The 113,443-nt window shown below is 69.7% G+C and carries 106 protein-coding genes, 2 tRNA genes and 1 pseudogene (2 of these 109 only partly in view); 50 read left to right on the top strand and 59 right to left on the bottom strand.

Features of this window, described 5'->3' with window-relative positions; genetic code table 11:
* From nirB to H9Y04_RS30505, 5 genes are all read left to right on the top strand, one after another.
* Positions 1–2,165 carry the 3' portion of a nitrite reductase large subunit NirB gene (gene nirB / locus H9Y04_RS30525; protein ID WP_187817320.1) on the top strand. Its footprint begins 598 nt before the window's first position, so the window shows 2,165 of its 2,763 coding nt (coding positions 599–2,763); its start codon lies beyond the left edge, outside the window; its stop codon occupies positions 2,163–2,165.
* A 225-nt stretch (positions 2,166–2,390) separates the two neighbouring features.
* The gene (locus tag H9Y04_RS30520; RefSeq protein ID WP_187817319.1) at positions 2,391–3,806 is read left to right on the top strand and encodes a NarK family nitrate/nitrite MFS transporter; all 1,416 of its coding nucleotides are present in this window, start codon (positions 2,391–2,393) and stop codon (positions 3,804–3,806) included.
* A 272-nt stretch (positions 3,807–4,078) separates the two neighbouring features.
* Positions 4,079–6,349 carry a formate C-acetyltransferase gene (gene pflB, locus H9Y04_RS30515; RefSeq protein ID WP_187817318.1) on the top strand — a complete coding sequence of 757 codons (2,271 nt, stop codon included), beginning with the start codon at positions 4,079–4,081 and terminating at the stop codon, positions 6,347–6,349.
* Between the two features lie 147 nt (positions 6,350–6,496).
* Positions 6,497–7,345 carry a pyruvate formate-lyase-activating protein gene (gene pflA, locus H9Y04_RS30510; RefSeq protein ID WP_187817317.1) on the top strand — a complete coding sequence of 283 codons (849 nt, stop codon included), beginning with the start codon at positions 6,497–6,499 and terminating at the stop codon, positions 7,343–7,345.
* A 109-nt stretch (positions 7,346–7,454) separates the two neighbouring features.
* On the top strand, positions 7,455–7,655 hold the full coding sequence (locus H9Y04_RS30505) for a hypothetical protein (protein ID WP_187817316.1): 201 nt from the start codon (positions 7,455–7,457) through the stop codon (positions 7,653–7,655).
* 58 nt (positions 7,656–7,713) lie between these two features.
* On the opposite strand, the gene mscL is transcribed toward H9Y04_RS30505, so the two are convergent.
* The 6 genes from mscL to H9Y04_RS30475 form a co-directional block, all read right to left on the bottom strand.
* Positions 7,714–8,187, bottom strand: coding sequence for a large conductance mechanosensitive channel protein MscL (gene mscL / locus H9Y04_RS30500; protein WP_308801216.1), 474 nt, complete (start codon positions 8,185–8,187; stop codon positions 7,714–7,716).
* 138 nt (positions 8,188–8,325) lie between these two features.
* Positions 8,326–8,736 (bottom strand): hypothetical protein, encoded by a 411-nt coding sequence (locus tag H9Y04_RS30495; protein ID WP_306660192.1) that lies wholly within the window; start codon positions 8,734–8,736, stop codon positions 8,326–8,328.
* A gap of 480 nt (positions 8,737–9,216) precedes the next feature.
* Positions 9,217–10,050, bottom strand: coding sequence for an S-methyl-5'-thioadenosine phosphorylase (locus H9Y04_RS30490; RefSeq protein WP_187817314.1), 834 nt, complete (start codon positions 10,048–10,050; stop codon positions 9,217–9,219).
* An 81-nt stretch (positions 10,051–10,131) separates the two neighbouring features.
* The gene (locus H9Y04_RS30485; protein ID WP_187817313.1) at positions 10,132–10,455 is read right to left on the bottom strand and encodes an FmdB family zinc ribbon protein; all 324 of its coding nucleotides are present in this window, start codon (positions 10,453–10,455) and stop codon (positions 10,132–10,134) included.
* Positions 10,456–10,522: 67 nt separating this feature from the next.
* Positions 10,523–11,794, bottom strand: a complete 1,272-nt coding sequence (locus H9Y04_RS30480) for an MFS transporter (protein ID WP_187817312.1) — start codon at positions 11,792–11,794, stop codon at positions 10,523–10,525.
* 364 nt (positions 11,795–12,158) lie between these two features.
* On the bottom strand, positions 12,159–13,622 hold the full coding sequence (locus tag H9Y04_RS30475) for a potassium/proton antiporter (protein WP_438818169.1): 1,464 nt from the start codon (positions 13,620–13,622) through the stop codon (positions 12,159–12,161).
* 245 nt (positions 13,623–13,867) lie between these two features.
* On the opposite strand from H9Y04_RS30475, the gene H9Y04_RS30470 reads away from it, so the two are divergent.
* Entirely contained in the window at positions 13,868–16,612 is a 2,745-nt protein-coding gene (locus H9Y04_RS30470; protein ID WP_187817311.1) for a penicillin acylase family protein, read from the top strand.
* Here the strand turns inward: H9Y04_RS30470 and H9Y04_RS30465 are convergent.
* A complete protein-coding gene (locus H9Y04_RS30465) occupies positions 16,602–17,219 on the bottom strand; it encodes a 5-formyltetrahydrofolate cyclo-ligase (protein WP_187817310.1) in 618 nt (205 codons plus the stop codon). The two genes, H9Y04_RS30470 and H9Y04_RS30465, sit on opposite strands and share 11 nt — an antisense overlap.
* 96 nt (positions 17,220–17,315) lie before the next feature.
* On the opposite strand from H9Y04_RS30465, the gene galU reads away from it, so the two are divergent.
* The 7 genes from galU (at position 17,316) to H9Y04_RS30430 (ending at position 22,835) form a co-directional block, all read left to right on the top strand.
* Positions 17,316–18,221 (top strand): UTP--glucose-1-phosphate uridylyltransferase GalU, encoded by a 906-nt coding sequence (galU, locus tag H9Y04_RS30460; RefSeq protein ID WP_187817309.1) that lies wholly within the window; start codon positions 17,316–17,318, stop codon positions 18,219–18,221.
* Positions 18,218–19,540: a molybdotransferase-like divisome protein Glp gene (gene glp / locus H9Y04_RS30455; RefSeq protein ID WP_187817308.1), complete on the top strand. Its 1,323-nt coding sequence runs from the start codon at positions 18,218–18,220 to the stop codon at positions 19,538–19,540. Before galU ends, glp begins: the two co-directional genes overlap by 4 nt.
* A 227-nt stretch (positions 19,541–19,767) precedes the next feature.
* Positions 19,768–20,196 (top strand): cyclic pyranopterin monophosphate synthase MoaC, encoded by a 429-nt coding sequence (gene moaC / locus H9Y04_RS30450; RefSeq protein ID WP_236071676.1) that lies wholly within the window; start codon positions 19,768–19,770, stop codon positions 20,194–20,196.
* Complete coding sequence (locus H9Y04_RS30445) at positions 20,193–20,702, top strand: MogA/MoaB family molybdenum cofactor biosynthesis protein (RefSeq protein ID WP_187817306.1); 510 nt, start codon at positions 20,193–20,195, stop codon at positions 20,700–20,702. Before moaC ends, H9Y04_RS30445 begins: the two co-directional genes overlap by 4 nt.
* Before the next feature lie 17 nt (positions 20,703–20,719).
* Positions 20,720–21,391 (top strand): GNAT family N-acetyltransferase, encoded by a 672-nt coding sequence (locus tag H9Y04_RS30440; RefSeq protein WP_308801210.1) that lies wholly within the window; start codon positions 20,720–20,722, stop codon positions 21,389–21,391.
* Positions 21,392–21,554: 163 nt separating this feature from the next.
* Positions 21,555–22,676, top strand: a complete 1,122-nt coding sequence (gene sepX / locus H9Y04_RS30435; protein ID WP_187817305.1) for a divisome protein SepX/GlpR — start codon at positions 21,555–21,557, stop codon at positions 22,674–22,676.
* Between the two features lie 85 nt (positions 22,677–22,761).
* A tRNA-Ala gene (locus H9Y04_RS30430) sits at positions 22,762–22,835 on the top strand.
* A gap of 73 nt (positions 22,836–22,908) precedes the next feature.
* Here the strand turns inward: H9Y04_RS30430 and H9Y04_RS30425 are convergent.
* The 15 genes from H9Y04_RS30425 to H9Y04_RS30360 form a co-directional block, all read right to left on the bottom strand.
* Positions 22,909–24,138 (bottom strand): site-specific integrase, encoded by a 1,230-nt coding sequence (locus H9Y04_RS30425; protein ID WP_187817304.1) that lies wholly within the window; start codon positions 24,136–24,138, stop codon positions 22,909–22,911.
* On the bottom strand, positions 24,135–24,344 hold the full coding sequence (locus tag H9Y04_RS30420; protein ID WP_187817303.1) for an excisionase family DNA-binding protein: 210 nt from the start codon (positions 24,342–24,344) through the stop codon (positions 24,135–24,137). The genes H9Y04_RS30425 and H9Y04_RS30420 overlap by 4 nt, the downstream gene beginning before the upstream one ends.
* Complete coding sequence (repSA, locus tag H9Y04_RS30415; RefSeq protein ID WP_187817302.1) at positions 24,341–25,717, bottom strand: replication initiator protein RepSA; 1,377 nt, start codon at positions 25,715–25,717, stop codon at positions 24,341–24,343. Before repSA ends, H9Y04_RS30420 begins: the two co-directional genes overlap by 4 nt.
* A complete protein-coding gene (locus tag H9Y04_RS30410) occupies positions 25,710–26,129 on the bottom strand; it encodes an ASCH domain-containing protein (protein WP_187817301.1) in 420 nt (139 codons plus the stop codon). Before H9Y04_RS30410 ends, repSA begins: the two co-directional genes overlap by 8 nt.
* Complete coding sequence (locus tag H9Y04_RS30405; protein WP_236071652.1) at positions 26,129–27,661, bottom strand: DNA cytosine methyltransferase; 1,533 nt, start codon at positions 27,659–27,661, stop codon at positions 26,129–26,131. Before H9Y04_RS30405 ends, H9Y04_RS30410 begins: the two co-directional genes overlap by 1 nt.
* On the bottom strand, positions 27,658–27,903 hold the full coding sequence (locus tag H9Y04_RS30400) for a hypothetical protein (RefSeq protein ID WP_187817300.1): 246 nt from the start codon (positions 27,901–27,903) through the stop codon (positions 27,658–27,660). The genes H9Y04_RS30405 and H9Y04_RS30400 overlap by 4 nt, the downstream gene beginning before the upstream one ends.
* 5 nt (positions 27,904–27,908) lie before the next feature.
* Positions 27,909–28,106 (bottom strand): hypothetical protein, encoded by a 198-nt coding sequence (locus H9Y04_RS30395; RefSeq protein ID WP_187817299.1) that lies wholly within the window; start codon positions 28,104–28,106, stop codon positions 27,909–27,911.
* A 91-nt stretch (positions 28,107–28,197) separates the two neighbouring features.
* Complete coding sequence (locus tag H9Y04_RS30390) at positions 28,198–28,527, bottom strand: hypothetical protein (protein ID WP_187817298.1); 330 nt, start codon at positions 28,525–28,527, stop codon at positions 28,198–28,200.
* Between the two features lie 24 nt (positions 28,528–28,551).
* A complete protein-coding gene (locus H9Y04_RS30385; RefSeq protein ID WP_187817297.1) occupies positions 28,552–28,740 on the bottom strand; it encodes a hypothetical protein in 189 nt (62 codons plus the stop codon).
* Between the two features lie 12 nt (positions 28,741–28,752).
* Positions 28,753–29,394: a DUF2637 domain-containing protein gene (locus tag H9Y04_RS30380; protein WP_187817296.1), complete on the bottom strand. Its 642-nt coding sequence runs from the start codon at positions 29,392–29,394 to the stop codon at positions 28,753–28,755.
* Between the two features lie 70 nt (positions 29,395–29,464).
* Entirely contained in the window at positions 29,465–29,644 is a 180-nt protein-coding gene (locus H9Y04_RS48700; RefSeq protein WP_438818168.1) for a hypothetical protein, read from the bottom strand.
* Entirely contained in the window at positions 29,641–29,829 is a 189-nt protein-coding gene (locus H9Y04_RS30375) for a hypothetical protein (protein ID WP_187817295.1), read from the bottom strand. The genes H9Y04_RS48700 and H9Y04_RS30375 overlap by 4 nt, the downstream gene beginning before the upstream one ends.
* A 5-nt stretch (positions 29,830–29,834) precedes the next feature.
* A complete protein-coding gene (locus H9Y04_RS30370; protein ID WP_187817294.1) occupies positions 29,835–30,095 on the bottom strand; it encodes a hypothetical protein in 261 nt (86 codons plus the stop codon).
* An 83-nt stretch (positions 30,096–30,178) separates the two neighbouring features.
* A complete protein-coding gene (locus tag H9Y04_RS30365; protein WP_187817293.1) occupies positions 30,179–31,510 on the bottom strand; it encodes an FtsK/SpoIIIE domain-containing protein in 1,332 nt (443 codons plus the stop codon).
* Between the two features lie 5 nt (positions 31,511–31,515).
* The gene (locus H9Y04_RS30360) at positions 31,516–31,863 is read right to left on the bottom strand and encodes an SCO3933 family regulatory protein (RefSeq protein WP_187817292.1); all 348 of its coding nucleotides are present in this window, start codon (positions 31,861–31,863) and stop codon (positions 31,516–31,518) included.
* A 165-nt stretch (positions 31,864–32,028) separates the two neighbouring features.
* On the opposite strand from H9Y04_RS30360, the gene H9Y04_RS30355 reads away from it, so the two are divergent.
* Both H9Y04_RS30355 and H9Y04_RS30350 read left to right on the top strand, forming a co-directional pair.
* A complete protein-coding gene (locus H9Y04_RS30355; RefSeq protein ID WP_187817291.1) occupies positions 32,029–32,802 on the top strand; it encodes a GntR family transcriptional regulator in 774 nt (257 codons plus the stop codon).
* A gap of 24 nt (positions 32,803–32,826) precedes the next feature.
* The gene (locus H9Y04_RS30350) at positions 32,827–33,360 is read left to right on the top strand and encodes a GNAT family N-acetyltransferase (RefSeq protein ID WP_187817290.1); all 534 of its coding nucleotides are present in this window, start codon (positions 32,827–32,829) and stop codon (positions 33,358–33,360) included.
* A 1,028-nt stretch (positions 33,361–34,388) separates the two neighbouring features.
* On the opposite strand, the gene H9Y04_RS30345 is transcribed toward H9Y04_RS30350, so the two are convergent.
* Both H9Y04_RS30345 and H9Y04_RS30340 read right to left on the bottom strand, forming a co-directional pair.
* Positions 34,389–34,778 carry a hypothetical protein gene (locus H9Y04_RS30345; RefSeq protein ID WP_187817289.1) on the bottom strand — a complete coding sequence of 130 codons (390 nt, stop codon included), beginning with the start codon at positions 34,776–34,778 and terminating at the stop codon, positions 34,389–34,391.
* 20 nt (positions 34,779–34,798) lie between these two features.
* Positions 34,799–35,254, bottom strand: coding sequence for a hypothetical protein (locus H9Y04_RS30340; RefSeq protein ID WP_187817288.1), 456 nt, complete (start codon positions 35,252–35,254; stop codon positions 34,799–34,801).
* 1,263 nt (positions 35,255–36,517) lie between these two features.
* On the opposite strand from H9Y04_RS30340, the gene H9Y04_RS30335 reads away from it, so the two are divergent.
* Positions 36,518–36,982: a hypothetical protein gene (locus H9Y04_RS30335; protein ID WP_187817287.1), complete on the top strand. Its 465-nt coding sequence runs from the start codon at positions 36,518–36,520 to the stop codon at positions 36,980–36,982.
* Between the two features lie 7 nt (positions 36,983–36,989).
* Positions 36,990–38,225: a sensor histidine kinase gene (locus H9Y04_RS30330; RefSeq protein WP_187817286.1), complete on the top strand. Its 1,236-nt coding sequence runs from the start codon at positions 36,990–36,992 to the stop codon at positions 38,223–38,225.
* Here H9Y04_RS30330 and H9Y04_RS30325 read toward each other — a convergent pair.
* Complete coding sequence (locus tag H9Y04_RS30325) at positions 38,204–38,686, bottom strand: GNAT family N-acetyltransferase (RefSeq protein ID WP_187817285.1); 483 nt, start codon at positions 38,684–38,686, stop codon at positions 38,204–38,206. The two genes, H9Y04_RS30330 and H9Y04_RS30325, sit on opposite strands and share 22 nt — an antisense overlap.
* Before the next feature lie 68 nt (positions 38,687–38,754).
* Here H9Y04_RS30325 and H9Y04_RS30320 point away from each other — a divergent pair, with 68 nt between their 5' ends.
* Positions 38,755–39,546 (top strand): exodeoxyribonuclease III, encoded by a 792-nt coding sequence (locus H9Y04_RS30320; RefSeq protein ID WP_187817284.1) that lies wholly within the window; start codon positions 38,755–38,757, stop codon positions 39,544–39,546.
* Positions 39,547–39,559: 13 nt separating this feature from the next.
* On the opposite strand, the gene H9Y04_RS30315 is transcribed toward H9Y04_RS30320, so the two are convergent.
* Positions 39,560–40,570, bottom strand: a complete 1,011-nt coding sequence (locus H9Y04_RS30315) for a zinc-binding dehydrogenase (protein WP_187817283.1) — start codon at positions 40,568–40,570, stop codon at positions 39,560–39,562.
* A gap of 46 nt (positions 40,571–40,616) precedes the next feature.
* On the bottom strand, positions 40,617–40,982 hold the full coding sequence (locus H9Y04_RS30310) for a MerR family transcriptional regulator (protein ID WP_187817282.1): 366 nt from the start codon (positions 40,980–40,982) through the stop codon (positions 40,617–40,619).
* A 147-nt stretch (positions 40,983–41,129) separates the two neighbouring features.
* On the opposite strand from H9Y04_RS30310, the gene H9Y04_RS30305 reads away from it, so the two are divergent.
* Positions 41,130–42,113: a DUF6528 family protein gene (locus tag H9Y04_RS30305; RefSeq protein WP_187817281.1), complete on the top strand. Its 984-nt coding sequence runs from the start codon at positions 41,130–41,132 to the stop codon at positions 42,111–42,113.
* Between the two features lie 46 nt (positions 42,114–42,159).
* Here the strand turns inward: H9Y04_RS30305 and H9Y04_RS30300 are convergent, their stop codons facing one another.
* A complete protein-coding gene (locus H9Y04_RS30300; protein WP_187817353.1) occupies positions 42,160–42,777 on the bottom strand; it encodes a MerR family transcriptional regulator in 618 nt (205 codons plus the stop codon).
* Between the two features lie 214 nt (positions 42,778–42,991).
* On the opposite strand from H9Y04_RS30300, the gene H9Y04_RS30295 reads away from it, so the two are divergent.
* The 3 genes from H9Y04_RS30295 to H9Y04_RS30285 are packed head-to-tail and all read left to right on the top strand — an operon-like array spanning position 42,992 to position 46,319.
* Positions 42,992–44,524 (top strand): flavin-containing monooxygenase, encoded by a 1,533-nt coding sequence (locus tag H9Y04_RS30295; RefSeq protein ID WP_187817280.1) that lies wholly within the window; start codon positions 42,992–42,994, stop codon positions 44,522–44,524.
* A complete protein-coding gene (locus H9Y04_RS30290; RefSeq protein ID WP_187817279.1) occupies positions 44,521–45,441 on the top strand; it encodes an alpha/beta fold hydrolase in 921 nt (306 codons plus the stop codon). The genes H9Y04_RS30295 and H9Y04_RS30290 overlap by 4 nt, the downstream gene beginning before the upstream one ends.
* On the top strand, positions 45,438–46,319 hold the full coding sequence (locus H9Y04_RS30285) for an SDR family oxidoreductase (protein WP_187817278.1): 882 nt from the start codon (positions 45,438–45,440) through the stop codon (positions 46,317–46,319). Before H9Y04_RS30290 ends, H9Y04_RS30285 begins: the two co-directional genes overlap by 4 nt.
* Positions 46,320–46,410: 91 nt before the next feature.
* Here H9Y04_RS30285 and H9Y04_RS30280 read toward each other — a convergent pair whose 3' ends face one another.
* The 3 genes from H9Y04_RS30280 to H9Y04_RS30270 form a co-directional block, all read right to left on the bottom strand.
* Entirely contained in the window at positions 46,411–46,638 is a 228-nt protein-coding gene (locus tag H9Y04_RS30280) for a hypothetical protein (RefSeq protein WP_187817277.1), read from the bottom strand.
* Between the two features lie 120 nt (positions 46,639–46,758).
* Positions 46,759–50,004, bottom strand: a complete 3,246-nt coding sequence (locus H9Y04_RS30275; RefSeq protein WP_187817276.1) for a S41 family peptidase — start codon at positions 50,002–50,004, stop codon at positions 46,759–46,761.
* Between the two features lie 42 nt (positions 50,005–50,046).
* On the bottom strand, positions 50,047–50,412 hold the full coding sequence (locus tag H9Y04_RS30270; RefSeq protein WP_187817275.1) for an SsgA family sporulation/cell division regulator: 366 nt from the start codon (positions 50,410–50,412) through the stop codon (positions 50,047–50,049).
* A gap of 236 nt (positions 50,413–50,648) precedes the next feature.
* Between H9Y04_RS30270 and H9Y04_RS30265 the strand changes: the two genes are divergently transcribed.
* The 6 genes from H9Y04_RS30265 to H9Y04_RS30240 all read left to right on the top strand — a co-directional run bounded on the left by H9Y04_RS30265 (position 50,649) and on the right by H9Y04_RS30240 (position 55,944).
* Positions 50,649–51,713, top strand: coding sequence for an energy-coupling factor ABC transporter permease (locus H9Y04_RS30265; protein ID WP_187817274.1), 1,065 nt, complete (start codon positions 50,649–50,651; stop codon positions 51,711–51,713).
* Position 51,714: 1 nt separating this feature from the next.
* Positions 51,715–52,476, top strand: a complete 762-nt coding sequence (gene cbiQ, locus H9Y04_RS30260; protein ID WP_187817273.1) for a cobalt ECF transporter T component CbiQ — start codon at positions 51,715–51,717, stop codon at positions 52,474–52,476.
* Positions 52,464–53,270: an energy-coupling factor ABC transporter ATP-binding protein gene (locus tag H9Y04_RS30255; protein WP_187817272.1), complete on the top strand. Its 807-nt coding sequence runs from the start codon at positions 52,464–52,466 to the stop codon at positions 53,268–53,270. The genes cbiQ and H9Y04_RS30255 overlap by 13 nt, the downstream gene beginning before the upstream one ends.
* Before the next feature lie 55 nt (positions 53,271–53,325).
* Complete coding sequence (locus H9Y04_RS30250; RefSeq protein WP_187817271.1) at positions 53,326–54,528, top strand: serine hydrolase domain-containing protein; 1,203 nt, start codon at positions 53,326–53,328, stop codon at positions 54,526–54,528.
* A gap of 73 nt (positions 54,529–54,601) precedes the next feature.
* Positions 54,602–55,102: a YbaK/EbsC family protein gene (locus tag H9Y04_RS30245; protein WP_187817270.1), complete on the top strand. Its 501-nt coding sequence runs from the start codon at positions 54,602–54,604 to the stop codon at positions 55,100–55,102.
* Positions 55,099–55,944: an EamA family transporter gene (locus tag H9Y04_RS30240; protein WP_187817269.1), complete on the top strand. Its 846-nt coding sequence runs from the start codon at positions 55,099–55,101 to the stop codon at positions 55,942–55,944. Before H9Y04_RS30245 ends, H9Y04_RS30240 begins: the two co-directional genes overlap by 4 nt.
* A 19-nt stretch (positions 55,945–55,963) precedes the next feature.
* Here the strand turns inward: H9Y04_RS30240 and H9Y04_RS30235 are convergent, their stop codons facing one another.
* From H9Y04_RS30235 to H9Y04_RS30220, 4 genes are all read right to left on the bottom strand, one after another.
* A complete protein-coding gene (locus H9Y04_RS30235; RefSeq protein WP_187817268.1) occupies positions 55,964–56,431 on the bottom strand; it encodes an SAM-dependent methyltransferase in 468 nt (155 codons plus the stop codon).
* A 31-nt stretch (positions 56,432–56,462) separates the two neighbouring features.
* Positions 56,463–58,145 carry a penicillin-binding transpeptidase domain-containing protein gene (locus H9Y04_RS30230; protein ID WP_187817352.1) on the bottom strand — a complete coding sequence of 561 codons (1,683 nt, stop codon included), beginning with the start codon at positions 58,143–58,145 and terminating at the stop codon, positions 56,463–56,465.
* A gap of 159 nt (positions 58,146–58,304) precedes the next feature.
* Positions 58,305–59,828 carry a penicillin-binding transpeptidase domain-containing protein gene (locus H9Y04_RS30225; protein WP_308801200.1) on the bottom strand — a complete coding sequence of 508 codons (1,524 nt, stop codon included), beginning with the start codon at positions 59,826–59,828 and terminating at the stop codon, positions 58,305–58,307.
* 212 nt (positions 59,829–60,040) lie between these two features.
* Positions 60,041–61,798, bottom strand: coding sequence for a dolichyl-phosphate-mannose--protein mannosyltransferase (locus H9Y04_RS30220; RefSeq protein ID WP_438818167.1), 1,758 nt, complete (start codon positions 61,796–61,798; stop codon positions 60,041–60,043).
* Positions 61,799–62,033: 235 nt separating this feature from the next.
* On the opposite strand from H9Y04_RS30220, the gene rsmI reads away from it, so the two are divergent.
* The 7 genes from rsmI (at position 62,034) to H9Y04_RS30185 (ending at position 69,747) form a co-directional block, all read left to right on the top strand.
* Positions 62,034–62,918, top strand: coding sequence for a 16S rRNA (cytidine(1402)-2'-O)-methyltransferase (rsmI, locus tag H9Y04_RS30215; RefSeq protein ID WP_187817265.1), 885 nt, complete (start codon positions 62,034–62,036; stop codon positions 62,916–62,918).
* 323 nt (positions 62,919–63,241) lie between these two features.
* Positions 63,242–63,565 (top strand): hypothetical protein, encoded by a 324-nt coding sequence (locus H9Y04_RS30210; protein ID WP_187817351.1) that lies wholly within the window; start codon positions 63,242–63,244, stop codon positions 63,563–63,565.
* Positions 63,566–63,626: 61 nt separating this feature from the next.
* Positions 63,627–64,496, top strand: a complete 870-nt coding sequence (locus H9Y04_RS30205; RefSeq protein ID WP_187817264.1) for a TatD family hydrolase — start codon at positions 63,627–63,629, stop codon at positions 64,494–64,496.
* Positions 64,497–64,644: 148 nt separating this feature from the next.
* On the top strand, positions 64,645–66,198 hold the full coding sequence (locus H9Y04_RS30200) for a resuscitation-promoting factor (RefSeq protein ID WP_438818166.1): 1,554 nt from the start codon (positions 64,645–64,647) through the stop codon (positions 66,196–66,198).
* 211 nt (positions 66,199–66,409) lie between these two features.
* Complete coding sequence (gene rsmA / locus H9Y04_RS30195; RefSeq protein ID WP_187817263.1) at positions 66,410–67,315, top strand: 16S rRNA (adenine(1518)-N(6)/adenine(1519)-N(6))-dimethyltransferase RsmA; 906 nt, start codon at positions 66,410–66,412, stop codon at positions 67,313–67,315.
* Positions 67,312–68,220 carry a 4-(cytidine 5'-diphospho)-2-C-methyl-D-erythritol kinase gene (locus H9Y04_RS30190; RefSeq protein WP_187817262.1) on the top strand — a complete coding sequence of 303 codons (909 nt, stop codon included), beginning with the start codon at positions 67,312–67,314 and terminating at the stop codon, positions 68,218–68,220. Before rsmA ends, H9Y04_RS30190 begins: the two co-directional genes overlap by 4 nt.
* Before the next feature lie 204 nt (positions 68,221–68,424).
* Positions 68,425–69,747, top strand: coding sequence for an acyltransferase family protein (locus H9Y04_RS30185; RefSeq protein ID WP_187817261.1), 1,323 nt, complete (start codon positions 68,425–68,427; stop codon positions 69,745–69,747).
* Between the two features lie 71 nt (positions 69,748–69,818).
* On the opposite strand, the gene H9Y04_RS30180 is transcribed toward H9Y04_RS30185, so the two are convergent.
* Positions 69,819–70,511 (bottom strand): lipoprotein, encoded by a 693-nt coding sequence (locus H9Y04_RS30180; RefSeq protein WP_308801197.1) that lies wholly within the window; start codon positions 70,509–70,511, stop codon positions 69,819–69,821.
* Between the two features lie 151 nt (positions 70,512–70,662).
* Here H9Y04_RS30180 and H9Y04_RS30175 point away from each other — a divergent pair, with 151 nt between their 5' ends.
* The 3 genes from H9Y04_RS30175 to H9Y04_RS30165 all read left to right on the top strand — a co-directional run bounded on the left by H9Y04_RS30175 (position 70,663) and on the right by H9Y04_RS30165 (position 76,427).
* Positions 70,663–72,474 carry an ABC-F family ATP-binding cassette domain-containing protein gene (locus H9Y04_RS30175; protein ID WP_187817260.1) on the top strand — a complete coding sequence of 604 codons (1,812 nt, stop codon included), beginning with the start codon at positions 70,663–70,665 and terminating at the stop codon, positions 72,472–72,474.
* Between the two features lie 259 nt (positions 72,475–72,733).
* Positions 72,734–74,452, top strand: coding sequence for an outer membrane protein assembly factor BamB family protein (locus tag H9Y04_RS30170; protein ID WP_187817259.1), 1,719 nt, complete (start codon positions 72,734–72,736; stop codon positions 74,450–74,452).
* Positions 74,453–74,528: 76 nt separating this feature from the next.
* Entirely contained in the window at positions 74,529–76,427 is a 1,899-nt protein-coding gene (locus H9Y04_RS30165; RefSeq protein WP_187817258.1) for an outer membrane protein assembly factor BamB family protein, read from the top strand.
* A 44-nt stretch (positions 76,428–76,471) separates the two neighbouring features.
* Here the strand turns inward: H9Y04_RS30165 and H9Y04_RS30160 are convergent, their stop codons facing one another.
* From H9Y04_RS30160 to H9Y04_RS30135, 6 genes are all read right to left on the bottom strand, one after another.
* Positions 76,472–78,364 (bottom strand): DUF2264 domain-containing protein, encoded by a 1,893-nt coding sequence (locus H9Y04_RS30160; protein ID WP_187817257.1) that lies wholly within the window; start codon positions 78,362–78,364, stop codon positions 76,472–76,474.
* Positions 78,365–78,495: 131 nt separating this feature from the next.
* Entirely contained in the window at positions 78,496–80,793 is a 2,298-nt protein-coding gene (locus H9Y04_RS30155; RefSeq protein ID WP_308801196.1) for a polysaccharide lyase 8 family protein, read from the bottom strand.
* Positions 80,794–81,143: 350 nt separating this feature from the next.
* Positions 81,144–82,208: a LacI family DNA-binding transcriptional regulator gene (locus tag H9Y04_RS30150; protein WP_308801194.1), complete on the bottom strand. Its 1,065-nt coding sequence runs from the start codon at positions 82,206–82,208 to the stop codon at positions 81,144–81,146.
* Positions 82,209–82,272: 64 nt separating this feature from the next.
* Entirely contained in the window at positions 82,273–83,934 is a 1,662-nt protein-coding gene (locus H9Y04_RS30145; protein WP_187817254.1) for a type 2 periplasmic-binding domain-containing protein, read from the bottom strand.
* Positions 83,935–84,032: 98 nt separating this feature from the next.
* On the bottom strand, positions 84,033–84,896 hold the full coding sequence (locus H9Y04_RS30140; RefSeq protein WP_187817348.1) for a carbohydrate ABC transporter permease: 864 nt from the start codon (positions 84,894–84,896) through the stop codon (positions 84,033–84,035).
* Between the two features lie 32 nt (positions 84,897–84,928).
* Positions 84,929–85,783, bottom strand: a complete 855-nt coding sequence (locus H9Y04_RS30135; RefSeq protein ID WP_187817253.1) for an ABC transporter permease — start codon at positions 85,781–85,783, stop codon at positions 84,929–84,931.
* Positions 85,784–86,123: 340 nt separating this feature from the next.
* Here H9Y04_RS30135 and H9Y04_RS30130 point away from each other — a divergent pair, with 340 nt between their 5' ends.
* Both H9Y04_RS30130 and H9Y04_RS30125 read left to right on the top strand, forming a co-directional pair.
* Positions 86,124–87,101 (top strand): hydroxyacid dehydrogenase, encoded by a 978-nt coding sequence (locus H9Y04_RS30130; RefSeq protein WP_187817347.1) that lies wholly within the window; start codon positions 86,124–86,126, stop codon positions 87,099–87,101.
* 317 nt (positions 87,102–87,418) lie between these two features.
* Positions 87,419–88,138, top strand: a complete 720-nt coding sequence (locus tag H9Y04_RS30125) for a helix-turn-helix transcriptional regulator (RefSeq protein ID WP_187817252.1) — start codon at positions 87,419–87,421, stop codon at positions 88,136–88,138.
* A 12-nt stretch (positions 88,139–88,150) separates the two neighbouring features.
* On the opposite strand, the gene H9Y04_RS30120 is transcribed toward H9Y04_RS30125, so the two are convergent.
* On the bottom strand, positions 88,151–88,399 hold the full coding sequence (locus H9Y04_RS30120) for a DUF397 domain-containing protein (protein ID WP_187817251.1): 249 nt from the start codon (positions 88,397–88,399) through the stop codon (positions 88,151–88,153).
* The gene (locus H9Y04_RS30115; RefSeq protein WP_187817346.1) at positions 88,396–89,220 is read right to left on the bottom strand and encodes a helix-turn-helix domain-containing protein; all 825 of its coding nucleotides are present in this window, start codon (positions 89,218–89,220) and stop codon (positions 88,396–88,398) included. The genes H9Y04_RS30120 and H9Y04_RS30115 overlap by 4 nt, the downstream gene beginning before the upstream one ends.
* A 130-nt stretch (positions 89,221–89,350) precedes the next feature.
* Here H9Y04_RS30115 and H9Y04_RS30110 point away from each other — a divergent pair, with 130 nt between their 5' ends.
* Positions 89,351–89,830 carry an ATP-binding protein gene (locus H9Y04_RS30110; protein WP_187817250.1) on the top strand — a complete coding sequence of 160 codons (480 nt, stop codon included), beginning with the start codon at positions 89,351–89,353 and terminating at the stop codon, positions 89,828–89,830.
* Here the strand turns inward: H9Y04_RS30110 and galK are convergent.
* From galK to galT, 3 genes are read right to left on the bottom strand one after another with little or no spacing between them, the layout of a single operon-like run.
* Positions 89,790–90,938, bottom strand: a complete 1,149-nt coding sequence (galK, locus tag H9Y04_RS30105; protein WP_187817249.1) for a galactokinase — start codon at positions 90,936–90,938, stop codon at positions 89,790–89,792. The two genes, H9Y04_RS30110 and galK, sit on opposite strands and share 41 nt — an antisense overlap.
* A gap of 5 nt (positions 90,939–90,943) precedes the next feature.
* Positions 90,944–91,906 carry a UDP-glucose 4-epimerase GalE gene (gene galE, locus H9Y04_RS30100; protein WP_187817248.1) on the bottom strand — a complete coding sequence of 321 codons (963 nt, stop codon included), beginning with the start codon at positions 91,904–91,906 and terminating at the stop codon, positions 90,944–90,946.
* Entirely contained in the window at positions 91,903–92,964 is a 1,062-nt protein-coding gene (galT, locus tag H9Y04_RS30095) for a galactose-1-phosphate uridylyltransferase (protein ID WP_187817247.1), read from the bottom strand. The genes galE and galT overlap by 4 nt, the downstream gene beginning before the upstream one ends.
* A 217-nt stretch (positions 92,965–93,181) precedes the next feature.
* Here galT and H9Y04_RS30090 point away from each other — a divergent pair, with 217 nt between their 5' ends.
* From H9Y04_RS30090 to H9Y04_RS30075, 4 genes are all read left to right on the top strand, one after another.
* Complete coding sequence (locus H9Y04_RS30090) at positions 93,182–94,852, top strand: sodium:solute symporter family protein (RefSeq protein WP_187817246.1); 1,671 nt, start codon at positions 93,182–93,184, stop codon at positions 94,850–94,852.
* A gap of 24 nt (positions 94,853–94,876) precedes the next feature.
* Positions 94,877–95,158, top strand: a complete 282-nt coding sequence (locus H9Y04_RS30085; protein WP_187817245.1) for a hypothetical protein — start codon at positions 94,877–94,879, stop codon at positions 95,156–95,158.
* Positions 95,159–95,364: 206 nt separating this feature from the next.
* The gene (locus tag H9Y04_RS30080) at positions 95,365–97,287 is read left to right on the top strand and encodes a CASTOR/POLLUX-related putative ion channel (protein ID WP_187817244.1); all 1,923 of its coding nucleotides are present in this window, start codon (positions 95,365–95,367) and stop codon (positions 97,285–97,287) included.
* 400 nt (positions 97,288–97,687) lie between these two features.
* Complete coding sequence (locus H9Y04_RS30075; RefSeq protein WP_187817243.1) at positions 97,688–98,458, top strand: LuxR C-terminal-related transcriptional regulator; 771 nt, start codon at positions 97,688–97,690, stop codon at positions 98,456–98,458.
* Here the strand turns inward: H9Y04_RS30075 and H9Y04_RS30070 are convergent.
* Positions 98,417–98,914, bottom strand: coding sequence for a MarR family winged helix-turn-helix transcriptional regulator (locus H9Y04_RS30070; RefSeq protein WP_187817242.1), 498 nt, complete (start codon positions 98,912–98,914; stop codon positions 98,417–98,419). The genes H9Y04_RS30075 and H9Y04_RS30070 overlap by 42 nt on opposite strands.
* Positions 98,915–99,045: 131 nt before the next feature.
* On the opposite strand from H9Y04_RS30070, the gene H9Y04_RS30065 reads away from it, so the two are divergent.
* Both H9Y04_RS30065 and H9Y04_RS30060 read left to right on the top strand, forming a co-directional pair.
* On the top strand, positions 99,046–99,867 hold the full coding sequence (locus tag H9Y04_RS30065; RefSeq protein WP_187817241.1) for a trans-aconitate 2-methyltransferase: 822 nt from the start codon (positions 99,046–99,048) through the stop codon (positions 99,865–99,867).
* Positions 99,868–99,877: 10 nt separating this feature from the next.
* Positions 99,878–100,240 carry a VOC family protein gene (locus H9Y04_RS30060; RefSeq protein ID WP_187817240.1) on the top strand — a complete coding sequence of 121 codons (363 nt, stop codon included), beginning with the start codon at positions 99,878–99,880 and terminating at the stop codon, positions 100,238–100,240.
* Between the two features lie 656 nt (positions 100,241–100,896).
* Here the strand turns inward: H9Y04_RS30060 and H9Y04_RS30055 are convergent.
* The 4 genes from H9Y04_RS30055 to H9Y04_RS30040 all read right to left on the bottom strand — a co-directional run bounded on the left by H9Y04_RS30055 (position 100,897) and on the right by H9Y04_RS30040 (position 103,685).
* Positions 100,897–101,295 (bottom strand): DUF2267 domain-containing protein, encoded by a 399-nt coding sequence (locus H9Y04_RS30055; protein WP_187817239.1) that lies wholly within the window; start codon positions 101,293–101,295, stop codon positions 100,897–100,899.
* A gap of 172 nt (positions 101,296–101,467) precedes the next feature.
* Entirely contained in the window at positions 101,468–101,890 is a 423-nt protein-coding gene (locus tag H9Y04_RS30050; protein WP_187817238.1) for an Hsp20/alpha crystallin family protein, read from the bottom strand.
* 134 nt (positions 101,891–102,024) lie between these two features.
* The gene (locus H9Y04_RS30045) at positions 102,025–102,702 is read right to left on the bottom strand and encodes a TetR/AcrR family transcriptional regulator (RefSeq protein WP_438818170.1); all 678 of its coding nucleotides are present in this window, start codon (positions 102,700–102,702) and stop codon (positions 102,025–102,027) included.
* Positions 102,702–103,685, bottom strand: coding sequence for an acyl-CoA desaturase (locus H9Y04_RS30040; RefSeq protein ID WP_187817236.1), 984 nt, complete (start codon positions 103,683–103,685; stop codon positions 102,702–102,704). Before H9Y04_RS30040 ends, H9Y04_RS30045 begins: the two co-directional genes overlap by 1 nt.
* Before the next feature lie 237 nt (positions 103,686–103,922).
* On the opposite strand from H9Y04_RS30040, the gene ppc reads away from it, so the two are divergent.
* Together ppc and H9Y04_RS30030 are read left to right on the top strand one after the other, a co-directional pair.
* Positions 103,923–106,676 carry a phosphoenolpyruvate carboxylase gene (ppc, locus tag H9Y04_RS30035; RefSeq protein ID WP_187817235.1) on the top strand — a complete coding sequence of 918 codons (2,754 nt, stop codon included), beginning with the start codon at positions 103,923–103,925 and terminating at the stop codon, positions 106,674–106,676.
* 132 nt (positions 106,677–106,808) lie between these two features.
* Positions 106,809–107,291 (top strand): hypothetical protein, encoded by a 483-nt coding sequence (locus H9Y04_RS30030; RefSeq protein ID WP_236071651.1) that lies wholly within the window; start codon positions 106,809–106,811, stop codon positions 107,289–107,291.
* Positions 107,292–107,411: 120 nt separating this feature from the next.
* Here H9Y04_RS30030 and H9Y04_RS47980 read toward each other — a convergent pair.
* The 7 genes and pseudogenes from H9Y04_RS47980 to H9Y04_RS29995 form a co-directional block, all read right to left on the bottom strand.
* Positions 107,412–108,065, bottom strand: a pseudogene (locus tag H9Y04_RS47980) (LAETG motif-containing sortase-dependent surface protein); the annotation flags it as partial.
* A 78-nt stretch (positions 108,066–108,143) separates the two neighbouring features.
* Entirely contained in the window at positions 108,144–108,773 is a 630-nt protein-coding gene (gene pth, locus H9Y04_RS30020) for an aminoacyl-tRNA hydrolase (protein WP_187817233.1), read from the bottom strand.
* Between the two features lie 61 nt (positions 108,774–108,834).
* Positions 108,835–109,428, bottom strand: a complete 594-nt coding sequence (locus tag H9Y04_RS30015; RefSeq protein ID WP_187817232.1) for a 50S ribosomal protein L25/general stress protein Ctc — start codon at positions 109,426–109,428, stop codon at positions 108,835–108,837.
* Between the two features lie 199 nt (positions 109,429–109,627).
* The gene (locus tag H9Y04_RS30010; protein WP_187817231.1) at positions 109,628–110,602 is read right to left on the bottom strand and encodes a ribose-phosphate diphosphokinase; all 975 of its coding nucleotides are present in this window, start codon (positions 110,600–110,602) and stop codon (positions 109,628–109,630) included.
* 120 nt (positions 110,603–110,722) lie between these two features.
* Complete coding sequence (glmU, locus tag H9Y04_RS30005) at positions 110,723–112,171, bottom strand: bifunctional UDP-N-acetylglucosamine diphosphorylase/glucosamine-1-phosphate N-acetyltransferase GlmU (protein ID WP_187817230.1); 1,449 nt, start codon at positions 112,169–112,171, stop codon at positions 110,723–110,725.
* 118 nt (positions 112,172–112,289) lie between these two features.
* Positions 112,290–112,361, bottom strand: a tRNA-Gln gene (locus H9Y04_RS30000).
* 8 nt (positions 112,362–112,369) lie between these two features.
* Positions 112,370–113,236 (bottom strand): hypothetical protein, encoded by an 867-nt coding sequence (locus tag H9Y04_RS29995; protein ID WP_187817229.1) that lies wholly within the window; start codon positions 113,234–113,236, stop codon positions 112,370–112,372.
* Positions 113,237–113,402: 166 nt separating this feature from the next.
* Between H9Y04_RS29995 and H9Y04_RS29990 the strand changes: the two genes are divergently transcribed.
* Positions 113,403–113,443, top strand: partial view of a sensor histidine kinase gene (locus tag H9Y04_RS29990; protein ID WP_187817228.1) — the 5' end (the start) only. 1,297 nt of this gene lie beyond the right edge of the window; only the first 41 of its 1,338 coding nucleotides appear in the window; the start codon lies at positions 113,403–113,405; its stop codon lies off the right edge, out of view.

Raw genomic sequence — 113,443 nt, 5'->3', positions numbered from 1 at the left:
CCATCGAGGGCATGGGCGTCGCCGTGCACACCGGCGTCGGCGCGAGCAGTGTCGAGACCGACGGCGACGGCCGCACCCGCGCCCTGCGCCTGTCCAACGGCGAGACCGTCAACGCCGACCTCGTCGTCTTCTCCGCGGGCGTCCGCCCCCGCGACCGCCTCGCCCGCGAGGCCGGCATCGCCGTCGGCGACCGCGGCGGCGTCGTGGTCGACGAGCACTGCCGCACCACCGACCCGTACATCTACGCCATCGGCGAGTGCGCCCAGACCGCCGACGGCCGTGTCTACGGCCTGGTCGCGCCCGGCTACCAGATGGCCGAGACCGCCGCGGACGCCCTCGCGGGCGACGGCGCCAAGGTGTTCAACGGCGCCGACACCTCCACCAAGCTCAAGCTGATGGGCGCCGACGTCGCCTCCTTCGGCGACCCGTTCGCCCAGGAGGGCCCGGACGGCGCGGTCTCCGTGGTCTTCTCCGACTCCCGCGACGGCGTCTACAAGAAGCTGCTCCTCGGCCCGGACGGCGCCCTGCTCGGCGGCATCCTCGTCGGCGACGCCGACGCGTACTCCTCGCTCAAGCCGCACACCGGCAAGCAGCTCCCCGCCCCCGCCGAGGCCTATGTCGGCCCCGCGACGGCCGCCGACATCCCCGGCGCGGACGCCCTGCCCGACGACGCGGTCCTGTGCTCCTGCCACAACGTCACCAAGGCCCAGGTCACCGAAGCCATCGCCACCGAGGGCATCACCGATCTCGGCGGCATCAAGAAGTGCACCAAGGCCGGTACGGGCTGCGGCGGTTGCGTCAACACCCTGCAGGCCGTCCTGGACGCCGAACTCGCCGCCGCCGGCATCGAGAAGTCCAAGGGCCTGTGCGAGCACTTCGAGCTGAGCCGCTCGGAGATCTACGAGAAGATCCGCACCGAGCACATCCGCTCCTTCACCGAACTCCTCGAGAAGTACGGCAAGGGCGAGGGCTGCGTCGTCTGCAAGCCGGTCGTCGGCAACGTACTCGGCACGCTGGGCCCGGAGTTGGGACTCACCCACATCCTCGACGGCGAACAGGCCGGTCTGCAGGACTCCAACGACCTGTTCCTCGCCAATCTCCAGAAGGACGGCACCTACTCGGTCGTCCCGCGCGTCCCCGGCGGCGAGATCACCCCCGAGGCGCTCATCGTGCTCGGCGAGATCGCCCATGACTACGGCCTCTACACGAAGATCACCGGTGGTCAGCGCATCGACCTGTTCGGCGCCCGCGCCGAGCAACTCCCGGAGATCTGGCAGCGGATGGTCGACGCGGGCTTCGAGTCCGGGCACGCCTACGGCAAGTCCCTGCGCACGGTGAAGTCCTGCATCGGCGCCAAGTTCTGCCGCTTCGGCCAGGGCGACTCCGTACAGCTCGCCATCGACCTGGAGCTGCGCTACCGCGGCCTGCGGGCGCCCCACAAGATCAAGGGCGGTGTCTCGGGCTGTCTGCGCGAGTGCGCCGAGGCCCGCGGCAAGGACATCGGCGTCATCGCCACGGCCAACGGCTGGAACCTCTACGTCTGCGGCAACGGCGGCACCACCCCCCGCCACGCCGACCTCCTCGCCGCCGACCTGGACGCGGGCGAACTCTTCCGTCTCATCGACCGCTTCCTCATGTACTACGTCCGTACGGGCGAGCGCCTGGAGCGCACTTCGGCCTGGCTGGAGCGCATGGACGGCGGCCTCGACCACCTCAAGTCCGTGCTCATCGAGGACTCCCTGGGCATCTGCGCCGAGCTGGAAGCCCAGATGGAGCGCCATGTCGCCGCCTACCAGGACGAGTGGGCCGCCGTGCTCGCCGACCCGGAGAAGCTGAAGCGCTTCAAGCCGTTCACGGCCGCGCCCGAGGACGGTGTCGACTTCCGCCAGGACCTCGTCGCGGACCTGGAGCCGGGCCGCGGCCGTGTGGCCGTGCTGCCCGACGGCACCGAGGCGGCCCTGTTCAAGGACCGCTCCGGCGCGCTGTACGCGGTCGGCAACCACGACCCGTACTCCGGCGCCGCCGTCATCGCGAACGGCATCATGGGCAGCCGTGACGGCGTCCCCACCATCGCCTCGCCCATGCACAAGCAGGAGTTCGACCTGCGCACCGGCCTGAGCCTGGACGACCCCGAGGTCGCCCTCGGCGTCCCCGAGCTGCCGTAGCCGTACGACGCGACGCCCCGGGCCGGTCCTGTACGAGGGCCGGCCCTCCCGGCGCATCCCGGCCGGCGGAGCCGGTCCGAGGGTCCCGCCCCCGCCGGTCCCAACGTCCGTTCCGACACAGGCCCATGGCCTGCGGACAACGCGACTTACGCCTCTGCTGCCACGGAAATACGGGACGCAACCTGGATGGGTACGGATCAACTCCTCCACCCCCAGGAACAGCGCATGCCTGCCGTCAAGGAAACAGTCGAGGTCGCACAGCGGTCGTACGACCCCGCGCAGTACCGTCCGGGCCGTCCCATCACCGACTGGGAGCCCGAGAACGAACTCTTCTGGAAGTCCACCGGCAAGCGCGTCGCCCAGCGCAACCTGTGGATCGCCGTCCCCGCCCTGCTCGTCGCCTTCGTGGTGTGGCAGGTCTGGTCCGTCACCGCGACGAACCTCAAGGACGTCGGCTTCTCCTTCACCACGTCCCAGCTGTTCTGGCTGACGGCCATCCCCGGCCTGACCGGCGGCACGGCCCGTATCTTCTACACCTTCCTCGGTCCGAAGATCGGCCAGCGCACCTTCACCGCGCTCTCCACGGTCGTCCTGATCGTCCCGCTCCTGTGGCTGGGCTTCGCGATCCAGGACACCTCGACGTCCTTCGGCACCATGGCGATGATCGCCGCCCTGTGCGGCATCGGCGGCGCCAACTTCTCCTCCTCGCTCGCCAACATCGGCTTCTTCTTCCCGAAGAAGGAGAAGGGCAACGCGACCGGTATCAACGGCGGCCTCGGCAACCTCGGTGTCTCCGTCGTCCAGCTGCTCACCCCGATCGTCATCACCAGCTCGGTGATCGCCATCGGCTCCGGCCAGCACAACGCCAAGACCGGCGCCACCGTCTACCTCCAGAACGCCGCCTTCCTGTGGGTGCCCGTCCTGATCGTCCTGGCGCTCATCGCCTGGTTCGGCCAGAACGACCTGAAGACCGCCTCCACCTCCTTCAGCCAGCAGAAGATCATCTTCAAGCGCAAGCACAACTGGCTGATGACCTGGCTCTACGTCGGCACCTTCGGCTCCTTCATCGGCTTCGCCGCCGCCCTGCCGATGCTGATCAAGACCACGTTCCCGGCCTACTCCGTCGCCACCTACGCCTGGATGGGCCCGGCCCTCGGCGCCCTCGCCCGCTGGGCCGGCGGCTGGATCGCCGACAAGATGGGCGGCGCCCGCGTCACCATCCTGTCCTTCGTGGGCATGGCCGTGTCGATCATCGGCGTGATCAACTTCCTTCCCGCGGGCGGCAACGACGGCAACTTCGCCGGCTTCTTCGCCTGCTTCCTGGCCGCGTTCTTCTTCTCCGGCATCGGCAACGGCTCGACCTTCCGCCAGATCCCGGTGATCTTCCGCAACCAGCACCTGAAGGGCCTGACCGAGGGCACGCCCGAGTACGCGAAGGCGCTGAAGCAGACCGAGATGGAAGCGGGCGCCGTCACCGGCTTCACCGCCGCCATCGCCGCGTACGGCTTCTTCTTCATCCCGGCCCTGTTCGCCAACTTCGCGGTGACCAGCGCCATGTGGGGCTTCGTGGCCTTCTACGCCAGCTGCATCGTGGTCACCTGGTGGTTCTACGCCCGCAAGGGCGCCGAGTCGCCGTCCTGATCCGGCCGTCACACCGGGCCCCCGAAGACCGCACGCCGGTTTTCGGGGGCTTTGTGCTACCCGGGGCGAAAAACTTGTGAAAGTTTTCACAAGCGGACAATGGTCCAAAGTCCCAGGTGAAACCGCAGGTCGGAGGCTTACGGGCGAGGGGGGGGGCCGCCGAGTGAGGGGACCATTGGTACCGGATCAGGGACCAACGCCGACTCAAATGATCGATCAAACGGAGTCCAATGGTGAGTAAGCAATGACGCGGCAATTCGGAAGGTGCGGCCATGACTGCAGCTCCTGCGGAAGCAACGGTTAACGGCGAGGCCTGGGACGGCTTCAAGGGCGGGCTGTGGCGCGACGCCATCGATGTCCGTGACTTCATCCAGCAGAACTACACGCCGTACGAGGGCGACGACACGTTCCTCGCGGGCCCCACCGAGCGCACCACCGCCGTGTGGAAGGCCATCACGGACAAGTTCCCCGAGGAGCGCGAGAAGGGCGTCTACGACGTCGCGTACGACATCCCGTCGACGATCACCTCGCACGCCCCGGGCTACATCGACCGCGACAAGGACCTGATCGTCGGTCTGCAGACGGACGCCCCGCTCAAGCGCGCGATCATGCCGTACGGCGGCTGGCGCATGGTGGCCGGCGCCCTGGAGACCTACGGCTACCCGGTCTCCGAGGAGCTCGAGAAGGTCTTCACCGAGTACCGCAAGACCCACAACGCCGGTGTCTTCGACGCGTACACCCCCGAGATCCGCGCGGCCCGCAAGGCCGGCATCGTCACCGGTCTGCCGGACGCCTACGGCCGCGGCCGCATCATCGGCGACTACCGCCGCGTGGCCCTCTACGGTGTCGACCGCCTCATCGAGTTCAAGAAGCAGGAGAAGGAAGAGCTCAACGTCCTTCCCGCGGGCAACCGTTCGCTCGAGGAGACCATCCGGCTGCGCGAGGAGCTCTCGGAGCAGATCCGCGCGCTCGGCGAGCTGAAGCAGATGGCGCAGTCCTACGGCTACGACATCTCCGCCCCCGCCAGGACGGGCCGCGAGGCCATCCAGTGGCTGTACTTCGCGTACCTCGCCGCCGTGAAGGAGCAGAACGGCGCGGCCATGTCCCTCGGCCGCACCTCCACCTTCGTCGACGTCTACCTGCAGCGTGACATCGAGGCCGGCATCCTCACCGAGGAGCAGGCCCAGGAGCTCGTCGACGACTTCATCATCAAGCTCCGCATCGTGCGCTTCCTGCGCACCCCGGAGTACGACCAGCTGTTCTCCGGCGACCCGACCTGGGTCACCGAGTCGATCGCCGGTATGGGCGAGGACGGCCGTCCGCTGGTCACCAAGACCTCCTTCCGCTACCTGCAGACCCTCTACAACCTCGGCCCGGCCCCCGAGCCGAACATGACGGTCTTCTGGTCGCCCCAGCTGCCGCAGGGCTTCAAGGAGTTCTGCGCCAAGGTCTCGATCGACACCTCCTCGGTGCAGTACGAGTCCGACGAGCTGATGCGCCCGCGCTTCGGCGACGACACCGCCATCGCCTGCTGTGTCTCGGCGATGCCGGTCGGCAAGCAGATGCAGTTCTTCGGCGCCCGCGTGAACGTCGCCAAGACCCTCCTCTACGCGATCAACGGCGGCCGCGACGAGAAGTCCGGCGCCCAGGTCGGCCCGGACACCGGCGCGATCACCTCCGAGGTCCTCGACTACGACGAGGTCATGCGGAAGTTCGACGAGCAGATGGAGTGGCTGGCGAACGTCTACGTCCACTCGCTGAACGTCATCCACTACATGCACGACAAGTACGCCTACGAGCGCATCGAGATGGCGCTGCACGACCGCGACGTGCGCCGCACCATGGCCTGCGGCATCGCCGGCCTCTCGGTCGCCGCGGACTCCCTGTCGGCCATCAAGAACGCCAAGGTCACCGTCCACCGCGACGAGACCGGTCTCGCCACCGACTACACCATCGAGGGCGACTACCCGGCGTACGGCAACAACGACGACGAGGTCGACTCGATCGCCGTGTGGCTGGTCGAGGAGTTCATGAAGAAGGTGCGCAAGCACCCGACCTACCGCGAGGCCGAGCACACCCAGTCGGTGCTGACCATCACCTCGAACGTGGTCTACGGCAAGAAGACCGGCAACACCCCCGACGGCCGCCGCGCGGGCGAGCCCTTCTCGCCGGGCGCCAACCCGATGAACGGCCGTGACACCCACGGCTACATCGCCTCGGCGATGTCGGTGGCGAAGCTCCCGTACGAGGACGCCGAGGACGGCATCTCGCTGACCAACACCGTCACCCCCGACGGTCTGGGCCGCACCCCCGAGGAGCGGATCAAGAACCTGGCGGGCGTGCTCGACGGCTACATGGCCTCCGACGGTTTCCACATGAACGTGAACGTCCTCAACCGGGCCGTTCTCGAGGACGCCATGGAGCACCCGGAGAACTACCCGCAGCTGACCATCCGGGTCTCGGGTTACGCGGTCAACTTCGTCCGCCTGACCCGCGAGCAGCAGCTCGACGTGCTCAACCGCACCTTCCACGGCTCGCTCTGAGCCCCCGGTCCGGCGCGCACCGCGCGCCGGACCTCCGGCTCGCCGCACCGGTGAGCCACCCCCGACTCGCGGCCCCGGGCCCGGGCCCTCACTCCGGGCCCGGGAGCCGCGATCACCAACCCGCTTCTGCCATCCGGGAGTTGTGCCATGACAGTGCTGATCGGCAAGGACATCCCCGTCGGAGCGCCGGACGCCGGCGAACGGACCGGTGAGCACAGCACGACGAGCCTGCCGACGACTCCCGCCGCAGCCGCCACGCACCGTCCCATCGAGGGCTCGGTGCACTCCTGGGACCTCTCGACCGGTGTCGACGGCCCCGGCACGCGCTTTGTGACCTTCCTGGCCGGCTGCCCCCTGGCCTGCCTGTACTGCCACAACCCCGACACGATGAAGATGCGCAACGGAAAGCGCACATCGGCCGACGACGTGATCGCCGAGGCGCGCAAGTACACGACCTTCATCAAGGCCTCGGGCGGCGGCGCCACCATCTCCGGCGGCGAACCGCTCCTCCAGCCGGTCTTCGCCGGTGAGCTCTTCCACCGGATGAAGCACGAACTCGGCCTGCACACCGCCCTCGACACCTCGGGCTTCCTCGGTGCCCGCGCGACCGACGCGATGCTGCGCGACATCGATCTCGTGCTGCTCGACATCAAGTCCTGGGACCGCGAGACCTACAAGAAGGTCACGGCGCGCGAGCTGCAGCCCACCCTCGACTTCGCACACCGCCTCGCCGACCTCGGCAAGGAGGTGCACGTCCGCTTCGTGCTCGTACCCGGCCTGACCGACGACCCGGCCAACATCGAGGGCGTCGCCGCCTTCGCCGGCTCCCTCGGCAATGTCTCGCGCGTGGACGTGCTGCCCTTCCACAAGCTGGGCCAGTCCAAGTGGGAGGCCCTGAACATGCCGTTCACGCTGGCCGACACCCCCTCGCCGACGCCCGAGCAGGTCGCCGCGGCCAAGCGGATCTTCGAGGCCCACGGCCTCAAGGCCGTCTGACCGGCCGCGGCCGTACGGAGTGGGTCGCCGGCCGAGGCCGTACGGAGTGGGTCGCCGGCCTCTGCCGTACGAAGTGGGTCGCCCCGCGCACCGGACGTACCCTGGACGCATGAGCACCGCCCCGAAGCCCGGCGACGACGAGCGCCCCGAGCAGCCGAAGCCCAAGCCTGCGCTGATCTTCGACGACCCGCTCGACCAGCAGTCGTCCGACGACACGGACCGGGGCTGGGGCGAGCGGCCGGCGGGGAGCGGCGACAGCGCCGCGGACCTCGCACGCTTCCTCGACGAGAAGCCGCCCCACCACATCTGAGGGCGGCCGCCCCACCGCAGCCGACCACCCCACCGCAGCCGACCGCCCGGGCTGCGCCTTACTGCTCGCGCTGCCCCGGACCCCGCTGCGCCACCACGGCGTCGCGGATCTCCTTGAGCACCTCGAGCTCGGTGATCTCCATCGTCTCCTGGACGCCTTCCTTCGCCTTGCGCCGCTGCTCCACCTTGGCCAGGTACTTCGCCATGGGCAGCACCATCAGGAAGTAGACGACCGCGGCGGTGATCAGGAAGCTCAGGACGGCGCTGAGCACCGAGCCCCACATGATCAGGATGCCTTCGGGCTCGCCCGCGGCGTTCACGCTGCACGGGTCCTTCAGGCACGAGCTGTACTTGTCGAGATCCTTCGTGCCGAACGCGCCGACCAGCGGGTTGATGACGCCCTTCACCACGGAGTTCACGATGTTGGTGAACGCGGCACCGATGACGACCGCGACCGCCAGATCGACCACATTCCCGCGCATCAGGAACGCCTTGAAGCCTTCGAGCAGACTCGGCTTCTTCTCCTCGCTCACGGTTGAGCCTTTCGTCGCATGTGCAATGGAAGCTGGGGAAACTGAAGCTGCCATTAGGCACAGCAGGCCGAAGCGGCGTCCAATCCATGCACACGAACAGGTGAGTTGAGGAACGGCCGCGCGTGCGCAGCGGCGCACTCATCGCAGCGTCACCGCGAGCGGTGTGCCCGCGCCGGCCCCCACGAGAGCGGTGGACACGGACCGCGTGACCTCGAGGACCACCAACGCCCCGCCGTCGAGGCCCTCTTCCGCCGCCTCGGGAACCTGGGCCACGCGTGCGTCCGCCGCCACGACCCGGGCCCGCTCACCGTGTTCGCCCGCGGCCACCACATCGACCCGGTCGCCCGGCTCGAGCAGGCGTACGGCCCTGGCATCGGCGATACGTACGGGAGCCGAGACCAGCTCGACGGGCCGGGCGGCAGGGGCAGGGACGGCCCCGGCATCCGCCGCCGGGTCACCGGACTCCCGCCCGCCGAGCGCCAGCGTCGCCGCGGCGACCGCGAGTCCGGCCGCGAGGGTACGTCTGCGCCGCCGCAGCGCCCTCCTCAACCGCGGGCTTGCGCCCCGTACATGAAGAGGGGAGAAGTGCGGAACGTCGCATGCGGGCGCGGGCACGACCGGCGCGGGGACAGCGGGGGAGGGGGAGCCGGGCAGAGAGGAGCGGGGGGAGCCGGACAGAGAGGGGTGGAGGGAGCCGGGCAGAGAGGAGTGCGGAAGGGGACGAGTGGTGGACACAGGGATCACCGCCTGACGTGAGGGACGTCGTCGAACGCCCCTCACGATCCCCGCATCGCCGCAATCCCGCCGAGCCCTGTGGACAACCACCGGCCTGTGGACAACTCGCTCATCCGAACGAGGAGTTCAGGTGACACCGAGCCGCACCTCGCCGGGTGCGCCGATAGCCTGGAAAGGGCTTCGGCCCCCGGGTGGGAGGGGACTGTCCGGCCCCCGCGTGGGAGGGACCGTCCAGCCCCCGCGTGGGAGGGACCGTCCAGCCCCCGCGCGGGAGGGACCGTCCAGCCCCGCTCCTCACGGCAGCTCGATCCCCAGATCCCACCCGTCATGCGCATGCGTGCACAGGCAGTCCCGCGCCGAGGTCTCCGGCAGCGCGCCCACCACGTCGAAGAGCACCTCGCGCAGCCGCCCGACGTTCTCCCCGAACACCCTCAACACCTCGGTGTGCGAGACTCCTTCACCGGTCTCCGCACCGGCGTCCAGATCCGTCACCAGCGACATCGACGTGTAGCAGAGCCCCAGTTCACGGGCGAGCACCGCCTCCGGGTGCCCGGTCATGCCGACCACCGACCAGCCCATCGCGGCATGCCACTGCGACTCGGCGCGCGTGGAGAAGCGCGGCCCCTCGATCACGACCATCGTGCCGCCGTCCACCGGCTCCCAGTCCCGCCCGCGCGCCGCCTTCAGCGCGGCACTGCGGCCCACCGGGCAGTAGGGGTCGGCGAAGGTCGTGTGGACCACGTTCGGCACCGTGCCGTCCGGCAGCGGATGCCCGTCGAAGAAGGTCTGCGCGCGCGCCTTCGTACGGTCCACGACCTGGTCGGGAACGAGCAGCGTGCCGGGCCCGTACTCGGGCCGCAGCCCGCCGACGGCGCACGGGCCGAGCACCTGGCGCACGCCCACGGAGCGCAGCGCCCACAGGTTCGCGCGGTAGTTGATGCGGTGCGGCGGCAGCTTGTGGTCGCGGCCGTGCCGGGGCAGGAAAGCCACGGTCCGGCCGGCGAGCTCGCCGAGGAAGAGGGAGTCGCTGGGCGCTCCGTAGGGGGTCTCGACCGTGACCTCGGTCACGTCCTCCAGGAAGGAGTAGAACCCGGAGCCACCGATCACGCCGATCTCTGCGTTCGCCATGTGATCAGCGTAGCCATACGCCAGAACCCCGCTGCCGGTCGGGCAGCGGGGTTCTCGAAAGCGTAAGGAACGTGCGAAGCGTCAGGCGGCCGACGTCGTCGACGAGGAGGAAGACGACGTCGTGGAAGACGAAGACGAGGACGACGTCGAGGACTTCGCAGCCGAAGAGCTGGACGACGAGCCGGACGAAGACGAGGACGACGACGCCGGCGTGCTGCTCGACGAAGAGCCGCGGCTGTCATTGCGGTAGAAGCCCGAGCCCTTGAACACGATGCCGACCGCCGAGAACACCTTCTTGAGGCGTCCGTTGCAGCTCGGGCACTCGGTCAGAGCGTCATCGGTGAACTTCTGCACCGCCTCGAGGCCTTCGCCGCACTCGGTGCACTGGTACTGATACGTCGGCACTTGCTTCCTCCTGGCACTCTCACTCGATGAGTGCTAACGACGTTCCATAGTGACGTATTCCTCGGGATCAGTCCACCGTGGCGAGCGCGCGGTGACCGACACCACGTGCCACGGTGCGTCCCTTGGACGCCGGCGCGAGCCTGCCGCGCAGGGCGAACAGGGTCAGCAGGGCCAGTGCGGTGGCGACCGCGGGGACCAGGAATCCGTAGCTCGCGCCATGCGCGTCGGCGAGCCGTCCGGCCACCGTCACGGCGGCGGCCTGCCCGAAGGCGACCGCACCCGTCAGCCAGGTGAACGCCTCGGTGCGGGCGGCGGCCGGCACGAGCTGCTCGACCAGCGTGAACGCGGTGATCAGGGCCGGGGCGATCGACATGCCCACGAGCAGGCCGACGATCGCGAACAGGGTGACCGAGTTCAGCGTCCACAGCGTGGCGGCCATGGCGGTCAGCGCCGTGTAGCCGAGCAGCAGCCTGCGCCGCGGCCCGATCTTCCAGGCGACGGCACCGCAGGCGATGCCCGCGATCATGTTGCCGGCCGCGAAGATCCCGTACAGCAGACCGTTCACACCGGACTGGCCGATCTCCTCTGCGAAGGCGGTCAGCGAGACCTGCATGCCGCCGAAGACGGCGCCGATGCCGAGCATCGCGACGATCAGGGCGCGCACGCCCGGGATCGACAGGGCGGAGGCCTGCTTGCCACGCTCGCCGCCGGCCGCGTGGCGGGCCGGCTGGGTGCCGCGCTGCGCGGCGAACAGGAGGCCGCCCGCGAGGGTCAGGACCGCCTGGGCGGCGAGACCCGCGCCCGGGTGGACGACGGTGCACAGAAGCGTGGACAGGACGGGGCCGACGACGAAGGTGAGCTCGTCGGTGACGGACTCGAAGGCCGCGGCGGTCGGCAGCAGGTGCCTGCGGTCGGGCCGGTCGAGCACGGAGGCCCAGCGGGCCCGGACCATCGGGCCGACCTGCGGCACCGAGGCACCGGCCGGCACGGCCGCGAGGAACAGCGCCCACAGCGGGGCGTCGGCCAGGGCCAGGGCGGCGAGCAGGATCACCGAGACGGCGTTGACCAGGACGCCGGGGATCAGGACGGCCGACTGTCCGAAGCGGTCCGCGAGCTTGCCGCTCTGCGGCGCGAACAGGGCCATGGAGATACCCGTCACAGCGGCGACGGCGCCCGCGCTGCCGAACGAGCCGGTCGTGTGCTGCACGAGGAGCACGATCGACATCGTGAGCATGGCGAAGGGCTGCCGTGCGGCGAAGCCGGGCAGGACGAACGAGAGTGCGCCGGGAGTGCGCAGAAGCTGGCCGTAACCAGGGCGGGAGTTGACCGTGGACACCACGGTCCTTGCCTTTCTGCTGCCTGGTAGCGGGCCCGTGTGGCATCGCCGAGAGCTGTCCATCGTGCGCAGGGATCGTCGGTGATGCCCGGCCCCTGCGGGGGACCTCGGCCGCCGTGCGAACGCGCCAGCTCTGCATCAGACAGAGGTGATTCGTTTGCGGTATTCCTTCATTGTACGGGGTCCAGGCGGTCTGCGCCTCGTAAATGCGAGCTCGCAGCAAGCCGCCACCTGCGATTGGTCCGCCGTTAACCCGCGTCAGCCCGCACAACCGCTCACGGTCGCCCCGCAAAACCGCTCACGGTCGGCCCGCACAACCGCTCACGGTCGGCCCGCACAACCGCTCAAGGTCGCCCCGCACAACCGCTCAGGACGCCCCCGTCCCCAGCCACCCGGCCAGCTTGCCGCCCTGCCCCACGTCCCGCAGCCGCTTCTCCGCCGCGTCCCGCACCGGATCCGTGGCCACGACCAGGAGCTCGTCCCCGCGCCGCAGGACCGTCGTCGGCAGCGGTACGAAGGACTTCCCGTCGCGTACGACGAGGGTGACCGCGGAACCGGCCGGCAGCCGCAGCTCCGCGACCTCGACGCCGTGCATCTTGGACTTCTGCGGGATCGCCACCGAGAGCAGATGGCCGCGCAGCCGCTCGAGCGGCGCGGATTCGATGCCCAGGTCGGCCGCCTCGCCGGAGTCGCCCAGCTTCAGGGCCTTGGCCAGCCACGGCAGCGTAGGACCTTGGATGAGCGTGTAGACGATCACGAGCACGAAGACGATGTTGAAGATCCGCTCGCTGCCCTCGATCTCGGCGACCATCGGGATGGTCGCCAGAATGATCGGCACCGCGCCGCGCAGCCCGGCCCAGCTCATCAGGGCCTGTTCACGCCACGGGATCTTGAACGGCAGCAGGCTGAGCACGACCTCCAGGGGGCGCGCCACCATCGTCAGGATCAGGCCGATGAGGATCGCCGGCCAGACGTCGTCGAGCAGCTTGTGCGGTGTGACCAGGAGCCCGAGCAGGACGAACATGCCGATCTGCGCGATCCAGCCGAGCCCGTCGGCGAAGCCGCGGGTGGCCGGCCAGTGCGGCAGCTTGGCGTTGCCGAGGACCATCGCCGCCAGGTAGACGGCGAGGAAGCCGGAGCCGTGCGCGATGGCACCCGCCGCGTACGCCGTGACCGCGATCGCCATGACCGCGATCGGGTACAGGCCGGAGGCGGGCAGCGCGACATGGCGCAGGCCCCACGCGCCGAGGAAGCCGACCGCGAGGCCGATGGCGGCGCCGATCGCGAGTTCGAGGGCGATCTCGCCGACCAGGACGTACCAGGCGTGCACCGGCTCCACGGAGGAGAACGCCACGACGAGGATCACGACCGGGGCGTCGTTGAATCCGGATTCCGCTTCGAGCACGCCGGTCACGCGCGAGGGCAGCGGCACCTTGCGCAGGACGGAGAAGACGGCCGCGGCATCGGTCGAGGAGACGACCGCGCCGATGATCAGCGCCTGGCGCCAGTCGAGCCCGACGAGATAGTGCGCACCGGCAGCCGTGATTCCCACGCTGACCGCCACACCCACGGTCGACAGGACGATCGCGGCCGGCAACGCGGGCTTGATTTCCCTCCACTTGGTGCCAAGGCCACCTTCGGCAAGGATCACCACAAGTGCGGCATAGCCGATGACCTGGGTCAACTCGGCATTGTTGAAGGTGACATTGAAGATCCCGTCCTGGCCTATCGCGATGCCGATGCCCAGATACAGGAGCAGGCTCGGCAGCCCGCTGCGCGAGGAGATCCGTACCGCGGCGACGGCGATGAGCAGGACGAGCGAGCTGATCAAGAGGAGCTCATTGAGCTGATGGACAGTCAGTGGCCGGTCCTTTCGCGCGCGGTCGCCTCACCGGAGAGGTCGGTACTTCGTTACCTTACCTAATCGTTAACGCTTTCTTGACGGCCTTCTTTTTCCTTCCGCTACGGTCCGGGTGGCGACAACCGACACCGCGTCCTGGCACAACACACCCTGCGCCTAAGGTTGCTCCTGCACTCAAAGGACCGCTCCACCGCTCGGACCACACAAGGACAGCGATGCCCGCGAACACCACCGCCCCTTCGGGTGGCCGCAAGGCCGGCCGGAAGAAGGGGCGCCGCGCCCGACTGATCGTGCTCACGCTGACGGTGGCGCTGGTCGCGGGCCTCGCATTCGGCGCCTGGTGGAGCATCAGCACCGTGCGCGCTTCCCTTCCGCAGACGAAGGGCTCGATCAGCCTCGACGGCCTCTCGGCCCCCGTGGACGTACGCCGCGACGCCCAGGGCATCCCGCAGATCTACGCGGACACCAGCGAGGACCTGTTCCGCGCGCAGGGTTACGTGCAGGCGCAGGACCGCTTCTGGGAGATGGACGTCCGCCGCCACATGACCTCCGGGCGGCTGTCCGAGATGTTCGGCGACGGACAGGTCGAGACCGACGCGTTCCTGCGCACGCTCGGCTGGCGCAAGGTCGCGCAGGACGAGTACGACAAGAAGCTGTCGCCCGAGACGAAGAAGTACCTGCAGGCGTACGCCGACGGGGTCAACCAGTACCTCGAGGGCAAGTCGGGCGAGGACGTCTCCGTCGAGTACGCGGCCCTCGGCTTCACCACCGACTACAAGATCGAGAAGTGGACCCCGGTCGACTCGGTGGCCTGGCTGAAGGCCATGGCCTGGGACCTGCGCGGCAACATGCAGGACGAGATCGACCGCGCGCTCATGTACAGCCGGCTCGGCCCGAAGCAGATCGGCGAGCTCTACCCCGGGTACCCGTACGAGACGCACAAGCCGATCGTGCAGGAAGGTGCCGTCGACAGCGCGACCAACACGTACAACCCGAACGGCACCGCCACTCAGCAGCAGCAGTCGGGCACCCCCGCGACGCAGGGGACGGCCGGCGCCGCCCTGAACACCCAGCTCTCCGGCCTCTCGAAGGTCCTGGAGAACATGCCGGATGCGGTCGGCCCCAACGGCAACGGCATTGGCTCCAACTCCTGGGTGGTCTCCGGCGAGCACACCACCACCGGCAAGCCGCTGCTCGCCAACGACCCGCACCTGGCGCCCCAGCTGCCCTCGCTCTGGTACCAGATGGGCCTGCACTGCCGGAATGTCTCGGCCGAGTGCCAGTACGACGTCTCGGGCTACACCTTCTCCGGCATGCCCGGCGTGATCATCGGTCACAACCAGGAGATCGCCTGGGGCATGACCAACCTCGGTGCCGACGTCACCGACCTCTACCTGGAGAAGATCCAGGGCGACGGCTACCTCTACGACGGCAAGGTGGAGCCGTTCCGGACCCGCCAGGAGACCATCAAGGTCGCCGGCGGCGAGGCACGGCAGATCACGGTCCGCGAGACCAACAACGGCCCGCTGCTCTCCGACCGCAGCGACGAGCTCGGCAAGGTCGGCGAGGAGGCGCCCGTCGACAGCGCCGCCCCGGACCGCTCCGACGGCTACGCCGTGGCGCTGCGCTGGACCGCGCTCGAGCCGGGCAAGTCGATGGACGCCGTGTTCAAGCTCAACAGGGCGAAGGATTTCAAGGAGTTCCAGGCCGCGGCCGCGGACTTCGAGGTGCCCTCGCAGAACCTGATCTACGCCGACACCGACGGCAACATCGGCTACCAGGCTCCGGGCCGCATCCCCACCCGCGCCGCGAAGTACGACGGCACACTGCCGGCCCCCGGCTGGGACCCCGCCTACCGCTGGACCGGGTACATCCCGCAGAAGGCGCTGCCCTACGAGTACAACCCCGACCGCGGCTACATCGTGACCGCCAACCAGGCCGTGATCGACGAGGACAAGTACCCGTACCACCTGACGAAGGACTGGGGCTACGGCGCGCGCAGCCAGCGGATCAACGACCTCATCGAGGGCAAGATCAAGGACGGCGGGAAGATCTCGACCGAGGACATGCGCACCATGCAGATGGACTCGAGCAGCGAGATCGCCAAGCTGCTCAACCCTCTTCTGGTCAAGCTCGACATCTCGGACCCCGACGTCCGCGACGCGCAGAAGCTCCTCGAGGGCTGGGACGGCACCCAGGACGCCGACTCGGCCGCGGCCGCGTACTTCAACGCCGTCTGGCGCAACATCCTGAAGCTGGCGTTCGGCAACAAGCTGCCCAAGGAGCTGCGGGTCAAGGGCTCCTGCATCAGCGTCCCGCCGGCCGACAAGACCGGCCCGATCGACAACCCCGACGAGCGGGTACGCGAGTGCGGCGAGCGGGACGCGGACGCGGCGCAGCCGGACGGCGGCGACCGCTGGTTCGAGGTCGTACGACAGCTCGTCAAGGACGAGGACAGCGAGTGGTGGCAGACGCCCAAGAGCCGTACGGACACGGCCACCACCACGCGTGACCAGCTGTTCGCGCGGGCCATGGAGGACGCGCGCTGGGAGCTGACGGCCAAGCTCGGCAAGGACATGGACACCTGGAGCTGGGGCCGCCTGCACACCCTGGAGCTCAAGAACCAGACCATCGGCACCGAGGGCCCGGGCTTCATGCAGTGGCTGCTCAACCGGGGCCCGTACAAGCTCGGCGGCGGCGAGGCCACGGTCAATGCGACCGGCTGGAACGCGGCCGGCGGCTACCAGGTGATCTGGGTGCCGTCGATGCGGATGGTGGTCAATCTGCAGGACTTCGACAAGTCCAAGTGGATCAACCTGACCGGTGCGTCGGGGCACGCGTACAGCCCCAACTACACCGACCAGACCGAGAAATGGGTCAAGGGCGAGCTCCTCGACTGGTCCTACGGGAAGGACGCGGTCGAGGAGTCGACCGAGAACCATCTGGTGCTCAAGCCGTAAAGGTGCGCACCCCCGAGGGGGTCACCACCGCGTGCACGGGGTGGTCGTGAGGTTCCGCCGGAACCTGCGCGACCACCTCGTTCTCGTAGAGCAGCACGATCAGTTCGGGATGTGCGCCGGCCCGCTCGAGCCGGGCGAGCACCCGGTCGTACGAGCCGCCGCCGCGTCCCAGGCGCATGCCGCGCGCATCGACCGCGAGCCCCGGAAGGAGCACCGCGTCGGCCCGTGTGACGGCCTCGGGCCCGAGCCGGTCGCCCTCGGGTTCGAGCAGGCCCCGGGCGGCCGGCGCCAGGCGGCCGGGACCCTCGTACTCGGCCCAGTCGAGATCGTTGTCCGGCAGCAGCACAGGCAGCAGCACTCGTACGCCGCGGGCCCGCAGGGCGTCGAGCAGCACCCGCGTGCCGGGTTCGCGTCCGACCGAGACATACGCGGCGACCACCGCGCCCTCGGCCGCGAGGACGGGCAGCGCGAGCGCCTGCTTGCCGAGCGCGGCCGCGGCCACCTGCATGTCATCCGGTGTCAATGCCCTCCTCACGCCGAGGAGTTCCGCGCGCAACCTCTGCTTGGCAGCTTTGCTTCCGGCTTTGCTCTCGGTGTCGCTGCTCACAGCTCGTTCACACAAATCAGTCCCAATCCTGTGCAAAGAGAATGAATTAACCGGAGGCAAAGCTTCCGCCCATTCTCGGCAGATAAGGTGCGGGACATGACTGAGCGCCCCACGATCACCAAGGCTGTCATCCCGGCAGCCGGTCTCGGCACCCGCTTCCTGCCGGCCACCAAAGCGACCCCGAAGGAAATGCTCCCGGTGGTCGACAAGCCGGCCATCCAGTACGTGGTGGAAGAGGCGGTTGCGGCCGGCCTGTCCGACGTCCTGATGGTCACCGGCCGCAACAAGCGCCCGCTCGAGGACCACTTCGACCGGAATTACGAGCTGGAATCCGCCCTGTCCAAGAAGGGCGACGCCGACCGCCTCGCCAAGGTCCAGGAGTCCAGCGACCTCGCCACCATGCACTATGTGCGCCAGGGCGACCCCAAGGGTCTCGGCCACGCCGTCCTGTGCGCGGCCCCGCACGTGGGCAACGAGCCCTTCGCGGTCCTCCTCGGCGACGACCTCATCGACGCCCGCGACCCGCTCCTGCAGCGCATGGTCGAGATCCAGGCCCGCGAGGGCGGCAGCGTCATCGCGCTGATGGAGGTCGACCCCGCGCAGATCCACCTGTACGGCTGCGCCGCGGTCAAGCCGACCGCCGACGAGGACGTCGTGCAGATCACCGGCCTGATCGAGAAGCCGGACGCCGCCGAGGCGCCGAGCAATCTCGCGATCATCGGCCGCTATGTACTCGCTCCGCAGATCTTCGCCATACTGCGGGAGACCGAGCCCGGCCGCGGCGGCGAGATCCAGCTCACCGACGCGCTGCAGAAGCTCGCGACGTCCGACGAGGGCGGCCCGGTGCACGGCGTGGTCTTCAAGGGCCGCCGCTATGACACCGGTGACCGCGGTGACTACCTTCGTGCCATCGTCCGGCTCGCGTGCGAACGTGAAGACCTGGGCCCGGACTTCCGGACCTGGCTTCAGAGTTACGTCACCGAGGAGATGCAGCAGTCTTGAGCAGCAGCACCACGGATCAGGCCGCCCACGTGTGGTCGGTGACCGAGCACCTCGAGGACATCCTGGCGACCGTCCAGCCGCTGGAGCCCATCGAGCTCCAGCTCCTGGACGCCCAGGGCTGTGTCCTCGTCGACGACGTCACCGTCCCGCTGTCGCTGCCGCCCTTCGACAACAGCTCCATGGACGGCTATGCCGTCCGGGTCGCCGATGTCGAGGGCGCCAGCGAGGAGTTCCCCGCCGTCCTCGAGGTCATCGGGGATGTCGCGGCGGGCAGTCCGGGCGAACTGACCGTGGGCGCCGGCCAGGCCGCGCGCATCATGACCGGGGCACCGCTGCCGCCCGGCGCGGAAGCGGTGGTCCCGGTCGAGTGGACCGACGGCGGCCTCGGCGCGGGCCCGGTCGGCACGATGACCCCGCACAGCGCGTCCCCCGAGGGCGCATCGGGCGAGGTCAGGGTGCACCGGCCCGCCGGTGCCCGGGCGCATGTCCGCGCCCAGGGCAGCGATGTCCAGGCCGGCGAGCAGGCGCTCGCCGCGGGCACCGTGCTCGGCCCCTCCCAGATCGCCCTGCTCGCTGCGATCGGCCGTGCGACGGTACGGGTACGGCCCCGGCCGCGCGTGGTCGTGATGTCCACGGGCAGCGAACTGACGCAGCCGGGCGAGGAATTGGGCCCCGGCCAGATCTACGACTCCAACTCCTTCGCGCTGACCGCCGCGGCCCGCGACGCCGGGGCCATCGCCTACCGCGTCGGTGCGGTCGCGGACGACGCCGAGACCCTGCGCTCCACCATCGAGGACCAGCTGATCCGCGCGGATCTGCTGGTCACGACGGGCGGGGTCAGCGTCGGCGCGTACGACGTGGTCAAGGAAGCGCTGCAGAGCGTGGGCGACGAGGACGAGGCGGGCGCGGGCATCGAGTTCCGCAAGCTCGCCATGCAGCCGGGCAAGCCCCAGGGCTTCGGCTCCATCGGCCCCGACCACACCCCGCTGCTCGCGCTGCCCGGCAACCCGGTGTCGTCGTATGTCTCCTTCGAGCTGTTCGTACGCCCGGCCATCCGCGCCCTCATGGGCCTGCCCGAGGTCAACCGCCCGAGCGTGCGCGCCGAGCTGCGCTGCGACGAGGCGCTGTCGTCCCCGAAGGGCAAGCGCCAGTTCCTGCGCGGCTCCTACGACGCGGAGGCGGGCGTCGTCCGTCCCGTCGGCGGGGCCGGCTCGCATCTGATCGCGGCGCTCGCGCAGGCGGACTGCCTGATCGTGGTGCCGGAGGACGTGGCGGAGGTCGCGCCCGGGACCGAGCTGGACGTGATCCCGCTCGGCTGAGGAGAAGTTCCGGGGTATCGAGCCTCCGCAGGCGCGCGAGTCCTGATCCTCCCGGTCCTCGCCGACCGCACCCCACCTGCTACCGGTACCGTGTCGCCCACACACGGCCCGCGCACGGCCCTCCGCACGGGGCACGCGCACGGCCGCACACGGCCCGACCGGGAGCGCAGCAGCACGTGAGCACGCAGGACCGCTTGACCCATATCGACGAGGCGGGCGCCGCCCGCATGGTCGACGTGTCCGGGAAGGACATGACCGAGCGCATCGCCCGTGCCTCGGGCCGCGTACTCGTGACGCCCCAGGTGATCTCGCTGCTGCGCGGCGAGGGCATGCCCAAGGGCGATGCCCTCGCGACCGCCCGTATCGCCGGAATCATGGGCGCCAAGAAGTGCTCCGACCTGATCCCGCTCTGCCACCCGCTGGACATCGCCGGGGTCAAGCTCGACCTGTCGGTCGCGGACGACGCGGTGGAGATCCAGGCCACGGTGAAGACCACGGGCCGCACCGGCGTCGAGATGGAGGCCCTGACCGCGGTGTCGGTCGCGGGCCTCACGGTGGTCGACATGGTCAAGGCCGTCGACAAGGGCGCGGTCATCACGGACGTACGGGTCGAGTCCAAGTCGGGCGGCAAGTCGGGCGACTGGAGCCGGGCATGACGTATCGCGCGCTCGTCGTCACCGCGTCCAACCGCGCCGCCGCCGGGGTCTACCCCGACAAGGGCGGCCCGATCCTCGCCGAAGGCCTGCGCGCGCTCGGCTTCGAGGTCGAAGGACCGCAGGTCGTCCCGGACGGCGATCCGGTCGAGGCCGCGCTGCGGGCCGGCGTCGAGGCCGCGTACGACGTGATCGTCACGACCGGCGGCACCGGCATCTCGCCCACCGACGCGACCCCGGACGCCACCCGCCGCGTCATCGACTACGAAGTGCCCGGAATCCCCGAGGCCGTACGGGCGTTCAGCCGGGACAAGGTGCCGGCCGCCGCTCTGTCGAGGGGCCTGGCAGGCGTCGCGGGCCGCACCCTGATCGTGAACCTGCCGGGCTCGACCGGGGGAGTGCGCGACGGGCTCGCCGTACTGGAGTCCGTCCTGGTCCACGCGGTCGAGCAGCTGCACGGCGGTGACCACCCCAGGCCCGCCGACCAAAGTACGGGGAGCCCGAGCTGAACAGCCCTTCCTGGCCGGTGGAGCTGGTGGACGGCGATATCGTCCTCCGGCCCATAAAGATGCGCGACCAGCGCACCTGGCGCGAGGTCAACCGCCGCAACCGGGACTGGCTGCGCCCCTGGGAGGCGACCATCCCGCCGCCCGCGCCCGGCGCACCGCCCATCCAGCGGCCCACGTACCGGCAGATGGTCCGCCATCTGCGCGCGGAGGCCAACGCGGGCCGGATGCTGCCCTTCGTCATCGAGTACGAGGGAAGGCTGGTCGGCCAGCTCACGGTCGCCGGGATCACCTGGGGCTCGATGTGCTCGGGCCATGTCGGCTACTGGGTGGACCAGTCGGTCGCGGGCCGCGGTGTCATGCCGACCTCGGTCGCGCTCGCGGTCGACCACTGCTTCCGTACGGTCGGTCTGCACCGCATGGAAGTCTGTATTCGCCCCGAGAACACACCGAGCCGCAGAGTCGTCGAGAAACTCGGATTCCGTTCGGAAGGACTTCGTCCACGCTATCTCCACATTGATGGAGGGTGGCGCGATCATCTGGTGTTCGCGCTGACCGCGGAAGAGGTGCCCGAAGGGCTGCTCAACCGGTGGCACCAGTCGCGCAGACTGGCCGCCCAGGAGCAGGAACGCGAGCGTCACCAGCAGGATCGCGGACAAGGGATCGCGCAGGATCACGAACAGCAGAAATGAAATGCTTGTTCGAAAATGACCGGCGTTTGACCGTGAATATGCCTGTAATCGAAGCCTGCTGATCGCATCAGTCACAAAAAAAGTTCGAGATATCAGCCAGATCGTGCGACACACCGGGCCAATTGGCAGATGGCCTCACCGAAACCCCTCTACCGTGTGAGGCGTGAGCAGCAGCGGCCTCATCTACGCAGTCATCGTCGGGGCCTGGGCCGCCTACTTGGTGCCGATGTGGCTCCGTAGGCAGGACGAGCTCAATGAAGCCCGTCCGACGGAACGCTTCTCCACCGCCATCCGTCTGCTGTCCGGACGGGCGGGGATGGAGCGCCGCTACGCCAAGGGCCTCAAGGCCCGCGGCGAGAGCGACGAGCCCGGGTCCGAACCGGCCGTCGCGGAGCCCCTGACGGGATCCGTCGACGTCCGGTCCTTCGCCGCGCCCACGGCGCCCGAGGCGCCCGAGGCCGCCCAGGTCCCCGAACCGGACCGGGTGCCCGAACGGACCGAGGCGGCCGAGCGCCCCCAGGCCGCCGACCGCGCCAAGTCCCCGGAGCGCCGCCCCGATCCGCAGGCCGCCGCGCGCGCCCGCCGCTCGAAGGTGCTCGCCCGCCGCAGGCGCACCACGATGATGCTCTTTCTCGGCTTCACCCTCGGGGCCGTCGTCGCCGCGGTCGGCGGGCTCAGGCTCCTGTGGGCGCCCGCGCTGCCCGCCCTGCTCCTGAGCGCGTACATCCTTCATCTGCGGGCCCAGGAACGCCGGCGCTTCGCGTACGTGATGGACCGCCGCCGCGCCGAGGCCGCCGCGCGCCGCGTCCGCGAGCGCAGCGCCGCACAGCGCCGCGAGAGTGCCGCCCGCGAGAGCGCCGCGGCCGGGCCCGACCTCGCCGCCGACCGGCGCGCCCTTGTCGAGCAGACCGATCACGCCGAGTGGGTCGACCAGCAGCGTGAGCGCGAGCGCGGCGGTGCCCGCGGCGACAGCTGGGAGCCCGTGCCGGTCCCGCTGCCCACGTACGTCACCGCGCCGGTCGCGCCCCGCGCCCACAGCGAGGTCGACCTCGGGGCGCCGGACACCTGGAGCTCGGCGCGCTCCTCGACGGTCGGGCAGAACGACCGCCGGGCCGCCGCACCCGCCGAGGAGCACGAAGAGCAGGAAGCCCGGCCCGCGGCCAAGCCCGACCCGCAGGCCGCCGCGCGCCGCGCCGCCTCGGGACGGCGTTCGCGCGAGCGCGGCCGCACCCCGCTCTTCGACCAGTACGCGGACCCCGAGCGCCCGCGCGCGGCCAACGAGTGAGGCCTCTTCCGGGCCCTCCACCTGACCTGGACGGAACGGATTTCCAAGCACCCCGATCGGGGTGCTAAAGTTTCACTCGTTGCAAGGGCCTGTGGCGCAGTCTGGTAGCGCACCTCGTTCGCATCGAGGGGGTCTGGGGTTCAAATCCCCACAGGTCCACCGCAGCTCAGAGCCCCAGTCGGATTCGTCCGGCTGGGGCTCTTTGGCGTTGTACAGCAGCGAAGTACAGCAACTACACCGGATCTTGCGGGCCCAGATGCTTCCCGAGCTTCTTCAGCGCTTTGCGCGTATCCGGAGTTGGGATGTGGGTGTACACCTCCATCGTCACGGCGATCTTGCTGTGCCGGAGGATCTGCATCGCGACCCGAGGATGAACGTCGAGCGCGGCGAGCAGCGACCCACAGGTGTGGCGCGTGTCATGCAGACGGATACGGCGCACACCGGCCTTCGCGCTGCGGTTCGCGAACTGGCGGTTGAAGTTGCGCGGATCGATCGGGGTACCGGTCCGGGTCGTGAACACGAAGTCCAAGTCGGACCACAGCTCACCGGCCGCCTTCCGGGCTGACTCCTGAACCTTCTGCCGGAGCCGCAGCGCCGTGACGCAGATCTCAGGCAGCGGCAGGGTCGCGGTCGACGCCTCGGTCTTGGTCTCACCGTGCACCAGCCGGCGATCGATCCGCTGTAGCTGGTGCTGCGCCGTGATCTCTCCCGCGTCGAGGTTCACGCTCTTCCAGGTGAGACCCAGCACCTCACCGCGGCGGAAGCCCAGCACGAGGACGAGCACGTACGCCGCGTACATGGGGTCCGCAGCCGTCCGGGCAGCTTCGAGGAACGTACGGGCCTCCTCCACTGACCAGGGCTCACGCTTGCGCTTCCGGGCGGAGCGGACCTTGACGAGGCCGGCGACGTTCCTCGGGATCAGCTCCTCGGTCATGGCATGAGTGAGCGCCGAGCGGAGCACCGCGCGAGCATCCTGGACCGTGCGGCGAGACGGAACCTGCGCGCAGCAGTCGCCGAGCGCGCAGCACTTCTGCTCGTCCTTCGGGCGCTTGACGTCCTTGCCCTGAGCGCAGCACTGGCATTCGTCCATGAGCTTGTTCAGCCAGGTACGGACATCCCGCACGGTGAGCTTGTCGAGCCGCTTGTGCCCGATGCCCGGGACGATGTACAGCCGGACATGCATCGCGTACGTCTCGGCAGTCTTGGGCTTGAGTTCAGGCTTCACCACGTCCCTGAGCCAGTACGCGAGGTACTGCGCGAGCGTCGGCGAACTGGTCGCGACAGGGCCCTTCTTGGCCTCGCCGTGGAGCTTGAGCCACTTGTCGTGTGTCTCGGGACGCGTCTTGCCGTAGACGTACTTCCGCTTGCGCTCGCCGGTTGGAGTGGTGGCCCAGACGTACGCGGCAAAGCCGTTCTTGTACGGGTAGATGGAGCCTTCGCCGTTGCCTCGCTTGCCGCTCATACCGACCACTCCGCTTCGGCTTCCGCAGCGCGACGTTCGACGTACTCATCCACCCAGCGCGGCAGGATGCGGCGGTTGCCTCCGTCTTTGACCGAGCGGATCTGCCCGGTGAGCACGAGCATCTTGGTCTTGGAGAGGCCGTAGCCGAGCATCTCGGCGACCTCCGCCGTCGTGTACCACTTGCGTTGGATCACTGTTGTGCTCATGCTGCAGCTCCTTCCGAGGCGCGTTGGTCGAGCAGTTCTTCGCGGGCGGTTTCGCGGTTGAGGGCGATGTCGTGGGCGATGGATGCGGCGAGGGCGGATTCGCCGGGGGTGTGTCCGTGGCCGGCGTACTGCCAGTGCGCGAGGACGAGCGTGGTGTCCAGGTCGGGCAGGCCGAGGTGTTCGCGCTGTTGCGCGGCGCGGTAGTCGGCACGGACTCCACGGCGTTCGCCGAAGGTGGTGGAGTACGCCCGGGATTTGGTGAGGAAGTGGCCTCGGAAGCCGAGCATGTGGGCCCACTGCCAGAGTTTGCGGTCGGGGTAGAGCGGGTTCAGGTCGTGGCAGGCGCGGATCAGTCGGCGGGCGTGCTCGGGAACGTGGGCGCGGTCGAGTTCGGTCAGTTCACCGATGCGGCGGTCGAGGGTGCCGGTCGTTTCGGCCGCCTTGGTGGCGTACTTGGCGACGTAGGCGGCGACCTTGCCTTCACTGACGTCATCGGTACCGAAGGCCTTGATCGGTCGGACGTCGTCCTTGATGCCCCAGCGCAGGACGCGGGTCGGCTGGTCACTTCTCGCGGGCACCGTGACCGCGGTGTACGGGTGCTTGCGTGCCGCGCGGATGGCGTCGGTGAGCAGATCGAGAGTGGCCCAGGAAGGCGGCGCGGAATCGGGCCCGTCGGGTCCGTCGAGGCGGATCACGGCGTGGAAGTGGATCGCGCCACGGTCCTGAAATTCGGCGACCTTCGCGAAGGTCAGGCGGGCGGTCTCGCGGAATGCGGTCTGGGTGATGCCTGCGCGGGTGGCGAGTTCGCGGCGGAGCCGGTTGATGAAGCGGTGCCACAGTTCGCCCGCGTGGTTGTTGAACAGCACCGCACCCGCGTAGTCGTACGTTTCGGGGTCGAGTGGCGTGCCGAGGGCAGGATCGGCCATTGCATGGTGGGTGCCGCAGCGGCAGCGTGCTCCGGTGTCGGGGATATTGTGGACGCGGCCGAACGAGGGTGCGGTCAGGGTGAGGAAGACCCGGGGGTGTTCGCGGACCTCTTGGCGGATTCCGATGGCATCGTCCCCGGCGAGTCCGGCACGGATGATCCGGTAGGCATCCCCGGCATACAGGTACGCGCACGGCTGGCAGCGGGAAGCGCGGCGATTCCCGCAGGCAACCCGAAGCCGGCCTCCGGGCTGTTCCCCGGTGTCGGTGTGGTGCAGCACTTGGCCCGTGGTCTTGTCCTTGACCACCGACCAGCCCGTCAGATGGATCGGGTTGGAGCAGCCCCCGGTGCGCCGGATTTGTTCGCGCCACTGCTCGAAGTCTGCGGCGGATGCGACCCGCAGTACGTCCGCGAGGACGACCGGGTCGAGGGTGTTCGTGTCAGGCATGGGCGATCACCTCCCGTACGGAGGCGATGAGTTGGGGCGTGGGTGTCCACAGGCCGCGTGCACCGGGCCAGGGCAGCGGCCTGGCGAGGGTGCGGAGGTCGGTGAACTCCCAGTGCCACTGTCCGGGGGTGGACCACAGGGTGCAGTAGCCGTCGTTCTCGTGGCAGTCGACGAGCCGGCTCACGGCGACGATGGCGCCTCGGGGTTGGGGGCGTTTGAGGAACGGCCGGGCGAGCGGCAGATCGTAGGCCTGGCGGTCGAGGGTGAGTCCGGCGTGAATGAGGACCCAGCCGCGGTAGTCGGTGGCCCAACGGCGGTTCTCTATCCGCTTGGTGCCGTAGGCCATGGCGGACGCCCAGGGCTGCCACAGAGTGAGCGCGCGAACCTCAGGCAGTGCGACGGAGTTGGTCATCAGAGCACCTCCAGCAGGCGGGAGGCGATCCACTGGGCGACGTTGGCGGGTACGGCGTTGCCTGCCTGTTTGGTCTGCTCTCCGCCGTGCCCGAGGACGGTGTAGTCGTCGGTGAAGCGCTGGGCGCGCAGGTGCTCGCGCGGGGACAGCATCCGGAAGTAGCAGTCCTCCAACGCGATCTCCGCCGGGTCCGCGTCAGCGCCGAGAACCACCCCGGCGGATTCACGGGTGGCGATCGTGTGCAGCGGGACACCCGTCGTGCTGGGCCCGCCCTTGCGGTACGGGATCACGAGCCCGTGATGGTTGCCCCCGGCAGTGATCGACGCCAAGGGATCGGCGATGGCGCGAGTGGTGGAGCCGCCACCGCGGTGCTCAGTGATGAACGCACCCGGCACCAAGAGCGCTTCGCTCTCGCGCGTCATGCGCGTGCGCATCGGCACCGTGACCATGGCGGGGTCGGTGTTCCAGCTCCCGCCGACCGGAACGAGCATCGGAGGCACCGCAAGCCCGTCACCGATCCGGACCGTGCGGGTGGGCAGCGGGGAGGCGTGGGCGGGGTAGGCGCGGCCGTCGTGCTGGTCGGAGTGGTTGACCGTGACCATGGTCGGTACCTGGTGCTTGGCCAGGCCGAGGCGGATCTTTCGCAGGGTCGCGGCGGCGAGGGGGCGCATGCCCAGGGTGTCGCGGTCGCCGATGCGGATGCCGGGGTTGGTCCAGTTGATCGCGGTGGCGGCGGGGCGGACGTACGGCTCGATGACCTGGTGTCGGCACGCCTGGTTGGGGCAGCGGAAGTCGTATTGCTGGCGGTACTTGCCGATCGTGTGCGGGCGCTTGGTCTTGCGGTTGATCCGCCAGGACTGCACGGCTAAGACGTCGGTCTCGCAGCTCGGGCACCAGGCCGGCGGGCGGACGTCGAGGTTCGGGGCGCGCATCTCGCGACGGGTGAAGACGATGAAGATGCGGTCACGCCACTGCGGAGCGTGCTCGTTGCCGTCGTCGTCGCCGATATGCGCGGCGGTCACGGAGACGATCTGATGGCGGAAGCCCAGGATTTCCATGCCGTGCAGCCACCAGGAGAACAGCGGCCAAGCGGTCGCGAAACGGGGCACGTTCTCACACACCACCGCGTCGAAGTGGTGGACCTCGGCCGCGCGCAGGATGTCGTACGCGGTCGCCCGGGTGCGCTCCCAGGCCGCATCGGCGATCGGGCCTTCCTCAAACAGATCCAACTGTCCCGCGGTGGGTGCGGGCTTGGGGCGAGAGACTCCGTCGGCGGGGCTTCCTTCGGTGCAGATCGGGGAACCGACCAGGACCCGGGCCTTGGGCAGGCGCCGCATGTCGTAGTGGTCCAGGTCCACGCACAGATGCTCTGCCTCGGGGAAGTTCGCTGCGTGCGTCTCGACCGCGCGATCCCAGTGATTCGCACCGAGCACCACGTCGAAGCCGGCCCGACGGAAACCGTCGGAGTCACCACCCGCACCGCAGAACAGATGGATCGAGGTCGGGCGAGAAGTCGCAGGACGGCGCATCATCGGACACCCTCCTTACGGTTCTTACGGGGAGGGTCGGAGTGGAAGCGCGCGGTGCCGAGGTCGCGCTCCTCGTGAAGGTGGCGCGGGGCGTTGGGGTTGCGGTCGTTCCAGTCCTCCGCGCAGACCTTGTGCACGGGTTCGCCGGAGTGGGCGCGTAGCGGGGTGGGCTTGCCGCACTGGGTGCAGGCGTAGTCGCCCGCGTGCTCGTAGTGCTGGGAGGAGTTCCAGTTCAAGAGGCCCATGACGGTCACCGCCCCACCTGTGCGAGGAGGGCAGGACTGCCCGTTCCCTTGCGTGTGGTGCCAGTGCCGTTGCAGGCCGGGCAGTGGGCGGTGATCGTGCGCAGGTGGCCGTGTCGGTCGCGTCCGCCGACGGTGATGGCGACGGAGGCGAAGCCGTCGCAGTCTTTGCAGATCCGGCCAGCAGGGATCTGGCGCTCGGGCATGATGGGTAGTCCTTCCGGTTCACGTAGTCGGGTAGGGGCCGTGCCGTCCGGGGCGGCGGATACTTGGCGGTAGAGGCCGCCCCGGGGCAGGTCAGCGTTTCTTGAGTGGCGGTCGACTGCCGCCGGACTTCGGGGCTTTGACCGCGAAGGTGATGAGTCCTCCACCACCGATCAGGGCGGGAATCGCGGCCTTGAGCGCAAGAGCCGTGGTCGCGGCGACTTGCAGCAGGGACAGCACGGCTGCGGTGGTGATGAAGACCAAGGCGCCGACGCCGACCGTGCCCGCCAGGATCAGCAGCACCGGACCGGTCCACGAGCGGGGCGCGGTGTGGACGATGACCACGGTGCGGGGGTCGGTGCCCGGGGGGATCAAGTCGGCCGGGATGTGACCGGCGCGTAGTTGTGCATCGGGGCGGATCACGGCGGTTCTCCCTTCTGGGCAAGGTCACTTGGGCGGGTCATTGACGACGTTGGTGCCGGTTTCGGTGCCGGAGTCGATCGCAGGGGCAAGGAAGGTGTCGGCGAGGAGGTATCCGCCGAGCAGGAGCACCGCGACCAGCCACAGCGGCGGGCGGAAGAGCTTCACGCCGAGCCAGCCGACGATCAGGAGGAAAAGCCACAGCGGGACGGACACGACCGGTTCCTTTCAGGCGAGTTGGGTGGCGATGGCGGCAGCCATCGGAGCGGGGACCCGCAGTCGGGCGCTGAGGGTGTCGGCGTCGATCTCGTCACCAGTCGTGGCACGGTGAGCGTCAGCGATCTTCCGGGCCTGGGTGAGCAGCGCATCCGGCACGGCGACCGCAGGCGGCAACTGCGGGACCGGGTTGGGGTTTTCGCGCTCCGGATCGGTGTCCATAGGCTGTGGATCACGCGGTTCGTCGCGCTCGATCTCCACGGCCGGTACGGTCTTCGACTGCTCGTCGGCGCCCGGGGCGTGGGCGAGGAGGGTGCCGCCGAGGAAGGCGAGCGCGGGCCAGCCGGCGACCAGGAACCGCAGCCACGCGGGTGGGTGTTCGAGGTCGAGGAATCCGGCGGTGGCGACGTTCGCGCCGAGCGAGGCGACCAGCGCGACGAGGAACCAGGACCAGGCCAGACGCGGCGTGTGTCCGGTGCGGAGCCGACGCCACGCGGCCACGAGGAGCAGGTCGACGGAGATGGGATAGGCCCAGGCCTTCCAGCCAGCCTGTCCAGCCGCGTGGGCGATGTCGTGAAGATGAGCGAAGGACAGGGCCCCGGCGATCACGGCCTGAACGAGTACGAAGTCGAGGCGGAACGGCGAGCGCTTCACGGGTCCTCCTTCCAGTGGGTTGGGCCGTCGCGGGGCGGGGCTCGAAGGCCTGCCGCCCGGCGACGACGGGCTATTCGGTGGGGGCGTGACCGGTGCCGAAGCAGCTCAGGCACATGCCGGTCTGCTCCCCGACGGGCCTGTGTTTCCGGCCGACGCGGACGGTCCGGGAGACCTCGCCGGTGCCCTTGCACGGCTTGCACTTCGGCACAGCCGACTTGCCGGTGCGGGGCTTCTTCGCGGGCACGGTCACCGCTCCGATCCGGGCTCGGGCGGCAGGCCGTACGTCGAAGCCGCGTCATCCAGCGGCAGCGACATGGCGAGCGCTCCGCCAACCACGTCGGCGAACTGTTCGTCGTGGTCGGGCTGTTCGGCGTACATCACGAGGAAGCCGAGCATCAGGACCGTGCGGTTCAGGTCGCCGCAGTGATCACACATCGCGCTCACCGAACCTTGGCTGACGTGCTGGCGGCTTCCTGACTGGCCGCCCACTCGTCGACCGCCGCGACATACGCGGTCAGGGTCTCGACCAGGTGCTGGGCGAAGTCGCGGTGCACGCTGAGCTTCTCCGTGGGGAAGACCGAGATCGAGAGGTCCGACTGGCCGGGCTCCTTGATGGTCAGGATCGGCGGGGCGTAGGTGCCGTAGGTCCAGCAGGTGACGCGGGTGGTGTCGGTGGGGTGGCACGAGGCGTTGAGGCTCACGGCGTTCCTTCCTTCTGGTTTCAGGCATGGCGGGGGTAGGGCTTTGGCGCGAGGCGGTCACGCCGACCGGTGTGCGAGAGGTGCTACGAGGCCTCAGCCGGCGCGGGCGCTTCGGCAGGCACCGGGCGGAACGGTGCCAGGGCCGGAAGATCCGGGGTCAGGTGCGCGAACTGGCGGCAGACCTCAGCGACTTCACCGATCGAGGTCTTCGGGGTGCGGATACGGGTCCACTCGCCGGAGGAGTCACCGGCCACCGCGGTCCCGGCTCGCTGTGGCGGGATGCTGGTCGCGGCCTGTACGGCGAGTTCGCTGATGTCGCCGAGGCCCATGTCGGCGGTCTGCTTGTCGTTGCAGCGGTGCGCGATCCGGTTCGTGAGCTGGGCCCGCAGGGCGGTGGCGCCCTTGCCGAGTTCGGCGCCGAAGCGCTGCCCGGAGATCTCCAGATAGATCCCCACCGCCCGGGACAACTGCGCGAGACGTACGAGCTGGGTGACGATGTGATCGCGGCGCTTGGTGTCCACGCTGGTGGCGACGAGGAACAGTTCGGCGATCTCGTCGACCAGGACCACGATCGGAACCGGGCGCAGGTGTTTGGGCAGGCCCCAGATATCCGAGGTGATGTCCTCCAGGGCGGTCCCCGGGCTAATACCCTGGTGCAGGCACAGCAGGTCGAAGAGGTCCTCCATCTCCTGGACCAGCGCATCCAACAGGCCGTCAGCTTCATCGGGGGTGGTGGCCAGGGCGGAAAGGCGAGGCGCGAACGGGCCTTGTTCCACGCCGCGTTTGCAGTCGATTCCGACCAGCGCCACATCCAGCGGGGCGAGTGCCTTGATCAGGCAGCGTTGCAGCATCGACTTGCCCGACTGGTTCGCGCCCAGTATCAGCCCATGCGGCTTGGCCTGGTAGTCACGGACGTAGGGCAGGCCGTCTTCGCGCAGCGCGACCACCACCGACAGAGGACCGGGGACCAGCCGGCGCGGCATTCGTACCTGGTCGAAGACGTCGAAGCCGGTCATCCGCAGCTCGACCACACCGGGCCCGAGTTCGGTCACGTACACGGCGTGCATGGCCCAGGCATGGCGTAGCCGTTCGGCCGACTTCACCACATCGTCCGGGGCCAGTCCCGCAGCCAGTCGCAGCCGGAGCCTGAGGCCGGTCTTGGTGGGGCGGATGCCGCGCACCTTCGGCAGCCCGGGGCGGGCGGTCTCGGAGCCGGCGACCTTGTGAGCGAACACCCTCCACCAGGGTGGGGCCACTGTCAGCTCGCAGGCTTCCAGGGTCTGGCGCCAGGAGCCGAACACCCGGTACAGCGCGGCCGGAAGGCCGAACAGCGTCCAGAAGAGAGCCGGGGCTTTGGCCCGCGATATGAGCGCGAACACGACCAAGACAGCAGCGAGTAACAGCAGTTCGGTCATGGCACTCACCCCTTGCCGTTGGAGCCGGCGAGGGTCAGGTCCTTCGCGGTGACCGCGATCGCGCGGTAGCTGATGCCGTGCCCGAAGTCGTTCTCCCACGGGCGGGCCACCAGGCCCGGGAACTCCACCGGCATGCCCGGGACCAGGTCGGGCTGGATGCCATCCTCGGCGACGACCACGGTCAGCGCGTCCGGGCGGCCGTCCACGATCACGGCCACGTTCACGTTGAAGAGGGTCTTGCCCGACTGCCGGTCCGTCGCGACCTCACCGGTCTCCCGGTTCTTGACCTTCTCTTCCGGGACCTGGATGAGCATCACAGTCATCTCGCTGGTGTCTACGGGAATCTGCCTCATGAGACTTACTCCTTGCTCGGAGGGTTGATCCAACTGGCAAGTGGCTCACGCCAGTTGAACTGGCTTGCACCAGTAGAACTGGCTTAAGCCAGTTGAGTCAATCCCTCGCGCGGAACTGGCTCAAGCCAGGTCGTAAACTGGCGCCAGCCACTAGGAGAGGTGCCTATGAGCGACGAGGTCGAGGATCGAAGGCCGCTGAGTCGACGGATCGCCGATGAACTCCGCAAGGAGATCGAAGACGGGCGGCATGCGCCTGGCGCGAAGCTCCCGTCTCAGCGCAAGCTTGCGGAGCGGTTCGGGGCAGTACGCAACACTGTCGACGAGGCGCTGAAGATCCTTGCCCAGGAAGGGCTAGTGATCGCAGAACACGGACGGGGCGTATTCGTCCGCGTGAAGCAGCCCTTGATCCGCCTGGGTAGCGACCGGTACTCGCCGAAGTACCGCGAATCGGGACTGTCCCCGTTTCTCGTGGAGTGCGCGAAGCAAGGCAAGGTGGGAAAGTTCGAGGTTCTCGGCATCGAGCGCATCAAGCCGGACAAGGAGCTAGCGGAACAGCTCAAAGTCTCCGACAAGACCAAGTCCGTGGTGCGTCGAGAGAATGTGTTCTACGCCGACGCAGACCCCGTCTACCGGGTGACCACGTGGATCCCCTGGAGCATCGCGCAGGGAACGGGACTGCTCCAACCGGAGGTCCCTCACCAGTACGGCATCCACGGAATCTTCGAGGACAAGGGTCACGTGATGACCCGCATCAACGACGAGATCACGGCGCGCATGCCCACACCAGACGAGGTCAGCTATCTGAACCTGTCACCTGGCGTCCCCGTCATCGAGGTCATGCACACCAGCATTGATCAGGATGGCGAGCCCTACGAGGTGACCAGGTTCGTGATGCGTGCCGACATGAACGGACTCAGCTACAACGTCCCTGTCGAGTGAGAAACCAAAGCTCAGGAGTTCGCCATGAATACTGACGCACCGAACGAGCCCAACGTGATCATCCGGCCACGCACTGACGAAGACCTCTCTGAGGCAGCTTCTGGACTCGTAGCGGTACACGCCGCCGATGGCTATCCCGTGGAGGGTGTCGACAACCCGGAGGCATGGCTGAGCCCACCCGGGCTGCTCGCGGCCTGGGTTGCCGAGATCGCGGGTCAGGTCGTCGGTCATGTCGCTATCAGCCGGCCGCAGGGCGAAGAGGCTGTCTCGCTCTACCTGAAGCAGGCCGATGTGACCGAGGATCAAGTCAGCGTCATGGCGAGGCTCTTCGTTCGGCCAGAGGCAAGGCGGAAGGCCGTTGGTGAGCGCCTTGTCCAAGAAGCCGCCGCGTACGCCCGACGCCAGAACCTCGCCCTCGTCGGCGATGTGATGACCAAGGACGCTGCAGCGATCCGCCTCTACGAGAGGCTCGGATGCCAGATCATCGGCCGCACCACGCACACCTACGGCGAAGGTCAGCAGACGTCCGCGCTCTGCTTTGTCGCGCCATCTGACTGACCAGTGCATCGTGTCGACCTACTGGTGGGCCTACCGATGGGGGTTCCCACTAGAGCGGAACCCCCTTCGGGTGGAACAAGGCGAGTTCAGCGGGCATCGGTAGGGTTCCAGGAAGTCCTGCAACTGCCTACGCGCCATGCGTAGTTCGAGAGCGGTCCAGGCCGAGCTGCGCCATGATCACAGATCCATGATCGGTGACGCGGACAAAGTTTCCCTACATCATCAAGAGCTCGCTGCGCTCGCCGACCGGGGCCTGTGATCATGCCGTGAGTGCCAACGCCGCTCCCGCCTGAAGGATTACGCCATGGTGACGCGTGCGCGTCGGCATCGCCCCGCCGACGCGATCCGGCCTGGGAGAGGGAAGAAGAGCGTTGGTTGATCTCGCCGAGCAAAGTGCAGGCAGAACCCCCAGAAACCCCAGAACCACCAGGACAACGAAGTAGATCCAAATCCAGAAGGATCAATCACAGGGATTGAGGGCCGCGCACAGCGCGGCGGCGCCGGTCGGTCGCCGCCGCGCGCCCTCCACCATGTCTACGCCAGTGGGGGCGCGCGTCGTCGCCCGCCCGCGCCCGCAAGGGGCGAGAAACACATGGTCAAGGGGGCAAGGGGGCGCCATACGTGCAGGTCAAAGACGCGTTGTGCTTCGACTAAGGCCGGATCGCGGCGGCGGTGCAATGTCGACGGACCCGCTTCCATGGTCGTTGCCCATCGGCGGGGGCGGCCGGCTCCACGGCTTTACGCAGCCACTTTGGGGCGAGCCTCGAAGATCATGGCCCCAACGTCGTGCTTTAACGGGCAGGTCAACAGACTGCCCGACTCGCCGGAAGCTTACGGGGCCATGATCACTCGCCCCAAAGCAGCTCCAGCCCAAAGCCGCTACGCCGACCGCGCGCTGCACGGCGCTACTAATCCGCAGGAGCTTCAGGACGCGCAAAGATCAGGCGTGTACAAGGTAAAGAAAGCCGACACCCCGCCCAAGTTCTCGATCGGGGTGTCGCGAAACCTCACCACATTGGCAATGAGGATTAAGGGATAAATGGAGAATCCTCGTTGACCTCGACGGATTCGTCCAGGTAGTTGTTTTCGTCGATACCCGTGTTGTGAGTGTCGCCAGCATCCGTAGGCGGCTCAGGTGCAGGGCAACGGGCGCACGGCGGGCGAGGGTCGAATTCTGGAGTGTCACTGCCGTTGTCGACCGTAATAGGATTGCCGGCGGTGTCAGTCATGATTTCGCCTTCAGCGTCCACTACGGTGAACTCTTCCGGGACCAGGCTTTCGTCGACTCGCCCGTTCTCCATGACCCATTCCGGGTTAGCCGGAGGTGGCGGAACATCAGATGCCACGGCAGTTAGAGCACCGGCACCGAGCAGGATTGCCGCCGCTACCGAGATGACGCCTATGCGGATTCTATTCACGATGCGCTCCTTTGGTGCGCTCACGGCTCGATGTAGTGGGACCCGGACCAGACGCTGTACGCACCGTTCCATTTCCCGGAGTACCAAACCTTCGACCACGCCTTGGTTGCGTAATATCCGCCACCGCACGGCGGGGCGACGCCGAAGTTCTTCGATGCACGCAGGACATTAGTGGTGCTGGTGTTGTACTTCCAGCCGATCGAGCGGCAAACGCTCCAGCCGCTCGAAGTCTTTTTGTAGTAGGTCCACTTTGTGGCCAGGTTGCCTGGCGGTCGATCCCACGACCAGATACAGGATGGCGGCAAGCCCCAGTCATCAGAAGCGAGGCCTCTCGACTGTGCGTAACCGCCACTGTCTCCATGGGAAACCTCGGCGCGTGTGTACAGGCACTTTGAGCTGTCCGTATTCGCCCAAACCTCGTCGTGCTGGTACACGTAGTGGGCACTGGCGCTGGTGGCGGTCGTGATGGTGAGCATAAGCGCACCTATTACCGCCAAGAGCCAGCGAAGAGGCCCTTGTCTCCATTTCGATTTCCCCGCGAACGATGCCAACCGTAACGCCTCCCCTTGCGATAGTCCGATCGCTCGGGAGGAGAATGGCACAGGCGTGATCATGGCGCAATGCTTTACGAGAACTCCTCAACACAAGTGTTTGCGCGTAGCCTCTTGGCGATAAAAGGTAGTCATTCCCTCATCTCGACCCATTTCATCTACTAGGTCCGTTTTGTTTCGACGAGGGGCATCGCCGCAGAACTCCAGCCGTTCGCCGTCGATCAGCATGTCCAGGTCGCCTTGGTCCCCGCGAGTGACGGTCTGCCTCCACCGTTTCCCAATGTGCGTCTCCGACGTCGCGCGCAGGACGTCATCCAGGTACAGGCGTTCGCTCTCGCTGAGGGATTCCCCGTCAATGCCAGCGGAAATGTAAGGGCGCAGGGTGTCGGTCGTCCCGCTCTCGGATGGCTGGCACGCCGCAAGGGGAACGAGTAGCGCTGCGAGTGCAAATTTCATTGGATGCTTCATGCTCAAGACGGTAACAGCGGAGAGAAGGGGAGGGTGGCACTCCCCAAAAGTTCCGCTGTCGTGCACGGTTCCCCTTTAGGGCAGCGTGGCATTCCACGCAAATCGCGGACCCGCAAGCGCCCCGCCGGAACGGGTAGTCAAAGCAAACTCGGCGGCGCGGGCGAGGTGATGCTGCGCAAATTCGTACTGGTGGTTTTCTCCCGTTGTTCTATCCTGTGATGCGGTGTTTGCCCGATGATGTCGGGTTGCGCTAGAAGGTGGTGTTCTCGCCGACGGGGCAGCGGGCTATCGGGTCGGCGTCAGTCATCCGTAGGTCCGCTCCACCCCCCACCGCTTCGGAAGTGGCTAGGGTCGGAGACGTCGTGACGCCGCGCGCGATACAGCAGAGAAGTACAGCAACCGGTCCAGCAATCACCGACCGCAGTGGATCCTCACCACTGGGCTGATCGGGCCAGCAGACTTCAGCGACCGCCCTGCCGGTAGTTCGCATCGAGGGGGTCTGGGGTTCAAATCCCCACAGGTCCACCGCAATTGAGAACCCCGCCGGGATCCCCGGCGGGGTTCTTGCTTTGCGTTGGCGACCGCGTTGGCGACCGCGTCGGTGACCGGGCGTCGGTGACCGGGCCGGTGATCGCGCAGGCGGGCCGTGAGCGCCGCCGAGCACCTGTGCTGCGATCTACATCACCTCGCTCCGTCCGATGGCATGGATACTTGGTTGCTATGTCCTCAGTTGTCCGGTCTCGTGCCCTGCGTGTGGCGGTCGCCGCATGCGGTGTCGCGCTGCTCGGCGCCTGTGGGCAGCCGGAAGGGCTGCATGTGCAGGGGCCCGCGATATCGCCCTCGCCGCAGAAGGGGCCCGTGTACGTGGCCGACGCCATGGGTCAGCCCCTGCGCCGGCCGACCTCGGTGGGTCTGAGCGAGCTGGTCACCGTCAGCGATCTCAAGTGGCGCAGCTGGGGCGGCTCCACCGCCGTGGCCACCGGCAGGCTGAGCGGCGCCTGGTGCCTGCCGGGCTGCGAGAAGACCTCGTACGACGTGACCGTGACGCTCAGCGGACTGCAGCAGCAGGAGCGTGTGGCCTACTACCGCCGTGCCTCCGTCGTGCCGGACGACCCCGCGAAGCTGCCGCCCGAGGCGGTCAAGGTGCAGCTTCAGGCCATCCGGCTCACCGTCCCGGTGTACTGAGCGGCCCATGGGACTCCGTACGAAGATCGGTGCCGCGATCGCGGGCACGGCCGCCCTGGTGGCCGTCGTGATCGGCCTGCTCGTGCACCACCAGACCGTGGGCGCGCAGTACGACGCCGCCGTCCAGCAGATCGGGGACCGGCTGCAGACCGCCGTACAGGACCATGCCGCGGGCGTGGACGGCGGTAGTTCGCTGATCAATCCGGCCGATCTGCCGAAGCCGCTCGGCGAGGCCGTCGAGCGGGGCAACTGGGGCGTCTATCTCGACCGGGACGCCAAGGGGCCGCCGCTGCTCTGGGCCGCCAGCAAGCAGGGCAACTCCGTGGTCGCGCTGCGGCGCCCGTACGACCGTGAGACACGGACCCTGCGCGATCTGGACCGTGTCCTGTGGGTTTCCGGTGCCATCGGCACCGCGCTCGGCGGTCTGGTCGGACTCGCGGTCGCGACCCGGCTCGGACGGCGGCTCACCGCCTCCGCCGACACCGCGCAGCGCATCGCGGACGGGGACCTCACCGCTCGGCTGGAACCGCGCGGCAAGGACGAGGTCGCCAAGCTCACCACCGCCGTCAACACCATGGCCGACGCGCTCGCGCGGCGGATCCAGGCCGAACGCGAAGTAACCGCGAACATCGCGCACGAACTGCGCACCCCCGTCGCGGGCATGGTCACGTCCGCCGGGCTGCTGCCGCCCGGCAGGCCCTCCGAACTGGTCCAGGGCAGCGCACAGCGGCTGCGGGAACTCGTCGACGACGTCATCGAAGTCGCCCGGCTCGACGCCTCCAGAGAGGTGCCCGAGACCGAGTCCCTTTCGTGGGGGGACCTCGTGCGCAAGGCCGTACGGTCCGTGGCGGGGCCCCAGGACGGCGTCGAGGTGCTCGTGCTGCGCGACGCCCGGATCGAGACCGATCCGCGGCGCTTCGAGCGGATCGTGGCCAACCTCGTGACCAACGCGCTGCGGCACGGCTCCGCACCCGTACGCGTGGAGGCCGAGAGCGGGGTCCTCAGGGTGTACGACAGCGGGCCAGGCTTCCCCGAGCAGATCCTGCGGGCCGGTCCCCAGCGCTTCCGCACCGGAGCGCACGAGGCGGGGCTCGGCCTCGGGCTCACCATCGCGCTCGGCCAGGCCCAAGTGCTCGGCGCGCGGCTGCGGTTCGCCAACCCCGAGGGCGGCGGCGCGCTCGCCGTGCTGGATCTGCGGTCGGCTGTGGCTGCCGACGAGGATCAGGACAGCGGCTTGGCGTAGCAGCGGCTGCTCTCGTGGCAGCGGTAGTAGCCGACCTTCTCGCACGGCTCGTAGCCGCTGGACGTGTACAGCGCGATCGCCTCGGGCTGCTCGGTGCCCGTCTCCAGGACCATCCGCGTACGGCCGCGGGCGCGCGCGTCCTCCTCCAGGAGCGCGAGGATCCGCCGGGCCAGGCCCAGGCCGCGCGCCTCGGGGACCACGTACATGCGCTTCAGCTCGGCGTCGCCGTCCGAGTAGCCCTCGTCGTTCGCGTCCTGGGTGCGCCAGCCGCCGGTCGCGACCGGGCGGTCCTGTGCGTCGTACGCGATCAGATAGAGGCCGGCGGGCGGCACGAACATCCCGGCGTCGAGCGGAGTGGCATCGCCGTCACCGTCGCCGTAGCGCTCCATGTACTCCTGCTGCACCTGGTCGTTGAGCTTGATCGCGTCCGGGTGGTCGTAGCGCCTTGGCTGAATGTTCATGCGTCCCATCGTACTTCTATGCATTCTTGCGGAGGTAGGGGCATCCAGTGTGCCGGTATCGTGCCGGGGTGCTGACTGTGACTTCCGTGAACGTGAATGGCATCCGCGCCGCCGCCAAGAAGGGCTTCACCGAGTGGCTCGCGGAGACCGGGGCCGATGTCGTCTGCCTGCAGGAAGTGCGGGCCGAGGCCGGGCAGATCCCCGAAGAGGTGCGTGCGCCCGAGGGCTGGCATGTCGTCCTCGCCCCGTCGGCGGTCAAGGGCCGCGCCGGTGTCGCGGTCTACTCGCGGCGGGCGCCGGAGCGGGTGCAGACCGGATTCGGGTCCGCGGAGTTCGACACCAGCGGCCGGTACGTGGAGATCGATCTGCCGGGCGTCACGGTCGCCAGCCTGTATCTGCCCTCGGGCGAGGCCGGCACCGAGAAGCAGGACGAGAAGTACCGCTTCATGGGCGAGTTCCTCGCCTACCTGAAGGAGCTCAAGGCGCGCGCCGCCGCGGACGGCCGTGAGGTCGTGGTCTGCGGTGACTGGAATATCTGCCACCAGGAAGCGGACCTCAAGAACTGGAAGACCAACCGCAAGAACGCGGGCTTCCTGCCCGAGGAGCGCGAATGGCTCGGCCAGGTCTACGAGGAGTACGTGGACGTGGTGCGCGCGCTGCACCCGGGCGTCGAAGGGCCGTACAGCTGGTGGTCCTACCGCGGGCGGGCCTTCGACAACGACGCAGGATGGCGCATCGACCTCCAGGTCGCGACGCCGGGTCTGGCCGAGCGGGCGGTGAAGGCGTTCGTGGAGCGGGCCGAGACGCATCCCGAGCGGTGGTCCGACCACGCGCCGGTCACCGTGGTCTACGGGAACTGACCCGCTGCCGCTCTCACCGCCACGGATCGAGGGCGTGCTTGCCCTCGGTCCGGCCCGAGGCCAGCTGCTCCAGTACGGATCTGCCCTCGGACAGGGCGTGGATCCGCGGACTGCCCGGCGCGTAGACGCCCTCGGCGATCAGTGCGGTGAGCTCGATGAGCAGGTCGCGGTAGAGGTCCGGGGCGGCGGTCGCGAGTGCGCCGATGTGCAGGCCCTTCAGCTGCGCGTGGTGGGTGAACACCAGCTCGTGGGTGCTCACGGTCGCGTCGCCGGAGGCGGCGCCGTAGACGACGACGCGTCCGGTGAAGGGCTTGGCGGCCGCCAGGCTCGCGGCGAACGTGGCGCGTCCCACCGATTCGAGGACCAGATCGGCCCCGCCGGTCAGACGGATGACCTCCGCGGCCAGGTCCGGGCGGGCGCTGTCGAGTACGTGGTCGGCGCCGAGGGCTTCGAGCGTCGGGTGCTTCCCCGGTGAGGCGGTGGCGACCACCCGCGCCCCGTAGTGCCGTGCGAGCCGGACGGCTGCCTGGCCGACTCCGCCGGCCGCCGCGTGGACGAGGACCGTCTCGCCCTTCGCGACCCGGCCCAGGGTCTTCAACGCGGCCAGTGCGGTGGCCCCGTTGAGCACCAGGCCGAGTGCCTGTGCGTCGGTCCAGCCGGCGGGTACGGGCAGGGCGCCGGCGGCCGGCATCGTCATGTACTGCGCGAAGGCGCCCGGTCCCGCGCCGATCACATGGGCGCCGAGGGGGAGCGGGTGCGCGATGTCCGGGCCGGCCGCCACGATCTCGCCCGCGGCTTCGAAGCCGGCCGCGTAGGGCGCAGCGGGGCCGCCCGCGTACGTGCCGTGGGTCTGCATGACGTCCGCGAAGTTCACGCCTGCCGCGCCCACGCGGACCAGGTACTCGCCCGGCCCCGGGGACGGTACGGGCTGATCTTCCACGAGGGTCAGGTCCTGCGGTCCGCGGTGTGAGGACTGGACGAGCCGGTGCTGGGTGAGGTGCTCTGTGTTTTCCATCCGCTTCATGCCGGGAACGTAGAAGCTTCACGCAGGTGTCAAGGTCAACTCCCGCTCAGCGGAGGCCGGTACGGGCGGCGGGGGCGGCCTGGCGGAGGTAGGCGTCGAGGGCCTCCTGCTGCTCGATGAGTCCGGCGATCCGCGCGGCGATCCGGTCGCGGTAGCTCTCCACCTCGCGCAGGAACTCGGGGTCCGCCGCGCCCGTGTTCCCTCCCGACGGCGGGAGCAGCTCCCGGATGAGCCGTACGGGCAGCCCGGACTCCAGGAGGGAGCGGATGGTGCAGACGCGGTCGAGCGTGGAGCGGCAGTAGTCGCGGTATCCGTTGGCGCAGCGGCCGGGGACGATCAGTCCCTCGTCCTCGTAGTGCCGCAGCGATCTGGGGCTCACACCGCTGGCCTTGGCGGCCTCACCGATCCTCATGTTCTGCCGCAACACCCCTGAACTTCCCGCTCTTCCCACGGGCGCGAGCCGCCGGGGGCAGGCGGGGTTACCGGTTCCCGTGGGGCGTGGCAGATTGGCCCGGCGTACGGTCCGGCGAGTCGACTGCCCATTCCACAGGGGGACTTCATGGCGTACTCACGGCGTTCCGTGCTGTTCGGTGCGGTCGGTACGACGCTCGGCGCCGCGCCGGCCACCGCTCCGGCGGCCGGGGCCGCGCGCAGGGGTGCGCCGCCCGTGGTGGTCACCGACCAGGCGTCGAAGCGGATTCTGGTGCTCGACGCGCGGCGCAGCGTATGGGGCGCCGCGGACCCGCTCTGGGCGTTCTCGCCGCTGGGCGACGGCGGATACGCCGATCTGCGGCCCGACGTCAGCTGGGTCTACCCCAGCGAGGCCAAGGTGCGCCGGCACCGGGGGCGGACCCTGCTGCTGACCTGCGCCTCGTTCGGGTTCGCCGCCGCCGTCGAGTTTCCGACCGGGCGGCGGTACTGGGGTGCGGGGCTCGGGCCCGGCGACGACCTGTTCAACCCGCACAGCATGGAGATCCTCCCCGACGGGAACGTCGCGGTCGCGTGCAGCACCGGTGCGCTCGTGCGGCTGTACGCGGCATCGCAGGGGCAGCGCGAAGTCCCGTATGCCGATGCCGTGTTGAAGGGGGCGCACGGGCTGCACCGGGACCGTGGGCGGCGGGTGCTGTGGGCGATCGGGGACGACGAGCTCGTCACGTACGAGGTGGGCGGCACCCCCGCCCGCCCGGCGCTGACGCAGACGTCGGCGGTGCGGCTGCCCGGGGCCAGGCCCGGTGGGCATGACCTGTTCCCGGTGGCGGGGCGGCACGGGCGGCTGTGGGTGACGACGAACGCGGCGGTGTTCCAGTACGACATCGGGCGCGGCGAGTTCGTCCAGGACTTCCCGGGCGCCGGGCGGATCAGCCGGACCAAGGTGAAGGCCGTCGGGGACGATCCGCGGACCGGGCAGGTGGTGAGCACGGTGCCCGAGGTCGGCCTCGAGGAGACCTGGTGGACGACGCGGGTGGACTTCCATCGGCCCGACGAGACGCGCGTGCTGACCAATGGCGGGATCTACAAGGCCCGTTGGTGGCTTCCGCGGTAGCGAGTGCCCGGTCGCTTCCTCGGCATCCCTCACTCGCGAGCGCCGCTCACTCCTCGGCCGCCAGCCGCCGGTCCAGCGCCAGCGAGAGCTCCGCCTCCACCACGGCCTTCGCCAGCGGGCGGAGCTTCGCCATGTTCTCGTCCGGCGCGTACGTACGGATCGTGGTGAGGAACAACTCGGCGAGCGCGTCCGCGTGTTCGCGTACCCGGGCGCCCGCCTGCATGACCTCCGCGAGCGGGACGCCGGCGCGGACGAGCGCCGTCGAGGCGTCGAGCAGTCGGCGGCTGATGTGCACGATCTCGTCGCCGTCGGGGGCGAGATAGCCGAGGTCGAGGGCGGCGGCGAGGTTCTCGGGGGTGACCTCGCCGGCGAACGCGTCGGCCAGCTCCTCGGGGCTGAGGCGGACCGGGGTCTCCTCGGTGGGCTGGATGCCGAGGATCTCGCCGACGTCGCGCCCGGACTCGAGGGCCTCGTTCAACTCCGCGATGACGGACAGGGTGTGGCCGCGCTCCAGCATCGCGGCGATGGTGTGCAGCCGGGCCAGATGGTGCTCGTCGTACCAGGCCAGGCGGCCCTCGCGGCGTGGCGGCGGGATCAGTCCGCGTTCCCGGTAGAAGCGCAGGGTGCGCACGGTGATGCCGGCCGCTTCGGCGAGTTCCGTCATGCGGTACTCGCGGACCGCCGCTTTCGGTTCGTCAGCCTTTTCCGCCACGTCAAGCACCCTATGTTGTACCGCCGGTAACTTATCCCGCCCAGCCCCTACCCATGAGTACGGAGCTGCTCTACTCTCCCCACTATGCCAGTGGTTACTGGCACAGTCGCGAGAACGGTTCGCGAGAACAGTCGTGAGTACGGGTGTACTTCGGGAGGCGGGCTGCATGGCCGGGCACCACAGTGAGCACGAACATGTACGGGTGGCAGTGGTCGGGTCCGGCTTCGGCGGGCTGGGGGCCGCCGTGCGGCTGCGCCGCGAGGGCGTCACCGACTTCGTGATCCTCGAGCGGTCCGGTTCCGTCGGCGGTACCTGGCGCGACAACAGCTATCCGGGCTGCGCCTGCGATGTGCCGAGCCATCTGTACTCGTTCTCCTTCGCGCCCAACCCCGAGTGGCCGCGCACTTTCTCCGGCCAGGAGCACATCCGGGCCTACCTGGAGCACGTCACCGACACCTTCGGGCTGCGGCCGCACATCCGGCTCGACTCCGAGGCCAAGCACATGCGGTGGGACGCGGAGCGGCTGCTCTGGGAGATCGAGACGAGCAGCGGGACGCTGACGGCCGATGTGGTGGTCTCCGCCACCGGGCCGCTGTCCGACCCCAAGATCCCGGACATCGCGGGCATCGACACCTTCGAGGGCAAGATCTTCCACTCCGCGCAGTGGGACCACGACTACGACCTGCGCGGCAAGCGCGTGGCGATGATCGGGACCGGGGCGTCCGCGATCCAGATCGTGCCGGAGATCCAGAAGGAAGTCGGGCGGCTCACCCTCTTCCAGCGCACTCCGCCGTGGGTGCTTCCGCGCGCGGACCGGGCCATCAGCGGCGCGGAGCGCTGGCTGCACCGGCAGCTGCCCTTCACGGCCAAGGCCCGGCGCGGACTCCTGTGGGGGATACGGGAGTTGCAGGTCCAGGCGTTCACGAAGAGGCCCAATGAACTGGGCATGATCGAGTCGCTCGCCAAGCGCAATATGCACCGGGCCATCAAGGACCCGGTCCTTCGCGAGAAGCTGACCCCCACGTACCGCATCGGCTGCAAGCGGATCCTGCTCTCCAACACGTACTACCCGGCGCTCGCGCGGCCCAATGTGGACCTGGTCGCCAGCGGTCTTTCGGAGATACGGGGCAACACCCTGGTCGCCGCCGACGGCACCGAGACCGAGGTGGACGCGATCATCTTCGGCACCGGCTTCCATGTCACCGACATGCCGATCGCCGACCGCGTGACCGGCGCGGACGGGCGCACGCTCGCCGAGAGCTGGCAGGACGGGATGAAGTCGCTGCGCGGCGCGACCGCGGCCGGCTTCCCCAACTGGATGACGATCATCGGGCCCAACACCGGGCTCGGGAACTCCTCGATGATCCTGATGATCGAGTCCCAGCTGAACTACATGGCCGATTACGTACGGCAGTTGGACACTCTGGGCGGGCGCGTGGCGCTCGCCGCCCGGCCCTCCGCCGTGAACGCCTGGAACCGGCGCGTGCAGGACCGGATGAAGCGCACGGTGTGGAACACCGGCGGCTGCACCAGCTGGTACCTGGACCAGAACGGGGTCAACACCACCGTCTGGCCGGGCACCACCACCGAGTTCCGGTCCGCGACACGGCGCGTGGACCTCGCGGAGTACGAGGTCGTACGGCCGCCGAAGCCGGTGCAGGCCGCGTCCGGTGCCCGTACGGAAAAGGTGGGCGCATGAGCCGGCTGATGCATGTGACCACCGGGCCCTATGCCCCGCCCGTCGCCACGCGGGAACTGGTCGCCGTCTCCGCCGACGGCTCGCGGCTGCACGTGGAGGTGCACGGTCCGGACGGCGCTCCGGCGGTGGTGCTCGTGCACGGCTGGACCTGCTCGACGGCCTTCTGGGCCGCGCAGATACGGGAGTTGGCGCGCGACCACCGCGTCATCGCGTACGACCAGCGCGGCCACGGGCGCTCGCCGGCGCCTCCCGGGCGCGCGGGGTACAGCGTCGGCGCGCTGGTCGACGATCTCGAAGCGGTGCTCGCGACCGCGCTCGAACCGGGTGAACCGGCCGTGCTCGTCGGGCACTCCATGGGCGGGATGACGCTCATGGCGGCCGCCGGGCGGCCCAAGGTCGCCGAGCACGCGGCCGCGGCCCTGCTGTGCAGCACGGGCACGGTGCGCCTCGCCGCCCTGTCCAAGGTGATTCCGCTGCGGGAGGGCCGGCTGCGCACCCGTCTGACCCGCGGCCTGCTGCACTCCAAGGCGCCGCTCGGACCCGTCACTCCGCTCGCGCGCCGGATCATGCGGTACGCGACGATGGGCCCCGGTTCCGCGCCGGTCAAGGTCGAGGCCTGTACGCGGATCGTGCACGCCTGTCCGCGTGCGGTGCGGCAGGGCTGGGGGCGGGTGCTCGCCGCCCTCGACATCGAGGCGAACGTCGCCAGGCTGACCGTTCCCACCGCGGTGATCGTGGGCACGGCCGACCGGATGACCCCGCCCGAGGCCGCGGCGGCCATAGCGGCGGCGCTGCCCCACTGCGAGGACTTCGCCGAGCTTCCGGGGATCGGTCATATGACCCCCGTCGAGGCACCCGAGCTGGTCACCGCGCAGATACGTCAACTCGTCGCCGTACACGGAAAGGTCAAGGCATGAGCAAGGTCGCCCTCGAAGGACAGGTCGTCGTCGTCACCGGAGCGGCGCGCGGCGTCGGGGAGCTGCTGGCGCGCAAGCTCTCGGCCCGCGGCGCGAAGCTCGCGCTCGTCGGGCTCGAACCCGACCTGCTCAAGGAGGTCTGCTCGCGGCTGCACACCGAGGCCGAGTACTGGCATGCCGACATCACCGACCACGAGGCGATGACCCGGGTCGCGCAGGAGGTGAAGGAACGCTTCGGCAAGGTGGACATCGTGGTCGCCAACGCCGGGGTGGCGACGGGCGGTCCGCTCGCCGAGGCGGACATGGACGCGTGGCGCCGGGTGATCGAAGTCAACCTGATCGGGTCGGCCGTGACGGGGCGGGCGTTCCTGCCCGTACTGATCGAGTCCCGCGGGTACTTCCTGCAGATCGCCTCGCTCGCGGCGATCACGCCCGCGCCGATGATGTCCGCGTACTGCGCGTCGAAGTCCGGGGTCGAGGCCTTCGCGCACAGCGTGCGCGCGGAGGTCGGCTACAAGGGCGTACGGGTCGGGGTCGGCTATCTGTCGTGGACCGACACGGACATGGTGCGCGGGGCGGACGAGGACGACGTGATGCGGGAGCTGCGCTCGCGGCTGCCGTGGCCGTCCAACAAGACGTATCCGCTGGGTCCGGCCGTCGACCGCATCGTGGCCGGGATCGAGCGGCGCTCGGCGCATGTGTACGGGCAGTGGTGGCTGCGCGGTATGCAGTCCGTCCGCGGTTACCTGCCGTCGGTCATCGGGACGGTCGGGGCACGCGAGATGAAGCGGTTCGAGGGCCGGCTCGGCGGCGCCAAGCGGGGGCTTGTCGGGGCCGGGGGAGCGGCGGACGAGCAGGCGCGCGGCGCCAAGCGGTAGGCGGCGGATACGGAAAGGCCGAGGGCGCACCCGGAGTTCCGGGTGCGCCCTCGGTGCGCAGTGTGCGGTGCGCTCGGTGTTCAGGACCGATTCAGCTGTCGTAGTCCTGGTCGAACTTGTCCTGCATGGCCTGGCCGGCCTCCTGGGCCTTGCTCTGACCCTGCTCGGCGGCCTGAGAGGCGCGCTCCGAGGCCTGGCCGAACTTGTCCTGGGCGGCTTCCGAGGCCTCACTGGCCTTGTCGGAAGCGTCCTGTCCCAGGCCCTTCGCGCGGTCGGCGAGCTCCGAGGCCTTGTCCTTGAACTGGTCGGCGATGCCCATAGAAATTCACTCCTGAGGTGGGTGAGGGGATTGGGCCTCGACCAGCGTGACACGGTCGGACATTCCTCGCATTTTGATCAGCTACGCCCAGTGACCCAAGAGGTCCCGCGGCTCGGCACATCAGCCGCGGGGCGGCAACTCGGGGCGGCGCCGGTCCGGTACCGCGGAGTAGTCCGGCGGGACGGCGGCCGGGTCCTGGTCCAGGAGCTCCAGGGCGATCGCCACCGCGTCGTCCAGCTGCGCGTGGCGGCCCTCCGCCCAGTCCAGGGGGGTGCGCAGCACCTCGACGTCCGGTTCCACGCCGTGGTTCTCGATGGACCAGCCGTACTCGTCGAACCAGGCCGCGTTCATCGGCACCGTGATCACCGTGCCGTCGCCCAGCTTGTGCCGCCCCGTCATGCCGACCACGCCGCCCCAGGTGCGCTGGCCGACCACCGGGCCGAGCCCGAGCAGCTTGAACGCCGCGGTGATCATGTCGCCGTCCGAGGAGGTCGCCTCGTCCGCGAGCGCCACGATCGGTCCGCGGGGCGCGCTGGAGGCGTACGAGACGGGCTGGGCGTCGCGGGTCAGGTCCCAGCCGAGGATCGAGCGCGTCAGTTTCTCCACGACCAGTTCGCTGATGTGGCCGCCGGCGTTTCCTCGTACGTCCACGATGAGGGCCGGACGGGAGACCTCCATGCGCAGGTCCCTGTTGAACTGCGCCCAGCCCGAGCCGCCCATGTCGGGGATGTGCAGATAGCCGCACTTGCCGTGGCTCAACTCCCGTACGACCTCACGGCGTTTGGCCACCCAGTCCTGGTAGCGCAGCGGCCGCTCGTCGATCAGCGGCACCACCGCGACCCTGCGCGCGCGGCCCTCGCCCTCGGCGGGTGTGAAGGTCAGCTCGACCGTGGTCGCGCCCGTGCCCGCGAGCAGCGGGTAGGGGCCCGCCACCGGGTCGACCGGGCGGCCGTTGACGTGCGTGAGCACCGCGCCCTCGCGCAGGCCGAGGCCGGCGAGCGGGGAGCGGGCCTTGGAGTCGGAGTTGTCGCCGGGCAGGATCCGCTTGATCACCCACTGTCCGTCGCGGCAGACCAGGTTGGCGCCGAGCAGCCCCTGGGCGCGCTGGTAGTGCGGCGGGCCCTCGTTGCGGCGGGCCGGGGTGACGTATGCGTGCGAGGTGCCGAGTTCGCCGAGCACCTCCCGTAGAAGATCCGCGAACTCGTCCGGGGACGCGACGCGTTCGACGAGCGGCCGGTACTGGTCGAGCACGCCCCGCCAGTCGATGCCGCACATCTTCGGCTCCCAGAACAGGTGCTTGATGATGCGCCCGGCCTCGTCGTACGCCTGGCGCCACTCGTGCGGCGGGTCGACCTCGTGCACGATACGGCGCAGATCGATCCAGACAGTCGAATCGCTGTCGCCGGACTCGGTGGAGGGCACGGCCCGCAGCTCGCCGCTGTCGACCACCACGAGCCGGCTGCCGTCGCCGCTGAGCGCGAACCAGTCGAGGTCGGAGACGAGTTCGGTCTTCTTCGCCTTGCTGATGTTGAAGTATTCGAGGGTGGGCTGGCCCGAGGTGTCGTCCGGGTTGGCGAAGGTCTCGCCGAGCGCGCCCGAGATCGGCCAGCGCAGCCAGACCAGGCCGCCGCCGCTGACGGGCGCGAGCGAGGAGTACTTCGAGGCCGTGACCGGGAAGGGTGTGACACGGTCGGCGAGGCCTTCGATCTCCACCATCACCGTGCCGTCGCCGTTGTTCCCCTCCACCGGGTCGAGCCCGCCCGCGGCCGGACGCCCGTCGGGCAGCAGCGCGAACGGCGACGGGGTCGCCGACGACAGCGGCACGAGATACGGGCGGCAGCCCAGCGGGAACGACAGGTCGCCGGTGTGCACGTCGTACACCGGGTCGAAGCCGCGCCAGGACAGGAAGGCGAGGAAGCGTCCGTCGCTGGTGAAGACCGGATTCTCGTCCTCGAAGCGGCCGTTGGTGACATCGATGATCGAACGGTCCTTGATCCGGGCCATCTTGATCTGCCGCAGCGAGCGCCCGATCCCGGGATGCGACCAGGTCAGCCAGGAGCCGTCCGGTGAGAAGGCCAGATCGCGTACGGGCCCGTTGATGGACCGGATCAGCTCGGTGACCTCGCCGTTGGACTCCTCGGTCACGTCGATGAGCAGCAGCCGGCCGTCGTTCGACGCGATCGCGATCCGCTCGCCGTCCGGGTCGGAGACCAGCTCCTGCACGCGGCCCACCTCGCCGGAGGCGAACCGGCGCGGGGAGCGTTCGCCACTGGCGCGCGGCAGATACGAGATCTCCACGGCGTCCTCGCCGTCGGCGTCGGTGACGTACGCGACCTGCCCGTTCGTGCCGAGCATCTCCGGCAGCCGCACCCGCACACCGGGGGTGTCGACGATGGTGCGGGCCGGGCCGTCGCGATGGGTCAGCCAGTACAGGCCCCCACGCACGCAGACCGCGCTCGCGCGACCCGTGGTGTCCACGGAGATCCCGTCGACGTGGTGCGCGGCCGGCACCTGGTACGAGCGCCGGCCCACGCGCGGCCCGCCGAGCCGCACCTCAAGGCGCCGGGGCGCGGCGTCGGCGGACAGATCGTCGACCAGCCAGATGTCGCCGGCGCACTGGTAGACGACCCGCTCGCCGTCGCTGGCGGCGTGCCGTGCGTAGAACTCGTCGTGGTCGGTGTGGCGCCGCAGGTCCGTGCCGTCCGGCGCGCAGGAGTAGAGATTGCCGACGCCCTCGTGGTCCGACAGGAACGCGATCCGGTCCCGTACGAACATCGGCGAGGCGAGATGCCCGCCCAGATCCTCGAGCAGCCGCTTGCCGTGCAGCCAGAGCCGCCCCATGGCCCCGCCCCGGTACCGCTTCCAGGCGGCGGGCTCGTGCGGCGGCTTGCCGGTGAGCAGCAGCGTCTGCGGCTGCCCGTCCATGACGCTGACCGCGATGTCGTTGACCGGGCCCCAGGGCATCTTGCCGCCGGGGGAGCCGTCGGTCGGCACGGTGTAGGCCCAGGAGAAATACGAGAAGGGCTGGCCGTGACTGGCCACCGCCAGGATGTCGCCGTCCGGGGACCAGCCGCACACCCGGGTGTCGGTGTTCCCCCAGTACGTGAGCCGCTGCGCCGGCCCGCCCGCGACCGGCACCACATGGATCTCCGGATCGAGACTGCGCCAGGTCGTGTACGCGATGCGCGTGCCGTCCGGCGAGAAGCGCGGATGGCTGACCCGGGTGCGGTCCACGGTCAGCCGCCAGGCCCGCTCGGGAATCGCGCCCTCGGGCGTCAGGGGGCTCAGCCAGAGATCGTCCTCGGCGGCGAAGCAGAGGAGGCTGCCGTGCAGATGGGGGAAACGGAGATACGCGGAGTCGCTCACCTACTCATGCTTTTCCGGTCCACGGGGCCCGGCAACTCGGAGTCAGTGGTTGACCGGTGCGGGCGCCTTGCGCGTCCGCTTGAGGAACCGCGTCAGGCGCGCGCTGTCGAACTGGAGCACCGCGACCCCCTGCCCTGTGTGGAACTCCACGACCGTGGCGACCCGGCCGCACGGCCAGACCCGGGCGGTTTCGCTGGCGGCGGGGGCGGACATGCCCTGTTCCAGGACCTCGCGGGGCAGCGACCAGCCGGGGGTGTCATCCCCGACGATCACAATCCGGACCTCGCTCTGCGGCGAATACCGCAGGGAGACCCGCACGGCGCGGTGGGTGTCGCCGCTGTCGGCGTCCGTGACGAGATGGGCCCGGGTGCAGACCTCCACCGCCGGGGTCTGCTGCTCCTCGTCCATCGACGCGCTCCTCACGCTCGTTCATCCCGTACGTCACGCCTGCCCACCCACGTGCGAGACATGGCAAGGCGACCCCGACATAACCCTTCCTTTATGCCCTCTTATGTCGCATATAACCCCTGCTGTCCGAGAGCTCTATTTGTGACACAGCCGCTCTTGCAAGCTGTTCGCAAGAGCCGACTATCATCGAACGGTTCACCACCCGGCCGACCACCCGCAGAGTGGAGCCCCCTGCCATGCATGTCCCCGACGGATTCATCAACGCGCCCGTATCGGTCGCCGCCGGTGTCGTCGCCGCCGGAGCCGTAGCCGTATCCCTGAAGGGTGCGCGCCGGGAGCTCGACGAGCGGACCGCGCCGCTCGCGGGTCTGGTCGCGGCGTTCATCTTCGCCGTGCAGATGCTGAACTTCCCGGTCGCCGCCGGCACCAGCGGGCACCTCCTGGGCGGGGCGCTCGCGGCGATACTCGTCGGCCCGTTCACGGGTGTCCTGTGCATCTCCGTGGTCCTGCTCCTGCAGGGCGTGCTCTTCGCCGACGGCGGTCTCACCGCGCTCGGCGTGAACATCACGGTCATGGGCGTGGTCACCGCCGTCGTCGCCTACGCGCTCTTCCGGGGCCTGCTCACGGTCCTGCCCAAGAAGCGCCGCTCGGTGACCGTCGCCTCCTTCGTGGCCGCGCTCGTCTCCGTGCCGGCCTCGGCCGCCGCGTTCGTCCTCGTGTACGCGGTCGGCGGCACCACCGACGTCCCGCTCGGCACCGTCTTCACCGCCATGGTCGGCGTGCACACGCTGATCGGGCTCGGCGAGGCCGCGATCACCGCCGCGACCGTCGGCGCCGTGATCGCCGTACGTCCGGACCTCGTGCACGGCGCCCGCGGTCTGGCCACCCCGCTCAAGCTGCGCGTCGGCGGCGAGCTGGTGGACGCGCAGCCCGCCGTCATCGAGGGCCCGGTCCGCTCCCCGCGCAAGGTCTGGATCGGCGGCCTGGTCGCCTCCCTGATCCTCGCGGGCTTCGTCTCCTTCTACGCCTCCGCCAGTCCCGACGGCCTGGAGAAGGTCGCTGCCGACAAGGGCTTCGACAAGGGCGCCGAGGGCAAGGAGCACGCCACCGCCGACTCCCCGCTCGCCGACTACGGCGTCAAGGACGTGGACAACGCGCGGCTCTCCGGCGGCCTCGCGGGCGTGATCGGCGTGGGCGCCACGGTGCTCGTGGGCACGGGTGTCTTCGTGGTCGTCCGCAAGCGCCGCACCTCCTCGGAGACCGCCGCGTCCGCGGACACCCGTACTCCGGAAGCCGTCTGACATGGGTGCGGGCCACGCCCACAAGCTGTACCGGCACGGGCACTCGCCGGTGCACGCGCTGCCGCCGCACTGCAAGCTCGCCGCCGTCTTCTGCTTCGTCGTGGTGGTCGTCTCGACCCCGCGCGAGGCGGTCTGGGCCTTCGGGCTCTACGCGGTGCTCATCGGCGCGGTCGCGTACGTGGCCCGTATCCCGGCCGGCTTCCTCCTGAAGCGGCTGCTCATCGAGGTGCCCTTCGTGGCCTTCGCCGTGCTCCTGCCGTTCGTCGCGCAGGGCGAGCGCGTCGAGGTCGCCGGGCTCTCGCTCAGCGTCAGCGGCCTGTGGGGCGCCTGGAACGTCCTCGCTAAGGGCACCCTCGGCGTCGCCGCCTCCGTACTCCTCGCGTCCACCACCGAACTGCGCGAACTCCTGCTCGGCCTGCAGCGGCTCAAGCTCCCGCCGCTGCTCGTGCAGATCATGTCTTTCATGATCCGGTACGGGGATGTCATCACCGACGAGCTGCGCCGGATGCGGATCGCCCGCGAATCCCGCGGCTTCGAGGCGCGCGGCGTGCGCCACTGGGGCGTGCTCGCCAAGACCGCGGGTGCGCTCTTCATCCGCTCGTACGAGAGAGGCGAGCGCGTCCATCTCGCCATGGTCAGCCGGGGATACGCGGGCTCCATGCCCGTGATCGACGAGGTGACCGCCTCGCGCGCCCAGTGGTCGTACGCCCTCACGCTGCCCGCATGTGCTCTGCTCGTCTGTCTGCTGGGATGGATCCTGTGACTGCTTCCGCGACGCCTTCTCCCGACAGGACTCCCGCTCCCGACGCGACGCCCTCGCTCGACGTACGGGGGCTCGCCTACGCCTACCCCGACGGTCACCAGGCCCTGTTCGGGGTCGACTTCCGTGTCGGGCGCGGCGAGCGCGTCGCGCTGCTCGGGCCGAACGGCGCGGGCAAGACCACCCTCGTCCTGCACCTCAACGGGATCCTCGGCGGGGGAGCGGGCACGGTCCACGTGGCCGGGACGCCGGTGGTGAAGGCGAACTTCGCCGAGGTGCGGCGGCGGGTCGGGATCGTCTTCCAGGACCCGGACGACCAGCTGTTCATGCCCACGGTCCGCGAGGACGTGGCGTTCGGTCCGGCCGCGGCGGGGCTGCGCGGCGCCGAGCTCGAGGCATGCGTCCACAAGGCCCTGTCCCTGGTGGGGATGGAGGGCTACGCCGACCGCCCGCCGCACCACCTCTCCTTCGGCCAGCGCCGCCGGGTCGCCGTCGCGACCGTGCTCGCGATGGAGCCCGAGATCCTGGTCCTCGACGAGCCCTCCTCCAACCTGGACCCGGCCTCGCGCCGCGAACTGGCCGACATCCTGCGCTCGTTGGACGTCACCGTGCTCATGGTCACCCACGACCTGCCGTACGCACTCGAACTCTGCCCGCGCTCCCTCATCCTCAGTGAGGGCGTCATCGCGGCGGACGGCCCCACCGGGGACCTCCTCGCCGACGACGAGCTGATGCGCGCGAACCGTCTGGAGCTGCCCTTCGGCTTCGACCCGAGGGCCGCGCGGGCCGGGGCGTGACCACCCGCCGCGAGCCGGGCCCCCGGAATCGTGCGGGATCCCTGCACGTTGCACCATGGTGACCGGCCAGGAGAGACCGGCCGGTACCGAAGGAGTGGCAGTGGACACGGTCGAGGTCCAGGGCACGGTCGAACCGGGCTGGGAGGGCGTACGCGACGCCTTCGTACGCAACTTCGCCGAGCGCGGTGAGCGCGGGGCCTCCGTCGCCGTGTACCGGGACGGGCGGCCCGTGGTCGACCTGTGGGGCGGCAGCCGCGACGCCGACGGCAGCGAGCCGTGGGGGCGCGACGACGTGCACCTGATCCGCTCGGCGACCAAGGGCGTGGCCGCGGCCGTCCCGCTGCTGCTGCACCAGCGCGGGCAGCTCGACCTGGACGCACCCGTGGGCACGTACTGGCCCGAGTACAAGGCCGCCGGCAAGGAGCACACCCGCGTACGGCACCTCCTCGCGCACCGCGCGGGCGTGCCGGTCCTCGACGTGCCCGTACCGTTCGAGGACCCGGCTGCGGGCCCGCGCGCCGTCGCCGCGCAGGCGCCGGTCTGGGAGCCCGGCACGGACCACGGCTACCACCCGCACACGTACGGCTGGCTCGTCGGCGAACTCGTACGGCGGGTCACCGGACGCACCCTCGGCCAGTGGCTGGCCGAGCAGATCACGCGGCCGCGCGGCATCGACCTGTGGATCGGTCTGCCCGACGCCGAGCAGCACCGCGCGGGCACCGTCACGCGCGTCGAACCGCCGGCCGTCGGCAACGGCCTGCGGCTGCGCCCCAAGCAGGCCGTCGCCGACGCGTACGCGAACCCCGACTCGCTCACCCGCCGCGCCTTCGCCTCCCTCGCGGACACCGACGAGAACACCCCGGCATACCGCGCGGCCGAGCTCCCGGCGACGAACGGGATGGCCAACGCCCGCGCGCTGGCCGCGTTCTACGCCTCGCTGATCGGCCCGGTCGACGGACACGCGCGCCTGTTCGCCCCGGCGACGGTGGCGCTCGCCCGCACCGAGGAGTCGGCGGGCCCCGACCGCACCCTGGTCGTCAACACCCGCTTCGGACCCGGGTACATGCTGCACGGCCCGGCGTCCCCCCTGCTCGGCCCCTCGTCCTTCGGCCACCCCGGCCGCGGCGGCCCGCTCGGCTTCGCGGACCCCGACTCGGGGATCGCTTTCGGCTACACGACGAACGGGCTGCAGAAGGGTGTCACGGCGGATCCGCGTGCCCAGGCGCTGGTGCGGGCGGTGCGTGCGGCGGCCGGCTGACGGCTCCACGTGGTCCGTACGGCGATCGGTTAACGACTCGCGTGGCCGGTACACCGACCGCTAGCGTGCGGCCATGAGTGCATCGCAGCCCGCCGCGCATCCCCGTTTCGCCGAGGCCCTCACCGACCTGGGCCTGACCGAAGTCATCGACCGGGTGCGGAGTTTCCCGGACGCCACCCGCACCGCCGCACAGGCCGCCGAGGCCATCGGCTGCGAGCTCGGCGAGATCGTGAAGTCCCTGATCTTCGCCGCGGACGGTGTGCCGGTCCTGATCCTGATGGACGGGGCCTCGCGGGTCGACATGGAGCTCGTACGACGGGAGCTGGGCGCGGAGAAGGTCACGCGCGCGAACGCGGACGTGGTGCGCGAGACCACCGGGTACGCGATCGGCGGTGTGCCGCCCTTCGGCCACCGCACGAAGACCCGGGTACTCGCCGACCGCGGACTGCTCGACCACGCGGTGGTCTGGGCGGCGGCGGGCACCCCGCACACCGTGTTCCCGATGGACCCCAAGTCCCTGATCTCGCATGCCGGCGGCACGCTGGTGGACGTGCGCGAAACCCCCGCCCCGTGACGCCGGTGGTCGCGGCGGCCGTCGTCCTGGCGGCCGTCACACACGCGTCCTGGAACGCGATAGCGCACCACATCAAGGACCAACTCCTCGCGTTCACGCTCCTTTCGGGCGGTGGCGCGCTGATCGGCACCGTGCTCGCGTGCTTCGCACCGCTGCCGGCCGCCGGCGCCTGGTGGGCGCTGATCACCTCGGCGCTGCTTCATGTCGCCTACCAGGCCCTGCTCATGCGATCGTTCACGCTCGGCGACTTCGGGCAGATGTATCCGATCGCGCGCGGCAGCGCACCTCTCGTCGTGACGGTCGCGGCGGCGCTCTTCCTCGACGAGAGGATCGGCGGCCTGCAGCTCGCGGGCGTCGCGGTGGCCTGCGCGGGCCTGGTGGGCCTCGCCCTGTGGGGCATCCGCGGCAGCCGGCCGCACTGGCCCGCGCTGCTCGCCGCGGTCGCCACGGGCCTGTCGATCGCGGCGTACACGGTCGTCGACGGCGTGGGCGTGCGCGCCTCCGGTACCCCGCTCGGCTATGTGGCGTGGCTGATGATCCTCGAAGGCCTCGCGATCCCGGCGTATGCGCTGCTGCGTCACGGCCGCCAACTCCCGTCCCTGCTGCGCCCGTACGCGGTCCGCGGTCTGCTCGGCGCGGGCCTGTCCGTCCTCGCGTACGGCCTGGTCCTGTGGGCGCAGACCCGCGCGGCCCTCGCGCCCATCGCGGCGCTGCGCGAATCGTCGATCATCGTGGGCGCGGCGATCGGAGCGGTCTTCTTCAAGGAACGCTTCGGCCTGCCGAGGATCGCCGCGGCGGGCGTGATGGTGGTGGGGATCGGGCTGATGCTGGGGGCTGCTTAGGGCAGGGCCTTTGGCCGGCTCACGGCTTGAAGTACTCCGCCATCACCTCGCCGACCCACTCCGGCTGCGTGACGCCCTGGGGCAGGAACTCCCGCATCACCGGCTTGAGATCGACGACCGGGGTGCCCGTGACGGCGTCCAGTCCCACGACGGTGACCTCCCGGCCGCGCACCGACTCGACGGCGCAGCAGGTCACGCCGATCCGGTTCGGCCTGCGCGGGGCGCGGCCGGCGAACACACCGAGCGGCGGCAGGTCGGCGCGGCCGCGGAACGGCCGGGGCTCGCGGTAGTCGTGGAGCTCGGGGAACCGGTCGAAGACGAACAGGACTTCCACGTGCGAGAAGCCCTCCAGACCTTGCAGACACGCGTCGCCGAAGCGCTCGTCGACGGTGATCGTGCTGCGGACGGCGCCCCAGTTGTCGGTGTTCTGGATGTCCGTACGCTCGTTGCGGACCGTACCGATCGGGGTGATCTCGAAGGACGTCATGCCCCGAGGCTAGGGTCAACCACCGTTCAGGTCAGCCCACTTGCCGCAGCACCGCCGCCACCAGCGGCCCCGAGGACTTGCCGCCGCGGCCGCCCTCCTGCATCACCGCGGCCGCCGCCACATCCCCGCGCCAGGCGGTGAACCAGCCGTTCGGCTTCTCCTGGCCGTCGACCTCCGCCGAACCCGTCTTGCCGCCGATGTCCCCGCCGAGCGAGGCCATCGCCTCGGCCGCGGAACCGTTCGTGGCGGTGTACGCGAGCAGTTCGCGCAGCTGCGACGCGGCCTTCGGGTCCAGCGTGCGCGGAGCCGTGGCCAGTTGACGGCCGTCGACCTCGGGCGAGACCAGATACGGCTGCCGGAACACACCCGTCTTCGCGGTGGCGATGATCGACGCGACGTTCAGCGGGTTCATCCGCACCCCGCCCTGCCCGATCAGCGCGGCCGCCTTCTGCGCGGCCGACTGCACCGGCACCGCACCGTCGAAACTCGGCACGCCGATCTGCCAGTTGCCGCGCCCGAGCCCGAAGACCTCCTGCGCCTGCTTGGTCAGATCGCCGTCGCCGAGCTTGTCGGCCTGCGAGATGAAGGCCGTGTTGCAGGAGGCCGCGAAGCTGGAGCGGAAGGTGCCGCCCTTGATCTCGAACTCCTCGACGTTCTGGAACTTCCAGCCGCCGGACGTGAAGTACTTGGGGCACGGATGCGGCTTGTCGATCCCCGCGAGCCCCTTCTCGAGCAGCATCGAGGCCGTCACGATCTTCATCGTGGAGCCGGGTGCGAGCGAACCCTGCAGTGCGACGTTCATGCCCGACGGGTTGGAGTTCGCGGCCGCCAGGATCTCGCCCGTGCTCGGCTTGAGCACCACGATCGCGGCCCGGCTGCGGGAGGCGACCTCACGCTCGGCGGCGGCCTGCGCGGTCGGGCTGATCGTGGTCTTCACCGTGCCCGGTGTGCCCTGCGAGAGGGTGAGCAGCGTCTTGTCGGGCAGCGCCTTGCCGTCGTCCTTGCTCTTGGCCGTATCGCTCTTGCCCTTGGCCTTGTCCTTCGCCGGATCGGCCCGCACGATCTGCAGCTCGATCCCCGCGCTGCCGCCCGCCTTCTTGCCGAACTTCTCGCGCAGCCCGTCGAGCACATTGCCGAGCGAGGGGTACTTCTCGGCGGTGATCTCCCCGCCGTTGCGGTCCACCGCCTTGATCGGCGGCGTCCCCGCCTCGCCCGCGCGCAGCACGTCGCCCGGCTTGAGCCCCGGATGCACCACGGACGGCTGCCAGTCGACGACCGGCTTGCCCCCGAGCGCGCGCACCACGGTCAGCTCGGAGTCATACGTATAGGGCTTGGACTTTCCCTCGTACGAGACCGTCGCCGCCACCTTGAACGGCACCTTGGCGCCCGTCTTCTTGCCCGGCGTGAACGTCACCCCGGTCAGATGGGCGTCCTTCTGGTACGACACGAGCGCGGCCTTCGCCGCCGCCGCGTCGTCGGTGAGCGCGGCCGCGCCCGCCGCGTCGCCCTTCGCCCACGCGGCGAGGAACTTCTCGGTGGTCCGCTCGACCTCGGCCTTCGTCAGCGGCTTGGCCTGCAGCTCCTTGGGCGAGAGCGGCTCCTCGCCGGCGCTGTCGGAGCCGCCGCCGACGAGGGCGTAGGCGGTGATGCCCACGCCCGCGACCACCGCGCCGGCCGTGACCGCGATCAGCGCGACCTTGGTCTCCTTGCGCATCGCATTGCTGCTCGCGCGCCCTCGCTTGCCCACCAGTTCCTCCGCCTTGCCCCGCGGGTGCCGCCTGACTGTCCGGGCACCCTATAGGTCATCTGTGACTGCGGTTGCCCGGGTTGACGGCCGGAGCCCGGGTGTGCGGGGCTCCGGCCGCCGGGCCGGTCAGTAGCCGGCGCCCAGAACCCGGGCCACGATCGGCCCGGCCGACTCTCCGCCGCGTCCGCCCTCGATGACGACGGCCGCCACGGCGATGTCCCCGCGGAAGCCGGCGAACCAGCTGTTGGGCTTGGACTGGCCGGCCACCTCCGCCGAGCCGGTCTTGGCGCCGACGTCACCGCCGAGGTGGCCCACGGCGGGCTTGCCCGAGCCGTACCTGGCGGTGGTGCGCATCATCTGCGCCAGCTGGCTCGCGGTGCCCGGCGTGATGCCGCTCGCCGTGGCCCGCTGCACCCCGTACGAGGAGTCGACGATCACCGGCTGACGGAACGCGCCGCCGCCCTTCACGGTGGCCACGATGGACGCCATGTTCAGCGGGCTCATCTGGACCACTCCCTGGCCGATGGCGTTCGCTCCCCGGTCGGAGGTGTCGGCCGGCGGCACCGAACCGTCGTACGAGGGAATGCCGGTGTGCCACTCGGCGCCGATGCCGAACTTGGCGGCTTCCTGGGTGAGCGAGTTGTCGTTGAGGTCGTCGTGAGCGATGCCCTTGATGAAGCCCGTGTTGCAGGAGCGCGAGAAGTTCTCGGCGAGCGTGGCGTTCTCGTTCGCCTTCAGGCCGGGCAGATTGCCGAAGGTCTGGCTGCGGTAGACGATGGTGTGCGGGCAGGGAATGCTGGTGCCGGGACCGGCCACACCGTTGTCGATGAGGGTCGCCGCCGTCACGATCTTCATCGTCGAGCCGGGAGCCAGCCTCCCCATGAACGCCACGTTGTCACCGGGCTCCTGGTTGGCCATCGCGAGCACCTCGCCGGTGCTCGGCTGGATCGCCACCACCGACGACTTGGCCTTGCTCTGTACGGCCTTCTCCGCCGCGGCCTGTGCCGTCGCGCTGAGCGTGGTCCGCAGCTTGCCCGGCTCACCCTTCGCCAGGGTCACCAGCGTCGTGTTGTACGCGGTCTGGTCCGCGCGCTCGATCCACAGCTCCAGGCCCGGCTTGCCGCCCGCCTTGTCCCCGTACGTGGTCATCAGGTGGTCGAAGACGGGCGCGAGCGACGGGTACTTCTCCGCCGTGAGCACCTTGCCGCGGCGGTCGACGATCCGGATCTGCGGATCGTCCGCCTGACCCACCGCGAACGTGTCGCCCTCCTTCAGCTCGGGATGGACCACTGTCGGCTCCCAGTCGACCAGAGCCGCCCCGGTCGTCTCCCCGCGCACTACCTTCAACTCGCTCTTGTACGCAAGGGGCTTGGACTTGCCCTCGTACGTCACCGTGGCCGAGACCGCGAACGGCACCGTGGCGCCGGCGGCCTTGCCCTGCTCGATCCTGACCTTGGTGATGTCGGCCCCGGCGAACGAGGCGAGCACCTTGGCCGCGGCCGCGTTGTCATTGGTGAGATTCGCGGCGGCGTCGGCCTTGCCCGCCGACCACGCCTTGAAGAACTTCCCGACGGTGTCCGCGACTTCCTCGTCCGTCACCGGCCCGGAGGACGGCTTCGCGTCGGCGCTCGCGGTATTGCCCCCCGTCACCCCGTTGTACAAATTCACCGCCCCATACCCGGCAACTCCCACCATCACGGTGAAAACCCCGCCCACCAAGGCAGTCTTGACTCCATTGCGCATGGCTGCGCTCCCCTCCCCAGGAGTCCTGAACACATTCCCCGTACGAGATGTTGAACATGTTCAGGAAGTTATGGAGTGCAGCTTAAGCGCTTTCTGCGGTGGGAGGGATCTCGATGCGGCTACACCCAGGTGTCGAACCACATCCGGGCCCGCCAGGAATCCACCGGAATGGAATGGCCGGTGTAGATGGGCCAGAAATAAATGAAGTTCCAGACGATCAGCAGGACGAGCACACCCGCGCCCACCACGCCCACGACCCTGCGCCGCTCGTTCGACCCCGGTGGCCCGATGATCGAGCCGATCATCATCGACAGTGCCATGCACAGATAGGGCACGAAGACGACCGCGTAGAAGAGGAAGATCGTCCGCTCCTGGTACTTCAGCCACGGCAGCCAGCCTGCGAGGAACGCGCAGGCGATCGCGCCCGCACGCCAGTCGCGGCGGAAGAACCAGCGCCACAGGACGTACAGGACCGCGAAGCACGCCGCCCACCACAGGAGCGGGGTGCCGAGCGCGAGGACCTCGCTCGCGCATTTCTCGCGGACGCCCGTGGGGCAGTTGGCGGTACCGGGCGCGGGGGACTCGTAGTAGTACGAGACCGGGCGGCCGAGGACCAGCCAGCTCCATGGGTTGGACTCGTAGTCGTGGGGCGAGACCAGGTCGACATGGAAGTTCCACACCTGGTGCGAGTAGTGCCACAGGCTGCGCCACCAGTCCGGGAACAGACCGCCGAACCCGCTGGAGGGATGCTCCGCACCCCACTCCCGCAGATACCCGCGGTCGCCCTTTTCGGTGTGGAGCAGCCAGCCGGTCCAGGTCGCGAGGTACGTGGCGACGAACACCGGCACGGTCGACACGAACGCCGGGAGCACATCCCGCTTGAGGACCGCGACATATGGCCGCCGGGCACCCGCGGTGCGCCGCCCGCCCACGTCCCACAGGACCGTCATCAGGCCGAACGCGGCGAGGAACACACCGCCGTTCCACTTGGTCGCGAACGCCAGGCCGAGGAAGACACCGGCCGCGATCCGCCAGGGCCGCCAGCCCAGACGGAGCGTCTCCGCGATTTTCGCATCGGGCCGTACGACCCCGTCCTCGTCCACCGGCAGCGCCGCCGCGAGCCTGGCCCGGGCCTTGTCGCGGTCGATCACCAGCGCGCCGAAGGCCGCGAGCACGAAGAACATCAGCGGCAGATCGAGCAGCGCGGTCCGGCTCATCACCAGGTGCAGACCGTCCACCGCGAGCAGCAGACCGGCGAGGCAGCCCAGGAACGTCGAGCGGAACATCCGGCGCCCGATCCGGCACACCATCAGGACCGAGAGCGTGCCGAGCAGCGCCACCATGAAGCGCCAGCCGAAGGGCGTCAGACCGAAGATCCACTCACCGGCCGCGATGACCCACTTGCCCATCGGCGGGTGCACGACGTACGACGGGTCGTGACCGACCGGCACCTTCGAGCCGAGTTCGATGACGGTGTCGTTGTAGTCCTTCGGCCAGTTGACCTCGTACCCCCGCTTCAGCAGGGCCCAGGCGTCCTTCGCGTAATACGTCTCGTCGAATATCACCGCATTGGGCTTGCCCAGGTTCCAGAAGCGGAGCAGACCCGCGAACAGCGTGACGAGCAGCGGACCGCCCCAGCCGAGTGCCCGGGTGAGCCCGGGACGGGATTCGGGGGCCACCTTGAGCACCGACCACAGGCGCGGGCCCGGTTCGGCATACGGAGGGTCCAGGCGCTGCGCCACGTCCTGCACCGGCTGCGCGGCGTACCCGAATCTGCGCAGCCGCGCGCTCCAGCTCTGCGCAGGCGACTGCTGCGGATCGGGGGCGGGCCGGTCGGCGGAGTCCCTCGTGGGCTGGGGGGACGGGGCACTGGTCACCGCGCCATCGTAGGGAACCCGGCTGTGGGGATCCCAGGTGCGGCCCGCCGGGGAAGCGGACGGTGCCGGTCCAGGTGGCCGGACAGAACCCGCCCGCCCGGGGGACCAGCCCCATTCGAGGCTATCGGCCCGCACTGACAACGGCCGATCGACAGCCGGTCCGCAGCCGTCCGGCGAGCCGGTCCGCAGCCGTCCGGCGGCCGCCCCGCAGTGCGGGCCTGCGAGACTGTGACACGTGACAGGAACGCAAGGAACCCTCGTCCTGGCCGGCACGCCCATCGGCGACACCGCCGACGCACCGCCCCGACTCGCCGCCGAGCTGGAGGGCGCCGACATCGTCGCCGCCGAGGACACCCGCCGTCTTCGCCGGCTCACCCAGGCGCTCGGGGTGCAGACGACCGGGCGGGTCGTGTCGTACTTCGAGGGCAATGAGGCCGCCCGTACGCCCGAACTCGTCGAGGCGCTGGCCGGCGGCGCCCGGGTGCTCCTCGTGACCGACGCGGGCATGCCCTCCGTGTCCGACCCCGGCTACCGCCTGGTCGCGGCCGCCGTCGAGAAGGACATCAAGGTCACGGCCGTCCCCGGCCCGTCCGCCGTGCTCACCGCGCTCGCCCTGTCCGGGCTTCCCGTCGACCGCTTCTGCTTCGAGGGCTTCCTGCCGCGCAAGGCCGGCGAGCGGATGTCGCGGCTGCGCGAAGTGGCCGGCGAGCGGCGTACGTTGGTCTACTTCGAGGCCCCGCACCGTCTCGACGACACCCTCGCCGCCATGGCCGAGGCCTTCGGCCCCGAGCGCCGCGCGGCCGTCTGCCGCGAGCTGACCAAGACGTACGAGGAGGTCAAGCGCGGCGGTCTCGGCGACCTCGCCGCCTGGGCCGCGGAGGGCGTACGCGGAGAGATCACGGTCGTCGTCGAGGGCGCCCCCGAGACCGTCGCCGAGCTGGACGCGGACGAGCTGGTGCGCCGGGTGCAGGTACGCGAGGAGGCGGGGGAGCGGCGCAAGGAGGCCATTGCGGCGGTCGCGGCCGAGGCGGGGCTGCCCAAGCGCGAGGTATTCGATGCCGTCGTGGCGGCAAAGAATGCGGCGGGACGGTCGCCAAAGGACGGCAAAGGACTAATCTGAAAAGCAAAGGCTAAGCCGGGCATCGGGCTCTTTCCACATGAGGCACCCAAAAACGCTCCAATAGTCGACAGGTCTGATGCGTTCCGGCCGTACGAGGCGTCCACTGGATGCAGGAACCCGAATGGTTCCTTCGCACGTGGATGACCCCGGACGTACTTGTCCGAGGGACAAGAGGAGCTGGCATGAGTGAGATCACCGGCCGCGCCGCCGACGTCGACGCCGCAGCAGTCCGCACGACCACACCGGCGGCGGGCCCTGTCGACCCGACCAGTCTGCCGACCCATCCGATAGCCACGGTTCACGAGTCGTACGCCTTCGCCTGTATGCGGTGCGGGCACGGCTGGGAGCAGAGTTACGACATCGAGCATTTCGTCGACGGCCAGGGCAATGAATTCGTGCTCTACAAGGCGGGCGGCCAGCGGGTTCCCTCACCGCTCTCCCGGCCCACGTGCCTCAACTGCGGCGGCCATGTCGTCCGCATCATGCAGGCCGGACAGGTCTCCTCCATCCTCGATCTGCTGTCCCACAAGGACCGCAAGGGCGCCAAGAAGCCGGCAGAGGGCGCTGATGTGGCGGCCGCCGGGCCGGTGCCGGAGCACCACTGGCACCTGTCCGACCTCCTGCATCCCTTCAAGGGCAGGCACTAGCGGGCGAGGGCGGGCACCGGTGCGTTCTCGGAGCCGTGCGCGCGCTTCGTAGGATCGAGGCATGAGCCCCAAGGACGCACCCCCGCCCCTTCCCGAGCCCCTGCGCATCCCGGTCGCCGACTCGCATACGCACCTCGACATGCAGGACGGCACCGTCGAGGCGGGGCTCGCGAAGGCCGCCTCCGTGGGGGTGACGACCGTGGTGCAGGTCGGCTGCGACCTCAAGGGTTCACAGTGGGCGGCCGACACCGCGGCGGCGCACGAGAGTGTGCACGCCACCGTCGCGCTGCACCCCAACGAGGCCCCGCGGATCGTGCACGGCGACCCCGACGGCTGGTCGCGCCAGGGCGCCCGGCAGCCGCTCGGTGACGCGGGGCTCGACGAGGCGCTCGCCGAGATCGACCGGCTCGCCGCGCTGCCGCAGGTCAAGGGCGTCGGCGAGACCGGGCTCGACTACTTCCGTACGGGACCGGAGGGCAAGGCCGCGCAGGAGAAGTCCTTCCGTGCGCATATCGAGATCGCGAAGCGGCACGGCAAGGCGCTGGTGATCCACGATCGCGAGGCGCACGCCGATGTGCTGCGGATCCTCAAGGAGGAAGGCGCTCCCGAACGGACCGTCTTCCACTGCTACTCCGGTGACGCGGCGATGGCCCAAGTCTGCGCGCAGAACGGCTACTTCATGTCGTTCGCGGGCAACGTCACCTTCAAGAACGCCCAGCATCTGCGCGACGCCCTGGTGGCCGCGCCGCTGGAGCTCGTCCTCGTGGAGACGGACGCGCCCTTCCTGACCCCCGCGCCCTACCGCGGACGGCCTAACGCGCCGTATCTCATTCCGGTCACATTGCGGGCCATGGCGCTGGTGGCCAAGGTGCACGAGGACGTGCTGGCAGAGGCCGTCGCGGCGAACACGGCCCGCGCTTTTGATTACTGACGGATAACGCTCCGGCTCCCTCACCGCTGGGCAACGCCGCGACACTGCGTAGTCGCGCTGCTTGGGAGAGTGACGGTCGCTCCGCTAGGTTCGCTGCGCCTGATCCGGAACCTGCTTGATCCGGACCCTTGGAGCCTGGAGCGACATCGTGAGCCATGGGACTTCGTACGACCCCTATGGGGTGAGCGAGCGGCAGTACCGGGATGCGCAGCCGCGCCAGTACGGGGAAGCGCAGCCACAGCGGTACGGGGAAGCGCAGCCACAGCGGTACGGGGATGCGCAGCCGCAGCGGTACGAGGGCACGCAGTCACAGCCGTACGGGGATGCGCAGCCCCGTTACGACACCTATCGGCCCGCCTATGAGGCCCGGGCCGCGCTGAGGCAGGAGAAGGGGCGGCCCAAGGTGCCGCCGCCCGCGCAGGAGGTGCCGCCGCGCGAGCCGGCGGCCGGCGGGGAGCAGACCGCGTTCGCCGCGCCTTCAGTGCCTCCCATGCCTCCCATGCCTTCCGCGCCTTTGACGCCCTCCGCGCCGCCCGTGCCCGCCGGGCCCCACTCCGGCGGACGGGCCGAGGCCCGCAGGGCGGCGCGCCGCAGGAAGACCTCCGAGCGGCCCGAGACGCTGCGCCGGCTCGTGCCGCAGGCCCTGGTCGTGGCCTTCCTCGCGGGCGGCACCTCCGCGTTCGTCGCCGAGGACAAGGCGGTGAAGCTCTCCGTCGACGGCAAGGAGCGCCTGCTGCACACCTTCGCCGACGACGTCTCCGAACTCGTCGCCGACGAAGGCCTCGAGGTCGGCGCGCACGATGTCGTCGCGCCCGCGCCCGGCACGCAACTGGCCAGCGGCGACGAGGTCGTGGTGCGCTACGGGCGGCCCGTGCACCTCACCCTCGACGGCCAGCGCCGCAAGGTCTGGACGACCGCGCCCACCGTGGACGGCGCGCTGCGCCAGCTCGGGGTGCGCGCGGAGGGCGCGTATCTGTCGGCCTCGCGCTCGAAGCGGATCGCCCGCGAGGGGCTGCACCTGGACATCCGTACCGAGCGCACCGTCACGATCATGGCCGACGGGCGCGAGCGCACCATCCGTACGAACGCGGCGACCGTACGCGAGGCCGTGGAGCAGGCCGGGATCTCGCTGCGCGGGCAGGACACCACGTCCGTGCCGCCGGCCAGCTTCCCGCGCGACGGGCAGACCGTGACGGTCATGCGGGTCACCGGCAGCAAGGAGGTGCGCGAGGAGCCGATCGCCTTCGACGTGCAGCGCACCGAGGACGCCTCGCTGTTCTCCGGTACGGAGGTCGTGGTGCAGCCCGGCCGCCAGGGCGCCCGGCGGGTCACGTACGCCCTGCGCACCGTGAACGGCGTGAAGCAGAAGCCCAAGCGGCTCAAGGCCGAGGTGGTACGCGAGCCGCAGACGCAGATCGTCAAGGTCGGCACCAAGCAGCTGCCGGCCTCGGTGAGCGGCGCCGACGGCCTCAACTGGGCGGGCCTCGCGGCCTGCGAGTCGGGCGGCCGCCCGCACATCACGGACCCGTCCGGCACATACGGCGGGCTCTACCAGTTCGACACCCGCACCTGGCAGGGCCTCGGCGGCAGCGGGCGCCCCCAGGACGCCCCGGCCTCGGAGCAGACGTACCGCGCGAAGAAGCTGTACGTGCAGCGGGGGGCCAGCCCTTGGCCGCATTGTGGGGGGCGGCTGCACCACTAGCCCCTTTCAGCCCCATCTTTCAGCCCCTGCGGCGCTTGAGCAGATCCGAACGAAGTTCGGATGCACGGGGTCCGGGGCGCAGCCCCGGTTTCGGGAAGGGGCGGGTCGGGGAGAAGAGCCCGCCGCAGGCGCACCCGGCCCGCACCCGACCACGAGACCGCACTCCCGGGCACGGAGCAGCCGAGCGCCCACCGCCCCGTAACCTTGACCCGTGAGCACCACTGAGTCCGACGAGACGGGCGCCCTCCTCGGGCCTGCCGACATCCGCGAGCTGGCCGCGGCGCTTGGCGTGCGCCCCACCAAGCAGCGTGGGCAGAACTTCGTCATCGACGCCAACACCGTCCGCCGCATCGTCCGCACCGCCGAGGTGCGCCCCGACGACGTGGTCGTCGAGGTCGGCCCCGGCCTCGGCTCGCTGACGCTCGCGCTGCTCGAAGCGGCCGACCACGTCACCGCCGTCGAGATCGACGACACCCTCGCCGCGGCCCTGCCCGCGACCATCGAGGCCCGGATGCCCGAGCGCAAGGACCGCTTCGCGCTCGTGCACTCGGACGCGATGGTGGTCCAGGAGCTCCCGGGCCCCGCCCCGACCGCGCTGGTCGCGAACCTTCCGTACAACGTCGCCGTCCCCGTGCTCCTGCACATGCTCGCGACGTTCCCGACCATCGAGCGCAGCCTCGTCATGGTCCAGGCCGAGGTCGCCGACCGGCTCGCCGCCGCGCCCGGCAGCAAGGTGTACGGCGTGCCGTCGGTCAAGGCCAACTGGTACGCGGAGGTCAAGCGGGCGGGCTCGATCGGGCGGAACGTCTTCTGGCCGGCGCCGAACGTCGACAGCGGTCTGGTGTCGCTGGTGCGGCGCAAGGAGCCGCTGAAGACCACGGCCACGCGCGAAGAGGTCTTCAAGGTCGTCGACGCCGCGTTCGCCCAGCGCCGCAAGACACTGCGCGCCGCGCTCGCGGGGTGGGCGGGGTCCGCGGCGGCCGCCGAGGCGGCGCTCGTGGCGGCGGGGGTCTCGCCGCAGGCGCGCGGGGAGGCGTTGACCGTCGAGGAGTTCGCCCGGATCGCGGAGAACAAGCAGGGCGTGGAGAGCGAACAGGGCGTGGAGGGCGACGCGTGAGTGTCACCGTGCGAGTGCCGGCGAAGGTCAACGTCCAGCTCGCGGTGGGCGCCGCGCGCCCCGATGGCTTCCACGACCTCGCCAACGTCTTCCTTGCGGTGGGTCTGTACGACGAGGTCACGGTCACGCCTGCGGCCTCGCTGAAGATCACCTGCTCGGGGCCCGATGCGCACCAAGTGCCGCTCGACGAGTCGAACTTGGCGGCGCGGGCCGCCATCGCGCTGGCCGCGCGGCACGGGCTCTCGCCCGACGTGCACATCCACATCGCCAAGGACATCCCCGTCGCCGGTGGCATGGCGGGCGGGTCGGCGGATGGCGCGGGGGCGCTGCTCGCGTGTGACGTGCTGTGGGGGCTCGGGTCCTCGCAGGCGGAACTCCTGGAGATCTGCGCGGAGTTGGGCAGTGACGTGCCGTTCTCGCTGCTCGGTGGTGCGGCGCTCGGTACCGGCCGTGGTGAGCTCCTTGAGCCGCTGCCGGTCGGCGGGTCCTTCTCCTGGGTGTTCGCGCTGGCGGACGGCGGGCTTTCCACGCCTGCGGTGTACGGGGAGTTCGACCGGCTGACCGCCGGCAGTGACGTGCCCGAGCCTGTGGCTTCGGCCGCGTTGCTCGCGGCGCTGCGGGACGGGGACGCCGCGGCGCTTGCGGAGGCCATGGTCAACGACCTTCAGCCTGCGGCGCTTTCGCTCTTCCCGGGCCTTGCGCAGACTCTTGCGGTGGGCTCGGAGGCGGGTGCGCTTGCCTCGCTGGTCTCGGGCTCCGGTCCGACGACGGCGTTTCTGGCGAAGTCGGCGGAGTCGGCTTCCGAAGTGGCGGATGCGCTGGTGGCGTCCGGCACGTGCCGTGCTGTTCGCGTGACGTCCGGTCCGGCTGCCGGGGCGACTGTGGTGGCGCCTGCGGCGGGCTGATTTCCCCTACCCGCCCCTTCCCGAAACCGGGGCTCTGCCCCGGACCCCGGCATCCGAACTTCGTTCGGATCTGCTCAAGCGCCGCAGGGGCTGAAAGATCGCCTCGAACGCCGGCGGGGCTGGGTTGGGCTGAATCAGTACTCAGTCCGAAACTGAGTATCCGCGCCCTGACCCGCCACCCCCACCCCGCGCGACCGTATCCGCATGGCTTCAGACGTGCGCGTACTCGCGGAGAACACGCCGGTCACCAGGGACCGGTACATGGACCTGCTCCGGGTGGCATCGCTCGGGACCGTTGTGCTCGGGCACTGGCTGATGGCAGCCGTGAGCAGGGATGACGCCGGGCAGATCCAGCTCGGCAATCTGCTCGCCGAGGTGCCGGAACTGCAACTGCTCACCTGGGCGCTGCAGATCATGCCCGTGTTCTTCTTCGTCGGCGGGTTCTCGCACGCCCTGTCGTACCGGTCCCTGGAGCGCAAGTCCGGTGGCGCCAAGGTGTACGCGGCCTTTCTGCGGGCCCGGCTGCAGCGGCTGCTGCGGCCCACCATGGTGTTCATCCTGGTCTGGGGCGCGGCGGCGCTCGCCCTGCAACTCATCGGCGGCAGCCCGCACTTGGCGGATGTGACGCTGCGGCTCGTGCCCCAGCCGCTGTGGTTCATCGGGATCTATCTCGCGATGGTCGCCTTCACCCCGCCGCTGCTCAGGCTGCACGAGCGCTACGGCTGGGGCGCCTTCGGCGGACTCGTCGCCGCCGCGGCCGCCGTGGACCTGCTGCGATTCGCCGCCGGGGTGCCGTATGTGGAGTTCCTGAACTTCGCCTTCGTCTGGCTCGCCGTCCACCAGCTCGGGTTCCTGCGCGCCGACGGGCGGATCCGGATGCCCTCGCTGCTCGCGGTGGCGGGGGTGGCCGGGGCGGCCGCGCTCGTCGCCTTCGGCCCGTATCCGCTGAGCATGGTCGGGATGCCCGGCGAGAAGGTCAGCAACATGGCACCGCCCACCTTCGCCCTGCTCTGCCACGGCCTGTGGCTGGTCGGCGCGGTCGAGCTGGTGCGGCGGCCCGCGGCCCGCTGGCTGCAGCGGCCCGGGGTCTGGCGGACGGTCGTGGCCGCGAACGGTGTCTCGATGACCGCGTTCCTGTGGCATCTGACGGCCATGCTCGGGGTGTACGGGGTGCTGATCGGCCTCGGCGTCGAGCTGCCCGCACCCGCGAGTGCCGCCTGGTGGGCGCAGGTGCCGCTGCGGATGGCGGCCGCGGCCGTCCTCACCGCCCTGCTCGTCGCCGCCTTCCGCGGCTTCGAGAAGCCCGTGCCGGTGGCGGCCCGCACCGGCGGTTCGGGACCGGTGGCCGCGCTCGGCATCACGCTCTGCCTCTTCGGCGTCCTGGGGCTTTCGATGGTCGGCTTCGGCGATCTGCTCGAAGGCCGCTCGGCGATGCTGATCGCCGTACGGGTCACGGCTCCGGTCGCGGTCGGGATGGCGCTCGCGGGGTGGTTCCTGGTGGAGCGGGCGGGCAGGCGCGGGCTCTGACGGGCGGGCCCGCAGCGGGGTACGAAGACTGTGACGGGTGGGCCGCTCGCAACGAGCGGCCCACCCGCCGGTCAGCCGTTGACCCGGAGCGTCGACTTCGCGAGCCGGTACCCGGCCTGGACGTCCTTCGTGTCCCCCTGGTCCGAGCCCCCGAGCGCCACCACGACCGTGCCCTGCGGCGTGGCCACGGCGAAGGCGCGGGCCGTGCGCTTCTCCTCGAAGAGCGGGTCGAGCTCCGTGTAGACGACCTCGACCGCCTCCGCGGACCCGGCCTTGAACGGGGTGTACTTCTCGTCGGCGTGCCCGTCGGCCTCGGCGACGAAGAGCTCGAGCACCTTGCGCGGGTCGGCCCCGGTCTTCGGCTCCTCGACGTACGTGCGCAGGAAACCGGTCTTCCCGATCGCCTTGGAGCTGATCTCGCAGCGCATGAGGACCGGACCCTGGCGCGCCATCTCGGCGAACTCGTCGTCCGGCGAGACGTCGACCGATTCGGGCTCCCACTTCGTCGCCGTCTTGTACGTCACCGGCAGCTCACAGGCCGATCCGGGGGCGCCGACGCTGCCGCTCGCCTTCGCCGTCGGGGCGCTCTGCGCACCGTCGGACTTCCCGCTCCCTGACGCCGAGCCCTCGGACTTCGCGCCGTCGCTCCCCGAGCCCCCGGACGTTCCGCCGTCGCTCCCCGAGCAGCCCGCGACCAGGCCGGCCGTGAGGGCCGCCGCCAGGATTCCGCGCACCATCGCACCGCGCATCGTGCTGTTCCCCACCTTGTTCCCCACCCTGCTGTGCACTCTGTTCCCACCCTGCGGCATCGTGCTCCCGCCCCCGGGAGATCGCCGAACGATAGCGCGCCCGCCGGGCCGACTACCCTGGTAGGCCGGTCGGCAAGTCGACCGGGAACCCCCGTACAGGAGTGAAATGGCCGTCAACCTGGTCAATGTCGAGTCCGTCAGCAAGGTGTACGGCACCCGTGCGCTGCTCGACGGAGTCTCGCTCGGCGTCTCCGAGGGCGACCGGATCGGTGTGGTGGGGCGCAACGGCGACGGCAAGACCACCCTGATCCGCATGCTCGCCAAGCTGGAGGAGGCCGACACCGGCCGCGTCACGCACAGCGGCGGGCTCCGGCTCGGGGTGCTCACGCAGCACGACTCGCTCGACCCGGAGGCGACCGTACGGCATGAGGTGATCGGCGATCTCGCCGACCACGAGTGGGCCGGCAGCGCCAAGATCCGCGATGTGCTCACGGGGCTGTTCGGCGGGCTCGACCTGCCCGGGTTCCCGCAGGGCCTCGACACCGTGATCGGACCGCTGTCCGGTGGTGAGCGGCGGCGCATCGCGCTCGCCAAGCTCCTCATCGCCGAGCAGGACCTGATCGTGCTCGACGAGCCGACGAACCACCTCGACGTCGAGGGCATCGCCTGGCTCGCGCGGCATCTGCAGGAACGTCGCTCCGCGCTCGTCTGCGTGACCCACGACCGCTGGTTCCTCGACCAGGTCTGCACCCGCATGTGGGATGTGCAGAAGGGCGATGTCTACGAGTACGAGGGCGGCTACAGCGACTACGTGTTCGCGCGCGCCGAGCGGGAGCGGATCGCCGCGACCGAGGAGGCCAAGCGGCAGAACCTGGTCCGCAAGGAGCTGGCCTGGCTGCGCCGCGGCGCCCCGGCCCGTACCTCCAAGCCGCGCTACCGCATCGAGGCCGCCAACGAGCTGATCGCCGATGTGCCGCCGCCGCGCGACACCAGCGAGCTGATGAAGTTCGCCAATGCGCGGCTCGGCAAGACGGTCTTCGACCTCGAGGACGTCTCCGTGCAGGCCGGGGACAAGATGCTGCTCAAGCACATCACCTGGCAGCTCGGGCCCGGCGACCGCATCGGCCTGGTGGGCGTGAACGGCGCGGGCAAGACCTCGCTCCTTCGCGCGCTCGCCGAGGCCGCCCGTACGCAGGGCGAGAAGCAGCCCGTGGCAGGCCGGATCAACGTCGGCAAGACCGTGCGGCTCGCCTACCTCTCGCAGGAGGTCGGCGAACTCGACCCGAACACCCGGGTGTTGCAGGCCGTGCAGCAGGTGCGCGACCGTGTCGACCTCGGCAAGGGCCGCGAGATGACCGCGGGCCAGCTGTGCGAGCAGTTCGGCTTCTCGAAGGAGAAGCAGTGGACCCCGGTGGGCGACCTGTCCGGTGGTGAGCGGCGGCGGCTGCAGATCCTGCGGCTGCTCATGGACGAGCCCAATGTCCTCTTCCTCGACGAGCCGACCAACGACCTCGACATCGAGACGCTGACGCAGTTGGAGGACCTGCTCGACGGCTGGCCGGGCTCGATGATCGTGATCTCGCACGACCGGTTCTTCATCGAGCGCACCACCGACAAGGTGTACGCGCTGCTCGGCGACGCCACCCTGCGGATGCTGCCGCGCGGGATCGAGGAGTACCTGGAGCGCAGGCAGCGGGTGGTCGACGCCGCCACCGCCGCGGCCACCCCGGCCGCCCCCGCGGCGCCTGCGCCCGGCAAGTCGGCCGCGGACCAGCGTGCGGCCAAGAAGGAACTGCAGAAGATCGAGCGTCAGTTGGACAAGATCTCCGAGAAGGAGACGAAGCTGCACGCCCAGATCGCCGAGCACGCCACCGACTTCGGCAAGGTCGCCGACCTCGACGCCCAGCTGAGGGAACTCGCCGGGGAGCGCGAGGAGTTGGAGATGAAGTGGCTGGAGCTCGCCGAGGACGCCCAGTAGGGGCGTGCGCGCAGACGTTCACAAGGCCTTCACCGCAGCAGTAACAGCCGTATCACGGGCCGGTCCTCCCTTGGGAACAGGGAAGCGACCGGCCCTTGGCATACCCCGCCCGAGTGATAGAAAGAACTCCCGCCGAAGTGAAGCAGAGTTGCGGGAACCATGCCCGATTCGCTCCTTTCCGGGGGGATTTGAGACAGCCACGGAATTGCGGGGGAGGCCGGTCGGGCAGCGGCTCCCGCGTGATGAGGTAGTCCGAACGATGAGCCAGCCGCCCCAGCCGCCAGGACCACCGTCGCAGCCCGGTTACGGATATCCGCAAGGTCCGCCGCCGCAGCAGCCTGGTCCGTATGCGCCCCAGCCGGGTCCGTACGGACAGCAGCCCGGCCCCTACGCGCCCCAGGCGGGCCCGTACGCGCAGCAGCCCGGCCCGTACCAGCAGCCGGCGCCGGGTTACGGCTACCCGCAGCAGCCCCAGTACCCGGGAGCGCCCGCGCCCGGCGGACCGGGCGGCGGCCAGGGTGGTCAGGGCGGCGGGTTCGGACGGTTCTTCAAGGGCAGGACCGGGGCGATCGTGGCGGCGGCCGTGGCCGGACTGCTCGTCATCGGCGGCGGTACGTACCTCCTGGTGAGCGGCGACGAGAAGGAGAAGGAGCCCGTCGCCAAGCCCAGCACGGACGGCAAGAAGGATCCCAAGCCCTCCGAGTCCGTGGACCAGGGCGACGGCAAGGGCACCGGCAAGCAGGACGCGTCGATCAACGACGGCATCAAGGCCGGCGAGGTCCCGGCCTGGCTCGCGATGAACGACCAGGACGTGCCGGGCAACGGCGCGGAGCTGTTCGACATCTGGGCCCAGGGCGATGTCGTGGTGCAGGCCGCCTACCGCCAGGTCACCGCGTTCTCGGTGAAGGACGGCAGCCAGAAGTGGTCCGTGGAGCTGCCGTTCGAGGTCTGTGACACCCCGAAGCACACGACGGCCGACGGCAAGGTCGTCATCGCGCACAAGTCCGGCAACGGCGACCGCGCCAAGTGCTCGCAGCTGCAGATGATCGACCTGAAGACCGGCGAGAAGGGCTGGGCCAAGGAGGTCAAGGCGAGCGGCGCGTTCGACAGCGTCATCACGCTCGACCTGGTGATCTCGGGCGACACCCTGCTCGCGGGACGCGATCTGGGCGGCACGGCCTATCGCGTCAGCGACGGCAAGGAGATCTGGCAGGCGAAGAAGGAGGACGCCGGGGTCTGCTTCCCGAGCGCCTACGCGGGCGGCAAGCGGCTGCTCGGTGTCGACCACTGCAGCGCCAGCAAGCCCAACGAGCACGAGCAGCTCAAGGAGTACGACCCCGCCACCGGCAAGGTGAAGTGGCGCTACGCGGTCAAGAAGGGCTGGACCGTCAACCGGGTCTACTCGGAGTCGCCGATCGTCGTCTCGATGACGAACGACGAGGACAAGTCCTGGGCCATCGCCGCGTTCACCGACGCCGGCAAGCTCCGCTCGCAGATCGACGGCGGAAAGGACAGCTTCCGCCAGCAGTGCGCGGGCCTCGGCATCGGCCGGGAGAACTCGCAGAGCTGCGACGGCATGGTCGCCGCGGGCGACACCTTCTACATGGCGACCGAGCCGAAGAAGTCCGGCGACTACAACCGGGTCAACGAGGTCGTCGCCTTCGACCTCGCCACCGGCAAGGCCAAGTGGCGCTCCAAGGTCGACGACCGCCAGGTGCTTCCGCTGACCGTGGTGGGCTCGGACCTCATCGGCTACGTCGACGCCACGTACGACACCGGCGGCCAGATCGTGAAGTTCGGTCCGAACGGCGGAAAGCCGACCGTGCTGCAGAAGCATTCCAGCGGTGCGCAGGCCGTGGAGAGCTCGATGTTCAGCGGACCGCTCGCCTATGCCGACGGCCGGTTCTTCATGACGTCGTCGCGGCTCATGGGCGACGACGGCGAAGAGGAAGCCCGCATGCTGTCCTTCGGCAAGTGAGCACAGGGGCGCGTGAGTTCGCCGCCCCCACCGCACAAGTCCCCGACTTCCCGTATCACTCGAGGTAGAGATCCCCATGTCACAGCCGCCCCAGCCGCCCAACGAAGCGCCCCAGGATCCGCCCCCCGGCTTCGGCGCACCCCAGGACCCGCCCCCGGGCGGTTTCGGCGCGCCCCAGGAGCCCGGTTACGGCTACCCGCAGACCCCGCCGCCCCCGGCCGGCCAGCCCGCGACCCCGCCGCCCCCGGCCGGACCGCCGAGCACGCCGCCGGGGCAGCCCGGGTACGGGTATCCGCAGGCGCCCGGCCAGGGCGCACCGCCCGCCCAGCCCGGATACGGCACCCCGGCCCCCGGCGGCCAGGTCTACCCGACCCCGACCCCCGGCCAGCAGATCGGCTACGGCCAGCAGCCGGGTCAGCAGCAGCCGTACGGGACACAGCAGCAGCCCTACGGCTACCCGCAGCAGCCCCAGCAGCCCTACGGCACGTACCAGCAGCCGGGCACTGCGCCGATGGGTGCGCCCGGCGGCGGAGGCGGCAAGAAGCTCAACACGCAGATGATGATCATCATCGCGGCCGTGGTCGCGGTCGCCCTGATCATCGGCGCCGGCGTCTTCCTCGCCTCCGGTGACGACGGCGGCAAGAAGGACGAGTCCAAGCAGGGCCAGACCGACGGCGGCAAGGGCGGCGGCGGGGAGGAGGGCAAGGGCGGCACCTCCGGCAAGGAGAAGAAGCCGGCGGACGTCAAGGCCCGCTCCCTGTTCAACGTGCCCGCGCCGGTGGTTAAGGACGACGACTCCATTGTCACCAGCGGCTCCTGGCTCACCGAGAAGACGTACGCGAAGTCGGGCGTCAACGAGATCGTGGGCTACGACCCGGCCAGCGGCGAGAAGCTGTGGACGATTCCGCTGACCGGTCCGGTGTGCGCGGGCTCCGAGCACGTGACCGCGGACGGCCTCACCGCGGTCCTGTTCCAGGGCGGCAAGCCGACCAAGGAACGCTCCCACATGGGCTGTTCGGAAGTCGCCGCCATCGACCTCGACAACGGTCAGAAGCTCTGGCAGAAGACCAGCAAGGCCGGCGACACGAAGGTCAACTTCGACGAGGTCACGGTCGGCAACGGCCTGGTCGCGGCCGGCGGTACGAGCGGCGGGTCCGCCTGGGAGATCGAGAGCGGCAATGCGAAGTGGGAGCCCAGGGCGGGCGACCAGTGCAAGGACAACGGGTACGCGGGCGGCGAGACCGCGCTCGTCGCGCTGAGCCGCTGCGGCGCCGACTTCGACACCGCCAAGCTGAAGGTCCAGCCGCTCGACAAGGACGGCAAGCCGATCTCCTCGTACACGCTGCCGCCGGGCATCCAGTGGGGCAGCATCGCCTCGGCCAGCCCGCTGGTGGCGGCGGTCGACTCGACCGATGAATCGAAGGGTCCCACCGACTACTTCGTGATCGACGAGAAGACGGGCAAGCTGCGCAGCAAGATCAGCGTGGATCCCGACAACTACCTGCGCACGTGCGATGCCACCGAGGTCGCGCAGTGCCGGAATATCGCGGTGGGCAACGACCACCTGTACCTCGCGACGCGTGAGCACGAGGGCAGCGGCGAGTACGGCATGACCAACGAGATCGTGTCCTTCAGCCTCGCCACCGGCAAGGAAGGCGGCCAGAAGGCCGACGCGGGCGACAAGTACTCGATGTTCCCGCTGCGCATGGACGGCGGCAACATCATCGCCTACAAGGTCCCCCCGTACGACAAGGGCGGCCAGATCGTCAGCATCGACGGCAAGACCTTCGAGCAGACCGTCTTCCTGGAGAACCCCTCCGACGAAGCGGTCCGTGACGCGGAGACCAGCTTCTCGTCGAGCCACGCGGAGTACCGCTACGCCAACGGGCGCCTGTACATCAGCGACGTATACGCCAGCAAGCCCTTGTCCTCCGACGACAAGAACTACCTGGTGGTCGCTTTCGGGGCCGAATGACAAACCGCAGGGAGCGGCCCTGAGGTCAGGGCCGCTCCCGTTTGTCACCCGTGAAGCTCCGTACCGTCCGGAAGGCGGACCGTCACTTCCTCCGCGGAGGCGACGGCGACCGTGGTGTGGGCGTGCAGCCAGGCGGCGTCCAGGGGTTCGCCGGACAGGACCACCAGCGTGACGTGCACGGTCCGGCCGCCGGGGTGGGCCCGGCGCAGGAGGTACGGGGTGGCCGAGCGGGGGCCGAGGGCGTTCGCGTCCGTCGCCTGGGCGACGCCGGTCTCCGCGTCCCAGCCGTGCAGCGCCACGACCGCCGAGGCCACCCGGGCGCCGCGGGCAACGGCCCAGCCCGCACCGGTCTCGGCCGGGAGCGCGTCACCCGCGACCGACTCGCCCGCCACCGCGTACCCGCCGTCGCGGACCGTGGCCCCCGCCGGGGCGGACACCCGGTGCACGCGGACCTCGTAACGCCCGTGCACCAGCGAGGTGGTGGCGATTTCGTACGGCTGCGGATCGCCCGCCATCCGCGCCTCATGCCACGACGAGGCGAGGCCCTCGGCCACCCCCACCCTGTGGATGCGCCGCCGGGGCTCGCCCGGCGCCTCGGCCGGGTCCGCGCCCGCGGGCAGCAGCGCGAGGTGCCCGTCCACGCCGAGCCGCCAGGCGGCCTCGCCCGTCTCGGGCGCGGTCGCGGTGCTGTAGCCGAACTTGGCGTAGTGCGGGTCCGCGGTCGGCGGCTCGTCCGGGTCGCGGGGCTGGTGGTCCGTACCGTGATTGATCAGGCGTACGACACCGTCCGCCCGGGTGCCGTGCAGCAGCCAGCCCGGCTGCGGCAGGGCGAGCGAAAAGTCCCCCTTCTCCACCGGGAGTTGCTCCTCGGGTGCCGTCCACGCCGGGTGCTCCGGCGGAAGCAGCAGTCCTACGAAGCCCTTGCTCGCCCAGTAGGGGGAGGCCGGGCCTGAGTAGTCCTGTGCCATCGGCAGGAACGGCCGGTGCCAGCCGAGCGTGAGCAGCCCCCGCTCGTCCGGCACCCCATTCGCGGTGAAGTGCCGCAGAATCCCGGAGGTCGCCCTGCGGGTCACGCCGGGCGACAGCGGCGTACAGTCCGCCAACTCGCCCATCCACAGCGGCGCTGCGGCCGCCCACCGGTAGACGAGGGAACGCCCCTGGTGCATCGGTGCCCCGTCGCCGCCGATGAAGTGCGCGTACACGCCGAGGAATTGACGCAGCCGCTCCCGGTACGCGGCCACCCGTCCCGTATCCGCCGACGCCCCCGCGATCCGTGCCCACAGCAGCGGATACAGGTGCATCGCCCAGCCGTTGTAGTAGTCGAAGTGCCGTCCGTCGCCGTCGGTGTACCAGCCGTCGCCGCGGTACCAGTCCTCGATCCGGTCCAGGCCGCGGTCGATGTCGGCCTGGGAGTGGGGTGCGCCGACGGAGGCGAGGAACTGTTCGGCGACGACCTGGAAGAGCAGCCAGTTGTTGTCGTGCGGTTCGGCGCCGATGAAGCCGCCGAGCCAGTCGACCACGTGTCGGCGCACCTTGTCGTCGAGCCGGTCCCACAGCCACGGCCGGGTCTCGTGCAGGCCGAGGGCGATGGACGCGGCCTCGACCATGGGCTGTGTCCGGTCCGCGATGGGCAGCCAGGCCTCGCCGGGGCCGCTCGCCGGATCCGTACCGGCGGCGAGTCCCGCCGCGTACCGGTCGACCAGGCGCTGGTCGACCTCGCCGCGGGCGCCCGCGATACGGAAGGCCGCGAGCAGGAAGGTGCGGGCATAGCCCTCCAGGCCGTCGGACTCCTGGCCCGACTGGCTGGCGCGGCCCGGCAGCCGGTACTGGCCGAGGCCGGGGGACGCGAACGGCTCGACCGCGCCTAGGAGTCGGTCGGCCAGCGCCTCCCAGCCCGCGCGGGTGCCCAGGTCGTCCGGTGGCGTCTGCTCCGTCATCGTGCTCCTTCGGTCGTTCCGTTGCGCTGTGCGGCCCAGGTATCGTCCGCGTGCCGTGCAGCCCGGGCCGGCCGGTGTCAGGCCAGGCCGGCCCAGGGCCGGTCATGAGAAGGGCCGCGAGGCCCACGGGATCAGGCCAGTTCCACCACGTGCGTACGCCCGCGGGAGCCGCCGGTCGCCACCGTCACGACCGGCCGCGAGCCGGTCGTCACGCTCACGGTGGAGTCGGCGGAGACGACCCGCGAGGCCGCGTACGGCAGCTCGATCCGTACCGTGTCGTACGCGCGCGAGGTCTCCGCGACCGCCACGGAGATCCCGGCGGAGTGCTTGCGTACGAGGACGGTGGCCGGCGCCGAGCTGGTCAGGCCGTCCGCGCTGCCGGGGTGCCAGAAGTGGGCGGCGAGCAGGCCCTGGCCGGACGCCTCGATGGCCTGCACCTCCTTCTTGTTGGCGACGATCCGCACCGGCTGCGACGCCGCCCACTGGGAGGTCTGCGCGGCCGTGGCATTCGGGAGCAGCGCATAGGAGTAGGCGGTGGCGGTCGGGGATGCGCCGTGGTCGAGCCAGAGGGTCAGATAGCGACGGGTGACCGGGTCGTCAGTGCCCCCGGTGTCCTTGCCGGTGTTGATCGCCGCCCAGGTCCCGGTGCGCTCGTGGCGCAGCGCGCGCACCGACGCGCCACCCAGGAAGACATAGCCGCCGGTGCCCGCCAGATGCGCCCAGCGGGAGCCCGTGAACGTCTTCGTCCAGCCCTGTGTGCCGGGCTGTACGGCGCCGTCGACGGTGAGGGCGTTGGTGCCGGACCTGTGGAGGTTGCGGTTCTCCACGATCGTCTCGATCGTGCGGCCGTCGGTGGACGTGATGTCCGTGCCCAGCGCGATCACGGTGTCGTCGAGGGTGAACCACACCTTCTTGGCCGTCAGCGTCGAGCCGTCGGCGACGAGTTTCATCGCGGCGGCGCCGAAGCGCCCGCCGAGGGTCGCGCCGCCCGCCGTCAGGTTCGTCGGCTGGAAGGTCTTGGTCCCGTTCGCGTCCCCGATCTTCGCGCGGGTACGGGTGTCGACGGTGGTGCCCGGCAGCCGGTACGGATCGACGGTCGCCCAGAAGCTGTCGCCGAACTGGCCGAGATCGCCCGCAGTGTAGAGGTAGGTGACGCCGTCGCCCTGGTACCAGCCGTGCTTGTTCTCGAAGTTGCCGCACTCGTACGCCGACACACGCGCCGACGACATGCCGAGGCTCAGCGCCCACGTCGGGCGCCGGTGCACCATCCGGTCCATGCCGGGGAAGGCGAAGGCCCCGGTGAGCGGGGCGGTGGGGACGATCGCGGTGTTGTCGAGCACGGACCGGGCGCGGGCGACCTGCGGGATGCTCGCGCCGTCCAGGTACGGGGTGGTCTTGTTGCGCTGGATCCAGCCCTTGGCCAGGGCCCGCCAGCGGGCGGCGTATGCGGCCGGTGCGGTCTGGGCGAGCAGCAGGATGCCGGAGATGACGCGCGCGCCCTTGTCGGAGTCGGGCGTCTTCCAGCGCGAGACCGAGCGTCCGTTCTGCGAGTCCATCATCAGGCCCTCGAAGACGAACGGCGCGAACGAACGCTCCACGGCGTTGTGGATGACGGTCACGTCCGGGTCGGTGACGGCCCACTGGGAGCCCGCGAGCAGCGCGAGGATGTACGCGAGTCCGGAGAGCATGACCTGGCCGTACGCGCCCGTGTAGGCCACGTAGTTGTGCTGGATGAAGGAGCCGTCCGCGTAGAAGCCGTCGCCCGAAGTCACGTACGTGAAGAGGCTGTTGGCGCCCGAGCCGGCCACGTCCGAGAGGCCGTCGCGGCCCTGGGCGACCTTGGCCGCGTCGCGGGCGAGCAGGCCGTGCAGGGCGACGATCACGGACTTGTCGGAGCGGTTGGCGCCGGTCTCGACGCCGGCGTAGGAGACGCGGCGGTCGGGGTTCGGGCACCATTTGGCGACCGTGGCGAGGTAGGCGGTGAGGTCGGCGGCGGGGAGCTTCGTACGCATCAGGACGCAGGTGTCGAGCAGGCCGCGCGGGGCGCCGATCTCCCAGAACCACCAGTTGCCGGTGCGGGTGGCGGTGGGGTTGTAGGCGCGGTCGTACAGGAAGCGCAGGCCGCCGATGACCGCCTGGGCCACGTCCTCGCGGCCGCTCAGCGAGGTGCCGGGGACCTTCCATGCGGAGGCGAGGGTGGCCAGGCGGGGGTAGCTCTGGCCGAACATGTCGGGGTCGGTGACGGGCGCCATGTCCGCCCACAGGAAGGTGCGTCCGGCGGAGCGGTCCATCGTCGCCCACAGCTCGGCGGCGGTGGTGTCGAGGCGGTCCACGGCGGCGGCGAAGTCGGGGTCGGCGGCGTTGAACGAACCGCCGGTGATCAGCTCCTCGGCGCGCTGCAGCAAGGTGTCGAAGGCGTCGGCGTTCACGCCGGCCCCTGTGTCATCGGCTGCCGCCGCGTGCGGCGCGGAGAGGAGACCGGCTGCCGACGCGGACAGCAGGAGCCCTCCGACGCCGGAGGCGCCCAGGATTCTTCGGCGGCTTATGTGAGAGGGCTGGGGCATAGGGGGCTCCCGGGTCGCGGTCGGCGCGTGCGGTGCCGCATAGCATGTAACCGCTTCCTATGGCTGACAAGGGTGTGAGCAAGGGGAGTTACGGGAGACTGCACAGATCTGCGTAACCGGTTACAGGAGGCGGCAGCCGTCAAGGACCCCCAGCCACCCGGCGTCCGCAGTCGCCGTGGTGGTCGCCGTGGTGGTCGCCCTGGTGGGGGACCGCATCAACTCCCCACCCGGGCCACCGACTTGCGCACCACGATGTGCGTGCCGAGCACCTGCTTCTCCTGCCGTCGCGCACCCGCCGTGCCCAGCGCCTCGTCGCGCAGCGCCATCCGTACGGCGGTGCGGCCGAGTTCCTCGCCGGGGATGTGCACCGTGGTCAGCGGCGGGTCGAGGTGGGCCGAGTGCCGTTCGTCGTTGTAGCCGACCACCGACACATCGCCCGGCACGTCGAGCCCGTAGTCGTGCAGCGCGCGGATGACACCCGTGGCCACCCAGTCGTCGGCCGCGAACACCGCCGTGAAGTCCGGCTTTCCGCCGCACGCGGACAGCAGCCGGTGCGCCGCCGCCAGGCCGTACTCCAGCTCAAGCCCGTCGCACTCGACGATCCGGGCCCGCTCGGGCGCGATGCCGAAGTCGGCGAGCCCGGCCCGGAATCCGGCAAGGCGCTGCTCGCTCGTGGACAGCCCCGGGATATGTCCGATGTACGCGATGTCGCGGTGCCCGGCTGCCAGGAGATGGCTGGTCACCGCACGCGCCCCGGCCTCGTTGTCGTACTCGACGATCAGCGCCGGCAGATCCGCGGACGGCACCGGCCGCCCGCACAGGACCAGACGCGAGCCCGCCGCCTCAAGTCCCTGTGCGTAGCGGGCGATCCGCTCCCGGTACGCGTCGTCCTCGACCACACCGCCCGCGAGGACCACCGTCTCCGCGCGCTGCTCGCGCATCATCTGCACGAGCGCCAGTTCGCGGTCCGGGTCGCCCCCCGTCTGGCACACCAGGGACAGGCGCCCGCAGGCCGCCGCCTCCGCCTCCACACCGTGCGCGATCGCACCGTAGAACGGGGCGTGCACCGCCTGGATCAGGACGGCCACGGTCTTGCGGCCGTTGCCCGCGAGCCCGCGGGCATGGGCGTTCGGGACGTAGTCGAGATCGTTGACCGCACGCATCACCTTGGTGCGCGCGTGCGCCGAGGTCGGGTAGGTGCCCGCGAGCACCCGGGAGACGGTCGCGACGGAGACGCCCGCCTGTGCGGCGACGTCCTTGATGGTGACTTTCTGCGTCACCGGGCCTCCTGGTCTACGGGCCGGGGGCACCTGCTCGTACGCCCCCGGCCGTTGTGGCATAACCCTACTTGTCGAGTGCCGAGCGCTCCTCGGCGAACTCCTCCGCGGCCTGCTTGCCGCCGGACTGCTGCCACTTGCTGTAGATCGCGTCCCAGTCGGACACCTTCTGGCGGCCGGTGACGATGGCGGTGACCCCGTCCGCGACGATCTGGTCGAGCGAGGCGCCCTTGCTGGTGAAGGTCGCGGACTGCAGGCCCCACTGGTCGTTGCGCTTCAGGAGCGGCACGGTCTTCTTCTGCCACTCGTGGTTGACCTTGGCGGCCTCCGCGAAGCCCGGCAGGTAGAGCACCGGCGGCGCGTCGCAGATACGGCCGAAGGGCAGGGCCTTCGTCTCGGTGATGCCCAGCTCGGTGAGGATCGGGTTGTTGTCCTTGTCCCGCTCGAAGTGGGTGCCCTCGACGCCGTACTCGAGGAGCTCGAACTCCTTGCTGCCGAACGGCGAGGCGAGGTAGTCGAGGACGCGGAGCAGCATCTCGATGCGCTTCTTCGGCGCCTTCTTGAGGACCGTGTAGCCGAAGCAGCCGCGGTTGCGCATGGCGTGCTGCCCGGCACCCGCGTCGTACGGCATGGCGGCCGCGACCTCGAACGCACCCTTGGAGTCGCGGAGGTTGGGCTGCAGGGCCAGGAAGCCGTCGACCACACCGCCGACCGTCCCGTTGAAGTACTGGGTGTTGAGGTCGGGGACGGACAGCGAGGTGGAGTCGGGGTGGAAGGCCTTGCCCTTGTGCAGCCGCACCAGGAACTCGAGGGACTCCTTGAAGCCCTCGTGCCCGTACATGTCGGCCATCTTGCCGTCCTTGAACTCCCACAGGTTCGGAGTGCCGTGCTGGATGGCGTGCGTCCTGAAGCCGAACGGGTTCGAGCCGGTGTAGGCGCCGAGCGCGAAGCGCTTGGAGTTGGAGGCCTTGATCGCGGACTGGATGAAGTTGTCCGCCGAGCCTCCGTCCTGGTAGCCGGCCGCCTTGTACATGTCGGCGTTGATGAAGAGGGTGTCGCCGAAGGCGGGCCGCGCCACCGGGACGCCGAAGATCTTCCCGGAGATACGGCCCATGCCCTCCCAGGCGTACGTGGGGATGTTCGCCAGGTGCGGGTAGTCCTTGGCCGCGTCACCCGAGAGGAACTCGCTCAGGTCGGCCATCTTCTTCTTCACGAACTCCGCCTCGCGCGGGAAGCTCGCGATACCGCCGATGTCCAGGATGTCGGGCAGGTCGTCGCCCGCCATCACCGTGGCGATCTTCTTCGGGAAGTCGGCCACCGGCACGGCGCTGAACTTGATCTTGATGCCGAGTGCTTCCTGCACCGCCTGCCAGAACTTGTTGTTCTCGTAGGGCGTGGGCGCGGTGCCGTAGGTGACCGCCATGAGGTGCACGGTGGACCCGTCGCCCGGCTTGTCGTTGGTCGCCTGGTACGTGTCCGAGGGGTAGTTGAGGAAGCCGTCCTGCACACCCTCCGCGGTACCCGGCAGATCGGGCTTGGGGCCCTTGGTGATGGGGGTGTACGTGGGCCACGGAGCCAGCTTGGTGCCCTTGTTGCCGACCGAGCTGTCGGTGGCGCCGCCGCTGCACGCGGTCAGCAGGGCGGGGGCGGCGATCACGGCGCTGCCGGCGCCTATGGCGCGCAGCAGGGTGCGCCGGGAGAAGCCGGGGGAGGAGGTGGAAGCGGACATCGGCGTCTGCCTTTCGTGGCAAGGGAGTCGGGGCGTGCGGTGAGGTGCCGGGACGCGGCAGTGGGGACGTGCGGTGAGCTGCCGGGACGAGGCGAGGGTCAGCTCTTGATGGCGCCGGTGAGCACGCCCTTGGTGAAGTACTTCTGGAGGAACGGGTAGACCAGGAGGATCGGGACGGTGGCGGTCACCAGGACCGCCATCTGCGTGGTCTGCGGGGCCGCGACGTTGGCCGCCTCGGCCGCGCCGCTGTCGGCGAGCTGGGCGCCGCCGAGCACGTAGGTGCGCAGCACCTGCTGGAGCGGCCAGTGCTCGGACTCCATGTAGATCGAGGCGTGGAACCAGGAGTTCCAGTACGTCACCGCGTAGAAGAGGCCGACGACCGCGAGCACGGCCTTCGACAGCGGGACGACCACGATCCAGAGGATCTTCCAGTCGCTGGCGCCGTCGAGCCGGGCGGCCTCGAAGAGCTCCTCGGGGATGCCCTGGAAGAAGCCGCGCAGGACGATCAGGTTGAAGACGTTGATCAATGCCGGGGCGATCAGGGAGGCGTAACTGTCGAGCATGCCGAGCTCTTTGACCACCAGATAGCCGGGGATCATGCCGGGCGGGAAGAGGAAGGTGAAGAGCACCAGGAGCAGCACCGGCTTGCCCCCGTACACCCTGGGCCTGGACAGGGCGTACGCGAGGAGCACGCTGCACAGCATGCTGAACGCGGTACCGACGGCGGTCAGCGCGACGGAGATCCACAGGGCCCGGCCGACCACACCGCCGGAGAAGATGGCCTCGTACGCCCGAAGGGTCGGGTCGCTGGGCCAGAGCACATAGCCGCCGTTGGCGACGACCTCGTGGTTGGAGGCGAACGAGGTCGAGACGACCACGAGGAAGGGCACCGTGACCAGGAGGATCACGACGGTCAGGGCGAGGCCCTTCGCGGCGCTGGTGAGCGGCTTGGGCTTCTCCATCCAGGCCGGGCGTACTGCCTTCTTGGCGTGACTCACTTGTAGATCCCCTGTTCGCCGAGGCGGTGGGCGACCTTGTTCGCGGTGTAGACGAGCACGGCGCCGATGACGCCCTTGAACAGGCCGGCCGCCGCCGCGTAGCCGAAGTCGCCCTGGAGCAGGCCCTGGTAGTACACGAAGGTGTCGATGATCTCGGCGGCCTCGGGGCCGTACGCATCGCGCTGGAGCAGCATCTGCTCGAAGCCGACGGAGAGGATGTCGCCGATCCGCAGCAGCAGGAGCAGGATGATGATGGGCCGGATCTGGGGCAGCGTGACGTGCCAGAAGCGGCGCCAGGGTCCCGCGCCGTCGAGCGCCGCGGACTCGTAGAGCTCCTCGTTCACCTGCATCAGGGCGGCGAGGAAGATGATCGTGCCCCAGCCGCCGTCCTTCCAGATCACCTGCGCGACGACCAGCGGCTGGAACGCGTCCGGGTTGCCGATGATGTGCACCGTGTGCAGCCCCGCGTCGCCGAGCATGCCGTTCAACAGGCCTGTACCGCCCAGGACTTGCTGGAACAGCGCGACCACGATCACCCAGGACAGGAAGTGCGGCAGATAGACCACGGACTGCACGAAGCGCCGCAGCAGGTCCGAGGTGAGGCTGTGCAGGAGCAGCGCGAGCGCCAGCGGTACGGGGAAGAAGAACACCAGCTGCAGCAGCGCGATGACCAGGGTGTTGGTCACCGAGTGCCAGAAGTCGGCGTCCGCGAACATCCGCTCGAAGTTGTCGAAGCCGACCCACGGGCTGACCCAGAGGCCTTCGAACGGGATGTACTCCTTGAACGCGATGACGTTGCCGAAGAGCGCCCCGTAGTGGAACACCAGGAAGTAGGCGAGGCCCGGCAGCATCAGGAGGATCAGCGTGCGGTCACGATGAAACCGTTTCCACCGATCACGCTTTGGCGGCTTGGGTGATATGACCTGCTTGGGCCCAGCGTCAGGCGACTTCACCGCCTCTGTACGCGTGGCATTTTGAGACACCGTGGCCACGGGCCACCCCTTCGTCGTCCGTTCAAGGTGACGGGAATCTAAAGCGGTTACATGAGCCGGTCAATACTTCTGACCCTGCGGGTTCCTTGACCCGTGCTGGTCTGGGTCTCTAGCCTGCGACTCCTGATAGAAAACGGTTACTTCAGAAGTTTCCCGAGTGGAGGTCCGCGTGGCAGACAGACTCACGGTGGCGCTCGCCATGACCGCCGAGGAGGCGGCCATGGTGCTGCCGCACGACCTCCGCGAGCGGATACGTGAGGTCGCCGACCTGGCCGGCGACGGAGTCCCGCTGTCCGGTGACCTCACGACGCGGCCGGTACGTGAAGTACTCGCGGAGGTCCAGGTGTTGGTGACCTGCTGGGGCTGTCCGCCGCTGACCGAAGACGTCCTCGCCGGTGCTCCGCGGCTCCAAGTCGTGCTGCACGCCGCCGGATCGGTGAAACGGATCGCCGCACCGGCGGTCTGGGACCGGGGACTGCTCGTGTCCTCGGCCGCCGACGCCAACGCCGCACCGGTCGTGGACTACACCCTCGCCGCGATCGTCCTCGCAGGGAAACAGGCGCTGCCCGCCGCCCGCGCGTACCGCACCGCGTTCCCGGCGCACTCCGAACGCGAGGGCGTGGACGGCCGGACCATCGGGGTCATCGGTGCCTCCCGGATCGGCCGCGGCGTGATCAAGGGCCTTGCCGCTTCGGGCCGCGGCCACCGCATCCTGCTGCACGACCCGTACGTGGACGACGCCGCCGCGCGGAAGATGGGCGCCGAACCCGCCGACCTCGACACGCTGTGCCGCGAGTCCAGCATCGTCAGCGTGCACGCACCCGAACTCCCGGAGACCCGCCACCTGTTGGACGCCCGGCGCCTGGCCCTGATGGCCGACGGCACGACGCTGATCAACACCGCGCGGGGCTCCCTGGTGGACACGGATGCACTGACCCGCGAATGCGCGAGTGGCCGCCTGAACGCCTTCCTCGACGTGACCGACCCGGAGCCGCCACCGCCGGGCCACCCCCTGTACGACCTGCCGAACGTCCTGCTCACCCCGCATATCGCCGGTGTTCAGGGCAGCGAGCTGCGGCGCCTGGGCGAGTACGTGGTGGCGGAACTGGAGCGCCACGCCCGGGACGAGCCGCTGCGCGGCCTTGTCACCCGGGAGGAGCTGGCGCGCCTGGCGTGACCGAGGCGGCTCGACGGCCGGCGTCACCGAAGACGGCGGGGCGGCCCCGCGGAGGGGGTGGGGCCGCCCCGCATTCCGTATCCGGTATCCGTTGTCCCGGGGATGCGGACGATCCCCGGGCATCTCGGCACCGTATGCGGGAAGCATTCCTCGTCCGCGTACCGCCCCCTTCAGTCCCGAATAGCAGGGATTTCGGTATTCCGAGGTGCTTCTGGCCGGTAGGGGGCGCGTAACGTCGAACAACCGTGTAGCTTCCGGGAGATGAAGGGCTGGGGGGCTCCGATACTTGTGCGCGTGGGGGAATGGGGGGTGGCCCGATGGGTGTGCGACTCATGGTGGTCGACGATCACCGTCTGCTGGCCGAGGCGCTCGCCTCGGCCCTGAAACTGCGCGGACACCGGGTGCTCGCCGCCGCGGCACCGGCCGCGGGGGCGGCCGAGCTGGTGGTGCAGCGGGCGCCCGAGGTCTGTCTGATCGGCACGTCCACACCCGCCGAGCCGGGCATGTTCGACCCGATCGTGAAGATCAAGCGGGAGCGTCCGCAGGTCGCCGTCGTGGTCCTCGGCCCGGTGCCCTCACCCCGCGGCATCGCGGCCGCGTTCGCCGCCGGCGCCTCCGGATACGTACGGCACGACGAGCGGATCGAAGGCGTCGAGCGCGCCATCATGAAGGCCCGCTCCGGCGAGGCGGCGGTGGCGCCCTCGCTCCTCCAGGGCGCCTTCGCCGAACTGCTCAACCCGGCCGCCCAGCCCGACGACGAGGGCCAGCGGCTCCTGCAGATGCTCACCCCGCGCGAGGTCGAGGTCCTCGTCCGGGTCGCGGACGGCGAGGACACCCGGCTGATCGCGGCGGGCATGGGCATCGCGCCGAGCACGGCCCGTACGCATGTCCAGCGCGTGCTGATGAAGCTCGGCGTCGGGTCCCGCCTGGAGGCGGCTGCGCTGGCCGCCCGTACGGGACTCCTGGACCGGGCCGGTCCGGTGGGCGGTGCGCACGCGGGGCCCGAGGAGCCTTCGGTCAACTCCGGCTCGGCGTAAGGTTTTTCGGCCCTACGCCTGCTCGGCGGCGAAGCCGGTGAAGTGGTGCCAGGCCTCGGGGCCCACGTGGAAGCCGGGGATCGTGGTGTCCTTGGAGTCGCGGATGTGGATGGCGGTGGGGCAGGGGGCGATCTCGATGCAGTCGTCGCCTGATCCGCTGCTGTACGTCGACTTGCGCCAGTCCAGGGCGACTTCTACGCAGCTGTCGCCCTCGGTCCCGCTGTAACTGCTCTTGAACCAGGCGAGTTCCGTGATGCTCATGGTGCTCCTCGCATTCGCTCCAGCAGGCTCCGGGAGTCTTCGGGAGTGGGGGCCTGCGAGCGCAGTGTCGCATAACGGTCGTGCAGTGCGGCTGCCTCTTTCGGGTCAGCGATCAGGCGGCCGTTCTTCTGTCCCTCCGAGTAGGCGAGGCGCCGTTGATCCGCTGTTTCCAGGAGCTGTATCGGCCCGTCCAGCGCCGCATGCAGCGAGGAGCGGATCGGCATGATTTGCAGGACGACATTGCGAGGTTCCGTACAGGCCAGGACATGATCCAGGAGCAGGCGGGTGACGTCGGGTCCGCCCAACTGCCGCTGGAAGATGTGCTCTTCGATGATGAAGCTGAACGATGTGCACGGCCTCTCCCGGAGTAGACGCTGGCGTTCCATCCGGGCGGTCACCTGCGCCTCAAGGCGGGCGTCGTCGAGCGGTGGCTGCGCGTTGGCGAACACGGTCCTCGCGTAGGCCTCGCATTGCAGCAGGCCAGGCACCAGGCGGCATTCGTACGTGTCGAGGCGCGTCGCCTCCTGTTCCAGTTTCGCCCACTGACGGAACCACGCGGCCAAACCGGGCTGCCGGGACAGGTGCTGTGCCGAGCGGCGGAGGGCACCGGTGTTGCCGAGCGCCGGTTCGGCGCGGTCGACGAAGTCGCGGTCGGGCATCCGGCGGCCCAACTCGATGGAGACCACCGTGTGTTTGGAGAAGCCCACGCGTGCCGCGAACTCCTCCCTGCTCAGCCCCGTGTGCTCCCGTAAGGCATGGACGACCGCACCGAAGGTCCGCAGACTGTCCGACGGGTCCGGCTCCTCGTACTCGGAGTGCATCAGGACCACCTCCCGTGACACAGGGTTACTGGTCACGATGCGTACTGTCCACCGTGCGTGCGCGTACGGTCGCGCACCGTACACGCTCCCAGGCTGGCCGCCGGGCCGCGCACCCCGGGACCGTAGCCCCATGAGCACCCGCCAACTCCCGACCAGCGCCCGCACCTTCACGCAACGCTTCTCCGGCACTCGCAGAGGCGCCCGCCTCGCCCGACTGCTCGCGGTCGAGCAACTGCGCTCCTGGGACGTTCCGTTCACCGCGGCCGAACACGCCGAAGCGGTCCTCGCCGAGCTTGCCGCCAACGCCGTGCTGCACGGCCACGTCCCCGGGCGGGACTTCGAGGTGCGGCTCACGCTCGCCGCGGACACGTTGCGCATCGAGGTCGACGACACCCAGCCGGACCGGCACCCCGACGAACAGCCCCCGTCCCCGGGCGGTGAGTCGGGGCGGGGGCTGCTGATCGTCGGTGCGCTGGCCGGGAGTTGGGGCGTCGTCGAGGGTCCGGCGCCGCGCAAGACGGTGTGGGCCGAACTGCCACTCGGCGGCAGTGCCGGGGGAGTGGTGGGTGTCAGCGCACCCGCCGCGCCCCCGCGGCAGGGACCGCCGTGAAGACCCGCGGTTCCGTCAGTCCACGGGACGCGAACGCCTCCACCACGGACTTCGCCACCTGATCCGCGGACGCCTCCTCGACCAGGACGATCGCCGAGCCGCCGAAACCGCCGCCCGTCATCCGGGCGCCAAGGGCCCCGGCCGACACGGCGGAGTCGACCACCAGGTCCAACTCCGGGCAGGAGATGCGGAAGTCGTCGCGCAGCGAGGCGTGGCCCTCGACGAGGACGGGGCCGATGCCCCGTACGTCGCCGGCGTCCAGGAGCGAGATGACCCGCTCCACGCGGTGGTTCTCCGTGACGATATGCCGTACCAGGCCCCGTATCTCGTCGGAGGAGAGCCGGTCGAGGGAGTCCGGCAGCGAGGCGAACGGAACATCCCGCAGCGCCGTGACCCCCAGCTCCGCGGCCCCCGCCTCGCACCCGGCCCGCCGCTTCCCGTACTCCCCCTCGCTGTGGGAGTGCTTGACCTGCGTGTCCACCACGAGCAGCCGAAGGCCGAGCGAGGCCAGGTCGAAGGGGACCTGGCGCTGGGACAGGTCCCGCGTGTCCAGGAACAGCGCGTGCCCGGACGTGCAGCACGCCGACGCCGTCTGGTCCATGATCCCGGTGGGCGCACCGACGTACACGTTCTCCGCGCGCTGGCACAGGCTGGCCAACTGCTGCCGTTCCAGGCCGAGTTCGAACAGATCGTTGAGCGCGAGCGCGACCACGACCTCGATCGCGGCGGAGGAGGAGAGCCCCGCCCCCGTCGGCACCGTGGACGCGAGGTGCACGTCCACGCCGCCCACCGCATGCCCGGCGTCCCGCAGCGCCCAGACCACGCTGACCAGGTAGTCGGCCCAGTCCGCCGACGTCCCCGGTACGGGGTCCGCGACCACGACGGGCTCACCGGCGATGTCCGCCGAGTGCACCCGTACCGCGGAATCCGTCCGCCGCCCGAACGCCGCCATCGCGGTGTGCGGAAGCGCGAAGGGCATCACGAAGCCGTCGTTGTAATCGGTGTGCTCACCGATCAGGTTGACCCGGCCCGGGGCCTCCCAGACGCCCTCGGGCTCGTACCCGTAGAGCCGCCCGAACTCCTCGGCCACATCCGTCACTTCGGTCACAGACCTCACCCCTCCTGGGACTGCGCGAAAGCCCACGCATCGGCGACGATCCCCGCGAGGTCCGCGCGGGACGGAGTCCAGCCGAGCCGCTCACGGGCGGCGTCGGCGGAGGCGACGAGGACGGCGGGGTCGCCGCCGCGGCGCGGGGCCACGACCTCGGGGATCGGGTGGCCGGTGACCTGGCGGACGGTGTCGATGACCTCCCGTACCGAGAAGCCCTCGCCGTTGCCGAGGTTGCAGATCAGATGCTCTCCAGGAGCGGTCGCGTCCAGCGCGAGCAGATGCGCCTCCGCGAGGTCCGCCACGTGGATGTAGTCGCGTACGCACGTCCCGTCCGGCGTCGGGTAGTCCTCGCCGAAGACGGAGATCGCCTCGCGCTTGCCCTGCGCGACCTGGAGGACGAGGGGGATGAGGTGCGACTCGGGGTCGTGCCGCTCCCCGCAAGTGCCGTACGCGCCCGCCACGTTGAAGTACCGCAGCGAGACCGCCGCGAGCCCGTGCGCCGCGCACTCGCCGGTGATCATGTGGTCGACGGCCAGCTTCGAGGCGCCGTACGGATTGGTCGGCGCGGTGGCCGCGGTCTCGACGATCGGGACCTCGGTGGGCTCGCCGTACGTCGCGGCCGTGGACGAGAAGACCAGCTTGCGCACGCCCGCCGTGCGCATCGCGCCGATCAGCGCCATGGTGCCGCCGACGTTGTTGTCCCAGTACTTCTCGGGCTTGACGACGGACTCGCCGACCTGCGAGTACGCGGCGAAGTGCAGCACCCCGTCGAAGGAGGAGTCCAGCCACTTGGCGGCGTCACGGATGTCGCCCTCGATGAACTCGGCGCCCGCGGGCACCCCTTCGCGAAAGCCCGTGGAGAGGTTGTCGAGCACGACCACCCGGTGGCCGGCCTCAAGAAGATGCTGGGCCACCACGCTGCCGACGTATCCGGCACCACCCGTGACCAGGTACTTCCCGCTCATGAACTCGCTACCTCTCGCAGTCGCTCGGCCGCGGTCTCCGGCGGCACGTCATTGATGAACACGCTCATGCCGGACTCGGAACCCGCGAGGAACTTCAGCTTGCCGGAAGTCCGGCGGATGGTGAAAAGCTCGAGGTGGAGGGCGAAGTCCTCGCGTTCCACACCGAAGGCGTCGAGCGGCGTGAACGGCGCCTGGTGCCATGCGGAGATGTACGGCGTCGGCGGCTCGTCCGGTCCGAAGATCCGGTCGAACCTGCGCAAGAGTTCCAGATAGATCTGTGGGAACTCTGTGCGCGCCGCCTCGTCGAGCGCGAGCAGGTCCGGCACGCGCTTCTTCGGATAGAGGTGGATCTCGTACGGCCAGTGCGCGGCGTAGGGGACGAAGGCGACCCAGTGCTCGCCCTCCAGGACGATGCGGGATCCGTCCTTCACTTCGCCGGCGACGAGCTCGTCGAAGAGGTTGCCCCCTGGCGAAGAGGCCTTGTGTGCGCCGAGCGAGCGCAGCATCAGGGAGGTCCGCGGCGTGATCTCCGGGTAGCCGTAGATCTGCCCGTGCGGGTGCCCGAGGGTCACGCCGATCTCGGCGCCGCGGTTCTCGAAGCAGAAGACCTGCGCGACGGACGGCAGATGCGACAGCTCGGCGGTCCGGTCGGTCCAGGCGTCGAGCACGAGGCGCGCCTGCTCCGGCGAGAGGTCCGCGAAGGCCGCGTCGTGGTCGGAGGTGAAGCAGACCACCTCGCAGCGGCCCGAGTCACCGGCGAGCGAGGGGAAGCGGTTCTCGAAGACGACCACGTCGTACGAGGAGTCGGGGATCTCGCTGAGCCGCTCGCCCCGCGAGGGGCAGAGCGGGCACTCGTCCGCCGGCGGGTGGTAGGTGCGGGCGTTGCGGTGCGAGGCGATGGCGACGAAGTCGCCGAGCAGCCGGTCCTCGCGGATCTCGGACGAGGTCGAGATCGGATCGAGCGGGCGCCGGTCGACCGCGTCGCGGACGACGTCGTCGCGCAGGTCGTAATGGATGAGCTCACGACCGTCGGCCAGACGCGTCGAGGTCTTCTTCACTTGGGCTGCTCCTATCGCACCCACCACCAAACAGAACCGAACACAACAAACCACAAGGCAACAGGGCCGTCAATGGGCGTGCACGCGCGGAGCCCCAGCCGCCGGAGTCTGCTTCATCACAATCAAACAAAGAACATCACCGGAACTGTTCAGTTTCCGAACTCGGAAGCGTAGGTTCCCGTTCCGATACGTTCGCGCAACGAAGCGAGACTCCCCCATGCAATACCTCGCCGAAGGGCTTCGGCTCCCCACCAACGGGCTGGACTACGCGATCCTGGCGATCTACTTCGCCGTCGTGCTCGGCATCGGGTTCGCCGCCCGGCGCAGTGTGAAGACCAGCCTCGACTTCTTCCTGTCCGGCCGTTCCCTGCCTGCCTGGGTGACCGGCCTCGCCTTCGTGGCGGCCAATCTGGGCGCCACCGAGATCCTCGGCATGGCGGCCACCGGTGCGCAGTACGGCGTGGCCGTCGTGCACTGGTACTGGATCGGCGCCATCCCGGCCATGGTCTTCCTCGGCCTGGTGATGATGCCGTTCTACTACGGCTCCAAGGTCCGCAGCGTGCCGGAGTTCCTGCTCCAGCGCTTCGACAAGAGCGCACACCTGCTGAGCTCGGTCCTGTTCGCCTTCGCCTCGATCCTGATCGCCGGCGTCAACCTGTACGCCCTGTCGATCGTGGTCGAGGCCCTGCTCGGCTGGCCGCAGTGGGTGTCCATCGTGGTCGCGGGCTTCTTCGTCCTCGCGTACATCACGATCGGCGGTCTCTCCTCCGCGATCTACAACGAGGTCCTGCAGTTCTTCGTCATCCTCGCGGCGCTCATACCCCTGACGCTGCTCGGCCTCAAGCGGGTCGGCGGCTGGGACGGTCTGACCGACTCGCTCACCAAGTCGCACGGCGACAACTTCCTGTCCGCCTGGGGCGGTACGGGCATCGGTGACGCCAACCCGCTCGGCGCGAACTGGCTGACCATCGTGCTCGGCCTCGGCTTCGTGCTCTCCTTCGGCTACTGGACCACCAACTTCGCCGAGGTGCAGCGCGCCCTGTCGGCCAAGAACCTGTCCGCCGCCAAGCGCACCCCGCTGATCGCCGCGTTCCCGAAGATCTTCATCGTCTTCATCGTGATGATCCCGGGCCTGGTCGCCGCCGTGCTGGTCCCGAAGATCGGCACCGCGGGCTCGGACCTCACGTACAACGACGCGATCCCGCTCCTGATGCAGGAGCTGCTGCCCAACGGTGTGCTCGGTATCGCCGTGACCGGTCTGCTCGCCGCGTTCATGGCCGGCATGGCCGCGAACGTCTCGTCCTTCAACACCGTGTTCACCGCGGACATCTGGGCCAAGTACGTGGTCAAGGGCCGTGAGGACACGTACTACTTGAAGTTCGGCCGGCTGATCACCGCGATCGGTGTCGTGGCCTCCATCGGCACGGCCTTCCTGGCCGCGTCGTTCTCGAACATCATGGGGTACCTGCAGACCCTGTTCTCGTTCTTCAACGTCCCGATGTTCGTGGTCTTCATCATCGGCATGTTCTGGAAGCGCGCCTCGATGAAGTCCGGTGTGTGGGGCCTGGTCGCCGGCACCTCGGCCGCGATGGTCAACTACTTCGTCGTCTACAAGCAGGGCGTCATCGACATACCGTCCGACCAGGGCGCCAACTTCGTCTCCGCCATCGTCGGCTTCGTCGCCGGTGCGCTGGTCATGGTCCTGGTCACGCTGTTCACCGCGCCCAAGCCCGAGGCCGAGCTCGCGGGTCTCGTGTACGGGACGACCTCGCCCGGTATGCAGGAGGCGCCCGACGAGGGCGACAGCGCCTGGTACCGCAAGCCGGCCCTGCTCGGCTGGGGCGCGATCGTGCTCGCCGCCGCCTGCTACATCCCGTACTCCTTCTAGAACCGATCGGAGGCCCTGAGAACCATGTCCGACCTGCAGCGCGAAGTCTCCGAGCTGGAGAGCAAGTCCGCGACCGCCGCCCGGCTCTTCGACATCCGGCGGATCATCGGCGGTCTGTTCGTGGTGTACGGAGTGATCGTCACGATCGCCGGCATCAACCCGTCCGACGCCGATCTGAAGAAGGCACAGGACGTCAACATCAACCTGTGGACCGGGCTCGCCATGCTGGCCCTCGGTCTGTTCTTCCTCGTCTGGCTGAAGCTGCGCCCCACGGCGCCGCCGACGCCCGAGGACGTACAGGAGTAGCTGTACGCGCAGAGCTCCTCGTACGGGGCCGGAAGCCCGCCCGGGCCTCCGGCCCCGTCGTCGTACCCCGCGCCGCGGCCCGCACCGCCTGCCGCGCCGTAGCCGCCCGCCTGCCCCTCTGAAGCTGCGCGGCACCTGGATCCGGACCAGGATCGGAACTGTCCGAAAGGTGGGAGGGCTGACGACGGCAGGGAGCGTGAAGCTGGATGAGCGGCAACCCCTCGCACAAGGCAAGGCTCCGGTACTGGTTCGACAACACCATGTCCCGGGGCACCCCGGCACTGATCGGCTGGCTCTCGGCGATCTGCCTGGTGATCGTCATCCCCGTCAGCGTGCTGCTCGTCTGGGCGGACAGGAACACCCCCACCACCCTCGGCAACCAGCTCATCTCGGTCTGGCAGAACACCGCCAAGACCTTCAGCCTCGGGGGCGCGGTCGGCACCCCCGCGTTCGTCCTCTTCTCGGTGATCCTCGCCCTGGTGGCGCTGTTCTTCGCCAGCACCCTCGTCGGTCTGATCACCTCGGGGGTGAACCGCAAGATCCTCGACCTGCGCAAGGGCCGCTCCCTGGTCCTCGAGAAGGACCACACGGTGCTGCTCGGCTGGTCGGACCAGATCTTCCCGATCGTCTCCGAGCTGGTGGAGGCCAACTCCAACCTGCGCCGCTCCGCGGTGGTGATCCTCGCCGACAAGGACAAGGTGGAGATGGAGGACGAGATCCATGCGAAGGTCCCGGACACCCGCACCACCAAGGTCATCTGCCGCACCGGCAGCCCCATGGACCCCACCGACATCGACCTGGTCAATCCGCACGACGCCCGCTCGGTCATCGTCCTGACCCCGGCCGCCGAGAGCCCGGCGGGCGCGCGGACCTGCACCTGCGAGGACGGCGGCGACGCCGAGGTGGTCAAGACCCTGCTCGCCGTGACCCAGAGCCCGCAGCGCCGCGATCAGCCGTACCACATCGTCGCGGCCGTGAGCTGCGGCCACAATCTAGAGGCGACCCGGCTCGCCGGCGGCGCGGAGGTCTGTGTCGCGAGCGTCGACGACATCTCCGCGCGCCTCATCGTGCAGACCAGCCGCCAGCCGGGCCTGTCCGTGATCTACCTCGACCTCCTGAACTACGCGGGCGACGAGTTCTACATGACCGCCGAGCCCACCCTCGTCGGCCGCACCTACGGCGATGCGCTGCTCGCGTACGCGACCTCCTCGCCGGTCGGGCTGCTGCGGGCCGCCGACGGTGCGATCGAGCTCAATCCGGCGCCGGACACCGTCATCGCCGAGGGCGACCAGATCATCGCGATCTCCCGCGACGACAACACCGTGATCGTCTCGACCGACCCGTACGAGATCGACGAGGCGGCGATCGTCGCGCCGCGGCCGCGCGAGGAGCGGCCCGAGTCGATGCTCGTGCTCGGCTGGAACCGGCGCGCGGCCACGATCATCACGCAGCTCGACACCTATGTGGCCCCCGGCTCCCGGCTCCATGTCGTGGCCCGCGGGGACGAAGCGAAGATCACGGTCGAGGCCGTACGCGAGCAGCTGCGTAACCTCGACGTGTCCTGCGAGACCGGTGACATCACCCGGCCCGGCACCCTCAAGTCGCTCGACATGGGCGGCTACGAGCATGTGATCGTGCTCGGCTACGACGACATCGACAGCGCGCAGGCCGACAACCAGACGCTGGTCACGCTGCTTCACCTGCGCGACCTGGAGAACACCCTCGGCCGTGAGCTCCCGGTGGTGACCGAGATGACCGACGACCGCAACCGGGAGCTCGCGCCCATCAGCGAGAGCAGCGACTTCATCGTCAGCGACAAGGTGATCAGCCTCCTGATGACGCAGGTGTCGGAGAACCGGCATCTGGCCCGGGTCTTCGACGACCTCTTCTCCTCCGAGGGCTGCGAGATCTATCTGAAGCCCGCGGGCGACTATGTCGCGCTCCAGCACGACGTCGACTTCTACACGGTGGTCGAGTCGGCCCGCCGCCAGGGCCACTCCGCGATCGGCTACCGCCGTCAGTCCGAGACCGCACTCGCACCGTCCTTCGGCATCCGCCTCAACCCGAACAAGAAGGACCGCCTCTCCTTCGCGGCCGGGGACAGCGTGATCGTGATGGCGCAGTCCTGAGACCGCGGGGCTGTGCCCTCCCGTCCGGGGCTGATCGGGCTTGTGCGGTGGGCGACCGAGTCGACTTCCGTCATGAACCGCACCACGGGAATCACGGTAATCACCAGACCGGACAAGGGAACGCGGGGCAGGTGCCAGTTCTGCAATTACCCTTCCGCGCCCGGCCACCGCCCGTACTCTGATGCTCAGCACCGGTGGGGGCCGGTGCCGATCAGGGGGCGAGACAGTCGGGTACTGCGCTCGGAGCGGGGTAGCACTCACCACACGGCGGCGGCCGTGGGACCACGGTGATGCGCGCTCCGGACGCCGTACCTGCGCCGACTGCCCTTGAGGGGGTCCGGGGACCCGCGGTGACAGCCGCCTCGCCATCTCCCCGGAAGACGGAGCCTGGGGGTTTCACGTGGTTCGAATCCGGGTCCTGGTCGTCGACGACCATCGCATCTTCGCCGAATCGCTCGCCGCGGCACTCGCCGCCGAGCCCGATGTGGACGTGGCCGCCGCCGGCAGCGGCCCCGCAGCCCTGCGCAGCCTGGAGCGGGCGGCGACCGAGGGGCGCAGGTTCGACGTACTGCTCGTGGACGCCGACCTCGGCACCACCGTGCCCGGCGCACGGCTCGCCGTGCACGACGGAGCGGACCCGGGCCCGGACGGCTTCGTCGACGGCATCTCCCTGGTCACCGGCATCCGTTCGAGCCAGCCGTCCGTACGGACCGTGGTGCTCGCGGAGAAGGACGACCCGCGCCGTGCCGCGCTCGCGCTGCAGGCGGGCGCGTCGGGCTGGGTCGCCAAGGACTGTTCGCTGTCGCGGCTGCTCACGGTGATCCGGGGCGTGCTGCGGGACGAGACGCACTTGCCGCCCGCCCTGCTGACGGGCGTACTGCGGGAGTTGACCGCCGCACGCAAGCACCGCACGGAGAGTGAGCGGCTCGTCGAATCGCTCACGCCGCGTGAGCGCGAGGTGCTGCGGTGCATGGTCGCGGGCCTGGGGCGCAAAGCCGTCGCCGAGCGCCTCTTCCTTTCACCGCACACCGTTCGGACCCATATGCAAAATGTGCTCGGCAAGCTGGGTGTGCACTCGACCCTGGCCGCGGTCGCGCTCGCGCGCAGGGCCGGTGTCGGACCCGTGGACCTAGCCGGGGACGTTGTCGAACGGGGCGGTCAACTGGCGTAGCAGCCCGGCCAGTTCGCCGCGCTGCGCGCGGGACAGCTCGCCGAGGATCGCGCGCTCCTGTTCGAGGAGGCCCGCGAGGGCCTGGTCGGCGCGGTCGCGTCCCTCGGGGGTCAGGCGGACCAGCACACCCCGGCGGTCGCTGGGGTCGGGCAGCCGCTCGACCAGGCCTTTCTTCGCGAGCCTGTCGATGCGGTTGGTCATCGTGCCGGACGTGACCAGGGTTTGCTGAAGGAGCTGGCCGGGGGAGAGCTGGTACGGAGCGCCCGCCCGTCGCAGCGAAGTGAGCACATCGAACTCCCACGGTTCGAGGCTGTGCTCGGAGAACGCGAGGCGGCGCGCACGGTCGAGATGGCGCGCGAGCCTGCTCACGCGGCTCAGTACCTCGAGTGGTTCCACGTCGAGGTCAGGGCGCTCTCGGCGCCAAGCCGCGACCAGCCGATCGACCTCGTCCTCCATGGCGATCAGTGTAAGGGGTCCCTCGACATGAAGTCTCTTGACGTCAAGAGATATTTCGGGTTCGCTTGGGGCATCGTCGCCCAACAAGCGACCTCCGCTTCGTCCTCTTGCACCAGGCAGGGAGCTCGAACATGCATTCCGCACCAACCTGGGATCCTCAGCAATACCTTCGTCACGCAGGCCACAGGACGCGGCCATTCCTGGATCTGCTCGCCCGGATCCCCGTACTGCCGGATCCGGGCGGCATACCCCCGCGCATCGCCGACCTGGGCTGCGGCCCGGGAAACGTCACGGTGCTCCTCGCCGACCGCTGGCCCACGGCCCGCATCACCGGCTTCGACAACTCGCCGGAGATGCTGGACAAGGCCGCGAAGTACGCCGGCACGACCCCCGGCGGCGGCACGCTGGACTTCCGGCCGGCCGACGCGGCGCACTGGACGCCCGACGGCACGTACGACCTGATCGTCTCCAACGCCGCGCTGCAGTGGGTCCCGAACCACCCCGAGTCCTTCCCGGTCTGGATCGAGCATCTGCGCCCGGGCGGCACCTTCGCCTTCCAGGTGCCCGGCAACTTCACCTCGCCCAGCCACGCGCTGCTCGGTGAGCTGTGCGACGCACCGCAGTGGCGGGAACGGCTCGGTGAGCACGGGCGTCGGTTCGTGCACATCCTGGAACCGGCCGGGTATCTGGCCCGGCTCTCCGACCTCGGCTGCGAGGTGGACGTCTGGGAGACCACGTACTCCCAACTCCTCGTCGGCGACGACCCGGTGCTCGACTGGGTCAAGGGGACGGCGCTGAGGCCGGTGCTCACGGCGCTCGCGGACGATCCCGATGCGATCCGCGAATTCCTCGCGGAGTACCGGGACTTGCTGCGCAAGGCGTATCCGCAGGGGCCGCACGGCACGGTCTTCCCGTTCCGCCGCATCTTCGCGGTGGCCCGCAAGCCCGAGTAAGGGGGCCCGGATGCTGATCGCCGTCGACCACGTCCAGCTTGCCGCTCCGGCCGGGAGCGAGGCTGCGCTGCGCGGCTTCTACGCCGGGGTCCTCGGGATGCGCGAGGTGCCCAAGCCGGCGGGGCTCGCCGCGCGGGGCGGCTGCTGGTTCTCGGCCGGCGGCGTTCAGCTCCATCTGGGCGTCGACCCCGATTTCCGGCCCGCCCGCAAGGCCCATCCGGGTCTACGGGTCCGGGACATCGAGGCGTACGCTTCCCGCCTCGCCTCCCATGGCGTGGAGGTCACCTGGGACACCGCGCTCCCGGGCCACCTCCGCTTCTACGCCACCGACCCGGTGGGCAACCGCCTGGAATTCCTCGAACCCGTGCGCTGACTTCCGCCCTGTGCACGGTCCCGGTCGGCGCCTGCCTTCGCTCTGCGGGTGCGGTGCGTTCGGGCCACGGTCTCGTCACCGGCTGCGGGTGCGGTGCGTTCGGGCCGCCGTCTGCGGGTGCGCTGCGTGTGTGGCTGCGCTGCGGTCTCGTCGCCGGCTGCGGGTGCGGGTGCGGGTGCGGGTGCGGCCCGGCTGCGCCTGCGGCGGGCCAACTTTCCCCTACCCGCCCCTTCCCGAAACCGAGGGCTCCGCCCCCGGACCCCCGGGTGGGCGGGCCCACTTCGGACTGGGCCCCAGCCTCGGTTTTGCGAGCACCCCGGGTGGGTGGGGTTTTGGGGCTTCGCCCCTTGCCCCCTTGTCGCGCCTGAACGGCGCTTGTCCTCAAACGCCGGACGGGCTGGAGTTGGACGCTCCGTCCGATGCCCCCACCCGCCTGCAGCCGCGGGACGGCCGGAGGGGACGGGGTGGGGTGCCTGGTTTTCGGGCGGTCCGTAACGACAACGCGAGTCCCTCGGTACCGGCCCGCATTGCCCGAAAACCAGGTACCCCACCCCGGCACCGACCCAAGACGAACCGCAGGCGGCAAAGCACACCGACGGGAAGCCGGACCCGGAGCCGCCCCCACGGCAGAGGGGGCGGACCCCAGTGCGGGGGCGCTACGCAGCCCGCAGCAGCTCCGCGCGCCCGAACAGGAGCGCGTAGCCGGCCGGGAGGTGGGTCAGGAGGCGGTCGGTGAGGTCGTCGCCGGCAACCTCGGCCACCACGCCGAGCACCGAGCTGACGTCCCACCGCGCCGTCGCCGCCGTGGCCCCCGCAGTCCGCGCCGCCACACCGTCCACGAACTCGGCCGCACTCAGCCGCCGCGTAGCCGGAATCTGCGAGGCCAGCACCCGCGCAGCCTCCTGCGGCAACCGCCGCGCCAGATCGACGCGTTCGTCACCGACCACCTGAGCGCCCAGCGCGGAGAGCACGAGCCGCGTGACCCGCTCGGCCTCCGCGGCCGTCGCGTACTGGCCGGCTTCCCGTACCGCGTCGATCAGTCGGCTCCAGAGCATGGTGAAGTCGTCCTCCGATCCGTATCCGTAGACGAAGAAGTAGAGGGAGAAGAGGGAGAAGAGAGAGGGAGAGCGGCGAGGGGGAGCGCCGGGCCCGACGTCAGGGCGCCGGGCCCGGCGCAGAGGGCGCAGAGGGTGCAGAGGGTGCAGAGGGCGCCGAGGATGCCGCGCGTCAGGTGCTGAGCTGCTTGCGCCCGCCGCCGCCCGCGATCCGGATCCTGCGCGGCTTGGCCTGCTCGGCCACCGGCACACGCAGCGTCAGAACACCCGCGTCGTACGAGGCGTCGATGCGCTCGGTGTCGAGCGTCTCGCCCAGGAACAGCTGGCGCGAGAACCTGCCGACCGGCCGCTCCGAAGCGATCATCTCGGCACTCTCGGGCGCCGGCGAACGCCGCTCCGCGTGCACGCTGAGCACATTGCGTTCGACGTTGAGGTCGATCGTCTCGGGGTCGATGCCCGGCAGATCGAAGTGGATCACGAAGTCGTCACCCGCGCGGTAGGCGTCCATCGGCATCGCGACGGGGCGGGTGGTGGTGCCGAACACCTGCTGGGCGAGCCGGTCGAACTCGCGGAAAGGGTCCGTCCGCATGAGCATCACAGGTCACTCCTTCCTTCCTGCGGTGGGTGCGATGCCCTACGCCTTCTGTATATAGCTCGCCGGAGAAAAATTGACAACACCCGGCTCAACCCTGAGCCGGGTGTTGTCCGAGCCCTCCGTCGGAGGCTGAGTCAGCTCTTGCGATGCCCTATCAACCGCGGCTTCGCCTCCAGGTTCCCGAGCCCGTGCCAGGCCAGGTTCACCAAGTGCGCCGCCACATCCGCCTTCTTCGGCTTGCGCGTCGTCAGCCACCACTGGCCGGTCAACGCGACCGACCCCACCAGCGCCTGCGCGTACAGCGGCGCGAGCTTCGGATCGAAACCGCGCGCCTTGAACTCCATGCCGAGAATGTCCTCGACCTGGGTGGCGATATCGGAGATGAGCGAGGCGAAGGTGCCCGTCGACTGCGCGACGGGGGAGTCACGGACCAGGATGCGGAATCCGTCCGTGTACTCCTCGATGTAGTCGAGCAGTGCGAACGCCGCCTGTTCGCACAGCTCGCGCGGATGCCCTGCCGTGAGCGAGCTGGTCACCATGTCGAGCAGGCGCTGCATCTCGCGGTCCACGACCACCGCGTACAGCCCCTCCTTGCCGCCGAAGTGCTCGTAGACGACGGGCTTGGAGACCCCCGCCTTCGCGGCGATCTCCTCGACGGACGTCCCCTCGAACCCCTTCGCGGCGAACAGCGTTCGCCCGATGTCCAGGAGCTGCTGCCGGCGCTCCGCCCCGGTCATCCGCGTCCTGCGCGTACGCCGGGGCTTTTCGCTGCCGCTGCCTGAAGTGCTCGATTCGTCGCCCACGGCATCCATCATGCCGCGTCGACGACCGGCGGCTTACGCCGGGACGCGATGCGGTCCGCCGAAGGCCAGCGCACGTCATACGCCCAGCCCAGCTGTTCGCACCAGCGGATGATCCGCGCCGAGGAGTCCACCTGGCCGCGCATCACGCCGTGCCGGGCCGAGGTCGGGTCGGCGTGGTGCAGGTTGTGCCAGGACTCGCCGCAGGACAGCACGGCCAGCCACCACACGTTGCCCGAGCGGTCGCGGGACTTGAAGGGACGCTTGCCGACCGCGTGGCAGATCGAGTTGATCGACCAGGTCACGTGGTGCAGGAGCGCGACCCGTACCAGCGAACCCCAGAAGAACGCGGTGAACGCGCCCCACCAGGACATGGTGACCAGACCGCCCACGAGCGGCGGAATGGCGAGCGAGAGCATCGTCCACCAGATGAAGTCGCGGGAGATACGGCGGATCGCCGGGTCCTTGATCAGATCCGGGGCGTACTTGTCCTGCGGCGTCTGCTCCTCGTCGAACATCCAGCCGATGTGTGCCCACCACAGACCCTTCATCAGGGCCGGCACCGTCTCCCCGAAACGCCACGGCGAGTGGGGATCTCCCTCGGCGTCGGAGAACTTGTGGTGCTTGCGGTGGTCGGCGACCCAGCGCACCAGCGGTCCCTCGACGGCCATCGAACCGGCGATCGCGAGTGCGATCCGCAGCGGGCGCCTGGCCTTGAAGGAGCCGTGCGTGAAGTAGCGGTGGAAGCCGATGGTGATGCCGTGGCAGCCCAGGTAGTACATGAAGACGAGCAGGCCGAGGTCCAGCCAGCTCACGCCCCAGCCCCAGGCGAGCGGCACGGCGGCGAGCAGCGCGAGAAACGGGACCGTGATGAAGAGCAGCAACGTGATCTGTTCCAGCGAGCGCTTCTGCTCACCACCGAGGGTGGCCGAGGGCAGTGGGGCACTGCCTGTGTCCTTCGGAGCTTCGTCGAGCAGGTCCGGGCTCGTGGTCATGGGCGTTTCCCTGTGGTCGGGGACAGTCAGGTGATGCGCCGTGTTCCCGGACCTACGGGCCCGTAACCTACGGCGACGTAAGTATGGCAGCGCCCCCACCTGGGGCAAGGGAATGCGGGTGGAGGGCTGGTATCGAATGGGCATCCATCAAGGCATCCGTCCAGGACGCCTATCCTTAGTGGCGTCGGACAGCGTGGTCCGCAATGAGTCTTCCCCTCACTGCAAGGAGCCGCACCTGTGAGCAGTGCCGACCACCAGACCACCGGCGAGCGTCCTGCCGACCAGACCGCCGGCGCGGAGCTGCGCGCCGATATCCGCCGCCTCGGCGATCTGCTCGGTGAGACCCTGGTACGCCAGGAGGGCACCGAGCTGCTCGAGCTCGTCGAACGCGTACGGGCGCTGACCCGCAGCGACGGCGAAGCCGCCGCGCAGCTGCTCGGCGAGACCGAGCTCGAGACCGCGGCCAAGCTGGTGCGCGCCTTCTCCACGTACTTCCACCTCGCGAACGTCACCGAGCAGGTGCACCGCGGCCGCGAACTGCGCGCCCGGCGCGACGCCGAGGGCTCGACGCTCGCCCGCACCGCCGATCTGCTCAAGGACGCCGACGCCGAGCACCTGCGGCAGACCGTCGCCCACCTCAATGTGCGCCCCGTCTTCACGGCGCACCCCACCGAGGCCGCCCGCCGCTCGGTCCTGACCAAGCTGCGCCGGATCGCCGAGCTGCTCGACTCCTCGGTGTCCGCGGCCGACCGCCGCCGCCTCGATCTGCGCCTGGCCGAGAACATCGACCTGGTGTGGCAGACCGACGAGCTGCGGGTCGTACGCCCCGAGCCCGCGGACGAGGCGCGCAACGCGATCTACTACCTCGACGAGCTGCACGCCGGCGCCGTCGGCGACGTCCTCGAGGACCTCACCGCCGAGCTGGAGCGCATCGGCGTCGAACTTCCTCCGGGTACCCGCCCGTTGACGTTCGGAACCTGGATCGGCGGCGACCGTGACGGCAACCCCAACGTCACCCCGCAGGTCACCTGGGACGTCCTGATCCTGCAGCACGAGCACGGCATCACCGACGCGCTCGACCTGATCGACCACCTGCGCAGCCTGCTCTCCAACTCCATCCGCTACACCGGCGCGACGGAGGAGCTGCTCACCTCCCTCCAGTGCGACCTGGAGCGGCTGCCGGAGATCAGCCCGCGCTACAAGCGGCTCAACGCCGAGGAGCCGTACCGGCTCAAGGCCACCTGCGTACGCCAGAAGCTGGTCAACACCCGCGAGCGCCTCGCCAAGGGCACCCCGCACGAGCCGGGCCGCGACTACCTCGGCACCGGTGAGCTCCTGCACGACCTCACGCTGATCCAGACCTCGCTGCGCGTCCACCGCGGCGGCCTGTTCGCCGACGGCCGCATGGACCGTACGATCCGCACGCTCGCCGCCTTCGGCCTGCAGCTGGCGACCATGGACGTACGCGAGCACGCGGACGCCCACCACCACGCGCTCGGCCAGCTCTTCGACCGCCTCGGCGAGGAGTCCTGGCGGTACGCGGACATGCCGCGCGAGTACCGCCAGAAGCTGCTCGCCAAGGAGCTGCGCTCCCGTCGTCCGCTCGCCCCGTCCCCGGCTCCCCTTGACGCGGCCGGCGAGAAGACCCTCGGCGTCTTCCACACGGTCAAGAAGGCCCTGGAGGTCTTCGGCCCCGAGGTCGTCGAGTCGTACATCATCTCGATGTGCCAGGGCGCCGACGACGTCTTCGCGGCCGCCGTCCTCGCCCGCGAGGCCGGTCTCATCGATCTGCACGCCGGCTGGGCGAAGATCGGCATCGTGCCGCTCCTGGAGACCACCGACGAGCTGCGTGCCGCCGACGTCATCCTCGACGAGATGCTCGCCGACCCCTCGTACCGCCGGCTCGTCTCCCTGCGCGGGGACGTGCAGGAGGTCATGCTCGGGTACTCGGACTCCTCGAAGTTCGGCGGCATCACCACCTCGCAGTGGGAGATCCACCGCGCGCAGCGCCGGCTGCGCGACGTGGCCCACCGCTACGGCGTGCGCCTGCGCCTCTTCCACGGCCGCGGCGGCACCGTCGGCCGTGGTGGCGGCCCCTCGCACGACGCGATCCTCGCCCAGCCCTGGGGAACCCTGGAGGGCGAGATCAAGGTGACCGAGCAGGGCGAGGTCATCTCCGACAAGTACCTGGTGCCGTCGCTCGCCCGCGAGAACCTCGAACTGACCGTTGCCGCCACGCTGCAGGCCTCCGCCCTGCACACCGCGCCGCGCCAGTCGGACGAGGCTCTCGCGCGCTGGGACGCCGCGATGGACACGGTCTCCGAGGCTGCGCACGCTGCGTACCGCAAGCTCGTCGAGGACCCGGACCTGCCGACGTACTTCCTCGCCTCGACCCCCGTCGACCAGCTCGCCGACCTGCACCTGGGCTCGCGCCCGGCCCGCCGCCCCGGCTCGGGTGTCTCCCTGGACGGCCTGCGGGCCATCCCGTGGGTGTTCGGCTGGACCCAGTCGCGGCAGATCGTGCCGGGCTGGTTCGGTGTCGGCTCCGGCCTCAAGGCACTGCGCGAGGCGGGTCTGGAATCCGTCCTGGAGGAGATGCACGAGCGCTGGCACTTCTTCCGCAACTTCCTCTCGAACGTCGAGATGACGCTCGCGAAGACCGACCTGCGGATCGCCCAGCACTACGTGGACACCCTCGTGCCGGACGAGCTCAAGCACATCTTCGAGACCATCAAGGCCGAGCACGACCTGACCGTGGCCGAGGTCCTGCGCATCACCGGCGGCGAGCAGCTGCTCGACAGCCACCCGGTGCTCCAGCAGACCTTCGCCATCCGCGACGCCTACCTCGACCCGATCTCGTACCTCCAGGTCACGCTGCTCAAGCGGCAGCGCGACGCGGCGGCCGCGGGCGAGGAGCCGGACGCCCTGCTCTCGCGGGCGCTGCTGCTCACGGTGAACGGTGTGGCGGCGGGTCTGCGCAACACCGGCTGACACCTGCAGATTTGCCTGCTTTGCCTGCTTTACGGGAGCCCCGTACCGCCTGTGGTGGTGCGGGGCATCCTTATGTCCGGCTTGCGACGCGCGAGTTGACCCGCCGTGGTGCCATGGCCAAGGATCGCCGCCATGCCTGCCGCAGCCTCCGCCCGCACCCAGGCGGCCATGGGCGCCGCCCGCACCGTCGCGATGGCCGCGCTGGCCGTTCTCGTGGTGGTCGCCGGCATCTGGACCTCGTGGTCCACGGCGCAGCACGTCATCTTCACCAAGGGGCGGGAGCGGGGCGAGATGACCGTCACGCGCTGCACGGACAACCGCTGCGAAGGTTCCTTCACAGCCCTGTCACCCGGCGCACAGCCCCGCGCGAAGGTCTGGATCGAGGAGTCCGTCGGCACGGAGAAGGGCGCCGTGCTCCCCGTCGTCGTGAAACCCAACTCCAGCGAGGTCGTACGCGGAGCCGGCGCCGGCTTCTTCCACGCGTGGATCCCGCTGGGCGGCGCGCTGCTCATGGCCGCCGTGGTCGTCGGCGGCGGACTGCGCCTGGGCCGGATCGCGTGGGGGACGGCCCTGGCGGGGGCGCTGATCCTGTTCGGCGCCTTTGTGACCGGCTGAGCACCGCTTCACGAGCGGAAGCCGCCTCACACGCGCAAGCCGCCTCACGCACGCAAGTTGCTCCACGGCACGCGAAAGGGGACCTCCCCGCGGGAGGCCCCCTTCACAGCCGTACGGCGATCAGGCCTTGTTCGCGCCCGCCCTGCGACGCCAGAACATCAGCGCGCCACCGGCCGCCACGAGCACCGCGGCGACACCCGACAGCAGCCCCACGGGGGCGCTGCTGCCGGTCTCCGCGAGGTCGCCGCCGCCCTGGCCCGAAGGCGCCGGGCTCGGCGTGGCCGTCGTGGTCTGCGCCGGAGTGGACTCGCCCGGCGAAGGCGTGGCGCTCTCACCCGGCTTGCCCGGCTCGCCCGGCTTGCCCGGCTCACTCGGCTTGCCCGGCTCACTCGGCTTGCCCGGCTCGGTCGGCTCGCCCGGCTTGTCGTCGCTCTCTTCGCAGTCCGTCCAGAACACCTTGTGCTTGGCGGAGCCGTTCTCGCCGTCGAAGTTCCAGAACAGCTTGTAGTGCCCGTCGGGCAGCGTCAGATCGTCGGTGCGGCCGTGGCCCTGCGCGTCGAGCGTCAGCGAACCGGACTCGACCGTCTCGCCCTTGACGTCGGCGGTCGGAGCCCAGGCCTCGATGCGCCGGTCGACCTGCTGCGCGGCATCGAACCCGAAGGCGTCGAGGTAGAACTCGCAGACATGCGGCTCGTTCTTGCGGAGCTCTTCGCCGGTCTCGGCGTCGTGGATCTTCACGGTGCCGTTGTCACCGTGCGGACCGGTGGCGTATGCGGAAGCTCATGACAATCCGGGCGCGCTCGGCGAAGGGCGCGACGGATCAGGAGCTGACCAGGGGTTAGCAGGAGCTGATCAGGAGTTGTACGAGGACTGCGCCCGCTCGAGCCCCTCGGTCACCAGGGCCTCCACCGCGTCCGCACCCCGGTCCACGAAGTAGTCGAGCTCCTTGCGCTCGGTCGGCGAGAAGTCCTTCAGGACGAAGTCCGCGACCTGCATACGGCCCGGCGGGCGTCCGATGCCGAAGCGCACCCGGTGATAGTCCGGACCCATCGCCTTCGTCATCGACTTCAGGCCGTTGTGCCCGTTGTCGCCGCCGCCCAGCTTGAGCCGGAAGGTTCCGTAGTCGATGTCCAGCTCGTCGTGGACCGCGACGATGTTCGCCGTCGGGATCTTGTAGAAGTCCCGCAGCGCCGTCACCGGGCCGCCGGACAGATTCATGTACGACATCGGCTTCGCGAGCACGACCCGGCGCGAGCCCGGCCCCATCGGACCGATCCGGCCCTCGAGCACCTGCGCCTGCGCCTTCCCGTGCCGCTTGAACGCACCGCCCATCCGCGACGCGAGCAGGTCCACGACCATGAAGCCCACGTTGTGGCGGTTGCCCGCATAGCCGGGGCCCGGATTGCCCAGGCCCACGATCAGCCAGGGGGCGTTGGCGTCGGTAGTCACGGTTCGGGAGTCTCCCTTGTACGAGAAGGTCATGCAAAACGGGGTGGTGGACCGATCCGGTCCACCACCCCGTCAGTCAAGCAGAGCGCTCGGCTCAGGCCTCGGCACCCTCGGCGTCGCCCTCGGCACCCTCGGCCGGGGCCTCCTCGGCCTGCGCGGCCAGGACCTGCAGCACGACGGCGTCGGCGTCGGTGGCCAGGGTCGTGCCGGCGGGCAGCGGGATGTCCTTGGCCAGGATCGAGGCACCGGCGTCCAGGCCCGCGATCGAGACCGTGACGGACTCGGGGATGTGGGTGGCCTCGGTCTCGACGGACAGCGTGTTCAGGACGTGCTCGAGCAGGTTGCCACCCGCGGCCAGCTCGCCCTCGGTGTTCACGTAGACCTCGACGGTGACCTTCTCGCCGCGCTTCACGAGGAGCAGGTCGATGTGCTCCAGGAAGCCCTTCAGCGGGTCACGGGAGACCGACTTCGGGATGGCCAGCTCGGTCTTGCCGTCGATCTCGAGCGCGAGCAGCACGTTCGGCGTACGGACGGCGAGCGCCAGCTCGTGGCCCGGCAGGGTCAGGTGGACCGGGTCGGTGCCGTGACCGTACAGAACGCCGGGAACCTTGTTCTCACGGCGGATACGGCGGGCGGCACCCTTGCCGAACTCGGTACGGATCTCGCTGGCGAGCTTTACCTCGGACATTGCGCACTCCTCGTAGAAAAGAAAAAAGTTGTGGCGGTCACCCGGCCACAACGACTGGCCTCAAAGGGCCTGCTACGAAGAGCGCGTCGATAACGGACCGCCGGTACTCAAGAAATGAGTACGGCCTCCCTCGCCGAGCAACTTCGACAGTTTACCCGGTGGGGAGGCCGCAGCCCAAAACGATCTTCTAGAGGGAGATCTACTGCTCCTCGAAGAGGCTCGTCACGGAGCCGTCCTCGAAGATCTCCTTGACCGCGTCCGCGATGGTCGGGGCGATCGACAGGACCGTGATCTTGTCGAGCTCCAGCTCGCTCGGGGTCGGCAGCGTGTTCGTGAAGACGAACTCGCTGACCTTGGAGTTCTTCAGACGGTCGGCGGCCGGACCCGAAAGCACACCGTGCGTGGCCGTCACGATGACGTCCTCCGCACCGTGCGCGAACAGGGCGTCGGCAGCGGCGCAGATCGTGCCACCCGTGTCGATCATGTCGTCGACCAGGATGCAGATACGGCCCTCGACGTCACCGACGACCTCGTGCACGGTGACCTGGTTCGCGACGTCCTTGTCACGGCGCTTGTGCACGATCGCGAGCGGGGCGCCCAGACGGTCGCACCAGCGGTCGGCCACGCGCACGCGGCCGGCGTCGGGGGAGACGACCGTCAGCTTCGAACGGTCCACCTTGTGACCCACGTAGTCCGCGAGCAGCGGCAGCGCGAACAGGTGGTCCACCGGGCCGTCGAAGAAGCCCACGATCTGGTCGGTGTGCAGATCGACCGTGACGATGCGGTCGGCACCCGCCGTCTTCATCAGGTCCGCGACCAGCTTGGCCGAAATCGGCTCACGGCCGCGGTGCTTCTTGTCCTGGCGGGCGTAGCCGTAGAACGGCACGATCACCGTGATGGAGCGGGCCGACGCGCGCTTCAGCGCATCGATCATGATCAGCTGCTCCATGATCCACTTGTTGATCGGAGCCGTGTGGCTCTGGATCAGGAAGCAGTCCGCGCCACGCGCGGACTCCTCGTAGCGGACGTAGATCTCACCGTTCGCGAAGTCGAAGGCCTTGGTCGGCACCAGACCGACCCCCAGGTGATGGGCGACCTCCTCCGCCAGCTCAGGGTGGGCGCGGCCGGAGAAGAGCATCATCTTCTTCTCGCCGGTCGTCTTGAACCCGCTCACAGCACAGTCTCCTCAGAGGTGTTCGATCGCCGCCCGGTACCCGCGAAACCCGCGTACGAGCAAGCCGACAAAATGCGTGCGTCTATCACGGTACGCCGCCCGAGGCGCACCTGTTTTCCGTCAGCTCTCGCCGGCGGACTCACCCGAAGCCGCCTCCGCGGCCTTCGCGGCGGCACTTCCCGGACGCTTACGGGCCACCCAGCCCTCGATATTCCGCTGCTGGCCACGGGCGACGGCCAGCGAACCGGCCGGCACATCCTTCGTGATCACGGAGCCCGCAGCGGTGTACGCGCCGTCCCCGACCGTGACAGGAGCCACAAACATGTTGTCGGAACCGGTCCGGCAGTGCGACCCCACCGTCGTGTGGTGCTTGGACTGCCCGTCGTAGTTCACGAAGACGCTCGCCGCACCGATGTTCGTGTAGTCACCGATCGTCGCGTCACCCACGTACGACAGGTGCGGGATCTTCGTGCCCTCGCCGACCGTCGCGTTCTTCGTCTCGACGTACGTGCCTACCTTGCTCTTCGTACCGAGCTTCGTGCCCGGACGCAGATACGCGAACGGACCCACACTCGCGCCCTCGCCGATCTCCGAGCTGTACGCCACCGCGTTGTCCACCCGGGCGTCCGCGCCGACCGTCGTGTCCGTAAGGCGGCAGTTGGGGCCGACCTCCGCGCCCGCCGCGATATGCGTGGAGCCGAGGAGCTGCGTACCCGGGTGGATCAGCGCGTCCGGCTCGAACGTCACCGTCGCGTCCACGAACGTCGACGCCGGGTCGACCACCGTCACGCCCGCCAGCATCGCCTCGGTCAGCAGCCGCTCGTTGAGGATCCGGCGCGCCTCCGACAGCTGCACACGGTTGTTGATCCCCGCGATCTCCCGGTGGTCACCGGCCACGCTCGCGCCCACCCGGTGCCCCGCCTCCCGCAGGATCCCGAGCACGTCCGTGAGGTACTCCTCGCCCTGCGAGTTGTCCGTACGCACCTTGCCCAGCGCATCCGCGAGCAGCCGGCCGTCGAAAGCGAACACACCGGAGTTGATCTCCCGGATCGCCCGCTGCGACTCGCTCGCGTCCTTGTGCTCGACGATCGCCGTCACCGCACCCGAGACCCCGTCGCGCACGATCCGGCCATAGCCCGTCGCATCCGGCATCTCCGCCGTCAGGACCGTCACCGCATTGCCGTCCGCCACATGCGTCTCGGCCAGCTTCTTCAACGTCGCACCCGTCAGGAGCGGGGTGTCACCGCAGACCACGATCACCGTGCCGGCCACCGAACCGCCCAGCGGCTCCAGACCCATGCGCACCGCGTGCCCGGTCCCGTTCTGCTGCTCCTGTACGGCGGTACGCGCGGCCGGATCGATCTCGGCGAGGTGCGCGGCGACCTGCTCGCGCCCGTGACCGACCACGACGACGAGCTCCTGAGGGGCGAGCTCGCGAGCGGCGGTGACCACGTGACCGACGAGGGTCCGGCCACAGATCTCGTGCAGCACCTTGGGGGTGCGCGACTTCATACGGGTGCCCTCACCCGCTGCAAGGACGACGACGGCTGCCGGGCTTGTGGCGCTCACGGGAATGCCCTTCGGCTTCGGATGTTGTGCGGGGGGACATCCGCAGGATACCGGGGCTTACTTGGCGTGAAACGAGGACGGGTCCTGACCACTTGGTCAGGACCCGTCCCGAGCGTTGCTCCGCCACCAGGACTCGAACCCGGACAAAGGCCACCAAAAGACCCTGTGCTGCCGCTTACACCATGGCGGATTGCTGGATCAGAGGATACCGGAGTCGCCATCGCTGCCAAGCACGATTCCGTTCCACCAGCCTTCGACGCGACGGTAGAGCTCGGCGCTCTTCAGCACCCCGACCACCAGGCATCCCCGGTAGTTCTCGCCGACGTTCTTACGGATCGTCTTCGGGTTGTGCTTCTTGATGGTGGTCTTCTGGAACTCGTCCACGCTGACGCCCACCTGGTCTGCCCAGTACTGCTCGGCGCCTTCCACGTCGGCTGTCAGGTGAATCATGACGCGGTATCTGAGGTTCTCGGGTGCCACGCCGAGCAGCTTCAGCCAAGCGAGATAGACCTTGATGACTCCCGGATCGCTGTTGACGAACAGCACCTTCTCGCGACGCGAATACGACTTGTCCTTGGCTCCCTCCGCCCAATACAGGGCAGCTCCGACGAGAAGCAGATCTCGTTCGCTGAGCGCGCCGATCTCCCCGGCGGAGACGCGCTTTGTCTCCTGCCGCTCCTCCTCGCGTCGCGCCAGCGTGGCCTCCCAGCCCCGCCTCGCGATGGCGGAGGCTTCCTCGCGGGTGCGCGTCCGCTCCGGCTTCGGCAGATCCCGCACCCACAGCGAGATCGAACTCTTCGAGCACCCCAGCTCCACCTGGATCTGGTCGTACGTCAAGCCCTGGAGCCGTAGCTCCCGGGCCTTGGCTCTCAGGCCGTCCTTGGCGTTCGGCCGCTTCGTCCACTCCGGTGCGGGCTCGCCTTCGAGGAGTCGGTTGAGGAGGTCGTTGTTGTCGACGTGGAGGCGGTCGCGGATCTGGCGGCGGCTGAGGCCTTCTCGGCGGAGGGCCACCGCCTGCTCGCGCAGTCCCTCGAAGTCGGCGTACTTGCTGGTGATTTCCGTCATGTGGTGATCGTGGTCCGGAATGCGGACGTCCGGGTCGAAAGTGTGAGCGGTTCAGTTGTTCGAGGGAAAGTGGGGTGTTTGCCTTGCGTTCCCGGATCCGCCGCCTAGTGCGCCGTACCGGAAACTCACCGGAAAAGCGGACCGGCCCGCCCGTAGGCTGGTCGGTATGACCACGACGGGGGAAGTGCACCACCAAGCGGCCGGGGG

The organism is Streptomyces polyasparticus, from assembly GCF_014493765.1.
GTDB lineage: Bacteria > Actinomycetota > Actinomycetes > Streptomycetales > Streptomycetaceae > Streptomyces > Streptomyces polyasparticus.
The sequence above is the reverse complement of the archived record's forward strand: the minus strand, read 5'-3'. Positions and strand labels throughout refer to the sequence as shown.

Coding starts and splice junctions, on each gene's coding strand:
- H9Y04_RS30520 (WP_187817319.1), top strand. CDS start 2,391: ATGCCTGCCGTCAAGGAAACAGTCGAGGTCGCACAGCGGTCGTACGAC.
- pflB (WP_187817318.1), top strand. CDS start 4,079: ATGACTGCAGCTCCTGCGGAAGCAACGGTTAACGGCGAGGCCTGGGAC.
- pflA (WP_187817317.1), top strand. CDS start 6,497: ATGACAGTGCTGATCGGCAAGGACATCCCCGTCGGAGCGCCGGACGCC.
- H9Y04_RS30505 (WP_187817316.1), top strand. CDS start 7,455: ATGAGCACCGCCCCGAAGCCCGGCGACGACGAGCGCCCCGAGCAGCCG.
- H9Y04_RS30490 (WP_187817314.1), bottom strand. CDS start 10,050: ATGGCGAACGCAGAGATCGGCGTGATCGGTGGCTCCGGGTTCTACTCC.
- H9Y04_RS30470 (WP_187817311.1), top strand. CDS start 13,868: ATGCCCGCGAACACCACCGCCCCTTCGGGTGGCCGCAAGGCCGGCCGG.
- galU (WP_187817309.1), top strand. CDS start 17,316: ATGACTGAGCGCCCCACGATCACCAAGGCTGTCATCCCGGCAGCCGGT.
- moaC (WP_236071676.1), top strand. CDS start 19,768: ATGGTCGACGTGTCCGGGAAGGACATGACCGAGCGCATCGCCCGTGCC.
- H9Y04_RS30445 (WP_187817306.1), top strand. CDS start 20,193: ATGACGTATCGCGCGCTCGTCGTCACCGCGTCCAACCGCGCCGCCGCC.
- H9Y04_RS30425 (WP_187817304.1), bottom strand. CDS start 24,138: ATGAGCGGCAAGCGAGGCAACGGCGAAGGCTCCATCTACCCGTACAAG.
- H9Y04_RS30420 (WP_187817303.1), bottom strand. CDS start 24,344: ATGAGCACAACAGTGATCCAACGCAAGTGGTACACGACGGCGGAGGTC.
- repSA (WP_187817302.1), bottom strand. CDS start 25,717: ATGCCTGACACGAACACCCTCGACCCGGTCGTCCTCGCGGACGTACTG.
- H9Y04_RS30410 (WP_187817301.1), bottom strand. CDS start 26,129: ATGACCAACTCCGTCGCACTGCCTGAGGTTCGCGCGCTCACTCTGTGG.
- H9Y04_RS30405 (WP_236071652.1), bottom strand. CDS start 27,661: ATGATGCGCCGTCCTGCGACTTCTCGCCCGACCTCGATCCATCTGTTC.
- H9Y04_RS30400 (WP_187817300.1), bottom strand. CDS start 27,903: ATGGGCCTCTTGAACTGGAACTCCTCCCAGCACTACGAGCACGCGGGC.
- H9Y04_RS30395 (WP_187817299.1), bottom strand. CDS start 28,106: ATGCCCGAGCGCCAGATCCCTGCTGGCCGGATCTGCAAAGACTGCGAC.
- H9Y04_RS30375 (WP_187817295.1), bottom strand. CDS start 29,829: ATGTGTGATCACTGCGGCGACCTGAACCGCACGGTCCTGATGCTCGGC.
- H9Y04_RS30365 (WP_187817293.1), bottom strand. CDS start 31,510: ATGACCGAACTGCTGTTACTCGCTGCTGTCTTGGTCGTGTTCGCGCTC.
- H9Y04_RS30360 (WP_187817292.1), bottom strand. CDS start 31,863: ATGAGGCAGATTCCCGTAGACACCAGCGAGATGACTGTGATGCTCATC.
- H9Y04_RS30355 (WP_187817291.1), top strand. CDS start 32,029: ATGAGCGACGAGGTCGAGGATCGAAGGCCGCTGAGTCGACGGATCGCC.
- H9Y04_RS30350 (WP_187817290.1), top strand. CDS start 32,827: ATGAATACTGACGCACCGAACGAGCCCAACGTGATCATCCGGCCACGC.
- H9Y04_RS30340 (WP_187817288.1), bottom strand. CDS start 35,254: ATGCTCACCATCACGACCGCCACCAGCGCCAGTGCCCACTACGTGTAC.
- H9Y04_RS30335 (WP_187817287.1), top strand. CDS start 36,518: ATGTCCTCAGTTGTCCGGTCTCGTGCCCTGCGTGTGGCGGTCGCCGCA.
- H9Y04_RS30330 (WP_187817286.1), top strand. CDS start 36,990: ATGGGACTCCGTACGAAGATCGGTGCCGCGATCGCGGGCACGGCCGCC.
- H9Y04_RS30325 (WP_187817285.1), bottom strand. CDS start 38,686: ATGAACATTCAGCCAAGGCGCTACGACCACCCGGACGCGATCAAGCTC.
- H9Y04_RS30315 (WP_187817283.1), bottom strand. CDS start 40,570: ATGAAGCGGATGGAAAACACAGAGCACCTCACCCAGCACCGGCTCGTC.
- H9Y04_RS30310 (WP_187817282.1), bottom strand. CDS start 40,982: ATGAGGATCGGTGAGGCCGCCAAGGCCAGCGGTGTGAGCCCCAGATCG.
- H9Y04_RS30305 (WP_187817281.1), top strand. CDS start 41,130: ATGGCGTACTCACGGCGTTCCGTGCTGTTCGGTGCGGTCGGTACGACG.
- H9Y04_RS30300 (WP_187817353.1), bottom strand. CDS start 42,777: ATGACGGAACTCGCCGAAGCGGCCGGCATCACCGTGCGCACCCTGCGC.
- H9Y04_RS30295 (WP_187817280.1), top strand. CDS start 42,992: ATGGCCGGGCACCACAGTGAGCACGAACATGTACGGGTGGCAGTGGTC.
- H9Y04_RS30290 (WP_187817279.1), top strand. CDS start 44,521: ATGAGCCGGCTGATGCATGTGACCACCGGGCCCTATGCCCCGCCCGTC.
- H9Y04_RS30285 (WP_187817278.1), top strand. CDS start 45,438: ATGAGCAAGGTCGCCCTCGAAGGACAGGTCGTCGTCGTCACCGGAGCG.
- H9Y04_RS30280 (WP_187817277.1), bottom strand. CDS start 46,638: ATGGGCATCGCCGACCAGTTCAAGGACAAGGCCTCGGAGCTCGCCGAC.
- H9Y04_RS30270 (WP_187817275.1), bottom strand. CDS start 50,412: ATGGACGAGGAGCAGCAGACCCCGGCGGTGGAGGTCTGCACCCGGGCC.
- H9Y04_RS30265 (WP_187817274.1), top strand. CDS start 50,649: ATGCATGTCCCCGACGGATTCATCAACGCGCCCGTATCGGTCGCCGCC.
- cbiQ (WP_187817273.1), top strand. CDS start 51,715: ATGGGTGCGGGCCACGCCCACAAGCTGTACCGGCACGGGCACTCGCCG.
- H9Y04_RS30255 (WP_187817272.1), top strand. CDS start 52,464: ATGGATCCTGTGACTGCTTCCGCGACGCCTTCTCCCGACAGGACTCCC.
- H9Y04_RS30250 (WP_187817271.1), top strand. CDS start 53,326: ATGGTGACCGGCCAGGAGAGACCGGCCGGTACCGAAGGAGTGGCAGTG.
- H9Y04_RS30245 (WP_187817270.1), top strand. CDS start 54,602: ATGAGTGCATCGCAGCCCGCCGCGCATCCCCGTTTCGCCGAGGCCCTC.
- H9Y04_RS30235 (WP_187817268.1), bottom strand. CDS start 56,431: ATGACGTCCTTCGAGATCACCCCGATCGGTACGGTCCGCAACGAGCGT.
- H9Y04_RS30230 (WP_187817352.1), bottom strand. CDS start 58,145: ATGCGCAAGGAGACCAAGGTCGCGCTGATCGCGGTCACGGCCGGCGCG.
- H9Y04_RS30210 (WP_187817351.1), top strand. CDS start 63,242: ATGCGGTGCGGGCACGGCTGGGAGCAGAGTTACGACATCGAGCATTTC.
- H9Y04_RS30205 (WP_187817264.1), top strand. CDS start 63,627: ATGAGCCCCAAGGACGCACCCCCGCCCCTTCCCGAGCCCCTGCGCATC.
- H9Y04_RS30185 (WP_187817261.1), top strand. CDS start 68,425: ATGGCTTCAGACGTGCGCGTACTCGCGGAGAACACGCCGGTCACCAGG.
- H9Y04_RS30175 (WP_187817260.1), top strand. CDS start 70,663: ATGGCCGTCAACCTGGTCAATGTCGAGTCCGTCAGCAAGGTGTACGGC.
- H9Y04_RS30170 (WP_187817259.1), top strand. CDS start 72,734: ATGAGCCAGCCGCCCCAGCCGCCAGGACCACCGTCGCAGCCCGGTTAC.
- H9Y04_RS30165 (WP_187817258.1), top strand. CDS start 74,529: ATGTCACAGCCGCCCCAGCCGCCCAACGAAGCGCCCCAGGATCCGCCC.
- H9Y04_RS30160 (WP_187817257.1), bottom strand. CDS start 78,364: ATGACGGAGCAGACGCCACCGGACGACCTGGGCACCCGCGCGGGCTGG.
- H9Y04_RS30145 (WP_187817254.1), bottom strand. CDS start 83,934: ATGTCCGCTTCCACCTCCTCCCCCGGCTTCTCCCGGCGCACCCTGCTG.
- H9Y04_RS30140 (WP_187817348.1), bottom strand. CDS start 84,896: ATGGAGAAGCCCAAGCCGCTCACCAGCGCCGCGAAGGGCCTCGCCCTG.
- H9Y04_RS30135 (WP_187817253.1), bottom strand. CDS start 85,783: ATGCTGCCGGGCCTCGCCTACTTCCTGGTGTTCCACTACGGGGCGCTC.
- H9Y04_RS30130 (WP_187817347.1), top strand. CDS start 86,124: ATGACCGCCGAGGAGGCGGCCATGGTGCTGCCGCACGACCTCCGCGAG.
- H9Y04_RS30125 (WP_187817252.1), top strand. CDS start 87,419: ATGGGTGTGCGACTCATGGTGGTCGACGATCACCGTCTGCTGGCCGAG.
- H9Y04_RS30120 (WP_187817251.1), bottom strand. CDS start 88,399: ATGAGCATCACGGAACTCGCCTGGTTCAAGAGCAGTTACAGCGGGACC.
- H9Y04_RS30115 (WP_187817346.1), bottom strand. CDS start 89,220: ATGCACTCCGAGTACGAGGAGCCGGACCCGTCGGACAGTCTGCGGACC.
- H9Y04_RS30110 (WP_187817250.1), top strand. CDS start 89,351: ATGAGCACCCGCCAACTCCCGACCAGCGCCCGCACCTTCACGCAACGC.
- galE (WP_187817248.1), bottom strand. CDS start 91,906: ATGAGCGGGAAGTACCTGGTCACGGGTGGTGCCGGATACGTCGGCAGC.
- H9Y04_RS30090 (WP_187817246.1), top strand. CDS start 93,182: ATGCAATACCTCGCCGAAGGGCTTCGGCTCCCCACCAACGGGCTGGAC.
- H9Y04_RS30085 (WP_187817245.1), top strand. CDS start 94,877: ATGTCCGACCTGCAGCGCGAAGTCTCCGAGCTGGAGAGCAAGTCCGCG.
- H9Y04_RS30080 (WP_187817244.1), top strand. CDS start 95,365: ATGAGCGGCAACCCCTCGCACAAGGCAAGGCTCCGGTACTGGTTCGAC.
- H9Y04_RS30070 (WP_187817242.1), bottom strand. CDS start 98,914: ATGGAGGACGAGGTCGATCGGCTGGTCGCGGCTTGGCGCCGAGAGCGC.
- H9Y04_RS30065 (WP_187817241.1), top strand. CDS start 99,046: ATGCATTCCGCACCAACCTGGGATCCTCAGCAATACCTTCGTCACGCA.
- H9Y04_RS30060 (WP_187817240.1), top strand. CDS start 99,878: ATGCTGATCGCCGTCGACCACGTCCAGCTTGCCGCTCCGGCCGGGAGC.
- H9Y04_RS30055 (WP_187817239.1), bottom strand. CDS start 101,295: ATGCTCTGGAGCCGACTGATCGACGCGGTACGGGAAGCCGGCCAGTAC.
- H9Y04_RS30050 (WP_187817238.1), bottom strand. CDS start 101,890: ATGCTCATGCGGACGGACCCTTTCCGCGAGTTCGACCGGCTCGCCCAG.
- H9Y04_RS30045 (WP_438818170.1), bottom strand. CDS start 102,702: ATGGATGCCGTGGGCGACGAATCGAGCACTTCAGGCAGCGGCAGCGAA.
- H9Y04_RS30040 (WP_187817236.1), bottom strand. CDS start 103,685: ATGACCACGAGCCCGGACCTGCTCGACGAAGCTCCGAAGGACACAGGC.
- H9Y04_RS30030 (WP_236071651.1), top strand. CDS start 106,809: ATGCCTGCCGCAGCCTCCGCCCGCACCCAGGCGGCCATGGGCGCCGCC.
- pth (WP_187817233.1), bottom strand. CDS start 108,773: ATGACCTTCTCGTACAAGGGAGACTCCCGAACCGTGACTACCGACGCC.
- H9Y04_RS30015 (WP_187817232.1), bottom strand. CDS start 109,428: ATGTCCGAGGTAAAGCTCGCCAGCGAGATCCGTACCGAGTTCGGCAAG.
- H9Y04_RS29995 (WP_187817229.1), bottom strand. CDS start 113,236: ATGACGGAAATCACCAGCAAGTACGCCGACTTCGAGGGACTGCGCGAG.